Origin of the sequence: Mycobacterium sp. M26, assembly GCF_001494595.1 — a bacterium.
Taxonomy (GTDB): domain Bacteria; phylum Actinomycetota; class Actinomycetes; order Mycobacteriales; family Mycobacteriaceae; genus Mycobacterium.
The window spans coordinates 1344233-1459575 of sequence record NZ_LN929907.1 but is presented as its reverse complement, the minus strand read 5'-3'; the positions used below and the strand labels follow the sequence as shown (position 1 = coordinate 1459575).

General features: G+C 65.0%; 103 protein-coding genes, 1 tRNA gene, 1 pseudogene and 3 riboswitches (1 of these 108 cut by a window edge). Of the genes and pseudogenes, 58 read left to right on the top strand and 47 right to left on the bottom strand.

The features are described 5' to 3' along the window. Positions 1–191 precede the first annotated feature (191 nt). Entirely contained in the window at positions 192–503 is a 312-nt protein-coding gene (usfY, locus tag BN3385_RS06945) for a protein UsfY (protein ID WP_059015832.1), read from the bottom strand. A gap of 180 nt (positions 504–683) precedes the next feature. On the opposite strand from usfY, the gene BN3385_RS28035 reads away from it, so the two are divergent. Both BN3385_RS28035 and BN3385_RS06940 read left to right on the top strand, forming a co-directional pair. After that, entirely contained in the window at positions 684–1787 is a 1104-nt protein-coding gene (locus BN3385_RS28035) for a hypothetical protein (protein WP_156432611.1), read from the top strand. Next, a complete protein-coding gene (locus BN3385_RS06940) occupies positions 1784–2518 on the top strand; it encodes a hypothetical protein (protein WP_059015831.1) in 735 nt (244 codons plus the stop codon). The genes BN3385_RS28035 and BN3385_RS06940 overlap by 4 nt, the downstream gene beginning before the upstream one ends. Here the strand turns inward: BN3385_RS06940 and BN3385_RS06935 are convergent. From BN3385_RS06935 to BN3385_RS06915, 5 genes are all read right to left on the bottom strand, one after another. Further along, positions 2515–2982, bottom strand: coding sequence for an HD domain-containing protein (locus BN3385_RS06935; protein ID WP_059015830.1), 468 nt, complete (start codon positions 2980–2982; stop codon positions 2515–2517). The genes BN3385_RS06940 and BN3385_RS06935 overlap by 4 nt on opposite strands. 154 nt (positions 2983–3136) lie before the next feature. Next, positions 3137–4411, bottom strand: coding sequence for a L,D-transpeptidase (locus BN3385_RS06930; protein WP_059015829.1), 1275 nt, complete (start codon positions 4409–4411; stop codon positions 3137–3139). 272 nt (positions 4412–4683) lie between these two features. Then, a complete protein-coding gene (gene mbp1 / locus BN3385_RS06925; RefSeq protein ID WP_059015828.1) occupies positions 4684–4923 on the bottom strand; it encodes a microaggregate-binding protein 1 in 240 nt (79 codons plus the stop codon). Between the two features lie 137 nt (positions 4924–5060). Beyond that, complete coding sequence (locus BN3385_RS06920; protein ID WP_059015827.1) at positions 5061–5498, bottom strand: hypothetical protein; 438 nt, start codon at positions 5496–5498, stop codon at positions 5061–5063. Then, positions 5489–6061: an RNA polymerase sigma factor gene (locus tag BN3385_RS06915; protein ID WP_059015826.1), complete on the bottom strand. Its 573-nt coding sequence runs from the start codon at positions 6059–6061 to the stop codon at positions 5489–5491. Before BN3385_RS06915 ends, BN3385_RS06920 begins: the two co-directional genes overlap by 10 nt. 124 nt (positions 6062–6185) lie before the next feature. On the opposite strand from BN3385_RS06915, the gene BN3385_RS06910 reads away from it, so the two are divergent. Genes BN3385_RS06910 through BN3385_RS06885 form a run of 6 tightly spaced genes read left to right on the top strand, consistent with a single transcriptional unit; the run spans position 6186 to position 8657 of the window. Continuing rightward, positions 6186–6641 carry an Asp23/Gls24 family envelope stress response protein gene (locus BN3385_RS06910; protein WP_059015825.1) on the top strand — a complete coding sequence of 152 codons (456 nt, stop codon included), beginning with the start codon at positions 6186–6188 and terminating at the stop codon, positions 6639–6641. After that, on the top strand, positions 6641–6970 hold the full coding sequence (locus tag BN3385_RS06905; RefSeq protein WP_059015824.1) for an Asp23/Gls24 family envelope stress response protein: 330 nt from the start codon (positions 6641–6643) through the stop codon (positions 6968–6970). Before BN3385_RS06910 ends, BN3385_RS06905 begins: the two co-directional genes overlap by 1 nt. Further along, positions 6967–7146 carry a hypothetical protein gene (locus tag BN3385_RS06900; protein ID WP_059015823.1) on the top strand — a complete coding sequence of 60 codons (180 nt, stop codon included), beginning with the start codon at positions 6967–6969 and terminating at the stop codon, positions 7144–7146. Before BN3385_RS06905 ends, BN3385_RS06900 begins: the two co-directional genes overlap by 4 nt. Then, positions 7139–7507 (top strand): Asp23/Gls24 family envelope stress response protein, encoded by a 369-nt coding sequence (locus BN3385_RS06895; protein WP_059015822.1) that lies wholly within the window; start codon positions 7139–7141, stop codon positions 7505–7507. The genes BN3385_RS06900 and BN3385_RS06895 overlap by 8 nt, the downstream gene beginning before the upstream one ends. After that, entirely contained in the window at positions 7504–8106 is a 603-nt protein-coding gene (locus tag BN3385_RS06890) for a DUF6286 domain-containing protein (RefSeq protein ID WP_059015821.1), read from the top strand. Before BN3385_RS06895 ends, BN3385_RS06890 begins: the two co-directional genes overlap by 4 nt. Further along, positions 8103–8657, top strand: coding sequence for a hypothetical protein (locus BN3385_RS06885; RefSeq protein WP_059015820.1), 555 nt, complete (start codon positions 8103–8105; stop codon positions 8655–8657). The genes BN3385_RS06890 and BN3385_RS06885 overlap by 4 nt, the downstream gene beginning before the upstream one ends. Before the next feature lie 5 nt (positions 8658–8662). Here the strand turns inward: BN3385_RS06885 and BN3385_RS06880 are convergent, their stop codons facing one another. Continuing rightward, positions 8663–9913 carry a L,D-transpeptidase gene (locus BN3385_RS06880; RefSeq protein WP_502688056.1) on the bottom strand — a complete coding sequence of 417 codons (1251 nt, stop codon included), beginning with the start codon at positions 9911–9913 and terminating at the stop codon, positions 8663–8665. A 146-nt stretch (positions 9914–10059) separates the two neighbouring features. Between BN3385_RS06880 and BN3385_RS06875 the strand changes: the two genes are divergently transcribed. Then, positions 10060–10908, top strand: a complete 849-nt coding sequence (locus tag BN3385_RS06875; protein ID WP_059015818.1) for an NYN domain-containing protein — start codon at positions 10060–10062, stop codon at positions 10906–10908. Here the strand turns inward: BN3385_RS06875 and BN3385_RS06870 are convergent. Continuing rightward, positions 10905–11318 carry a hypothetical protein gene (locus BN3385_RS06870; RefSeq protein WP_059015817.1) on the bottom strand — a complete coding sequence of 138 codons (414 nt, stop codon included), beginning with the start codon at positions 11316–11318 and terminating at the stop codon, positions 10905–10907. The two genes, BN3385_RS06875 and BN3385_RS06870, sit on opposite strands and share 4 nt — an antisense overlap. 105 nt (positions 11319–11423) lie before the next feature. Beyond that, on the bottom strand, positions 11424–11960 hold the full coding sequence (locus BN3385_RS06865; RefSeq protein WP_059016474.1) for an SAM-dependent methyltransferase: 537 nt from the start codon (positions 11958–11960) through the stop codon (positions 11424–11426). A 58-nt stretch (positions 11961–12018) separates the two neighbouring features. On the opposite strand from BN3385_RS06865, the gene BN3385_RS06860 reads away from it, so the two are divergent. Further along, positions 12019–12966: a cyclopropane mycolic acid synthase family methyltransferase gene (locus BN3385_RS06860; RefSeq protein ID WP_059015816.1), complete on the top strand. Its 948-nt coding sequence runs from the start codon at positions 12019–12021 to the stop codon at positions 12964–12966. 15 nt (positions 12967–12981) lie between these two features. Further along, positions 12982–13866 carry a cyclopropane mycolic acid synthase family methyltransferase gene (locus BN3385_RS06855; RefSeq protein ID WP_059015815.1) on the top strand — a complete coding sequence of 295 codons (885 nt, stop codon included), beginning with the start codon at positions 12982–12984 and terminating at the stop codon, positions 13864–13866. Here BN3385_RS06855 and BN3385_RS06850 read toward each other — a convergent pair whose 3' ends face one another. Continuing rightward, the gene (locus tag BN3385_RS06850) at positions 13867–15117 is read right to left on the bottom strand and encodes a KasA/KasB family beta-ketoacyl-ACP synthase (protein ID WP_059015814.1); all 1251 of its coding nucleotides are present in this window, start codon (positions 15115–15117) and stop codon (positions 13867–13869) included. Positions 15118–15246: 129 nt separating this feature from the next. Here BN3385_RS06850 and acuI point away from each other — a divergent pair, with 129 nt between their 5' ends. The 3 genes from acuI (at position 15247) to BN3385_RS06835 (ending at position 18027) form a co-directional block, all read left to right on the top strand. Continuing rightward, positions 15247–16230: an acrylyl-CoA reductase (NADPH) gene (gene acuI / locus BN3385_RS06845; RefSeq protein ID WP_059015813.1), complete on the top strand. Its 984-nt coding sequence runs from the start codon at positions 15247–15249 to the stop codon at positions 16228–16230. Positions 16231–16434: 204 nt separating this feature from the next. Beyond that, positions 16435–17745, top strand: coding sequence for a DEAD/DEAH box helicase (locus BN3385_RS06840; protein WP_059015812.1), 1311 nt, complete (start codon positions 16435–16437; stop codon positions 17743–17745). Positions 17746–17823: 78 nt separating this feature from the next. Further along, positions 17824–18027 (top strand): cold-shock protein, encoded by a 204-nt coding sequence (locus tag BN3385_RS06835; protein ID WP_059015811.1) that lies wholly within the window; start codon positions 17824–17826, stop codon positions 18025–18027. Between the two features lie 61 nt (positions 18028–18088). Here BN3385_RS06835 and BN3385_RS06830 read toward each other — a convergent pair whose 3' ends face one another. The 3 genes from BN3385_RS06830 to BN3385_RS06825 all read right to left on the bottom strand — a co-directional run bounded on the left by BN3385_RS06830 (position 18089) and on the right by BN3385_RS06825 (position 19369). Then, positions 18089–18556 carry a DUF5994 family protein gene (locus tag BN3385_RS06830; RefSeq protein WP_231748702.1) on the bottom strand — a complete coding sequence of 156 codons (468 nt, stop codon included), beginning with the start codon at positions 18554–18556 and terminating at the stop codon, positions 18089–18091. Positions 18557–18561: 5 nt separating this feature from the next. Further along, a complete protein-coding gene (locus tag BN3385_RS29175; RefSeq protein WP_286141667.1) occupies positions 18562–18684 on the bottom strand; it encodes a hypothetical protein in 123 nt (40 codons plus the stop codon). A gap of 82 nt (positions 18685–18766) precedes the next feature. Continuing rightward, positions 18767–19369, bottom strand: coding sequence for a TetR/AcrR family transcriptional regulator (locus BN3385_RS06825; protein WP_231748654.1), 603 nt, complete (start codon positions 19367–19369; stop codon positions 18767–18769). Between the two features lie 146 nt (positions 19370–19515). Between BN3385_RS06825 and BN3385_RS06820 the strand changes: the two genes are divergently transcribed. Continuing rightward, positions 19516–19695 carry a hypothetical protein gene (locus BN3385_RS06820; RefSeq protein ID WP_059015809.1) on the top strand — a complete coding sequence of 60 codons (180 nt, stop codon included), beginning with the start codon at positions 19516–19518 and terminating at the stop codon, positions 19693–19695. Between the two features lie 100 nt (positions 19696–19795). Further along, on the top strand, positions 19796–20971 hold the full coding sequence (locus BN3385_RS06815; protein WP_082690310.1) for an alpha/beta hydrolase family protein: 1176 nt from the start codon (positions 19796–19798) through the stop codon (positions 20969–20971). On the opposite strand, the gene BN3385_RS06810 is transcribed toward BN3385_RS06815, so the two are convergent. Genes BN3385_RS06810 through BN3385_RS06800 form a run of 3 tightly spaced genes read right to left on the bottom strand, consistent with a single transcriptional unit; the run spans position 20968 to position 22911 of the window. Beyond that, the gene (locus BN3385_RS06810; protein WP_059015808.1) at positions 20968–22131 is read right to left on the bottom strand and encodes an NADH-ubiquinone oxidoreductase-F iron-sulfur binding region domain-containing protein; all 1164 of its coding nucleotides are present in this window, start codon (positions 22129–22131) and stop codon (positions 20968–20970) included. The two genes, BN3385_RS06815 and BN3385_RS06810, sit on opposite strands and share 4 nt — an antisense overlap. Further along, positions 22124–22666 (bottom strand): ferric reductase-like transmembrane domain-containing protein, encoded by a 543-nt coding sequence (locus BN3385_RS06805; RefSeq protein WP_059015807.1) that lies wholly within the window; start codon positions 22664–22666, stop codon positions 22124–22126. Before BN3385_RS06805 ends, BN3385_RS06810 begins: the two co-directional genes overlap by 8 nt. After that, a complete protein-coding gene (locus BN3385_RS06800; protein ID WP_059015806.1) occupies positions 22663–22911 on the bottom strand; it encodes a hypothetical protein in 249 nt (82 codons plus the stop codon). The genes BN3385_RS06805 and BN3385_RS06800 overlap by 4 nt, the downstream gene beginning before the upstream one ends. Before the next feature lie 309 nt (positions 22912–23220). On the opposite strand from BN3385_RS06800, the gene BN3385_RS06795 reads away from it, so the two are divergent. Further along, on the top strand, positions 23221–23679 hold the full coding sequence (locus tag BN3385_RS06795; RefSeq protein ID WP_059015805.1) for a DUF5709 domain-containing protein: 459 nt from the start codon (positions 23221–23223) through the stop codon (positions 23677–23679). A 56-nt stretch (positions 23680–23735) separates the two neighbouring features. Here BN3385_RS06795 and BN3385_RS06790 read toward each other — a convergent pair whose 3' ends face one another. Next, on the bottom strand, positions 23736–25889 hold the full coding sequence (locus BN3385_RS06790) for an Ig-like domain-containing protein (RefSeq protein ID WP_231748653.1): 2154 nt from the start codon (positions 25887–25889) through the stop codon (positions 23736–23738). On the opposite strand from BN3385_RS06790, the gene BN3385_RS28885 reads away from it, so the two are divergent. Both BN3385_RS28885 and BN3385_RS06780 read left to right on the top strand, forming a co-directional pair. Next, positions 25852–26331, top strand: coding sequence for a hypothetical protein (locus tag BN3385_RS28885; protein WP_156432610.1), 480 nt, complete (start codon positions 25852–25854; stop codon positions 26329–26331). The two genes, BN3385_RS06790 and BN3385_RS28885, sit on opposite strands and share 38 nt — an antisense overlap. A gap of 79 nt (positions 26332–26410) precedes the next feature. Then, the gene (locus BN3385_RS06780) at positions 26411–27610 is read left to right on the top strand and encodes an ROK family transcriptional regulator (protein WP_231748652.1); all 1200 of its coding nucleotides are present in this window, start codon (positions 26411–26413) and stop codon (positions 27608–27610) included. 7 nt (positions 27611–27617) lie between these two features. On the opposite strand, the gene stpK7 is transcribed toward BN3385_RS06780, so the two are convergent. Beyond that, positions 27618–29420, bottom strand: coding sequence for a serine/threonine protein kinase StpK7 (gene stpK7, locus BN3385_RS06775; protein WP_059016469.1), 1803 nt, complete (start codon positions 29418–29420; stop codon positions 27618–27620). 77 nt (positions 29421–29497) lie between these two features. Further along, on the bottom strand, positions 29498–30937 hold the full coding sequence (locus BN3385_RS06770; RefSeq protein WP_197415136.1) for a carotenoid oxygenase family protein: 1440 nt from the start codon (positions 30935–30937) through the stop codon (positions 29498–29500). 67 nt (positions 30938–31004) lie between these two features. On the opposite strand from BN3385_RS06770, the gene BN3385_RS06765 reads away from it, so the two are divergent. The 13 genes from BN3385_RS06765 to BN3385_RS06705 all read left to right on the top strand — a co-directional run bounded on the left by BN3385_RS06765 (position 31005) and on the right by BN3385_RS06705 (position 43671). Continuing rightward, entirely contained in the window at positions 31005–31664 is a 660-nt protein-coding gene (locus BN3385_RS06765) for a TetR/AcrR family transcriptional regulator (protein ID WP_059015803.1), read from the top strand. A gap of 275 nt (positions 31665–31939) precedes the next feature. Next, positions 31940–32791, top strand: coding sequence for an MlaE family ABC transporter permease (locus BN3385_RS06760; protein ID WP_059015802.1), 852 nt, complete (start codon positions 31940–31942; stop codon positions 32789–32791). Positions 32792–32879: 88 nt separating this feature from the next. Next, the gene (locus BN3385_RS06755; RefSeq protein ID WP_156432683.1) at positions 32880–33647 is read left to right on the top strand and encodes an ABC transporter permease; all 768 of its coding nucleotides are present in this window, start codon (positions 32880–32882) and stop codon (positions 33645–33647) included. Continuing rightward, positions 33648–35162: an MlaD family protein gene (locus tag BN3385_RS06750; RefSeq protein ID WP_231748651.1), complete on the top strand. Its 1515-nt coding sequence runs from the start codon at positions 33648–33650 to the stop codon at positions 35160–35162. It abuts the gene before it with no gap. Then, positions 35050–36066 carry an MCE family protein gene (locus tag BN3385_RS06745; RefSeq protein WP_231748701.1) on the top strand — a complete coding sequence of 339 codons (1017 nt, stop codon included), beginning with the start codon at positions 35050–35052 and terminating at the stop codon, positions 36064–36066. The genes BN3385_RS06750 and BN3385_RS06745 overlap by 113 nt, the downstream gene beginning before the upstream one ends. Continuing rightward, positions 36059–37102, top strand: coding sequence for an MCE family protein (locus BN3385_RS06740; RefSeq protein WP_059015799.1), 1044 nt, complete (start codon positions 36059–36061; stop codon positions 37100–37102). The genes BN3385_RS06745 and BN3385_RS06740 overlap by 8 nt, the downstream gene beginning before the upstream one ends. Positions 37103–37113: 11 nt before the next feature. Then, entirely contained in the window at positions 37114–38214 is a 1101-nt protein-coding gene (locus BN3385_RS06735) for an MlaD family protein (RefSeq protein ID WP_059015798.1), read from the top strand. Continuing rightward, positions 38211–39392, top strand: a complete 1182-nt coding sequence (locus tag BN3385_RS06730) for an MlaD family protein (protein WP_059015797.1) — start codon at positions 38211–38213, stop codon at positions 39390–39392. The genes BN3385_RS06735 and BN3385_RS06730 overlap by 4 nt, the downstream gene beginning before the upstream one ends. Beyond that, positions 39389–40639, top strand: a complete 1251-nt coding sequence (locus BN3385_RS06725) for an MlaD family protein (RefSeq protein ID WP_059015796.1) — start codon at positions 39389–39391, stop codon at positions 40637–40639. The genes BN3385_RS06730 and BN3385_RS06725 overlap by 4 nt, the downstream gene beginning before the upstream one ends. Then, entirely contained in the window at positions 40602–41207 is a 606-nt protein-coding gene (locus tag BN3385_RS06720) for an Rv1363c family protein (protein WP_156432609.1), read from the top strand. The genes BN3385_RS06725 and BN3385_RS06720 overlap by 38 nt, the downstream gene beginning before the upstream one ends. Positions 41208–41212: 5 nt before the next feature. Next, positions 41213–41986, top strand: coding sequence for a DUF3298 domain-containing protein (locus BN3385_RS06715; protein WP_059015795.1), 774 nt, complete (start codon positions 41213–41215; stop codon positions 41984–41986). Between the two features lie 17 nt (positions 41987–42003). Next, entirely contained in the window at positions 42004–43182 is a 1179-nt protein-coding gene (locus BN3385_RS06710; RefSeq protein WP_502688055.1) for a TetR/AcrR family transcriptional regulator, read from the top strand. Between the two features lie 9 nt (positions 43183–43191). Next, entirely contained in the window at positions 43192–43671 is a 480-nt protein-coding gene (locus tag BN3385_RS06705; RefSeq protein WP_059015793.1) for a hypothetical protein, read from the top strand. Here the strand turns inward: BN3385_RS06705 and BN3385_RS06700 are convergent. Next, positions 43668–44318, bottom strand: a complete 651-nt coding sequence (locus BN3385_RS06700) for an NUDIX hydrolase (RefSeq protein ID WP_059015792.1) — start codon at positions 44316–44318, stop codon at positions 43668–43670. The genes BN3385_RS06705 and BN3385_RS06700 overlap by 4 nt on opposite strands. An 83-nt stretch (positions 44319–44401) precedes the next feature. Between BN3385_RS06700 and BN3385_RS06695 the strand changes: the two genes are divergently transcribed. From BN3385_RS06695 to BN3385_RS06685, 3 genes are all read left to right on the top strand, one after another. Continuing rightward, positions 44402–45919, top strand: a complete 1518-nt coding sequence (locus BN3385_RS06695; RefSeq protein ID WP_231748650.1) for a protein-tyrosine phosphatase family protein — start codon at positions 44402–44404, stop codon at positions 45917–45919. Further along, a complete protein-coding gene (gene pnuC / locus BN3385_RS06690) occupies positions 45907–46560 on the top strand; it encodes a nicotinamide riboside transporter PnuC (RefSeq protein ID WP_231748649.1) in 654 nt (217 codons plus the stop codon). Before BN3385_RS06695 ends, pnuC begins: the two co-directional genes overlap by 13 nt. 78 nt (positions 46561–46638) lie before the next feature. Next, positions 46639–47727 (top strand): AAA family ATPase, encoded by a 1089-nt coding sequence (locus BN3385_RS06685; RefSeq protein ID WP_059016465.1) that lies wholly within the window; start codon positions 46639–46641, stop codon positions 47725–47727. 1 nt (position 47728) lies between these two features. On the opposite strand, the gene BN3385_RS06680 is transcribed toward BN3385_RS06685, so the two are convergent. Both BN3385_RS06680 and BN3385_RS06675 read right to left on the bottom strand, forming a co-directional pair. Beyond that, a complete protein-coding gene (locus BN3385_RS06680; protein ID WP_059015791.1) occupies positions 47729–48154 on the bottom strand; it encodes a cupin domain-containing protein in 426 nt (141 codons plus the stop codon). A 337-nt stretch (positions 48155–48491) separates the two neighbouring features. Beyond that, a riboswitch (SAM riboswitch) is annotated at positions 48492–48609 on the bottom strand. 35 nt (positions 48610–48644) lie between these two features. After that, the gene (locus BN3385_RS06675) at positions 48645–50303 is read right to left on the bottom strand and encodes a nuclease-related domain-containing DEAD/DEAH box helicase (protein ID WP_059015790.1); all 1659 of its coding nucleotides are present in this window, start codon (positions 50301–50303) and stop codon (positions 48645–48647) included. 94 nt (positions 50304–50397) lie between these two features. Continuing rightward, a riboswitch (SAM riboswitch) is annotated at positions 50398–50509 on the top strand. Positions 50510–50543: 34 nt separating this feature from the next. Here BN3385_RS06675 and BN3385_RS06670 point away from each other — a divergent pair. Both BN3385_RS06670 and BN3385_RS06665 read left to right on the top strand, forming a co-directional pair. After that, a complete protein-coding gene (locus tag BN3385_RS06670; protein WP_059015789.1) occupies positions 50544–51593 on the top strand; it encodes a metallophosphoesterase in 1050 nt (349 codons plus the stop codon). 7 nt (positions 51594–51600) lie between these two features. Continuing rightward, on the top strand, positions 51601–51864 hold the full coding sequence (locus tag BN3385_RS06665; protein WP_059015788.1) for a hypothetical protein: 264 nt from the start codon (positions 51601–51603) through the stop codon (positions 51862–51864). A 66-nt stretch (positions 51865–51930) separates the two neighbouring features. Here the strand turns inward: BN3385_RS06665 and BN3385_RS06660 are convergent, their stop codons facing one another. The 3 genes and pseudogenes from BN3385_RS06660 to BN3385_RS06650 all read right to left on the bottom strand — a co-directional run bounded on the left by BN3385_RS06660 (position 51931) and on the right by BN3385_RS06650 (position 55688). After that, positions 51931–52848, bottom strand: coding sequence for a metallophosphoesterase (locus BN3385_RS06660; protein WP_197415135.1), 918 nt, complete (start codon positions 52846–52848; stop codon positions 51931–51933). Positions 52849–52894: 46 nt separating this feature from the next. Further along, positions 52895–54088: a hypothetical protein gene (locus BN3385_RS06655; RefSeq protein ID WP_156432608.1), complete on the bottom strand. Its 1194-nt coding sequence runs from the start codon at positions 54086–54088 to the stop codon at positions 52895–52897. Positions 54089–54847: 759 nt separating this feature from the next. Next, a riboswitch (SAM riboswitch) is annotated at positions 54848–54959 on the bottom strand. A gap of 55 nt (positions 54960–55014) precedes the next feature. Continuing rightward, positions 55015–55688: pseudogene (locus BN3385_RS06650) on the bottom strand (NUDIX hydrolase). A 99-nt stretch (positions 55689–55787) separates the two neighbouring features. Between BN3385_RS06650 and BN3385_RS06645 the strand changes: the two are divergent. The 7 genes from BN3385_RS06645 (at position 55788) to BN3385_RS06615 (ending at position 65419) form a co-directional block, all read left to right on the top strand. Beyond that, on the top strand, positions 55788–57245 hold the full coding sequence (locus BN3385_RS06645; protein ID WP_059016464.1) for an ADP-ribosylglycohydrolase family protein: 1458 nt from the start codon (positions 55788–55790) through the stop codon (positions 57243–57245). Next, positions 57245–58048, top strand: coding sequence for a hypothetical protein (locus BN3385_RS06640; RefSeq protein ID WP_059015785.1), 804 nt, complete (start codon positions 57245–57247; stop codon positions 58046–58048). Before BN3385_RS06645 ends, BN3385_RS06640 begins: the two co-directional genes overlap by 1 nt. Before the next feature lie 444 nt (positions 58049–58492). Continuing rightward, on the top strand, positions 58493–60265 hold the full coding sequence (locus tag BN3385_RS06635) for a hypothetical protein (RefSeq protein ID WP_059015784.1): 1773 nt from the start codon (positions 58493–58495) through the stop codon (positions 60263–60265). Between the two features lie 425 nt (positions 60266–60690). Then, positions 60691–61308, top strand: a complete 618-nt coding sequence (locus BN3385_RS06630) for a hypothetical protein (protein WP_156432607.1) — start codon at positions 60691–60693, stop codon at positions 61306–61308. Positions 61309–61328: 20 nt separating this feature from the next. Further along, complete coding sequence (locus BN3385_RS06625) at positions 61329–61583, top strand: hypothetical protein (protein ID WP_059015782.1); 255 nt, start codon at positions 61329–61331, stop codon at positions 61581–61583. Between the two features lie 213 nt (positions 61584–61796). Next, entirely contained in the window at positions 61797–62057 is a 261-nt protein-coding gene (locus tag BN3385_RS06620; protein WP_059015781.1) for a hypothetical protein, read from the top strand. Next, positions 62054–65419 (top strand): TM0106 family RecB-like putative nuclease, encoded by a 3366-nt coding sequence (locus BN3385_RS06615; RefSeq protein ID WP_059015780.1) that lies wholly within the window; start codon positions 62054–62056, stop codon positions 65417–65419. Before BN3385_RS06620 ends, BN3385_RS06615 begins: the two co-directional genes overlap by 4 nt. Positions 65420–65486: 67 nt before the next feature. Here BN3385_RS06615 and BN3385_RS06610 read toward each other — a convergent pair whose 3' ends face one another. From BN3385_RS06610 to BN3385_RS28020, 5 genes are all read right to left on the bottom strand, one after another. After that, complete coding sequence (locus tag BN3385_RS06610; RefSeq protein WP_059016463.1) at positions 65487–65849, bottom strand: hypothetical protein; 363 nt, start codon at positions 65847–65849, stop codon at positions 65487–65489. 93 nt (positions 65850–65942) lie between these two features. Continuing rightward, positions 65943–67295, bottom strand: a complete 1353-nt coding sequence (locus tag BN3385_RS28025) for a hypothetical protein (protein ID WP_156432606.1) — start codon at positions 67293–67295, stop codon at positions 65943–65945. Between the two features lie 9 nt (positions 67296–67304). After that, positions 67305–69080, bottom strand: a complete 1776-nt coding sequence (locus tag BN3385_RS06600; RefSeq protein ID WP_082690308.1) for an Hsp70 family protein — start codon at positions 69078–69080, stop codon at positions 67305–67307. Continuing rightward, positions 69077–70405 (bottom strand): hypothetical protein, encoded by a 1329-nt coding sequence (locus tag BN3385_RS06595; RefSeq protein WP_156432605.1) that lies wholly within the window; start codon positions 70403–70405, stop codon positions 69077–69079. The genes BN3385_RS06600 and BN3385_RS06595 overlap by 4 nt, the downstream gene beginning before the upstream one ends. Further along, entirely contained in the window at positions 70402–71712 is a 1311-nt protein-coding gene (locus tag BN3385_RS28020; RefSeq protein WP_156432604.1) for a hypothetical protein, read from the bottom strand. Before BN3385_RS28020 ends, BN3385_RS06595 begins: the two co-directional genes overlap by 4 nt. A gap of 26 nt (positions 71713–71738) precedes the next feature. Between BN3385_RS28020 and BN3385_RS06580 the strand changes: the two genes are divergently transcribed. Then, a protein-coding gene (locus BN3385_RS06580; RefSeq protein WP_156432603.1) for an IS3 family transposase occupies positions 71739–72898 on the top strand; the annotation gives its coding sequence in 2 pieces (ribosomal slippage) (positions 71739–72030 and positions 72030–72898; 1161 coding nt in all). 77 nt (positions 72899–72975) lie between these two features. Here the strand turns inward: BN3385_RS06580 and BN3385_RS06575 are convergent. Next, positions 72976–73959 (bottom strand): hypothetical protein, encoded by a 984-nt coding sequence (locus BN3385_RS06575; RefSeq protein ID WP_059015773.1) that lies wholly within the window; start codon positions 73957–73959, stop codon positions 72976–72978. 151 nt (positions 73960–74110) lie between these two features. On the opposite strand from BN3385_RS06575, the gene BN3385_RS28880 reads away from it, so the two are divergent. Beyond that, positions 74111–74968, top strand: a complete 858-nt coding sequence (locus BN3385_RS28880) for a hypothetical protein (RefSeq protein ID WP_231748648.1) — start codon at positions 74111–74113, stop codon at positions 74966–74968. 380 nt (positions 74969–75348) lie between these two features. Here BN3385_RS28880 and BN3385_RS28875 read toward each other — a convergent pair whose 3' ends face one another. The 11 genes from BN3385_RS28875 to BN3385_RS06520 all read right to left on the bottom strand — a co-directional run bounded on the left by BN3385_RS28875 (position 75349) and on the right by BN3385_RS06520 (position 98554). Next, a complete protein-coding gene (locus tag BN3385_RS28875) occupies positions 75349–76062 on the bottom strand; it encodes a hypothetical protein (RefSeq protein WP_231748647.1) in 714 nt (237 codons plus the stop codon). 78 nt (positions 76063–76140) lie between these two features. Then, entirely contained in the window at positions 76141–76680 is a 540-nt protein-coding gene (locus BN3385_RS06565; RefSeq protein WP_156432602.1) for a hypothetical protein, read from the bottom strand. A gap of 19 nt (positions 76681–76699) precedes the next feature. Then, entirely contained in the window at positions 76700–77890 is a 1191-nt protein-coding gene (locus BN3385_RS06560) for an McrC family protein (RefSeq protein ID WP_059015771.1), read from the bottom strand. Beyond that, positions 77862–80114, bottom strand: a complete 2253-nt coding sequence (locus tag BN3385_RS06555) for an AAA family ATPase (protein WP_082690306.1) — start codon at positions 80112–80114, stop codon at positions 77862–77864. The genes BN3385_RS06560 and BN3385_RS06555 overlap by 29 nt, the downstream gene beginning before the upstream one ends. Then, entirely contained in the window at positions 80111–84088 is a 3978-nt protein-coding gene (locus BN3385_RS06550; protein ID WP_059015769.1) for an Eco57I restriction-modification methylase domain-containing protein, read from the bottom strand. The genes BN3385_RS06555 and BN3385_RS06550 overlap by 4 nt, the downstream gene beginning before the upstream one ends. After that, positions 84085–86901 (bottom strand): DUF8741 domain-containing protein, encoded by a 2817-nt coding sequence (locus tag BN3385_RS06545; RefSeq protein WP_059015768.1) that lies wholly within the window; start codon positions 86899–86901, stop codon positions 84085–84087. The genes BN3385_RS06550 and BN3385_RS06545 overlap by 4 nt, the downstream gene beginning before the upstream one ends. Positions 86902–86905: 4 nt before the next feature. Next, complete coding sequence (locus BN3385_RS06540) at positions 86906–92047, bottom strand: DEAD/DEAH box helicase family protein (protein ID WP_059015767.1); 5142 nt, start codon at positions 92045–92047, stop codon at positions 86906–86908. Positions 92048–92507: 460 nt separating this feature from the next. After that, on the bottom strand, positions 92508–92939 hold the full coding sequence (locus BN3385_RS06535; protein WP_059015766.1) for a hypothetical protein: 432 nt from the start codon (positions 92937–92939) through the stop codon (positions 92508–92510). A 115-nt stretch (positions 92940–93054) separates the two neighbouring features. After that, on the bottom strand, positions 93055–96768 hold the full coding sequence (locus BN3385_RS06530) for a beta strand repeat-containing protein (protein ID WP_059015765.1): 3714 nt from the start codon (positions 96766–96768) through the stop codon (positions 93055–93057). A 133-nt stretch (positions 96769–96901) separates the two neighbouring features. Continuing rightward, positions 96902–98359 (bottom strand): beta strand repeat-containing protein, encoded by a 1458-nt coding sequence (locus BN3385_RS06525; RefSeq protein WP_059015764.1) that lies wholly within the window; start codon positions 98357–98359, stop codon positions 96902–96904. 112 nt (positions 98360–98471) lie between these two features. After that, positions 98472–98554: transfer RNA gene (locus tag BN3385_RS06520), tRNA-Tyr, on the bottom strand. 98 nt (positions 98555–98652) lie between these two features. Between BN3385_RS06520 and BN3385_RS06515 the strand changes: the two genes are divergently transcribed. Next, positions 98653–99144, top strand: a complete 492-nt coding sequence (locus BN3385_RS06515; RefSeq protein ID WP_059015763.1) for a YajQ family cyclic di-GMP-binding protein — start codon at positions 98653–98655, stop codon at positions 99142–99144. A 63-nt stretch (positions 99145–99207) separates the two neighbouring features. On the opposite strand, the gene BN3385_RS06510 is transcribed toward BN3385_RS06515, so the two are convergent. Beyond that, on the bottom strand, positions 99208–99459 hold the full coding sequence (locus BN3385_RS06510; RefSeq protein ID WP_059015762.1) for a hypothetical protein: 252 nt from the start codon (positions 99457–99459) through the stop codon (positions 99208–99210). Between the two features lie 387 nt (positions 99460–99846). On the opposite strand from BN3385_RS06510, the gene BN3385_RS06505 reads away from it, so the two are divergent. From BN3385_RS06505 to BN3385_RS06470, 9 genes are all read left to right on the top strand, one after another. Beyond that, positions 99847–101127 (top strand): sensor histidine kinase, encoded by a 1281-nt coding sequence (locus BN3385_RS06505; protein ID WP_059015761.1) that lies wholly within the window; start codon positions 99847–99849, stop codon positions 101125–101127. Then, positions 101124–101771, top strand: coding sequence for a response regulator (locus BN3385_RS06500; protein ID WP_059015760.1), 648 nt, complete (start codon positions 101124–101126; stop codon positions 101769–101771). Before BN3385_RS06505 ends, BN3385_RS06500 begins: the two co-directional genes overlap by 4 nt. 92 nt (positions 101772–101863) lie before the next feature. After that, positions 101864–102538 (top strand): MIP/aquaporin family protein, encoded by a 675-nt coding sequence (locus BN3385_RS06495; protein WP_059015759.1) that lies wholly within the window; start codon positions 101864–101866, stop codon positions 102536–102538. Between the two features lie 141 nt (positions 102539–102679). Continuing rightward, positions 102680–104302 (top strand): flavin-containing monooxygenase, encoded by a 1623-nt coding sequence (locus BN3385_RS06490; protein ID WP_082690304.1) that lies wholly within the window; start codon positions 102680–102682, stop codon positions 104300–104302. 151 nt (positions 104303–104453) lie between these two features. Continuing rightward, complete coding sequence (locus BN3385_RS06485; RefSeq protein ID WP_059015758.1) at positions 104454–106694, top strand: TPR repeat domain-containing protein; 2241 nt, start codon at positions 104454–104456, stop codon at positions 106692–106694. Then, on the top strand, positions 106676–107497 hold the full coding sequence (locus tag BN3385_RS27490; RefSeq protein WP_231748646.1) for a hypothetical protein: 822 nt from the start codon (positions 106676–106678) through the stop codon (positions 107495–107497). The genes BN3385_RS06485 and BN3385_RS27490 overlap by 19 nt, the downstream gene beginning before the upstream one ends. A 39-nt stretch (positions 107498–107536) precedes the next feature. Continuing rightward, entirely contained in the window at positions 107537–107857 is a 321-nt protein-coding gene (locus BN3385_RS06480; protein ID WP_059015757.1) for a WXG100 family type VII secretion target, read from the top strand. Between the two features lie 30 nt (positions 107858–107887). After that, positions 107888–108913, top strand: a complete 1026-nt coding sequence (locus BN3385_RS06475) for an NAD(P)H-dependent glycerol-3-phosphate dehydrogenase (RefSeq protein ID WP_059015756.1) — start codon at positions 107888–107890, stop codon at positions 108911–108913. Positions 108914–108964: 51 nt separating this feature from the next. Further along, a complete protein-coding gene (locus BN3385_RS06470) occupies positions 108965–110266 on the top strand; it encodes an AAA family ATPase (RefSeq protein WP_231748645.1) in 1302 nt (433 codons plus the stop codon). Between the two features lies 1 nt (position 110267). Here BN3385_RS06470 and BN3385_RS06465 read toward each other — a convergent pair whose 3' ends face one another. Next, positions 110268–110819 carry a hypothetical protein gene (locus tag BN3385_RS06465; protein WP_502688042.1) on the bottom strand — a complete coding sequence of 184 codons (552 nt, stop codon included), beginning with the start codon at positions 110817–110819 and terminating at the stop codon, positions 110268–110270. A gap of 204 nt (positions 110820–111023) precedes the next feature. On the opposite strand from BN3385_RS06465, the gene BN3385_RS06460 reads away from it, so the two are divergent. Beyond that, positions 111024–111923: a mechanosensitive ion channel family protein gene (locus BN3385_RS06460; protein ID WP_059015755.1), complete on the top strand. Its 900-nt coding sequence runs from the start codon at positions 111024–111026 to the stop codon at positions 111921–111923. Positions 111924–111956: 33 nt separating this feature from the next. Here the strand turns inward: BN3385_RS06460 and htpX are convergent, their stop codons facing one another. Continuing rightward, a complete protein-coding gene (gene htpX / locus BN3385_RS06455) occupies positions 111957–112820 on the bottom strand; it encodes a zinc metalloprotease HtpX (RefSeq protein ID WP_059015754.1) in 864 nt (287 codons plus the stop codon). Positions 112821–112892: 72 nt separating this feature from the next. Continuing rightward, positions 112893–113900, bottom strand: coding sequence for a nonaprenyl/(2E,6E)-farnesyl/geranylgeranyl diphosphat synthase (gene grcC1 / locus BN3385_RS06450; RefSeq protein WP_197415134.1), 1008 nt, complete (start codon positions 113898–113900; stop codon positions 112893–112895). Positions 113901–113920: 20 nt separating this feature from the next. Between grcC1 and menJ the strand changes: the two genes are divergently transcribed. Then, the gene (gene menJ / locus BN3385_RS06445; RefSeq protein ID WP_059015752.1) at positions 113921–115141 is read left to right on the top strand and encodes a menaquinone reductase MenJ; all 1221 of its coding nucleotides are present in this window, start codon (positions 113921–113923) and stop codon (positions 115139–115141) included. Here menJ and BN3385_RS06440 read toward each other — a convergent pair. Next, on the bottom strand, positions 115134–115343 hold the end of the coding sequence (locus BN3385_RS06440) for a TetR/AcrR family transcriptional regulator (RefSeq protein ID WP_059015751.1). The gene runs 390 nt beyond the window's last position; 210 of the gene's 600 nt are visible here — the last part of the coding sequence; its start codon lies beyond the right edge, outside the window; it ends in the stop codon at positions 115134–115136. The two genes, menJ and BN3385_RS06440, sit on opposite strands and share 8 nt — an antisense overlap.

The window sequence follows — 115343 nt, the reverse complement described above, 5'->3', positions numbered from 1 at the left end:
CTCCGCGACCATGGATGAGCAGGAAATTCTCCACGTGAACAGCATCGATGCTGATCAAAGCTCGGAGAACACGCAACATTGGGGCACCAAGCGATGCCCAACCGTTATCCCGAAATTGACTGTCAGGACATTTTCAGCAAAGCGAAGATCATCGCCACCCGTCTCGCGATGGGTGTTTGGACACCGCCTGATCAGACCCTCGAGTGGTTCTGCCAGTGATCTGGATGTTCAGCCAGCCACTGACGTTCCACGCGCTGCACACGGTGGTGTTCGACGGTGATCGCCAGGCCGCCCGCGATCAACAGAGCTGCGGCCGCCGAGATCAGCGCCATCAGAATCTCGTGGTGGTTGTAGGCGAGCGCGGCGACAACGCCGGCCAGCCCGACCACACCCAGAGCGATGAGCAGTAACCCCGGTAGCCACAGGGTGTCGACGAACGATTCCCCGGCGTGCGGCTGAGTTGTTCGCGCGTGATCGACCGGATCGCGATACGCACCCTTCATGGCGTCTCCCTTCCGCGAAGAGACACCCCCATCGTACGCTCATGTGAGCTAGATCACACCAGGGTGCCGGCTCGGCGAAAACCTTCACGACCGTTCGCGACGTTTTGTGCGTCAATTTCGTCGTCGAGCCCGCACAATGCTGGTAGCCAGTGCCGTTCGCCGGCTGATCGGGGGTGTTCTATGACCGCACTCGTTGCGCGGCTATCCGCGGTGGTGGTCGCGGTAATCGTCGCCCTGGGCCTGGTCATCGCTCCCCCGAACACCGCACCCGAACCGGCCGCCCTTGCGGCCGCCAGCATTGCCGATATCCAGCTTCAAGCAGCCGCTTCCGCCACGCCACAAGCCAATGCCACCACGCCGACGATCAACGACGTCGTCGAGATTGCAGCGCTCATTGCCGCAACTCCACTGTGGTACGCGGCCGTCCCCATCACCCTGCCGGTAAGTCTTGCTTTCGGCATCTGGTTCAGCCTCGCGCTCAACATCATTCACGGCAGCTACAACATCAACCTTGCCGAAAGCCTGGCCTACGGAGTGGCGACTTACTTCGCGGGGCCGCTGGTATTGATCTCGTCGAAACTGTCACCATTCCTGCCGTCGTCGGCAGCACCTGGCACAGCGCAGACGCGGCAGACGGCCGCCGGGCCATCGCTAGAGGCATTGATTGACGTCGTCCAAGCTGTTGGTTCGGCGGCTTTCTGGTATGCCACGCTGCCCATCACGCTGCCGTCGGTCATCGTCGGCGCCGCGTGGAAGGAGCTGTACTGGAATTTGGTGAGTGGTCATCCGCAATTCGACATCGGGGGCGCGGTCCTGCGAGCCGTGATCACCTACCTCACCACTCCGCTCGACGCGATCAAGCAGAGCCTCACGAATCTGTTCCAGCCCACCACTCCCGTTGCAGCACAGGCGCAGTCGCGATCCGTCGCTGAGCCGACAGCACGTCAGTCGACCACACCTGCACAACGCAGCGTCGCCAGCTCACGTCGCGCAGCGCTGGCCGCCACCCGCGCCCAGCCCGCCCCGGCAGCTGACCTCCACGTCAGTCGACCACACCTGCACAACGCAGCGTCGCCAGCTCACGTCGCGCAGCGCTGGCCGCCACCCGCGCCCAGCCCGCCCCGGCAGCTGACCTCAACGCCCCCGCGTCGGCATCCACGCACCGCACCGCAGATACGTCGGATGCCGACACGGCGAACACCCCGACCAAGCAGACCGCCACCGGAAGCTCCGGCCGCGGCGTCAAGAAGAGCCAAACCGACTAGGTTGTGTCAGTTAACGTGACCGCACTCATCACGCGCCTATACGCGGCGCTCATCGCGGCAACCGTCGTCCTCGGCCTGGTCACCGCTCCCCCGGAAGCTCCCGGGGCGGCCACCCTCGCGGCCGTAAACATCGCCGATATCCAGCTTGAAGCGGCTACTGCCGCGACCCCGCAAGCTGCCGGCAAAATTCAGCCAACTGCGGACGCACAGCCAAATGTGCAACTGCCGTCGCTGCAGGGCGTCGTTGACGTCGTCAAATCCGTGGTGACGGCTGCGGCGTGGTACGTCTCGTTTCCCGTCACGTTGCCCTACCTGCTCGCACTCAGCGCAGCCGGTGCGGTCTTCACGGCGTACTTCAGCGGCTTTCAACATGGTCTCGATATCGGAGCCGCCCTTGTCGAAGGACTCCGGTTGTTCATCACCGTTCCGCTCGATCTGATCAAGCAGAGCGTGACGAATCTGTTCCAGCCCGCCACTCCCGTTGCAGCACAAGCGCAGTCGGGATCCGTCGCCGAGCCGAAAGCACGTCAGTCGGCCACACCTGCACAACGCAGCGTCGCCAGCTCACGTCGCGCAGCACTGGCGGCCGTCCGCGCCCAGCCCGCCCCAGCAGCTGACCTCACTGCCCCCGTGTCAGCATCCACGCACCGCACCGCGGACGCGTCGGACACCGACACGGCGAACACCCCGGCCAAGCAGACCGCCACCGGAAGCTCCGGCCGCGGCGTCAAGAAGAGCCAGGCCGACTAGCCGCGCCGCCGGTCGCCGTCGGACGGATCAACACCCAAAGCGGCGTACGCGCCCAGGTACTTTTGTCTCAGCTTGTCCTGAGTCGCGGTATCCAGCAGCGCCAGTCTCGACGGGTCGGTGTTGTCGGCCAGATCGGCCAGCTTGACCTCGAGCGCATTCGGATGGGACTTGATCCGCTGGTAGTACTCCTCAGCCGACACACAATCGCGGCGGGTCAGCAGTTCGACGGTCTCGATCACGTCGACCGGGATGCCCTCAGCGGCCAACTCCTCGGCGCCAACGCCACTGTCCTCGAGCAGGTCATGCAGCAGTGCCGCGGCGCGGGCCACCGCGTTGTCGCCAGCCACATAGGAGGACACCCGGCGCGGGTGCTCGATGTAGGGCTTGCCGGCCTTATCGGTGTGCCCGTCGTGCCAGCGCACGCACAGCCGGTCGGCGACGTCGATCAGATCGTCACCGGCCACCGGCAGTCCCGTTTCTAGTCCGACTTGCCGCAGCTGCAGCTATCTCCGCACGTGCAGTTTTGGCACGTACAGTTCGGGTTGCTGCAGGCCGACGTCGTTGTCTGTTCACTCATAGCCCCCATTGTATACCTGTGGGGGGTATCCAAATCCCGGGTTACGGCTTGGGTGTCAGAGCGCTGCCCTTGAGCCACTCGGCCCACGGCAGCGACCAGTCACCGTTCTGCCAGATCTCCAGCCGCGGGCCGCCGGTATTGCGCACCTCCACGACGTCACCGGGCTGGGAGAAGTTATAGAACCAGGCGGCGTTCTCGCTGTTGAGGTTCAGGCAGCCGTGCGAGGTGTTGGTGTTGCCCTGTGCCCACACCGTGTCATTGAGCTGGTGCAAGTAGATGCCGTCGGTGCTGATGCGGGTCGCGTACGGAATCTTCAGCTTGTAGCCCATCGACGACGCGACCGGCAGGCCGTAGGTCGAGGAGTCCATGGTCACCACGTCGGCCTTGTCGATCACGGTATACACCCCGGGCGGGGTCCACCACGAAAACGTCCGTCCCGCAATGGTTTCGTAGCCGCCGCGGCCCATCGACGTCGGCATGCTACGCACCAGCTTGCCGTTGTCGAAGACGTTGACCGTCTTGGTGGTGTCGTCGGCGATCGACACGTGGGCGTCGCCGATCGTCAGCGTGGCCTTCTCGTTGTTCTGGCCGTACAACCCGTCGCCGAGCGCCACTCCGAAGACGTTGGCCGTCACCGTGACGGTGGTACCGGGGCTGTAGTACTTCTCCGGACGCCAGTGCGCCGTCGCGTCGTCCACCCAGTACCACGACCCCTTCACCGGCGGGTTGGTGGTGACGACCAGCTGACGTTCGGCGGCCGCCTTGTCGGTGATCGGCTCGTCGAAGCGCGCCGAGATGATGGTGCCGATGCCGTAGCGCTGGTCTTCGTGGATGGGCAGCCCGCCGGGCGTCTCGAGGTACACCGAGGTCAGGTTGTTGGGGGTGGCGGTCGCGAAGGTCGTCGTGCGGGCCAGCGGCACACCACTGGTGCCGCGGCTTGCCACCTGCATGGTGTAGTCGCGACCGTACTTCAGCGGCTCGCTGGGCTGCCAGGACGTTGCGTCAGCCGAGAGCGTCCCGGGCACGGTGTTGCCGTAGTCGTCGACCAGGGAGACGTTGGTGAGGCTGCCGGCAACGGCCCGCGCCGAGACTCGGCTCAGCGGGCTGAGGTCAGATGACCCGTTCGCCGGAGCAACGCCCAGCAGCGGCGGCCGGGGAGTCTCTGGAGGCGCGACAGCTGCCGCTGCGGCCGCAGGAGTCTTGCAGCCGTCCTGGCATCCAGGCAGGCCGGCCACGTCGCTGCCGAGAACACCCAGGAGCAATGCGCCCACCACCAGGATCGCCGTGCTAGCACGACCGGGACGACTCACCGAAATTCACTCCAGAGCTGGACGACGAAATGTTGCCGGCGTCACCATTGACGACTGCGATCATAGACGGAAACCGGCCCGAGTTTCGACGCGATGAGGCCCGAACGGTCGCCGACAGACAGCAAACACCCGTCTCTTAGCGGAGCTTAATTTCCGCGACCTGCACGCAGCCCCGTTATCGCACCTCACCAGGGTCCAGCCCGACAGGCCCGAACGGTGTCTGCGGCCCGCGGTGGCGCAGAGCGCGGCGCGGGGCGATACGCCCCGCGCCGCGATCATCACTTCTGCTCAGCCTGCTGACGGGCCTCGTGCACCTTGGCCTGAGCCCGGGCCTTCTCGGCCTCGGCTTCCTTGGCCGCCGCTTCGCGCTGGGCGGCTGCCTTGTCCTGCTGGGCCTGGCCCTCACGCACCAGGTCGTCACGACCGGTGACCGTGCCGACGACCTCCTTGGCCTTGCCCTTGAGGTCCTCGATCAGACCGCCGGCAGCATCCTTGGCGATGTCCTTGGCATCCGACATGACAATCTCCTCCTCACGAGCCGCGGGGGAATCCGCGGCGCTCACATACGCCGGCGCATTCGGTCGCGCCGACTACATGGAGTTGGACGCAGACACAGCGCCGAACCGAACGCCGGATTCAGGTGTGCTCGATCACATCAGCGGTGGACGTCGGTCACCGTGACGGTGATGTCGACATCGGCGTGGTTACCGATCACGTCGGCCACCACCGCTTCGGTGCTGTTACGCACGTGTGCCGCAATCACATTCAGATCGGCCTGGTAGCGACCACTGAGCTGCACCGAAATCCCTTGCAGGACATCGCCGTCAGAGATGACATCGATCCGGTCGACGATGTAGTCGCCGCCTCCGGTCAAGGCGCGGCTGATCTCAGCCGTCAATACCAGGTCGCTGACATAGATCACTCCCGCCGTGCTACCCGGTTGGGGATCCTCGACTTTCAGCGGCCAGCCGCCGCGGGGGGTGGCGCGAACAGCAGAGAGCACAGCAGGTTCGATGGCCTGCCAGCCGGGTTCGGGTACGGCGCGCAGCAGTCGGCCTGCGCGCTCGTGGAACTCGAAATCACCTATCGCCATTGTTGAAGCCTCTGCTGAAGTGTGACACGGGCCCGGTGGTGATGGCCCCTGGCCGCGTCAGGGCTGAGATTCAGGATGGAGCCAATCTCCGGGAACGTCAATAATTCGATCTCCCGCAATGTCCATACTGCGCGCTGCCGCGGCGGCAGTTCGGCCAGGGCCACTTCCATCGCCTCCAGGAAGGCGCTGTTGGATGCGGCGGTGAACGGATGCGTTCCGGCGTCGCGGCTCACCGGTTCGATCAGCCGGTCGTCGATCGGGATCGCCCGCTTGACCCGTCGCGAGTCGGTGACCTTGCGCGCGCAAATCGCGAAGAGCCACGTGAGAATCGCGCTGTCCCCGCGGAAATTTCCGATCTGGCGCCAGGCCGCCACGAAGGTCTCCTGAACGATGTCATTGACGGCGTCGGTGTCCTGGGTCATCCGCCGCGCGTAGCGGTACATCGCCGGGCCGTGGCGCCGCACGATCTCCTCGAACGCTTCGATCGAGCCTGCTCTGGCGGCCGCAGCCAGTTCGCGGTCCTCGACAGCTGCCGAAGCCTCCGCGGTGTCATCGCTGCGCACCTGAAGTATTCGGAGCCGGCCCGATTCCGGATGTGTGTCACATGACACAGATTTCGCACATTCGGTTCGGGCCATCGGCTCCGACTCACTATGCGTACGACATGAGTGAAGGAAAGGATCAACGATGAGCACGACGCAAACCGCCACTGCCGCACCGGTCGCCGCCGCGGCCAACGGCCCGCTGGCCACCAGCCACGGCCGCACCACCATCGCCGACACCGTGGTCTCCAAGATCGCCGGCCTGGCCGCTCGCGAGGTCAACGGTGTCCACGACCTGGGCGGCAACACCAGCCGCGCCGTCGGCGCCCTGCGGGAGCGCATCCCGGGCGCGTCGACCAACTACTCGCAGGGTGTCTCGGTCGAGGTCGGCGAGAAGCAGGCCGCCGTCGACGTCGACATCGTGGCCGAATACGGAGTGTCGATCGCCGACCTGGCGTCCGGCATCCGCCGCAACGTGATCGCCGCACTCGAGCGGATGACGGGCCTGGAGGTCGTCGAGGTCAACATCACCGTGCACGACATCCACGTCGACGACGACGATGACGAGCCCGCCGGCCAGCAGCTGACCCGGGTCGAATAATGACCCACGCCGAGGACACCGCCGCGGACACGGTTGCGGGCATCGCCCTGGCCGTGCCCGGGGTGGCGGCGCTCCACCCCGGCATGTTCGGTGAGGTCGGCACCTACCTTCCCGGCCGGCGCGTCACCGGCGTCCGTGTCGGCGAGGACCGGATCGAGGTCCACATCACCGTCACCGCGGGCGCACCGATCCGGCAGACCGCCGCACAGGTGCGTTCCGCGGTGGGCGCCGCTCTGCCCGGCCTGCCGGTCGACGTGACCGTCGAAGAGGTCACCACACCACCACCCGCCACCGGCGGCGACGCCGAACTTCAGGAGGATCGACTATGACAACCGCTACCGCAGGCATGCTCGCCGGAGTTCTGCTCGGCGTCGCTGCTGCCGCCGGAGGCTTCACCGGCTTTCTGCTCGCGCTGGTGCTCGGACTGATCGGTTATGTGATCGGCGGACACCGCGACGGCGAGTTCGACGCCACCACCTGGATTCGGGGCCGCGGCCGTGGCTGAGGACAGCGCCGATCCGGGCGACCGGGGCCGACTGACCATCCGCGACAAGGCAATTGAGCACATCGCTGTCGCCGCCATGCTGGATGTGCCGGGCGTGCATCACGAACGCACCGGGTTCCGACGGCTCACCGGCAACGAACTGCCCGGCGCCGACGTCCAGATCGCCGGTGACCGGGTCAGCGCCCGGCTGGACATCGCGGTGGAATGGGGTCGCCCGCTGGCGGCAACGGCACGCGCCGTACGCGATCACGTGGCCCAGGCGCTGCGCGACCACGGCGGTCTGATGGTCGATGCACTGACCGTCCACATCGCAACGATCACCACGGCCCCGAGTGATCGCCTGACCAGGAGGGTGTCATGACCCAGGTCCTACCCGCACAGCCCGACATCGAGCCCGCGAACAGTGCCGCCGAGGACGTCTGCCGTCCCGCTGCGGCACCGCTGGCCGCCGCGGCCGCGAGCTACGTCGGCGTCGTCCTAGCCGTTCTACTCGGCGCCCTCGGCGTCGTCTGCCTGCGCGACGTCGCGATCAAGGCGACCCTGCTCGACGGCACCCCGTGGATCCCGTTGGCGATCAAGGCTTTCGATGGCCTGCGCCCGACACCGGTCATCCTCGTCATCGGCGTCGTGATCGGCATCATGGGCCTGGCGCTCTGCGTGCTCGCCCTTCTCCCCCGCCGCGCGACCGCGGTCCCGGCGCACAACGTCGCCGGCGGGGCGGTGTACGTACCGCTGCGCGACGTCGCCCGGATCGCCAGCGCCGCCGCGCAGACCGTGTCCGGTGTCGCGCAAGCCACCAGCTCGGCAAGCCGGCGCACGGTGTCGGTGCGCTGCACCACCTCCCGGGCCGACCGTGGCGAACTCAGCCGCCTGGTCACCGATGCCGTGCGCGACGAGCTGCAGCCCTTGGTTCATCAACCGCGCATCGCGGTTCGCATCCGACAGGAGGCCCGTCCATGAGCCGCACAGCCGTTGGTATCGACCGAGCGGTGGCACTGCTGCTGGGCCTGGCCCTCATCGCGGTAGCCGTGCTCGGCTGGGCTTGGCATCTGGGCAAGCTGGGAACGGTGCGGGCCCTGCAGACATCCCCTGCCACCGAGGCCACCCACACCTGGTGGTGGCCCTGGGCCACAGGCGTTTTCGGAGTGCTGGCCCTCGGGATCGCCATCCGCTGGCTGATCGCCCACCGGCCGGCGCGGCGCGCGAGCCGGGTGGTCCTGGAGCAGTCGTCCGAGGCGATCACCGTCGACGCCACCTCGGTGGCCGACGCGTGTGCCGCCGCACTCGAGGCGAATACCTCAGTACTCAAGGCCCGTGGCAGCGCCACGATGCAGCGGGGAGTCCCGACCGTGACGTTGACGGCGACGGTGCCGGCCCGCCAGGGTTTGAGCTACGGCGTAGCCGCCGCTGATGACGCGATGCGCTCCGCGGGCACGATGCTCGGCGACGCGGTCGCGATCCGCACGGTGCTGCACACCGATCCCAAGCACCACCACGGGCCGGTGCTGTAGCGGTGTCAGCCCAGGGCGCTGCCCTTACGCCACTCCGACCACGGCAGCGTCCAGTCCCCGTTCTGCCAGACCTGTAGTGCCGGACCGCCGGTGTTACGGACCTCCACCACATCCCCCGGCTGGGAGAAGTCGTAGAACCACTCGGCGTTCTCGCCGCTGAGGTTCAGGCAGCCGTGCGAGACGTTGGTGTTGCCCTGGGCCCACACCGTGGCGTTGAGCTGGTGCAGGTAGATGCCGTCGGTGCTGATCCGGGTGGCATACGGGATGGTCTCCCGGTAGCCCAGCCGCGAGTTGATCGGCAGGCCGTAGGTGGAGGAGTCCATGATCACCGGGTTGGCCTTGTCCATCACGGTGTAGACCCCCGGCGGCGTCCAGAACGACAGGGTCTGGCCGCCGACGGTCTCGGTACCGCCCATGCCCATCGAGGTGGGCATGGTGCGCACCAGCGTGCCGTTGTCGTAGACACTGACCTGCTTGGTGGTGTCGTCGGCGACGGAGACGTGCGCCCGGCCGATGGTGAAGGTCGCGGTGGCGTCCTGCTCGCCGTAGAGGCCGTCACCCAGCGGAACACCGTAGATGCCGGCCTTGACGGTCACCGAAGTTCCTGGCGCATAGTACTTTTCCGGCCGCCAGCGGGCGTTCTGATCGTCCACCCAGTACCACGATCCGGTGACCGGCGGGGAGGTGGTGACGGTAAGCCGGCGCTCGGCGGCGGCGCGATCACCGATCGGCTCGTCGAAGTGGGCGACGACGATGGCACCGATCCCGAGCGTCGCGCCGTCCAGCGGCTGACCGCCCGGGGCGTTCAGGTAGACCTCGGTCTGATTGCTCGGCACCAGCGTCTGGAACGTCGACGTGACCGAGGACGGGACGCCGCCCGGGCCGCGGGCATCGACGGTCAGGGTGTAGCTGCGGCCGTAGCCCAGCGGAACGGTCGGCTTCCAGGTCTTGAAGTCCGGGGTAACCACACCGGGTACCGACTTGCCCGCGTCGTTGACCAGGCTGACGTGGGTGAGCAGGCCGGTCTGGGCGACCGCCTTGACCGAGGCCAGCGGGTCGACGTCGGTGGCGCCGTCGACCGGGGTCAGGGTGACGGTGGCCGGGTCCTTGGACGGCGGCGGCAGCGGGACCTGCGCGGCGGCCTCGGTGCGGCAGTGCTCAGGGCAGTGCGGCGTCGTCGAGATCACCACACCGCCCAGAACGGCCAGCACGGCAAGGACCGCGGCCAGGCAGGCACCGCGCGCACGACGACTCAAAGACACCCATCACTCCATAAAAGGTCGGCCATTCTCGCCGGAGAGCCCCCCGATCAGCGGGCCCCTAAAGCATAGACGGGACAGCCGACAGAAGCGTTCTGTGCAATAGCGCGTGGTTCGTCACAACATGGACAAGACTTCAGCACATGACCGAACCCGGTGCGGCCCGTGTCGCGGTGTATCTCGACTTCGACAACATCGTCATCTCGCGGTACGACCAGGTCAACGGGCGCAACTCTTTTCAGCGTGACAAGGCCAAGGGCCTGGACCCGGCGAAACTGGCCCTGGCCCGGGTGGACGTCGGCGCGGTGCTCGACTTCGCCTCGTCGTTCGGGACGGTGGTGCTCACCCGCGCTTACGCCGACTGGTCGGCGGACGTCAACGCCGAGTACCGCGAGCAGCTGGTGGGCCGAGCCGTCGACCTGGTGCAGCTGTTCCCGGCCGCGGCCTACGGCAAGAACGCCGCCGACATCCGGCTGGCGGTCGACGCCGTCGAGGACATGTTCCGGTTGCCCGACCTGACCCATGTGGTGATCGTCGCCGGCGACTCCGACTACATCCCGCTGGCGCAGCGCTGCAAGCGGCTGGGCCGCTATGTCGTGGGCATCGGGGTGGCCGGCGCGTCGAGCCGGTCACTGGCCGCGGCATGCGACGAGTTCGTCATCTATGACGCGCTGCCCGGGGTGCCCGTCTACGAGCCGCCGTCGGTCGAGGAGAAGCCGCGCGCCAAGCGGGCCAAGTCCACTGAGCCCGAAGCCCCCGACCCACAGGGCGCGGCCACCGCGTTGCTCAAGCGGGCACTGCAGATCGGGTTGGAGAAGGACGACGTCGAGTGGCTGCACAATTCGACCGTCAAGGCCCAGATGAAGCGGATGGACCCGTCGTTCTCCGAGAAGTCGCTGGGTTTCAAGTCGTTCAGCGATTTCCTGCGCTCGCGGTCCGACATCGTCGAACTCGACGAAAGCTCGACGACGCGGATGGTCAAGCTGCGCTAGGCCGTTCGGGTCAGGGTGAACGGCGCGGCGATGCTGCCCGGCTTCCCGTCACACACACCCGGGTTGTAGAGACCGGCCCACCCCGAGAAGGTGGCCGCATCCCACGAATACGTCATCAGACCGGGATGCGCGACGCCGTCGTTGCAGGTGATCGCATCGGGCTGCTCGACCTTCAGGATCCACGAGCCCACCGACCAGTAGGCGTCGCCGTTCCACGGCTGCTGACCGGCCATCCCGGTGGAGGCGACGTGGACGCAATGGTCGGTGTCGTCGGTGCAGGGGGTGACTAACCAGGTGGAGCTGACGCTGCCGGCCTTGAACTCGTAGGTGCCGAGGGCATTGGGATCAGCGGCGTGCGCCGGCGCGGCGAACCCCACGGCTAGTACAGCGACGATCAGGGCTCGCTTCATTGCGTTCCTCCCCTAGTGACGGTCCCCGATCCGACGATGATTATGCACGACGGTGTTCCGAGATCCCTGGACGCCAAATTGACGGACACGCAGGGCAATTCGCGGCTAACGACGGCCGAGTAACCACGCCTCGCCGTCGGCCTCCGACGCCGCGATGACGTCGATGTCAGCAAAGACTCGTGTCAACTCGCCCTCGGCCACCCGGAAGGGCCCGGGCCGGGCACCGACCTCGCTGAGCGCGCTGATCGCCAGCAGACCTCCTGGCGCCAGCCGGTTGACGATCGCGTTGTCCAGCCGACGGTCCCGGAACTTATGGCAGATGATCACCGCCGCCGGCGGCCCGGCAGGCAGACCGCGGTCCAGGTCAACGACCTCGAAGCGGCATCGATCATCAACACCATTGCGCGCAGCCAATTCCCGTGCGCGTGCGACCGCGATCGGTGACACGTCGACACCCAGCACCTGAAGACCGCGCCGGGCCAGCCACACCGAAGCCGCACCCTGCCCACAGGCCAGGTCAAGCGCGAATCCCGTGACAGGGAAGGCACTCTCGTGGGCGGCGAACGGGCCCGGCGGCCCCACCGGGCCCGGCTCGCGGTCCGCATACCGCTCATCCCAGCGAACACGATCCTCATCGGCCATCAGAAGACGGTAGCGGGTGATTGACGGCGCACCGATGTGGGTACGCACTCTGCGACCGATGACCCCTGCCCCGAGGACAACCGTGTCGCATTCCATCCCCCAGGCCCAATCTCAGTGGCTGTCGAAATCCGCCGCCCAGACCCGCGGATCGGACAAGGACGAAGTCCAGTTCCACTACGACATCTCCAACGAGTTCTTCAAACTCTGGCAGGACCCCACCCAGACCTACAGTTGCGCCTACTTCGAGCGCGACGACATGACGCTGGAAGAAGCCCAGATGGCCAAGGTGGACCTGGCGCTGGGCAAGCTGGGCCTGCAACCCGGCATGACCCTGCTCGACATCGGCTGCGGCTGGGGGTCGACGATCATGCGGGCGGTGGAGCGCTACGACGTGAACGTCATCGGCTTGACGCTCTCGGAGAACCAGCGCCGCCACATCGAGGAGCACTGGTTTGCCAATTCGAAGAGCCCGCGCCACAAGGAAGTTCGCCTACAGCCATGGGAGGAGTTCGACGGCAGAGTGGACCGGATCGTGTCCATCGGCGCCTTCGAGCACTTCGGCTTCAACAAGTACGACGACTACTTCAAGAAGACGTTCAGCTGGCTGCCCGACGACGGAGTGATGCTGCTACACACGATCATCATTCCCGAGGACGAGGAGATCAAAGCCAAGGGCCTACCGCTGACGATGTCGCGGGTGCGGTTCATCAAATTCATCATGGACGAGATCTATCCGGGCGGCCGCCTGCCGCTGGCGTCCATGGTGCGCAAGCACGCGGTCAGCGCCGGTTATGCGGTGACCCGCGAGCAGCATCTGCAGCCGCATTACGCCCGGACGCTGGATACCTGGGCGTCGAACCTGGAGGCCAGGAGGGATGAGGCCATCGCCATCACCTCCGAGCAGATTTACGAGCGTTTCCACAAGTACCTGACCGGGTGCGCGGACCTGTTCCGTAGCGGCTACACCGATGTATGCCAGTTCACCTGCGAGAAGGCTGCCAGTTAAGGAGGTCCGTCACTCATGGCGGAAAGCAGGGCGGGGGCCACCCAATTGCGGCCGGCGTACGAAGACGTCCAGGCCCACTACGACATCTCGAACGAATTCTTCGGACTGTTCCAGGATCCGTCGCGCACCTACAGCTGCGCCTACTTCGAGCGTGACGACATGACGCTTGAAGAAGCCCAGATGGCCAAGATCGACCTGGCGCTCGATGAGTTGTACCTGCAGCCGGGCATGACGCTGCTGGACATCGGGTGCGGCTGGGGTTCGGCGATGAAGCGCGCCACCGAGCGCCACGACGTCAACTCGCTGGGATTGACGCTGAGCCGCAACCAGTGCGCCCTGGGCCAGCAGATCCTCGACGAGGTGGACACGTCACGCTCGCAGCAGATCCTGTTGCGCGGCTGGGAGGAATTCGACCAGCCGGTGGACCGGATCGTCAGCATCGAGGCGTTCGAGGCGTTCCCGAAGGACCGGTACGCGGCGTTCTTCGAGATGTGTCACCGGATCCTGCCCGAGGATGGCCGGATGGTGCTGCAGACGATCATGGGCCATCCGCTCAAGCGCTGGCCCGAGATGGGCATTCCGATCACGATGACCGATCTGAAGTTCATGCGCTTCATCGCCAAAGAGATCTTCCCCGGCGGTGCCGTGCCGTGTGACGACGATGTTGCCGAATTCGCCGGCCGGGCAGGTTTTTCCATCGAGAGCCTGAACTATTTGACGCCGCATTACGTTCGCACACTGGACATCTGGTCGCAGAAGCTGCAGGCCTCACGTGATCAGGCGATCGCTGCGACGTCGGAGGAGATCTACGACCGCTATATGCGCTATCTGATCGGCTGCTCGGACTTCTTCAACCGCGGGGTGTCCGAGGTCGGCCAGTTCACCCTGGTCAAGCAGTAGTCAGGCCGCACCGAAGACCAGCGCCGCGTTGTGGCCGCCGAGGCCGAACGAGTTGGTCAGGGCATACCGGTAGTTCCCGCGGCGCGGCCGGTCGACAACGACGTCGAGGCCAACGTCGGGGTCGAGGTCCTTGACGTTGCGGGTGGCCGGGATGACGCCGTCACGCAGGGCTTGCACGGTCAGCACGGCTTCAACCGCGCCGGCAGCACCCAACGAATGGCCCAACGCCGCCTTGGGTGCGTAGACGGCGGGGTCGCGCCCGGCCAGAGCACGCCGAATCGCTTGCGCCTCAGCCAGATCCCCGAAGGACGTGCCGGTCGCGTGGGCGTTGATGTGGTCGATGTCGCCCGGCTGCAGCCCGGCCAGATCGACAGCGCGGATGATCGCGTCGGCGGCGCGATGGCCGGCCGGGTCGGGCCGCAGCTCGTCGTAGCCGTCGCAGTTCGTCGCCACCCCCATCAGCCGGCCGATGATCGGCGCCCCGCGCGCCCGGGCGTGTTCCTCGGTTTCGATCAGCATCAGCGCACCGCCCTCGGCCAGCACCATGCCGTCGCGGTGCCGGTCGAACGGGCGGCACGCGCCCGGCGGGTCGTCGTTGTTCGTCGACAGCAGGCCCAGGCCACTGAACGCGGCAACCGGGACGGCCTCGACCCAGGTCTCGACTGCGCCGCAGATCGCGACGTCAGCCTCACCGAGGATCAGGCGCCGCCAGGCTTCGGCGATCGCACCGGCGCCGGAGGCATCGCCCATCACCGGGGTGATCACCCCGGCTTTCGCCTGCCGTTCCAGACCCACTGCGGCCGCAGGCGCATTGGGCATGAACATCTGCACGGCCAGCGGGGACATCGCGCGCAGACCGCGTTTCTCCCAATCGCCGTATTGCAGGGCGATCTCCTCGGTGGTGCCCAGCGCCAGGCCGATCGAGACCGTCAGCCGGGCGGTGTCGACCTCGGGTGACCCGGCCTGATCCCACAGCCGTCGGCCCAGGACGGTGGCCATCTTGCCCAGGTAGGACAGTCGGCGCAGTTCCACCCGGTTGAGGTGCTCGTCGAAGTCCTCGCGCAGCGGTCCGCCGATGCGCACCGGGGACTCGTACTCGCGGGTGAACCACTTGTCCAGCGGGCGGATGCCGCTACTGCCCTCCAGCAGCTGCTGCCAGGTCTCCTCGGCATCGCTGGCCAGGGCCGTCGTCGAGGTCATCGCGGTCACGACGACGTCGACCAGTCCTTCACCGGTGCGCAACGCAGCCATCCCGGCTCATCCCCTCCAGTCGCGTCTTTGACGCGTGGGGTTCCCCGTTCGGTGGGAAAGTACGCCTGCTGGCGGGCCGATCAGGCTCTGTTGCGAGAATGAGGGCCGGACCACGACGAAGGGACGACGGTGTTCTCGGGAATCTTGATCGACAAGGGCGAATCAGGGCAGACGGTCGCCGTCGCCGACCTCGACGAGGCGCAGCTGCCCGAGGGTGACGTCACCGTCGACGTGGAGTTTTCCACCCTGAACTACAAGGACGGCCTGGCCATCACCGGGAAGTCGCCGGTGGTGCGCAAGTTCCCGATGGTGCCCGGTATCGACCTGGCCGGGGTGGTCACTGACAGCTCCCACGCGGCGTTCTCGGCCGGTGACCGGGTGGTGCTCAACGGTTGGGGTGTTGGCGAGACGCACTGGGGCGGCCTGGCCCAGAAGGCGCGGCTGTCCGGCGATTGGCTGATCCCGCTTCCGTCGGCATTCGACTCCCGGCAGGCCATGGCGATCGGCACCGCCGGCTACACCGCCAGCCTGTGCGTCGATGCGCTGCTCAAGCACGGCGTCACCCCGCAGCAGGGTGAGATCCTGGTGACCGGCGCGACCGGCGGGGTGGGCAGCATCGCGATCGCCCTGTTGAAGAAGGCTGGGTTCAGTGTGGCTGCCGCGACCGGAAAGGCCTCGGAGACAGACTATTTGGAGTCACTGGGCGCGACGACGGTGATCGACCGTGCCGAGCTGGGGGCACCGGGCAAGCCGCTGCAGAAGGAACGCTGGGCCGGCGCGGTGGACACCGTCGGCAGTCACACACTCGCCAATGTGTGCGCCCAGACCCGATACGGCGGAGCGGTCGCGGCGTGCGGGCTGGCCCAGGGCATGGACTTCCCGGCCTCGGTCGCCCCGTTCATCCTGCGCGGGGTGTCCCTGCTGGGTATCGACAGCGTGATGGCGCCGAAGGCGCCGCGGCTGGCAGCCTGGGAGCGGCTGGCGCGCGACCTGGATCCGGCCGCCCTGGAGTCGATCGTGCGCGAGATTTCGCTGGCTGAGGCCATCGCCGCCGCAGGTGAGCTGATGGACGGCACGGTGCGGGGACGGATCGTGGTCGACGTCAATCGCTGACGTCACAGTGGTGATTGGCCCCCGGGCTGCTATGCTGGGCACAACGCTGGCGTCGCAACGCGCTCGCCAGTACGTCGTGAAACACCTTCACTTCACCGGCCGCAAGGCCGAGTTCAGCTGATTGTGCCTCTCAAGCACACAGTCTCGCGGCGATCGATTTTGCCCACCGGCAATCTCGCCACTTTTTATTGCCTGAAAGGCAGCATGACAACCGAAGCAACCTTTGCCGGTCTCGGCGTGCCCGCACCTCTGGTGCGCGCGCTGGCCGACAACGGCATCACCTCCCCCTTTCCGATCCAAGTCTCGACCCTGCCGGACACCCTGGCCGGGCGTGACGTGCTGGGCCGCGGCAAGACCGGCAGCGGCAAGACGCTGGCGTTCTCCATCCCCCTGGTCAGCAGGCTGTCCGAGGTCACGCGGCGTTCGTCGCGCCCCGCCGGACTGGTGCTGGCCCCCACCCGTGAGCTGGCTACCCAGATCACCGCGACGCTGACCCCGCTGGCCCAGGCCTACGGGCTGCAGGTCACCACCATCTTCGGTGGCGTTCCGCAGGGCAAGCAGGTCAAGGCCCTCCGGGACGGCGCCGACATCGTCGTCGCCTGCCCGGGCCGGCTCGAAGACCTGATGCGCCAGAAGCTGATCAGCCTCGACGCCGTCGAGATCACCGTGATCGACGAGGCCGACCACATGGCCGACCTCGGCTTCCTGCCCGGAGTCACCCGCATCCTGGCCGCCACTCCCGGCGGCGGACAGCGCCTGCTGTTCTCGGCGACCCTGGACAACGGTGTCGACAAGCTGGTCAAGCGATTCCTGCGCAATGAGGTCACCCACGCGGTGGACTCGGACACCTCGCCGGTCGACGCCATGACCCATCACGTGTTCCACGTCTCCGGTGTTGAGGCCAAGAAGCAATTGGTGCACACGCTGGCCTCGGGCAGCGGTCGCCGAATCCTGTTCCTGCGCACCAAGCATCACGCACGCAAGCTGGCCAAGCAGCTCACCGAGGCGGGTATCCCGTCAGTTGACCTGCACGGCAACCTGTCTCAGCCTGCGCGTGACCGCAACCTCGCGGCATTCACCGCCGGGACGGCACGAGTGCTGGTGGCCACCGATATCGCCGCGCGCGGCGTGCACGTCGACGACGTCGAACTGGTGGTGCACATCGACCCGCCCGCCGAGCACAAGGCTTACCTGCACCGTTCCGGCCGTACCGCACGCGCCGGTAACAGCGGTGACGTGGTGACCGTGGTCCTGCCCGAGCAGCGCCGCGACACCCAGGCGCTGCTGCGCCGCGCCGGTATCAAGGTTGAGCCGCAACAGGTTTCGGCTGATTCCGAATCGGTTCAGGCACTGGTCGGTGAGGTCGCTCCGTACCAGGCACCGCCTGCGGTCGCCGCCCCGGCTGCGCAGCAGCAGCGGCGCTCCGCTTCGTCAGCACAAAACCGTCCGCGCAATGGCGGACAGCCCGGCCGTCGGCGTGCCCGTCGGCCTCGTTCCAGGGTTGGGACGAACTAGATTTCGCGCCGGCGGACCCGCCGGGCGAACACTGGGTGTCGCAAGCAGGCATCCATCTGAATGAGAGAAGAAAGATAGATGGCACAGGGAACTGTGAAATGGTTCAACGGCGAAAAGGGCTTCGGCTTCATCGCTCCTGACAGTGGCGAGCAGGATCTGTTCGTGCACTACTCCGAGATCCAGGGCAACGGCTACCGTTCGCTCGAGGAGAATCAGCGTGTGCAGTTCGAGGTCGGCCAGGGCCCCAAGGGTCCGCAGGCGACTCGGGTGTCCGCGGTCTGATCGGACCACAGACCACACCAAGGGCTGGTACGGCGATGCCGTGCCAGCCCTTGGCATTTGGTCAGCTGGTGGTCTCCGGCGCGGCGTTCTGTTCACACGCTGCGCGTACCACCCGGTCGGCGGCCTGATACTCGGCACTGTCCAGTTCGGACAGTGGCACCGGCATCCCTGCGGCGCGGCGCAGCACCATCACACTCAGCGGAGCCATGGTGGTGTGCGGGATGACGAGGATACGCGCGGTGCCCTTCTGGCCGACCACGGCCATGATGCGCTGACGGCTGTCATTCCAGCGCATCTTGGCCAGCGCACTGGAGCTGTGGGTGTTCATCATGGGTGCACCCGCGGTGGCCGACCAGTTGATGCTGATATCGAGGATCTCGCCGAGGGCAGGGTGCAGGGCGTGGATCAACTCGGGTAGCTCTTTGGCCAGCGAGCCGGTGTGTGGCCACCAGGCGCCGTCGATGTCACCGCCGAGCGTGGGATTGAGGGTCAGCCGGACCGGACTAGCGGTCCGCCGCGACCCTCGCATGCCGTTCACAAGGTCGTATTCGGGGCGGGGCGGTCGGAGAACACGGGGTAGTGGACGGGCCCGCTGTCGGTGTCGTAGACGACCTCGGTGGACTCGGCAGGCTGGGAGAAGAGTTCGGAGCGTTCCATTCGAGGATCCTCACGCCATTGAAAGGCCATCACCGCTACTGCGGGACGGGCCATTCCTGACAGTACACCCGGGGCTCAGACGTCAGCGCCGCGGTGCTTCGACGAGTTCCTTGATGGTGGCGGCAATCGTCGACAGCGTGTTCTTGTCCCGAGTGGACAACGTGAGCACGAACCCGCCCTGGATCAGGGCCAGTACCGACTCCGCCAGGTCCTCCGTCGAGCGGTCGGTCCGAATGTCGCCGCGTTCCTGGCCGGCGATCAGCAAGGTCGCGATCTGACCCTTCCAGGTGCCGATCTGGGTGGCCAGGTGGTCGCGGAAAGCGTCAGACGTCGCGGCGACCTCGGTGGAGAATTTCCCAGTGAGACAAGCGGTTTGGAATCCGGACTTCACATAGCCCTGGGCGACGTCTTTGAAGTAGCCGGTGAGCTGATCCGCCGTGGACAGGTTCTTCTTGGCGTACCACTTCTCGAAGAGTTCCGCCTGAAACAGGGTGTAGCGGTCCAGGACGGCGTGGGCGAAGGCGTCTTTGGAGCCGAAGTGGTGATAGAAGGAGCCCTTCGGCACACCGGCGGTGGCCAGCACCGCATCGATGCTGGTGCCGTGGAAGCCCTTCTCGAAGAACAGCTGCATCCCGGCACGTAGCAGCCGCTCCTTGTGGGAGAGGACTGCCTGGTCGGTGGCCATGACCCCAGCATAGGGCCTGATCGCGGTCCTGTGGACCAAGTGGGCTAGACCACACAGTCTAGACTGATCGGTCTAGACCGTTTAGTCTAGCGAGGACGGCCCGGCACCGCGGGTTCGTGGGAATTGACCAGGTAAGGGAGGCGATCATGGTCGCCATTTCGGGAGCCGGGTTCTCGCCGGCACGGTTCATCGGCTGGGTCTTCACGCTGGTTCGCCCGGCGCAGCGGGTGCAACAAGCACCTCGTCCGGCGAAGGACCATGTTCCGCCGCTGCGCTCGAGCTTCATGGAGCAGGCCTCGATGTCGCGGGAGATGCACCGGCTGTAGTCGGCTCTGTTCACGCCAGATTGAGCCCACGCAGACCGCCACTCGCACGTTGTCGGCGTGAGTACAGTCTCGGCGAGTCGGCGCGCGCTATCGTCTCGGGATGCCCGCACCGCAGAAGAGCAGTGGTCGCGCACCCCGGCTGGCCGGGCCCCGGGATGTGACCACCCCGTTCCGGCAAGCCCGCGAGTTCCTGCGCCAGCCGGCCGAACACCACGACGAACTTCCGCTGGCGCGGCCCACCCTGGCGGTGGCCCGGCAGGTCTTCAACGACGAACTCGTGATCCTGGGCATGCGGCTGTTCACCCCGGTCGGCGATGCGCAGACCCCGCAACGCATCGACCGGGAGGTCGACGAAGCGCTGCAGTTCTACGGCGACAAAGGCTGGCTGGACAACCCCGAGGGCTTCTTCGAGACTCCCCCGCCGCTGACCGACGTGGCGATCCAGCCCGTCACCGTGCGCCGCACCCCGATGCAGAAGATCTTGTTCGACAGCAGCTACGAGCCGCGCGAGGGTGAGCCGGGCAGGCAGCGGTGGCTGGACTACACCGCCAACCGCCGCGAACACGCCCTGCTGCTGCGCCACCCCGACCCCCGCCCGTGGGTGGTGTGCGTGCACGGTGCGCTGATGGGTCGCGGATCGGTGGATCTGCGACTGTTCCGCGCTCAGCATCTGCATCAGCACCTCGGCCTCAACGTCGTGCTGCCGGTAATGCCGCTGCACGGCCCGCGGAAGGCCAAGGGTGCGGCGTGGCCAGGGCAGGACGTCCTCGATGACGTGCACGCCGCCGCGCAGGCGGTGTGGGACATCCGCCGGGTCATCTCCTGGATTCGCAGCCAGGATCCCGACGCGAAGGTCGGCATCAACGGCATGTCACTGGGCGGCTATGTCAGCGGCTTGGTCGCCAGTGTGGAAGAGGGTCTGGCGTGTGCGGTGCTGGGCGTGCCGGTGGCCAACCTGCTCGAGGTACTCGGCGGCAACGGCGGCTTGAGTGCTGAGGATCCGCGACGTCAGACCCTGGAGAAGGCGATGCCGCTGGGCCGCATGGTCTCCCCGCTGTCGCTGACCCCGAAAGTGCCGCCGACGGCCCGCTTCATCTACGGGGGTCTGGCCGACCGGCTGGTGAATCCCCGCGAACAGGTACTCAAGTTGTGGGAACACTGGGGTCGCCCGGAAGTGATCTGGTATCCCGGCGCGCATACCGGGTTCTTCCGGTCACGGCCGGTGCAGGACTTCGTCGACGACGCGCTGCGCCAGTCCGGACTCGTCGGGCGTTAGTCGCGCACCACGGCGTCGGCTGCGGTGCACCGATCGTGGTGGTGCAGTTCGATATCGGTGGCGAACGCGCGCAGTGCGCTGCGCACGAAGCGCGCCGAACCGTCCGGATGCCGGCACGATCCGCGGCCGTCGACCAGCCGGGTGATGCGCCGGATTTCCTTCACCACAGCATCATTGGCGCGACCGTAGGCCAGCTCGTCGACCAGCTGCGCCAGTCGCGGTAGGCCGTTGCGGCACGGACCGCACTGACGCGCGCTCTCGTCAGCCAGGTAGCCGACGATCTCAGCGGTACGCGCCAGACCACATTCGGTGCGACCCAGGGCGTGGATGATGCCCGCGCCGGGACTCGCCCCGAGCTCCTTCAATCCGGCCCTCGACAACCGCGCCCCAGCGAACGCTTCTGCGGGAAGCCAACTTCCGTGATATCCGCCGACGAGCACCGCGGACACCCCGCGCGGATCGATGAGATCGGACAGCGGTGTGCCCGTCGGAACTTCAAGGACACCCTGGTTGTCGAGTGCTCCCGACAGGGTGACCAACATGGTGCCGGGCTCGTCGCGGTCGCCCACCGACCGGAACCAGTCCGCACCGTAGCGGGCGATGAGGGCGATATGCGCCAGCGTCTCCACATTGTTGACCAGGGTCGGGTTTCCCCGCACCCCGGAGACGGCCGCCACGACAATGCGACCCCTCGGCAGCGCCGGGCCGCCCTCGATACGCCGGACAACGGCCGACTCCTCGCCGGCAACGAAGGTGTCCGGCGCCTCGATCACCGTGATCCGATTCGGCCGTTCGGCAAGGGCTTTGGTGACCGCCGGCACAGCGTCGGCGTGCACGTACAGGTATACCTTGTCGGCGTCGATGGCCGCGGCGGCCGCTTCGAGTCCGTCGATCACGAGGTGCGGTGCCCGGGTGAGCAGCAGGGCGTCCTTGCGGCTGAGCGGTTCACCTTCGGCACCGTTGCCGACGAGAACCGGTTTACGTCCGGTGATCGTGGCCATCTTGCGTGCGGTGGGGAACCCGGCTCCACCGCGACCGGACAGGCCGGCCGCCTCGACGGCGGTGATCAGGTCCGCGCCGATCTCGGGCAGCGGGCCGAAATGCTGCTGGTGGTCGGTGAACCCGGGGCCGTGGGCGCCGAGCAGTCGAGCGTCACGCATCGGCGTACTCGGTGAAGTTGGACCGCAAGCGCCACACCAGGCTGGCGGCCACGATCAGCGCACAGCAGCCGGCGAAGGCCAGAAACCAGATGCGGTCGGTGTCGGTGCCGTTGCCCAGGGCGTGGGCCATCGCGATCGGCCACAGCAGATAGGTCACCCAGTGGATGACGCGAAAAACCCTCAACCCCAACCGTTGGCGCAAGAGGCTGGTGATGATCACGACAAGGAGCACGTCGAAGGCGACAGTGCCCAGCCCTTGCCACAGCGGGCGATAGGCGCCCAGGAATGGCACCACGAAATCGATCAGACGCAGTTTGGCGTAGGGGTCCATGAACAGCAGACCCATGTGCAGCAACACCAACAGCGTTGCAGCCAGGGCAACGAAGCGGTGCACGTCGGCGACGGCGAAGCGCGGCAGCGCCACCAGCGGGCGTCCCGACCGGGTGGCGATACCCAATGCCACCGAGATGGTCATGAATGCCAGCGCGACGATGCCGTTGCCACGGCCCAGCGCCCACAGCGCCTCACTGGTCATGAGCCGCGCGAGACCGTGACGTGCGGGGAGAAGTTGTTGCCGCCCGACACCGTCCCGCCCCCGCTGGGGACGTGGCTCTTGCGGATCGGGAACGATGACTGACCCGAAGACGAAGACGAAGACGAGGGCGGCTGGGTGACCACCGGCGCCTGCTGCTGAACCGGTGCCTTCGGGGTGTAGGTCGGTGTGTAGGCGGGGGTGTAGGTCTGCACCGGCGCCTGCTGGACCGGAGCCGGGGCGGCCACGGGCTCGGGAGCCGGTGGCGGTCGAGGACCTCGGGGGCGGGCACCTCAGCCACCGGCGGCGGCTTGTAAGTGTCGGCGTAGGCGAGGGCCGAGGCGCCGGCGACGCCGGCGACGCCGATTCCGGCCAGTGTCCAGGAGGCGACGGCGGCCCGGCGGAACCCGGAACGAGGTGTGCTCATGCCCTTGAGAGTGGCAGCCGATTTTTAGGGCGCTCAAAGAACTCGCTATGTGCCCGCTAGGTGGTGACGAAAGGCCTTAATGACTGCTCTGACCGTGGCTTTTGTCCCGATCCGTGCCATTGTGGAAAGAGTGAGCACCTGGGACGACACCACAGCAGAGTCCGGCGAGTACAGCATCGACGACGACAACCAGCTGCAGCCGGAGGACACCCTGATCGACCGCGGCGTGGACGACATCCTCGATGAGGGCATCTCGCCACCGGAGCGGCCGTACGGCAAGACCGTGCTGGACCATCCGGGCAAGGAGACGCTCGACGAGCTGCTGGCCGAGGAGGAGCCCGACCCGCTCTCCCGGATCAACAATGTGCTCGATGAGATGGAGCGCGAGCGCTCCGACGACGCCGAGCGCGAGACGGAGTTCCCGGCGGACGACGAGGTGGGCCGGGCCCGCTCGGGCCGACTGGTGGCCTCGAATCTGGGCTTCGGTGAGGACGACGATGCCGAACTGTTCGCCTCCGACGTCGGCATCGACGGGGGCGCGGCCTCCGCCGAGGAAGCCGCGATGCACATCATCAGCGACGAGGACTAAGCCGCCAAACACGAAGCGAGGGTGCGCCATTGGCGCACCCTCGCTTGTTCATGGAGCTACACGCCTTGCTGCGCAGCTGTGATGACGGCCGGATCGAGCAGGTGCTGGGTATCGCCATCGAGGATGGACGTCACCGAGCCGCCGGTGATCTTCCGCTGGATCTTGTCGATCACGACATTGGTTCCGGTCAGCGAGCCGGTATGCGAGCCGGTCACGGTGAGGTTGACGTTGTAGTTGATCAAGTTGCCCTTGGAATACGTATCCGTGGACTCGGTGCCGTTGATGACCATCCCGTCCTCGTTGACGTAATCGGTGTACACCACGGTGCGAACGGTGTGACCCGGTGTCGTCGTCGAGTCCTCGGTGACGACGGCGGTACCGCCGGCTGTGCTGGTGTAGGTGCCGGTTGCTGGGAGCGGCGGCGCGCTGGGGACATAGCTGGACAGCAGCGGGGCACCGCTGGGTGACCACGGCGATTCGCTCCAGTTCCAGTTGGCCTGGTCCGGCGTCAGATTGTCACCCACCACACCGCCGACGCTGGTGGTGTACTTCAGGTTGGCGACCACAAGCCGGGACTGTGTCTGGTCCGCCAGAGCGGTCTCCCAGAACGTCACGGCTGAGCCGTCAGTGCTCCAGCTGGGCATGCTGCGGGCATTCCAGCCGTCGCCGTTGACGAACAGCGGAATTCCGTCGATGCCCTTGAGCTCGTCGGCCTGCGAGACGATCCACTCCTGGTTGGAGACATTGATAGGAGTCGCGTACGCCTGATACACGGTGCCCTGGATGTAGGCGGGTAGGAACGCCGGTCGCACAATTCTGTCGATCGGCGACAGCGCGTTGTATGTGCCGCCTCGGGTACTGCCGATAGCAATCCACTGTTGGTTCGGGGAGTAGTCCATGTCCTCGTCGTATTCGAGGTTGGCGGTGACGCGGCTGACTTTTCCGGTCGCCAGGTCGACGACGATGTCGTCGACATTGCCCTGCTCGTAGGTGCCGCCCAGGATGACAACGCCCTTGCCGTCCGGTGTCCACTGTTTGGCCTCGCCGGTCGGATAGATCACCCGCGCGTCGGTGATCTGGTACTCGGCTGCACCGGTGGTCGCGTTGGTCGTGCGGGTCAAGGTGCCCACGATCGGGACGGCATAGATGCCGGCGTTGTACGGGTTACTTGGGTTGCCGACGGCCTGGATCTGGGTGAAGACCACGTGAGTACCGTCCGGGCTCGGCCGCATTTCGCGTTGCTTGTCGATGGCAAGAGTGCCCGATGCCGGCGTGACGACCGGGACGATCTGCGCTCCGTTGATGCCGTTTTCGTAGATGACGTGCGTGTAGTTGCCCACGGTGGGAACCGACTGGAACAGGATGCGGCCGGATCCGTCGGCGAAGGGCACGGGCTTCAAGAAGTTGTTGGTGATGGTGGTGGCGACACCGCATGTCAGGCAGATGACGTCGGTGCCGTCGGTGTTGATCTGGTAGATCTCCTGGCGGCCGCCTGCACTCGGGGTGGCGGCGAACAGGATGGTCGATCCGTCCGCGGAGAACCGCGGTGTCTTCGGGTTGACGACGCCGGCCGGCATGTCCAGGATCACCCGTTGGATCGTCGGGTTCAGTACCGATAGATCATCGGTGGTCGTCGCGCTGTGCGAGCTGAAGGGCATCAGGATGTTGAACTTGCCGTCGGTGACCGACACAGAGAACGAATCTGTCTGCACCGCGGTGTAGTCAATGTTGTTGGGCGTGTAGGTGAAGTCGCCGGTGGATTGGTCGATGGTCAGCGTGCCGTACTGCGGCCCCTGGGTCACCGTGTAGGTCAGCGCATCGCCTTCGGCATCGGTCGCACCGAGCTTGCCCGACAATGTTTGGCCGGTCTGCACGGTCGTATTCGAGTCGTAGGTCATCGTCGGCGCCTGGTTGAACAGGTCCCGGCGAACCCAACCCATGAAGGCCCACACCATCGGAACGATCGGGCCGGGCGTGGTGGGCGGCGGGTTGAGGAACGGGTTGAGCAGCTGCGTGATGGCGTTGTTGATCACCACGATCGGGTCCGGAGTGGTTGCCTGAGCGGTGAGCGCGGCGGGAACACTCGACGCCGACGGCGTCGCGGCAAGGAGTGCGCTGCGCAGGCTCGTGCCGTGTGCTTCTGTCGTCGTCGTAGCGGCGGATGCCGTCGTCGTGGCAGCAGCCGACGCCGTCGTCGACTTCGACACCACCGTCGCTGCCTTGACCGTGGACGTTGTGGAAGAAGCCGCTTCGGCGGCACTCGTCTGGGCGCCCCCGCTGCTGGTCACGACACCGGATCCGGTGCTCTCGGTCGACGTCGTGGCGGAGGCTTTCGACGTGCGCGACGCTCTACTCTTGGCAGTGCCGGTGGTGCGGGTGCCCGCGTGCGCGGATCCGTCACCGGAGCTGGATCCAGCAGATGAGGAGGCCGACGACGACGAATCCGAGGAGCCCGTCGCATCGGCTGCAGCGACCCCGTGCCCGGTGGCAACCGCGCCGGTCAGCCATGCAGCGACCGCGATACCGCCGTACGCCCCGACCTTCGCCGCGTTACGCGCCGCCTTGCGACGCGACTTCCGATTCCCTGGAGCGGCGACTGGCAGCAGATTGGCAGGTGGGCGGACAGCGGTCATGGCTCGGCTCCCGGTTTAATTGGTGTGACGTACTTAATACGATTTAGTTGGTGTGACGAACTTAATAGCAGCCCGCTGATGGCGGAGTCAAGGAGGTTGTGCTGAAACCGGTGGATTCGGTGCGTCAAAGCAGACAGGTTGCGCGCCTGCTGCAGCGGCAACGCGTCGTGCATCTGTTGCGGACCTCGGGCCCGCTGGCCAGGGCTGACCTGGCTGAACGGCTGGGACTCCCCCGGCCGTCGATCACCGCGATCGTGGCCGAACTCATCGATGACGGCACCCTCGTCGAGCTGGAGTCGCGCATCGAGGGTTCGGGTATGCGGGGCCGCCCACGCATCCTGCTCGACTGCAACCCGCAGGCTCGGCGGGTCCTGGGAATTCAGATCGACGCCATCAGGGCTCGGGTCATGCTCGCGGATGCGACCGGCAACATCTCACAGCAGAACCAGACGCCAACGGGAGACCGGGAGCCCTCCGCCGTCATCCGCTCGATCATCCGGATTGCCAAGAAGCTGATCGAAGACTCTGACGGGGGCCGGGTCTCTGCTGCCGGCGTCTGCATCCCCGGCCTCGTCGACGACGACACCGGGCTGGTCGTCGTCTCTCACGATCTCGGCTGGACCAATATCGAACTCGGCAAGCTCATTTCGCGCGAGCTCGGCATCCCGACGGCAGTCCAGGACTCCACCAAGGCCATCACTCTGGCCGAGACCATCGCCGGCGAGGCACGAGAGGCGCGCTCTGCAGTCGTCCTCGATCACGGCGGCCGGTTCGGTATCGGACTGATCATCGACGGCCGGCCGTACAGCGGCTCGACCGGAGTGGCGGGTGTGATCGGGCATGTCCCGGTCTACGGCAGCACCGCGCAGTGCCGATGCGGCCGGGTCGGGTGCGTCGAAGCGGATATGTCCCTGTATGCGATGCAGGCCGCCGCCCCCGAAACGACGGGCCTGACCTATGAGGATGTCGACGTCGACGAGCTGCGCCAGAAGGCGGCGAACAGCACGACGCGTCAGCAAATCATCGCTGACGTGGTCGATCGCGTCGCTCACACCGCACTGCTGGTGGAGTCGCTTCTGGACCCCGAGCTGCTGATCATCGCCGGGATGATCGTCGAGTTCGATGATCTGGCAACGGCTTTGGAGGCACGGATCGAGGAGTTACGGCCGCCCGAACGTCAGGGCCGCACCACCACCGTGCGATCGAAGATCGGCCGCGATGCCCCCATCTCCGTCATCGTGGCGCTGCAGCAACTCGATCCGGACATCGCAGGGATGATGCATACCTCCGGGGCTTGACCGAGGACTAACGCACCGCCCCGTTGATCACCGGCTTATCGATCATCCCCATCTCGACGCCCCACATGGTGGCGATGGTGCGGTACTCACCGGTCTCGATCAGATGCTCCAGCGCCCGCCGCAGTGGCTCGGCCAACCCGGAGTTCTTGGCCACCGGCCAGCCGTAGGGCGCCGAGTCGAACACCTCACCGGCGGCCTCGAGCTGACCACCGCTGGTCTTGATGGCGAATCCGGTCACCGGCGAGTCGGCCGACATCGCGTCGACCTCACCGGCCATCAGCGCAGCGTTCAGGTCGTCCTGGCGGGTGTAGACGACCTTGTCGATCGGCGGCTTCCCGGCCGCCACGCAGGCCTGACTCTTGGCCGGGACCTCGGTGGTCTCCTGGATCGCGGCATAGGCCACACCGACTTTCAGCCCGCACGCGTCGTCCGGATTCACCGGCGCACCGGGCCGCTGCGCCCACAGCGTGCCGGCCTGGAAGTAGGTGACGAAGTCGGCGGCGTCCTGGCGTTCCAGGGTGTCGGTGAACGAGGACATGCCGAGGTTGAAGTCACCGGCGCGCACCGACGGGATGATCGCCTCGAACGCGGTCTCCTTGTATTCCGGTGTCAGGCCCAGTGTTCGGGCGATGGCGTTCATCAGGTCGATGTCGAAACCGACGAGTTTGCCGTAGGCGTCGATGAATTCGTTGGGTGCATACGGGGTGTTGACCCCGACGACCAGTCGGCCGGTCTTGCGAATCGTGTCGGGCACGGTGGCCGCGATCTCGGGGACCGCGCCGGGTGGCGGCGGGGGCGCCTCGGAGGACGACAGCGCACCGGCCAGACTGGTGGGTGTACTGGATCCCCGATCGCTGCCGCTACGCCACTGCCAGGCCCCCACGCCGAACGCCGCGACCAGAAGGACTGACGCACCGATGGCCAGTAACGCCTTGCGGGGAAACCGGATTCGCTTGGCCGCAACGGCATGCCGACCGGAGGTCCCGCTCCTGCGGACGGGGGTGGTCAATGCCCGGCGGGCCGCGGCGGCCAGCTCACCGGCGCTGCGGTAACGCTGGTCGGGCTTCTTGGCCATCCCTTTGGCGACCACCTCGTCGAAGGCGGCCAGCCGCGGATCCTTGTCCGACGGCTTGGGGGCGGGTTTGCGGATGTGCCCGGCGATCTGCTGTTCCATGCTGTCTGCCGGGTAAGGCCGTGAGCCGGTGAGGCATTCGTAGAGCACACACGCCAGGGCGTAGATGTCGGAGCGCGGATCGGCCTGGCCGCCGTCGAACCGTTCGGGGGCCATGTAGGCCAGTGTGCCCAGTGTGCTTCCAGCGGTGGTCAATCCGTTCTCGCCGGCGGTGCGAGCCAGCCCGAAGTCGATGAGGTAGGCGAACTGCCGATCGGTCACCAGGATGTTGGACGGCTTGACGTCGCGGTGGATCAGGCCGGCGGCGTGCGCGGCATCCAATGCGTGGGCCACCTGCTCGACGATGGTGACCGCGTAGCCGGGGTCGAACGTCTTGGAGTCGGTGAGAGTGGAGCCCAGAGGACGGCCTTCGATGAGCCGCATGTCGAGATAGAGCCGGCCGTCGATCTCGCCGTAGCCGTGGATGGGCACCACGTGCGGTTCGTTGAGAGCGGCTGCGGCCTGCGCTTCGCGGCGGAAGCGTTGCTGGAACGTCTCATCCTCGGCGAGGTGGTGCGGCAGCACCTTGAGGGCCACGATGCGGTCGGTCTTGGTGTCGTAGGCGCGGTAGACCTCGCCCATACCGCCGCGGCCTATCAGCTCCCGCAGCTGATAGTGCCCAAATGGCGTGCCTTCCACCATCTACTCCTCGGCAGCGTTCGGTCGATTGAAGCTACCGCACGTCTGCCGAGGCTGCTGGTGGGTCCGTCGAGCTGTTACCCGGACGACGGCACCCAGTTGCCGTGGAATCCGGCCGGTACCCGGTGCGGGAGCTTGATGGAGGCGACGTCGTCGAGGGTCTGGGCATCGATGATCGCCAGTTCGCTGCGGTCAGTGGCCTGGTCGTAGACGTAGCCCATCAGCACGCCGTCATCCTCGGCCGCATCCGCCGAGCGCGGGTGAAAGACGAACTCGCCGACGATCTTCCCGTCGCCGAAGGCCCGGTGCAGCGATCCCGAGCCGACGAAGTCGTGCTTGATCAGGATGTCGCCGCCGCCGGTGTCGGCGAAAGCGGGCGCATACCCGTAGCGATGGCGCCGGCCCACCAGTCGCTCGTCGACCCGCGGGAACTCCTGTCCGCGGTCATCGATCCGGGACTCGCGAACCTTGCCGTCGGCGAGGTCGACCACCCAACGGTCCAGGGTGGGCGGACCCTCGTCGGGGCCCAGTAGTTGAGTGTCGAACATCTTCGGGTGCCGCACCACGTCGAGAACGATGGTGTCGCCGTCGTCGTAGGCGTTCATCGGATGAAAGACGTAGCAGGGCTCGACGTCGAACCAGCGGACGTCGGCGTCGCCGCCCTCGCGCGGCATCACCCCGACCCGGGCCGGGTAACGCGGATTCCACCGGTACGGGAACCGGCGGTCACTGTCCTTGGGTTTGGACTGGCGCGCCATGATCGGGTCAGGGATGCGGACCCGGCCGATCAACGCCGACAGCATCAGTCGGGCCGGCAGGCGCAGGGCCTTCGGCATCGTCATCTCGGCGGCCAGCACCGGATCGAAGGTGACCGGCAGGTCGTAGAGGATCACGTGTTTCTCGGTCAGCGAGAAATCATGCATCATCGGGCTGCCGGCCACCGTGATGTCCACAGTGCGGCGGGCGCGGCCGTCGACCCCGATCACCGAGTACTGCACGGTGTTGCCGCGTTCCATGCCGTAGGTGACCGCGTGCAATTCGCCGGTGTCCGGGTCGCGCTTGGGGTGGGCACTGAAGCCGCCCGGGAGCGTCCCCTCGAAATCACACACCCCGACGGTGTCGAGTTCGTCGGTCAATTCGTATTGCGCCACACCGGATTCGATGAGTGCGAGGGTCTTGCCGGCATGCCCGATGACATTGGTGTTGGCGCCCATCGTGGACACCTTGTAGTGCCCTTTCGGCTCGGGTTCGCCGAGCGCCCGGCAGGCCTGCGGGGCGCGCACGTACCGGTTGCGGTACCACTGTGCGGTGCCGTCGCGCAGCCGCAGACCGTGCACCATGCCGTCGCCGAGGAACCAGTGATACCGCTCCGGGTCGACCTCGCCGATCGGGTTCGGGCCGTTGCGCAGGTACCGGCCGTCCAGATAGTCCGGGATGTGGCCGACGACGTCGAGCTCGGTGAGGGTGTACTCCTCGGTCAAGGGTGCGTTGACGCCCTCGAGGTACTGGTTCACCATGACTGGAACCTCCCCATAACGGTGTTATGTGTGATCTGTATAACACTGTTATGGCAGGATCACAAGGGTGAGCACGCAGCGCGAGAAGTTGGTGGCCGCCGCGGTCGACCTGCTGGAACGCGACGGCGTGCAGGCCCTGAGCGTGCGCAACCTGGCCGCCGAACTGGGTACGTCGACGATGGCGGTCTACACGCACTTCGGCAATATGGCCGGACTGCTCGATGCGGTGGGCGCCGAAGCGCTGACCCGGTTTTCCGATGCACTGTCCGATGTTCCGCCGACCGATGACGCGGTCGCGGGCTTCTTTCTGCTCGGGCTGGCGTATCACCGGTTCGCGATGGCCAATCCGCAGCGCTACCAATTGATCTTCGGCACCGCGACCCCGGCTTCACTGCTGGCCGTCCGCAGCGATGTGACCGTGACCGGCCGGCCTACGACCCGGGCCGAGTGGGCGGTGTCCTTCGAGGGGCTGCATGCCTCGGTGCGGCGCATGATCGACGCCGGCCGCATCCGCGACGACGGCAGTCTGCCGATGGCGGCGCGGCTGTGGACGATGTGCCACGGCGCAGTCATGTTGGAGATGGCCGGCTACTTCGGCCACGAGGGGCACGGGCTCACCGAGATCCTCGGCCCGATGGCCATCGACATCCTGGTCGGAATGGGCGACGACCGCGAGAAGGCCACGGGATCGCTGGCCACCGCGGTGGAGCTGGCCGGCGGCTACTGATCCCGTCCAGCGCCTCGAGTGTGAATCCTCATACGGCGTCCACGGCGTGTTGCGTATGGCGATGCACAGTCGGCCATGACGGGGTTCTGTCGTCTCATTAAGTGAATGAATATTCTTCATTTCCTTGACGCCGCGGCGGCGCTGGCCTTAACGTGACGCACATCGCACCGAGGGGATGATCAGCACCGCCACGTCCTCAACCGCGCGGTGTGATCACTAACAACCATCAGGGACAACAGCTTTGGGAATGCCCGCTTCAGCGCGAAGCCGTCACGGTGGTTAGTCAGCAGCCCGCCACCCGCGACGGCGTCGAGGCCATTGAGAACTGGGTGGGCGGCTATGTCAACCGCCATCCTCTGGCCTCACTGTCGACGGTGGGCCAGCAGTTCGTGCTCGGGGTGCGCACCCTGCAGTATCTGGTCCTCGATGTGGTCACCGGCCGGTTCCCCTGGCAGGAGTTCGTCCGGCAGGGGGCTTTCATGGCCGGCACGGCGGTGGTGCCCACCGTGCTGGTGGCACTGCCGGTCGGCGTCACGCTGTCGATCCAGTTCGCCCTTTTGGCCGGCCAGGTCGGCGCCACCTCACTGGCCGGTGCAGCCAGCGGACTGGCCGTCATCCGGCAGGCCGCCTCGCTGGTCGCCGCCATCCTGATGGCCGCCGCGGTGGGCTCGGCGATCACCGCCGACCTGGGCTCGCGCACGATGCGCGAAGAAATCGACGCCATGGAGGTCATGGGGGTTTCGGTGATCCGCCGCCTGGTGGTGCCGCGATTCGCGGCGGCGATCATGATCGGTGTCGCGCTCACCGGCGTGGTGTGTTTCGTCGGCTTCCTGGCCAGCTACCTGTTCAACGTCTACTTCCAAAACGGCGCACCCGGCAGCTTCGTGGCCACCTTCGCGTCCTTCACTACCCCCGGTGACATGGTGCTGGCGCTGCTCAAGGCCGTCGTGTTCGGGGCCATCGTGGCCGTGGTGTCCAGCCAGAAAGGCCTTGCCACCCAAGGCGGTCCGACCGGGGTCGCCAACTCGGTGAACGCCGCGGTGGTCGAGTCGATCCTGATCCTGATGATCGTCAACGTCGTCATCAGCCAGCTGTACAACATGCTGTTCCCGAGGATGGGGCTGTGAGGTGGCGGTAGCGACCTACACCCCGTTCGGAGTGCGGCTGACCGGCGTCGCCAAGAAGGCGACCGCACCGATCGTGCGGCTGGGCCACATGCTGGTGTTCTTTGTCCGCGCGGTCGCGGGAGTGCCGCTGGTTCTGCGGCACTACCGCGGCGAGTTCGGCCGGCTGCTCTCCGACATCGCCTGGGGCAACGGCTCACTCGTGGTCGGTGGCGGCACCGCTGGGGTGGCGGTGGTGCTCGGCATCACCGTCGGCGCGATCGTCGGCATCGAGGGCTACAACTTCCTCAACCTCCTCGGGTTGGGTCCGGCCACCGGGATCATCTCGTCGTTGGTCAACACCCGCGAGCTGGCCCCGATCGCCGCCTCGCTGGCCTTCGCCACCCAGGGCGGCTGCCGGTTCACCGCCCAACTCGGGTCGATGCGGATTGCGGAGGAGATCGACGCGCTGGACTCACTCGCGATCCGGCCGATCCCCTATCTGGTCACCACCCGGCTGATGGCCTCGGTGGTGGCCGTCGTCCCGCTGTACGTCCTGTGCCTGGCGGTGAGTTACCTGACCACCCAGGTGGTGGTCGCGCTGATCAGCGGCGGTTCCAGCGGGGCCTACCTGCACTACTTCACCCTGATGCTGTCCGGCACGGACGTGCTGTATTCGCTGCTCAAAGCCGTTGTGTTCGTGTGGATCGCCTCAACTGTCCAGTGCTACTACGGCTTCTACGCCAGCGGCGGACCCGAGGGTGTCGGCATCGCCGCCGGCCACGCGATGCGGGCCGCCATCACCGTGGTGATCGTGGTCAACATGCTGATGACGATGGCGCTGTGGAGCGTGGACGCCGGCGCGAGGTTCGGCGGCTAGATGGGTAACTCCTACGACCTGGACGGGCGCGGCCCCTCGGAACGGCAACTGCTGGCCTGCGGGCTGGCCGTCGTCTCGGTGGCCGCGGTGGTCACCGGCCTGTTGGTGGTCAAGTCGACCGGGCGGCTCGACCCGTACGTGCGGGTGGTGGCCGATCTGGTCAACGTGGGCGACGGCCTGCCGCAGAAGTCCGACGTGAAGTACCACGGGGTGCTGGTCGGCTCGGTCGACGCCGTCGTCCCGGCCGCTAACGGCAACCCCAACTTCGTGCACATCGACCTCAAACCCGAGTACGCCGAATCGATTCCGGCCTCGGTCACCGCACGGGTGGTGCCCAGCAATGTGTTCGCGGTGTCCTCGGTCCAGCTGGTCTCCGAGGGTGCCGGGCCGGCGATCAAGCCCGGTGCGCACATCCCCGAGGACACGGCGTTGCCGACGGTGCTGTTCCAGACCACCATCAGCAAGCTGCGCGATGTCCTGGCCGCCACCGGCCGCGGCCGCGAAGACCGCAGCGTCGGCATCCTGGCCGCCGTCAATGCCGCCACCGAGAACCGGCGCGGCAAGCTGCTCACCAGCGGAGCGCAGCTGAGCCGGGTGCTCGACGAGCTCAACTCGGTGATCAGCACCGACCCCGGCCCGTCGACCGTGTCGGCCTTGATCGAGGCCACCCACGGTCTGGCGGCCACCGCACCGGATCTGCTCGACGCGCTGCACCAGGCCGTCGAACCGATGCAGGTGCTGGCCGAAAAGCGTTCGCAGCTGGCCACGTTGATCACCGGCGGCACCAACACCGTCGGAACCGCCCGCACCGCCATCGACAACCACATCGACCAGATGACGGGGATCACCACCCAGCTGACGCCGGTGCTGGGCAGCCTGGCGATGAACGCCGGCAAGTTCGTCCCCGCCTTCACCAAGCTGAATGGGTTGTCCCGCAAGTTCTTCGACGAGGTGTGGATTCCCGAACTGGATACCGGCAATATGCGGGTCAACCTGTCGCTGACCCCGAGCTCCACCTACACCCGCGCCGACTGCCCCCGCTACGGCCAGCTGCTAGGCCCCAGCTGCTACACCGCGCCGGAGATCGTGGTGCGCCCCGATCTGCCGGAGATCCTGATGCCGCAGAACTATCAGCCGCCCAAGGATCTTGCTCCGCCGCCGGGCACCATCGTCGGCGCTGATGGCAATCTGGTGGCCGTCGGTCCGCCGCTGATCAACCCGAACCCGAATCTGGCCGACCCCAATCCGCCTGTGCCGCCGTGGCTTTCTCCGGCGCTTCGGGTGCCGGGCACCGCCGACCCGGGCAGACGCCGCCCGCTCCCCCACCGCCACTGCCCGCCGAAGCCGCACCGGGAGGGTCCTGATGAGATTCCGCGGCCCGCTCATCGGGCTGTCGCTGTTCATGGTGGTGGCGGTGACCCTGACCTGGCTGGTGTACGTCACGCTGCGCCGCGACGTCGCCGGCCCCACCACGCCGTATGCGGCGATGTTCACCGACGTGTACGGCCTGCGTGAAGGCGACGACGTCCGGATGGCCGGGGTGCGGGTCGGCCGGGTCGAGAAGATCGAACTGCAGGGCAAGCTGGCGAAGGTCTCCTTCGTGGTGCAGAACGACCAGAAGCTCTTCGGGAACACGGTGGCGTCGGTGACCTACCAGAACATCGTCGGGCAACGCTATGTCGGCCTGTCACTGGGCAAGACCGGGGACACCGCACCGCTGCCGCCGAACAGCACCATCCCCGTCGACCGCACTGACCCGTCCTTCGACGTCGGCACCCTGCTCAACGGGTACGAGCCGCTGTTCAGCGTGCTCAACCCGCAGGACGCCGACAATCTGACCAAGGGTGTGATCGCCTCCCTGCAGGGCGATGACGCGTCGATCATGCGGCTGGTGTCGCAAACCTCCACGCTCACCGACACATTCGCGGGGCGTGACCAGGTGCTCGGTGATGTGATCACCCAGCTCAACACGGTGATGGGCAATCTGGCCACGCAGAACGACAGCCTGGACCAGGTGCTGTCGCAGACCAGCCGGGTGGTCTCGAACTTCGATGCCCGCCGCCCGGAACTGATGGAGTCGACGGGATCGATGGCACGGGTGCTGCGTCAGCTGTCGGCCATCTCCGACACCGCCTCCCCGACGCTCAACGAAATGATCACCCGCCAGCCGGGTTTCACCGGTCACCTGCTCGATATCGAGCCGCAGCTGGCGTTCACCGGCAACAACCTGCCGCTGCTGCTCAAGGGGCTGGCCCGGATCACCGGTGAGGGCGCCTACGCCAACGCCTACGCGTGCGACCTCAACGCCACCGGATTCTTCCCCGGCCTCAACGACGTGGTGCCGATCATCGTCAACGCGGCGACACCGGGTAACAAGGCGCAGTACACGCCCCGATGCAGGAACATGGCCCATGGGTGACACCGTGCTGGCACGGCTGCGCAACCGGCGGCTGGAGAGCTACAACACCACTTGGCTCGGGCTGATCGCCGTCACCGTGGTCAGCGTGGTGGTCGGGGCGATGCTGCTGGCCAACGCGGCCAACGTGGGGCACCGGCACTACACGGCGAAGTTCCTGCAGGCCGCCGCGCTGCAGCCGGGCAATCCGATCACCATCGGCGGCATCCAGGTCGGCAAGGTCACCAGCATGAGGCTGGCCAGCGATCACGTCGAAGCGGGGCTGGAAGTCCGTGACGACGTGGTGCTGGGCGCCAACTCGAAGGCCGTCATCAAGGTCGCGACCATCCTCGGCTCCCGCTATTTGGCGCTAGAGCCTGAAGTCGGCGGTTCGCTGCCGGACAACACCTTCGACCTGGCGCACACCGAGGTTCCCTACGACCTGCAGGCCGCACTGGCGGATGTGACCACCACTTACGAACAGGTCGACACCGACGCCTTCGCCCAGTCCCTGGGAATCCTGGGCCAGCAGATGCAGGGCCTGCCCGCGGTAGTGCCGCAGGCCATGCAGAACATTCACACCCTGTCCACGGTGATCGCCGACCGCCGCGATCAGCTGGGCACGCTGCTCAAGAGCACCGAGCTGGTGAGCAGCACGCTGGAACGCCAGCACGCCAACATCGCGGCCATGATCAACCAGGGCCAGGACCTGATCGGCCAATTCGTCTCGCGCAGTGCCACATTCCACGCGATGCTGGCCGCGCTGACCAACCTGGTCAACACCATGAGCACGACGGTGGTGGACAACCGCGCCGAGTTCGACACCACGATCGCCAACCTGCGCGAGCTGTCTGACCTGCTGGCCCAGCACGATGACCTGTTGCGCAGCATCCTGCAGTCCGGACCGCTGGCGTTGCGCGGCTTCGCCAATGCCACCGGAACCGGTAACGCGATGGACTTCAATGTGCCCGGTGGCCTGGTGATCGACTCGTGGATGTGCGCGATCAGCGGCCGCGCCAAGCAGTTCGGGATGATCCAGTACTTCAAGGACTGCCAGTGACGCGCGCGCGGATGAGGATGGCGGCCATCGCGGCCGCGGTGGTGCTGATGCTCTCGGCGGCCACGGCGGCGTGGGTGTTCTTCCGGTCGGCCACCGATCACATCACGCTGACCGCCCAATTCGACAGCGCGGCAGGGCTGTACGTGGACAACACGGTGGCGGTGTTGGGGATGCCGGTCGGCAAGGTCACCAAGATCACCCCGAAGAGTGGGTACGTCGAGGTCGAGTTCACCGTGGACCGCAGCGTGAAGATCCCGGCCGACGCCCAGGCCGTCACAGTGTCGACGTCGATCCTGACCGACCGCCAGATCGAACTGACCCCGCCGTATCAGAGCGGCCCGACGCTGGCCGACCACGACACCATCGGCCTGCCGCGCACCAAGACACCGGTGGAGTTCGCCCGGGTGCTCGGCACGCTCGACAAGATCTCCAGCTCACTCAAGGGTGACGGCAACGGGAACGGTCCGGTGGCCGATGTCGTCAACTCCGGGGCGGCCATCGCCGACGGCAACGGCGAGAAGATCAAGGGCGCTCTTGACGAGCTGTCGAATGCGTTGCGGCTCAGTGCTGACGGTGGCGCGCAGACCCGCGACCAGTTGACCACCATCGTGCGTAACCTCAGCTCGCTGGCCCAGGCTGCCGCCGACAATGACGCGACGCTGCGCGACTTCGGCGCCACCGTGCGTCAACTCAGCCAGATCGTCAACGACGAGGACTTCGGCAGCGGCACCACCGGCAAGAAGATGAACACCCTGCTGCAGCAGATCGGCGACTTCCTGGAGAAGAACCGCGATCACATCAAGGCCATCGTCACCAACGGCAACACCTCGGCCACCACGCTGGTCGAACGTCAGCGTGATGTGGCGGAGTTCCTCGACGTCGCGCCGCTGACATTGGACAACCTCTACAACATCATCAACCAGGACACCGGTAGCGCCCGGGCCCGTGTGCTCACCGACCGGGCGCTGTTCGACAACCAGGGCATCAAGGAAGTGTGCAACCTGATGGGGTTGCGCCAATTAGGCTGCAGCACCGGCACTCTGCAGGATTTCGGCCCGGACTTCGGTCTGACCTACATCCTGGACGGTATGGCCGCGATGGGGCAGAAATGAAACGGGTCGCGGCGGTTCTGGTCGTGGCGGTCACCGCGACGGCGTGCTCGTCGAACGGGTTGGCCAGCCTGCCGCTGCCGGCGCCGACCATCGGCAGCGGTGGCTACCGGCTGACCGCGGTGTTCTCCAATGCGCTGAACCTGCCGGCCAAGGCGAAGGTGAAGCTGGCCGGTGCCGATGTCGGGGAGCTCGAGTCGATGGTGGCCCGCAACTACACGGCGGTCACCACGCTGCGGATCATGAACGGGGTGCGGCTGCCGCAGGGCAGCACCGCCGAATTGCGGTCGGCAACCCCGTTGGGTGACGTGTTCGTGGCGATAAAGCCTCCACCGACCGCGAGTGTGGCCACACCGTTGCTCAAGGACGGCGACACCATCGGACTGGACTCCACCACGGCGGCGGCCACGGTGGAGTCGGTGCTCAGTTCGGCGGCGATCATGGTCAACGGCGGGGCGGTCCGCAACTTCACCAACATCATCAACGGTCTGGGTAAGGCCACCGGTGATCAGGGGCAGGCGTTCGGGGATCTGATCGCCAAGACGAACGGGACGCTGGCCAAGCTGACGGCGCGCTCCGACCAGATCTCGCAGGCACTGACCGAAACCTCCTCGCTGGCGCGGCAGTTGGATGCCAAGAACGACAAGCTCAGTGAGGTTTTGGTGGCTGCGGGCCCGGCCACCGACACGCTGGCCGCCAACGCCGACACCGTGGCCGATGTCGTCGAGCAGCTCGGCGCCACCAGCCGTCAGCTGGAGAAGTTCCCGTCGATCGCGGGCACCGACACCAGTGGACGCAGCGTGATCGGGGACGCCAACACCATCGCGGCGGCGTGGAACGATCTGGTGCTGGCGCCGGATGCCAACCTGGCCGCGCTGAACCGGATCATGCCGCCGTTCATCAAATCGACGTCCAGCAATGCGATTTCGGTGCGGGCCAGTATCGACCGGCTGGTGCTGGGGTCGATTCCGGATATCGGTTTCCCCGGTGATCCCGGCTTCCACGGGCCCAAGCGCTACAACTGGGCGCAGCTCGTCGGCTCGTTCAAGTACACGCTGTGGCGGCTGCAGCAGCGGGTGGTCGGGATGGGTCCGGATGTGCCGCAGGTTCCGGTGCTGCCGAGCCCGAGCGAGCCGGGTGTGCAGATCGTCGCCCCGCCGTCGACGGAGCCGCCACCGTGATCACCTGGGCGGCAGATGTTCTGGTGCGGGCGGTCCGGTTCGGCTACGCGCGCCGGTTGTGGTTGTCGGCGGCCGGTCTGGTGGGCACGCTGGTGGTGGCCAGCTCCTACGTGATGCTGGGGGCGTTGCGGGTGTCGCCGTTCGACTCGGCGTACCGGGTGACCATCGAGTTGCCGGAGTCCGGCGGGCTGCTGCCCAACCAGGACGTCACGCTGCGCGGGGTCCCGATCGGGCGGGTGCAGTCGCTGGCGGTCACCCCGAACGGGGTGGCCGCGGTGGCGACGGTGCGCTCCGATGTGCGGATCCCGGCATCCAGTCCGGTGCGGGTGTCCGGGTTGTCGGCGGCCGGTGAGCAGTATATCGAGTTCGTGCCGACCTCGGACGCCGGTCCGTACCTGGGTGACGGCAGTGTGGTGGCACAGTCCAAGACGTCGGTGCCGGTCAGCCTGGCCCAGCTGCTGGCCGACTCCGATGGCGTTCTGGCCCAGGTCGATCCGGCCAAGCTGGAACTCATCAAGCGGGAACTCAGCCTGAGCAAACAGGGGCCGGGCAAGCTCGCCGACATCATCGACGGCGGCACCTTCCTGCTGTCCACGCTGGATTCGGTGCTGCCGCAGACCACCAGCCTGCTGCGCAACAGCCGGATCGTGCTGACCACCGCCGCCGACAAGAACGCCGGCCTGCAGGTGACCACCGACAACCTCAGCCGCACCTTCACCGGGGTGAACCGGATGCTCGACGGGTACCGACGATTGGTGGATCAGACCCCGGCGACGCTGACGGCCACCGACACGCTGTTCGCCGACAACTCCGACACCATGGTCGGTCTGCTGGCCAGTATGGCCACGGCCTCGCAGCTGCTGTACGTGCGGGTGCCCGCGCTGACCGCACTGTTCCCCGACTACCGCGGGTCGGTGCTCGACGCGCTGGCCAGCACCATGCACGACCACGGGCTGTGGGTCACCGCCGACGTGTACCCGCGCTACGCCTGCGATTACGGCACCCCTCGGCGCCCGCCGTCGTCAGCCGACTACCCCGAGCCCTACCTGTACACCTATTGCCGCGACGATGACCCGGCCGTGCTGATCCGCGGCGCCAAGAACGCCCCGCGGCCCGCCGGTGACGACACCGCGGGGCCGCCGCCCGGTGCGGATCTCGGTCAGACCACCGACCCGACACCGCAGGGCCGCTTCACCGTCCCGACTCCCTATGGCGGCCCGGTGCTGCCGATCGAACCGCCGAGTTAGAAGGAGATTGACCATGACTGCTGTCGCCGAGGACGTCGTCGAGACCGACGTCGAAGCCGACGCCCCCGAGGTCGTCGTCGAGGAGGGTCGCCGTACGCCGTGGATCCGCCGGGCACTGGTTGCGGCGTTCGTCGCTGTATTGCTGGGTGTTTCGGGGTGGCTCGGCTGGCAGGTGTGGCAGCAGCATCGGGTGCAGCAGGCGTCGCACGACGCGCAGCAGGCAGCGGTGGCCTATGCCCAGGTGCTGACGAGCATCGACTCGGCCAAGGTGGACCAGAACTTCGCCGAGGTGCTCGACGGGGCGACCGGCCAGTTCAAGGACATGTACTCGCAGTCCAGCGCGCAGCTGCGCCAGCTGCTGGTGGACAACAAGGCCACCGCGCACGGCACGGTGGTGGACTCGGCGGTGCAGTCGGCGACCCCGAGCACGGTGGTGGTGCTGATGTTCGTCGACCAGACGGTGTCCAACTCGGCGGCACCGGATCCGCGCATCGACCGCAGCCGGGTGAAGATGACGATGGAGAAGGTCGACGGCCAGTGGCGGGCCAGCAAGGTCGAACTGCCCTGACGCACATGAGGATTCCCGTTCTGGCCGCTGCGGTGGCGCTGGCGCTGAGCGCTGCCCCGGCGGCGCGGGCGTCGGATTTCTGCGCCGGGCTGGGTGGCGCCTGGGATGGACCGTACTGCCACCTGTCGGTGCTCTCGGAGCGTAAAGCGGTGCGCGACATCAAGGTGGCGGTGCCCGGCGACCTCGTCGACAACCCGGTGACCGGGCCGACGGTGCGGGACTACCTGACCACCTTGGTGAACAACTGGCGCAGTGTCGGCGTGCATATGGTGGCCGACAGTTTCGGTGAGGAGAACTTCGAGGTCCTGCGCCGCGGTGACGTGCTCAGCGTGGTCTTCCACGAGGACTACCACGCCGACGGCCCCAAACCGAACAATGCGTACCGCACGTTCACCTTCGACATGGCCCGCGGGACGCGGCTCACGCTGGCCGATCTGATGAAGCCGGGTGTGGAGCCGCTGGGCGCGATCGCCTCGCTGGGGCAGCCGTTCATCGAGGACGCCCTCAATGCGGCTGCGCCCCAGCATGATCCGGGCACCTACCCGTTCGTCATCGACCGGTGGGGCCCGGACAAGGTGTACTCGGGTGCGTACAAGGCGTGGGCGCTGGGGCCCGACGAACTGATCCTGTACATGCCGGACTACCCGGTGGCGCGCGACTCCCCCATCGACTACACGCCGGGGATCATGCAGTGGTCGATGGACGGCGGCACCGTGCAGGCGCACATCCCGCTGTCGGCGCTGAGCTCGGTGCTACGACCGCAGTACGGTGGAGTATGACGTCGGCATCGGATTCGGTGCGGCGCCGGCCGAAGGACCGCAAGGACCAGATCGCGCGGGCATCGGCCGACGCGTTCGGGTCGCTGGGCTATCACGCCGTCAGCATGGAGGACATCGCCGCCCGGGTCGGTATCACCCCGGCTGCGCTGTACCGGCACTCCCCGAGCAAGTACGACCTGTTTCGCGATGCAGTCCTCGCGCTGGGCCAGACCCTGGTCGACGCGACCGAGACCGTGCCCGACGATCCGAGCGATCCGGCGGCCACGCTGGAGGCGTTGGCGGCCGCACTGATCGAGGCGACGCTCGCCAACCGCACGGCCGGCGGGTTGTACCGCTGGGAGGCGCGCTACCTGCAGGGCGCCGACCGGGCCGCGCTCGTCGAGCAGGTGCGGGTGGTGAACCACCGCCTGGAGCAGCCGCTATCCCGGCTTCGGCCCCGGCTGAATCACCGGCAGCGCTCGGCGTTGACGGTCGCAGCACTCAGCGTCATCGGCAGCATCACCGATCACGTGAATCCGCTGGCCGCGAACGATATTCGGTCCTGTATGGCGATGCTGGTGTCCGGGGTGCTGGCCGCCGATATCCCGGCGACGCGGCGGCGTTCGGAGTCTGGGGCCGTGGTGGTCGGGGCGTCGGCCGGGATGTACGAACATGTGCTCTACGAGGCGGTGCGGCTGTTCTACGAGCACGGGTACCGCAATACGAGCATGGAGGACATCGCCTCGGCGGTGGGTATTCAGGCCTCCGGGCTGTACCGGTCGTTTCCCGGCAAGGCCGACATCCTGGGCCTGGCCTACCGGCGTGCTGCCGACCGGCATTCCGGTGATGTGGCCGAGGTGCTGTCCCGCGTCGACGATCCTGAGGAAGCGCTGGTCGGTCTGATCGACGCGTTCCTGGCCCGGCTGGTGGAGTCGCCCGGGCTGGCCTACGTCTATTACACCGAGCGGCACAACGTGCCGGAGTCGGATCTGCGGGTGCTGGAGGCCCTCGAGCATTCGGCGATGGAGTCCTGGGCGCGGCTGGTGGTCGCGGTGCGCCCGGAGGTGAAGATCGGCTGGGCGCGGTATGCGGTGTGCGCGGCGTTCGCGCTGACGGTGGACTTCGGCCGGCTCTTCGAGGGGGCGTCGGTGTCGATCGCGACGGTCCGGCGGCTGATGGAGGTCACGCTGCTGGGCAGGCCCGCCCACCGTCGCTAGGTTGGAGTGATGGCAGAGCAGAGCGCGGCGGTCATTCTCTCCGAACCGCCCGAGGCAGTGATGCGGGTGATGAACCCGGTGTTGAAGTTCGTGCTGCGCACCCCGGTGGGCGCGGCCGTTAAGCAGTTCATGGTGCTGCGGTTCACCGGCCGCAAGTCCGGGCGGCAGTACACGGTGCCGGTGAGCGCGCATCTCCTGGACGGGCAGCTGTATGCGTTGGCGAACGCGACGTGGAAGCTGAACTTCCGCGGTGGCGGCCCGGCGCAGGTGTCCTACGGCGGCAAGACGACGGCGATGCGCGGCGAGCTCATCGAGGATCCCGCGACGGTGGCGGAGCTGTTCCACCGCTGCGCTGTCGCGTACGGGCCGAAGAAGGCCGAGATGATGATGGGCCTGAAGTTCCGGGACCCGGGCATTCCCACGCTCGAGGAGTTCCGGACCGCGGCGGAGGTCAACAAGGCCGTCGCCATCCGGTTCACCGCGGCCTAGGAGCGGCGCCGCCGGAACAGCTCGGCCGGGCGGCCGCGGCTGCCGGTGTTGTCGGCCATCACCCCGGTGCCGACCAGCCGCGGCTCCATGGTGCGGCGGAACTTGTCGCGCTGCAGCGCGGTACCGGCGACCGCCTCGTGGACCTGGCGTAGTTCGCGCATGGTGAACCGGTTGCCCAGCAGCTTTTCGGGGTCGGGCTCGGCGTCGTAGCGCTCCCGGATGTCGGTCTTGGCCAGCCGGACGATCTCCGGGTGATCCCACGCCAGCTCACCGGGCCGGTCCACCGGGGCCAGCCGGGTCTGCGGCGCCGACCCGGATCCGAGGGCGTCGAGCTGCTCGGGGCGCACCACCGCCACGTGGGCCACCGACAGCACCCAGTCCCGGTTGTCGCGCTCCGGGTCGTCGAAGACGTGCAACTGGCGGGGGCGGATGCCCTCGACTCCGAGCTTGTCCCGCAGGCAGCGTTCGACCGCCTGCGCCAGCGTCTCACCCCGGCGCAGGAAAGCACCGGGCAGTGCCCACTTCCCGACGTCATCGCGGGCCATCTCGACGACCAGCAGGCCCCGGTCGGGGCCCCAGGTGAGCAGTGCGGTGTCGACGGCCACCGTCGGCCGGGGATAGTCGTGAAGCTTCTTCTCGACACCCATGCCGGTCAGCCTACATTAAGCGCACTATTTGCACTAATTCTGATTTAGCGCGATACTGATCTAAATCAAAGACGGGAGCGGAGATGACCTCCACTATGGCGAGCTGGCCTCATGACGATCTCATTCACGCGTGGTGGGTGATCCCGGGCCGGCTGCTGGCCGGGGAGTACCCGAGTTCGGTTGACCCGCAGAAGGCGGCGCTGAAGCTGCAGGCCCTGCTGGATGCGGGCGTCGACTCGTTTGTCGACCTCACCGAGGCCGGCGAATTGCTGCCCTATCACGACGATCTGGATGCGACGCACGTCCGCTTCCCCATCCCCGACACATCGGTGATCGACGATGCCGGGTATCACCGGATCCTGGCGCACATCCGTGCCGAGCTGGACGCTGGCAAGACGGTGTATGTGCACTGCTGGGGCGGCAAGGGCCGCACCGGCACGGTGGTGGGTTCCTGGCTGATCGCCGACGAGGGTTTGGATTACCCGGAGGTGGTGGCGCGCCTGCAGGAGTTGCGGGCCGGTACCCGCAAGGCATCGTTCCGCGTTCCGGAGAACGACACCCAGCATGCGGTGCTGCAGCGGCGGGCGCGGCCGCGGACCTGGTTCGAGCGGCTGACGGGATTCGCCGAAGACCGGTATGCCTCGGTGCAGGAGCTGCTTCGGGCCGACGGTGACGAGCTGGTGTCTGCGGTCAACGGCAGGCGGTATGGCATCGGGGAGCTGACGGTGCCCAGCCTGGCGGAGCTACGGGATCGGGTCGATGCGGCCCGCGGGCAGCGCACGACGGTGAGCGCCCTGGTGGGCGATGCGCGGGCGTTGCACGCGGACAAGCAGTTCGAGGGAGCGTTGTTCCAGGTGGCCTCGCAGTTCAACTTGCTGGAGATGCCGTCGCAGCGCGTCACTCCGCTGCAGGGGGTGACCGGCTACGAGCATGACCACACGCAGGGGCCGGCGTGCGCGCTGGCCGCTGGCGCGGCGACGATCTACCGCAACTATCTGGTGCCGTGCGACGGTGGTGTGGGGCAGACCGATGTGCGGCAGCTCGACGCGCTGGCGGGGCTGGGTGCGGCGTTCGCGGAGCGGACGGGCGTTCCGGAATCGGAGTTGTGGTCGATGCAGAACGGCTACGCGCTGTGCACGGCGCAGGGGTTGACGGCGATCGGCGGGCTGTTGCGTGGGGCGAGTGCGGAGCTGCTCGATGAGCTGCGCGGGCGGTTGGCGATCGGTCTGCACCGCGATGTCCAGGTGATCGATGTGCGCGACGAGCGGCGGCTGGTGTCGCAGGCGTTTTGCTCGGCGTTGCCGATCGGGTATTCGCACCTGCCGCGCCGGGAGTGGGAGCCGTTCGCGCGGCTGGTGCTTGAGGCCACCTACGAGGCGACCCTGCTGGCCGGGGCCGAGCAGGCCGGCCGTGGTGGTTCGAATGTTGTGCTGCTGACGCGGGTCGGTGGCGGGGTGTTCAGCAACGACGATGCGTGGATCGACGAGGCGATCGAGCGGGCGCTGGGTGTGGTCGAGGATGCTGGTCTGGATGTGCGGATCGTCGGGCATCGGGAGGTCTCCCCCGGCGTGCACGGCATCATCCGGAGATGGAGTCGGTGATGGACTGGCTGGCGAGCGTGGTGGCGCCGCTGAATGTGGTGGCGTTCACGTTGTGGGGTGATCCGGTGAGTTGGGCCGAGCTGTTCGGGTTCATCACCGGTGGGGCGTGTGTGGCGTTGACGGTGCGGCGCAGTGTGGCGAACTTCCCTGTGGGGATAGCCAACTCGGCGTTCTTCCTGGTGCTGTTCGCCTCGGCGCAGTTGTGGGCCGATTCGACGCTGCAGGTGCTCTACATCGTGCTGGGGTTCATCGGGTGGTGGCAGTGGCTGTATGGCGATCGCGGTCGTCTGCCTCTTCAGGTGCGGGTGGCCGGCTCTGGTCACCTGGTGCGGTGTGTGCTGGCGGTGGCGGCCGGGACGGCGGTGCTGTATCCGATCCTGGTGTCGGTGCATGATTCGGCGCCGTTCCTGGATGCGCTGACGACGAGCCTGTCGTTGGTGGCGCAGTGGCTGCTCAACGGGAAGTGGATTCAGACGTGGTACTTCTGGATTGCGGCGGACGTGATCTATGTGCCGCTGTACTTCAGTCGCGGGCTGAACCTCACGGCGGTGGTCTACATGTTGTTCCTGGCACTCTGTGTGGCGGGGCTACGCGCGTGGGCGCGGGCGTTGGCGCCTGAAAAGATCAGGCTGGCAGTATGACTCGCTATCGGCATGGTTTACTGCTCGGCAAGCTCTACCCGCCGCATCTCGGGCATCACGCGGCCATCCGCGAGCAGTATGACTCGCTATCGGCATGGTTTACTGCTCGGCAAGCTCTACCCGCCGCATCTCGGGCATCACGCGGCCATCCGCGAGGGCGCATCTTTGTGCGAGCAGTTCACGGTGCTGGTGATGGCGTCAGCGGTGGAGACGGTGCCGTTGGCGGATCGGGTGGCGTGGCTGCAGGCCGAGCACGCGGGCGAGCCGGGGTTGCGGGTGATCGGGGTGCGCTGCGATGCGCCGGTGGACGTGACGGATGAGCGGGTGTGGGCGGCGCAGGTCGCGGTGATCGAGGCGGCGCTGCGGGTTTTGGGTGAACCGGTGGCGGTTGATGCGGTGTTCTCCGGTGAGTCGTACGGGGCGGAGTTGGCGCGGCGGTTGGGGGCTGCTGATGTTCGGCTGGGCCCGCGGGTGACAAGTGCGACGGCGGTGCGACGGGATCTGGCGGGCCGGTGGAGTGATCTGGCGCCAGCGACGCGGGCGGGGTTGACGACGCGGGTGGTGGTGGTCGGGGCCGAATCCACCGGTACGACAACGATTGCCGGGCTGCTGGCCTCGCATTACCGGTCACGCGGTGGGTCGTGGGCGTTGACGTGCTGCGTCGGGGAGTACGGGCGGGAGTACACGCAGCTGAAGTGGGAGCGTTCGCCAGGGATGGCGCTGGACGAGTTGGTCTGGACCGCTGACGATTTCGATGCGATCGGGGTGGAGCAGACACGGCGCGAGGAGGCGGCGGCATCTGCTGGATCGCCGGTGCTGATCTGCGATACCGATGCGTTCGCGACGGCGATCTGGGAGCGGCGGTACCTCGGGGCTGCGGCGCGGTCGGGTCAGCCGTGGACACGGGTGCCGGCGCGGGCGGTGTATCTGGTGACCGACCACGAGGGCGTGCCGTGGGATGACGATGGGATGCGGGAGGGTGATCTGGAAGTGCGCGCGGCGATGACGGGATGGTTCATCGATGCGCTGACGACGGCGGGGCAGTCGTGGGTGTTGTTGACAGGCAGTCTGTCTGAGCGTGTTGCGATGGCTGTGCGGGCCGTCGATCCACTGCTGGAGCTGCGGGCACGGTTCGGGGAACCGTTGCATGGCCCGGGGTTTGAGTGAGCTACTCCGGCGGGGGTGTGCCGATGAGGACGGCGTTAATGCGGCAGCCGTCGGGGCCGGCCTTCCAGGCGTGGTCGACACCGGTCATGACGACCATGTCGCCGGCTGTCAGGGAGTGGACGCCGTCGTCGAGGATGAGATCGATGGTTCCGGTGAGGACGGTCTCGAGGTCGAGGGTGTCGGTGTGGTGGACCGGGGTCTGGGAGTTCGGGCCGTAGTCGACGACCATCCAGCGGACGTGGCCGGGCGGGATGAACTGGTCGATCAGGTCAGCATGGCCGTGCGGTCGCGGTGGCGGCGGGCTGGACTCGGTGGCGTACGGGATGCCCATGGCGAAGCCGGGCGCGAGCGAGTTCATCTCGACGTCCTGGTCGCTGACCACGCAGGACTCGCCGTCGGGGTCGGTGCCGGTGATAAGCAGGCGCATGGGGGTCAGGCTATCGGTTGCGCTTCAGGTGACTCATGGTTCGCCTCCAGGTCGCGCGAAACCCACAGGCACTGAAGGCAGACCTTCGCCGTCAACGAACGCGCCGGTGTTGCGTGGTAGGTGACCACGGTCGTGGGATGGACGAACGCGCGCCCCTGCCGGTTACGGAACCATTCCTGCCTAGCAGACTGCCTCTTGTTGAAGAGACCCATGCACATCTCCTGGGACTTCCACTTGCCGTACCAATGTCGTTGTTCCGCTGTCCACTCAGGGCAGAGAACACGCCAATAGATCTTCCAGGGCTCATCACCGTAATGGGGCATGTCACACTCCAGGCTCGTCCGTCTTGACCGGCAGCGTTCGCCACCGATCCAGGCCTTCTCCGAAGGGCACCGTGCCGGTCGCGCGGTTGCCGTTCGCTCACGTTCGGAGGCGTGGGAGCGAATCTCTTGGCCGTAGGTCAAGGGTAGCGAAAGCGCCGACAAGGCAGCTAGATGGCGATTCCGAGGCGGCGAGCGAAATCCGAACCGCCCACTTCGGCAATGAAGCCCGGATCCCCGCAGACAACGAGTTGGTCACGGGCCCTGGACAATCCGACATAGAGGCGTTCCCGGGATCGCTCAAATGCACCCTTGTCGTTGACGACCAGGACGATCGCTCGGCGTTCGAGCCCCTTGAACCCCAGGACGTGGCCGTAGAACACCTGCTCCGCATCCCAAAAGCTGTCCCAATAGGACTCGGTCCCCTCTTCCTGGCGGGCGACCTGCTCCGGGTGCCGGCTTCCAGTAGTCAGCAGTGCGACGTCCTCGGGACGCCAGCCGTCGTCGAGCAGGCGGTCGATCTGATCGTCGCCGACGTCCATCGCGTCGTCGCGGCTGCAGGGCACGAACGTGACCTCAGGGCCGTCGCCGCCCAGGTAGCGCATCGGGTGGTCGACCAGGGGTTGAAAGGCGGTGGCGATCTGTCGGGTGTTGCGGATGTTGTGGTCGAGAATGAGCGGCACCAGCGGCACAGGCGGGGTGCCTTGCCGGTCGAAGACGCGCTGACCCTCGTCGCTGAAGACGTAGATGCCACCTGTGTCGGGATCCTTAAGCGCAGCCAGCAGGGGGTCCCACCAGCTGTCGGCGAAGTCCTGAGCCTCGTCGATGACGATGGAGTCGAAGCGATGGCCCATCTCGAGATTGGTGGCCAGATCGAGCATCAGCTCAGGCAGGTCATGCTCGAAGAACTGGGAGGCCTGCTGGGTGCGTTCGGATTCGGCTGGGCCGGTCGGCGCTCCCCACCGGATACCGAGAGCGTGGAACTCGCCGACGTAGCCGGGCTGTTGGCGATGCGACCAGTTCTTGGTGATGCGCTTCAGGTAGGACGCGAGGCCGTGGGAGTAGCACAGCAAGGCGACGCGCTGACCGTCCTTGGCCAGCCGGCGGGCCTGTTCGACGGCCATGAACGTCTTGCCGCTGCCCGCTCCCCCACGAACCTCGACGCGGTTGAGGAGCTTGATCGCGTCGAGGATGACGGCTTGCCGTTCGGTCAAGATGTCGGCGGCGTCTTCGTTCTCCAGGGCACGGGCGACGACGTCGCGCTGCGGTAGGCCCCGGCCGCTCAGCGCTGTGTGGAGTTGCTCGATGCCGGTTTGGGAGAGGATTGGGCGGTCGATCTCCTGCCGGACGACGACGTTGCGGAGGCGCCCGACGAGGGTCGGTAGGTCGTCGCGGTCGATGACCTTCCAGCGTGGGCAATCCCCGATCGCGAAGTCCTGTGCTACATGTGAATTCGGGAAGACCACGACGTGGTCCCAGCGGAGGCGGCCTTGGGTCCACCGCGGGTCGGCCTCGATGAACTCCCGCAGCGCGTAGCAAGCCTCGCGGGCCTGACGAACCGGCTCGATCTCCTTGACGTGACCGCCCCGGCTCTTCTGCCACCAGCGGGCTCCGTCATGCCACACCTCACCGCCCTTGACCTCCACGCAGACGACCCCAGCGCCCTCGATCGCTACGACAAAGTCGACTTCGTGGTCCTTCAGGTGATCGGTGACGCGCTGGCCGGCGACGACGAGGTCGTGCTCGCCGAGCTGCTCGACGAGCAGCCGCCAGACCTTGCGCTCGGTCTCGTTGGCGAGGCGTGGTTCAGCCGGGAGGGTGATAGGCATCGATTGTGGTGTACCACAGCAGTACGACAGCGGCGGGGAAAAATCCTGCGCCTTTCAACCAATCTTGTCGGTGGCCCCCGATATCCTGAAGGCGCTTCAAGAGACACCATCGCCCAGCTCCGACTAGGTGGTGCGCCAACCCCACGTTCGCGGGTGGCTCGGATGACGAAGCGGCCCGCACCGACCGGTGCGGGCAAGAGCGCCGACTCCGCGGGGAGTGGCTGTCAGAGGGAGAAAAGCATGAGCGCATCGAGTCTGCCTGGCTACGACATCATCGGCGACATCCATGGATGCGCAACCGAATTAGAAGCCTTGCTGAACGCACTTGGGTACACCCAGAACGGCGCTGGCGGCGCGTACCGCCACCCGCAGCGCACCGCAGTCTTCGTCGGTGATCTCATCGACCGCGGCCCCGAACAGCTACGTGTGCTGCAGATCGTCAAGGCGATGGTCGATTCCGGCAGCGCCCAGATGGTCCTCGGTAACCACGAGTTCAACGCGATGGCGTACGCCACGGAGTGGCCCGCGGGATCCGGTAAGTACCTGCGTCCGCACGACGACCCAACAGATCCGTGGTCGGCGAAGAACGAGAGTCAGCACAGGGATTTTCTCGCGCAGGTCACGGGAGCCGATCGCGAGCACTACCTGGCGTGGTTCTGGACCCAACCGCTGTGGCTAGACCTCGGCGGGCTGCGGGTGGTGCACGCGTGCTGGCACGGCGAGTCGATCGCCGTTGTGGAACGTGAGCTCGGCGGCAGCCGCTTCATCGAGCTCGACCAACTCGTGCGAGCCTCAACCAAGGGCGACCCGCTGTACACGGCGGTCGAGACGCTTCTCAAAGGGCCCGAGATCAGCCTGGTCGATCATGGCCATCAGCCATACGTCGACAAGGACGGCCACTCCCGCGACCGCGCTCGGCTGCGCTGGTGGCACGACGGCGTCGCGACGTTGCACCACCTCGCCGAGATGGGCGGCAAGTTCTTCACCTCCGAAGGCGACCCGTACCCGACACTGCCGGAAACTGAAGTCGCGACCGATCACCAGGGGCACATCTACCAGGATCAGGTTCCGGTGTTCTACGGCCACTATTGGCGAAGCGGAGCCCCGACCCACCGCCACGACTGGACCGACTACACCGCATGCGTCGACTTCAGTGCGGTCAAGGGGGGCCAACTCACTGCGTATCGGTGGTCCGGTGAGAAGCGCATACAGACGGAAAATTATGTATCGGTGGCTCATTCGTCTTCTACAGACCGCGCGCAGACCAAGAAGCAAGGGCGAGAGCGGTAAGGCACCGATGGCCAACTGGAAGTTCGTCGTGAATGGCTGGGGGTCGATACTCAAAGGCGATGGGGACGGACTGGAAAGACGCGACCAGATCGCCGCGTTACTCCGCGCTTCTGAGTGGTATGCCTCCCAAGAACAGGGTGACGAATCCGAGTTAGCACGGAAGATAAGCGAATTCGAGGCATGTGACGATGAGATCGAGGCAGAGGCCGTGCTGTGGTCAATCTATGACTTGGCCGACGAGGAACGGGCCTTTCTCGATCCGGATTCATGACCCCCTGCCGTGGAAGGTCAAATACCGTTCAGCCAGAACTAGGGACCGTCAACACGCATAGTCACGCTAGCCCAGATCGTGGCGTACATAGTTCGACAGGTTGAGGGTCGGCTCACCGCTCCAGCGGTACGCGACAAGCGGGCCGTCGGCTCCGCCGCTGAAATCAACGCACGCCGCGTACGGTGTGAAATCCTCATCACGACTGCGCCATTCCCGTAGGTAGTGACCATAGATGACCGGAACAGCCTCTCGGTATACATACTTGTTCGCATCGGACTCGACGGCTGGCAATGCAGGATAGTGACCGCCGCCCTCAGCAGTTGCGCCACGTGTATAGGCGAGGTCACGCAGTGTGGTCGCGCCGGCGTCCCACCATCTAACCCATGTCCTGGTTCGCACGCTTCCGCCGCCGTCGCGCAGCGCCCCGTAGTCTGCAACGCTGACATCCGGACCGTTGATCAAGACGCCAACGGTCCCGCACAGGGTCGGATTCGCTCTCCGATCAAGGACTTTCGCGAAGTCGAGGACACCGCCTGTCAACGCAGAGGCGGATTCGAGTTCATGCATCGACTCGGCATGCCAGCAGGCATGCACCACCCTCGCCGTGATCGGATGCCGCTCGAGTCGAAGTTGCAATCCCAGTGGCAGCATCTTGAACCACTCCGTGTAGTGGCGTTGATCATCAGCGCTCAGGTCCAGGAACGTATCGTTCCGCCTACCACCGCCAGCCGCGTAGGCGATGGCGTCGAACTCGTGGTTACCCATCACTACCCGAGCGGCTCCGTGGTCGACCATCGCCTTGACGATCAGAAGCGTGTCCAATTGCGCGCCCCCCTTATCGATCAGATCACCGACGAACACGGCTCGACGTTCGGAGTGCGCGTACGCGCCGGTAACGGGATCGATCACGTAACCCAGTCGTCGAAGCAGTGCCGTCAACTTCGCAGCGTCTCCGTGAACATCACCGATGATGTCAAAACCCAACACTGATCCGGAGCAGGACCAGACCTGCGGCGCTGAACTGGATTGCCTAAACAAGGACGAAACCCAGGATTACGTCGGCGAGATGAATCCATTGGCGAGGATCGGCAAGATTGTCGGGCGCTTGCCCCTCTAGGACGGCCTCCTCATAGCGATCCATCTCGATCCATTCGTGAGTGATGACAAGGTCACGTCCATTCGGCCAGGACAGTGTCCCGGTCGAAGGAGAGCTTGACGCTGGCGAGAGCTCTGCGGTGATGCTGATGTCCATCTGCCATGAAGCACTTCGGCCGCCATTCCAGGTGAACGAGAAGTCATAGGGAACATAGTCGCTCGCTGCTAGCGCTGAGTGCCGGACGAAGTTGATGTCGCCGTGCCCGACGATCGATGGCAGACCCTCGAGGTCTTCGAGGATCATAAGTTCTTCATAGTCGATCTCCTCGATCCGATCCTCCGTCCGGGTCAGTAGCACCGGTGCGATCCCACGCCGGGCATAGTCCTCAGCTTGCGCTGGATCCACGCGAAGCTCGATGAACTCCTTGGCGTCTTCGGCAGGGACACGTGCAGAAATCCACGGGGCAGCCAAGTCTGGCGAGAACCCCGCCGAGAAATAGTCATTCGCAGCCTCAGGCGTTACGCCGATCGCGATCCACGGGAGCCACTCCTGTACTGGGATGGTCCGGGAATGCCAAAGGAAGACCTGATGACCGGTAAACCCGACCGCCAGCAGCCCTCGCAGCTGCTCAACGTTCAATCCACGTCGTAAGACCTCCAACAACTCTCCGGTACTCGACAGTGGCGACACGGAGCCCCAGTTGGTCAAGAGATCAGTGGCACTGCTGAAATCGAGATCCGACAGCACCGCCGGTAGATCCCCGACGTTGAGGCCCAGAGTGTTCCATCGCGAGAAGTGTTCAGGACCCAGACCACGGGAGCCGAACATCTTCGCCCACCGCGGTACCGCAGAGGCATCGGATCCGGCGTCCCTCCATCGCTGAAAGGCAAGGCAGTCTAGGCCGGAATCAGCCAACTCGCGCAGAAACGAGACATTGCGCCAGAGGGGCTCCAGGCCTCCGCGCACTGGACGCAGCGGCGCCTTGTCCAGAATCGCTATCCAACTCCTCGCCTGTTCAGGGTTCCCAAATGCCGATACGGCGAATGGAACAACATCATCGCCAATGCCGATCTGGTGCCAATCACTACGATCCGCAGCCGATGATCTCCCTGGATTCTCGACATTCATGCCTCTACCTCCTACCGTCTCCAACGGTAGCGGCAAGGACTGACGCGGAGCCAGAGAACAGGAACCTGTGTGGACACTCCCGAAACGCTTCGGGGTCGTAGCCTCCACTTGCCGGATGATCGAATCCGGCAGTCGTGCAGATGATCACGCATCAGGATGCGTCTCAAGAACCCGCGAGAAGGCGTCAGCCGACGCTGAATGACTGGGTGGCCACTGTTGTTGCCACTCGCGGAGCGGGACGTCGGCAAGTGGATCGAAGGCCGCCGACAACCGTCCGTACTCCCGTACCTTCCAAGCCTTCAAACGCCCATCACCGCGGGCGAACTCGATGAGCCTCGCGGTCTCTTCGGACACAATCTCCGGCGGGGCTCCACCTGGAACTCCGATTCCGTTCATGAGGCTGTGCCGGCCAAGAGCAAAAGGGCGTACTCCTGTGCGAGCTCGGATCCGCTCATTGCTGATGCGGCATTCGTTGCACGCTAGCCATGCCCACCGAGATGGACCGCCGGCCGTGCCCCGAAAGCAGATGATGCATAGCGCACGGTCTTCAGAAATATCTCCAGTTGGCCACCTCAAAGGATAGTCTTCGCAGGAGCATGATTGCCACAGTCGCGGGCCGAAACCTCCTACTGGGCCACGGATTCGACCGCACGGAATGTGGACGCCAAGGTGGTGAATACGCTGACGTAAGGCCGCATCGGTCGCGCTGACATGTTGTTCGTAAATCGTTCGCCGTTCTGGCGGCGCCGCCCTCGGGACACCCACCACTTGCACGCTTGGCGTGCCAGCTCTTCCCCTGGGGCACCGTGCGGTGGTCGCGCGGTTGCCGGGACGGCGGGCCAGGTACCCGAACAGCCGTCCGCTCTTGAGCTGAGTTAAGGATAGCTCAGGACACCGACAGCATCACCCCGTCGCCTGAGAAGTCCTCACCCCTTACGCGCCCGCGTCGTCCTGACTCTCTTGAAGAGCTCAGCAGGACGCCCACGGGCTCCCGCCGACACTTGCCCGGTGGCAGTCAGGTTGTCCTTCATCTCCCTCCGGAATACGTCGCGGTCCAAGCGCTCGCCCGCAACGGCCTCATGGAGCAGGCGAAGCTGAAGCATGGTGAACGTGGCACCCAGGAGACCCTCCGGATCGGGTTGGTCCCGATAGCGCGAGCGGAGATGTTCGACGGCGGCCGCGATGATCAGCCGATGGTCGTAGATCAGCCGTCCCAGGCTGCTTACCGCTACCAGGCGGGTTTCGGCCGGTAACCGTGACGCTAGGCGCTCTGGGGAAACCGCCGCCCAGTGGGCGACCGACAGAACCCATCCGCGGTCGTCGCGCTCAGGATCGTCGAAGACCTGCAGTTGATGCGGCACTACACCTTCAACGCCTGCCTTGACACGAAGCCAACGCTCGACAGCGTCGGCCAGGCGCTCCCCTCCCAGAGGAACGTTCCGGGCAACGCCCACCCCGCCGTCACATCGCGCCTGACCTCAAGCACGAGTAGCCCTTCATCCGGGTGTGGCGTCAACGGAGCGATATCGACAGCGACCGACGGCCGGGGGTAGTCGGCGAACACCCGCCCGGAGGAATCTCGGAATTTATTGTCGGTCATGCCCGTTACCATAGCGGCGAGCACCTGAATTAGAGCGATCCTATCGCTAAATAATTAGCAATGATTTCGCTCAAAATCAAGCATTGGGAGGGGGACGGCATGGCGTCGATTCATGACCGCATCGAGGGCGTACTGCTGGGCACTGCAGCTGGGGACGCACTGGCAGCCCCGTACGAGTTCGGACCGACCCGCGGACCCGAACTGGAAGTCGCGATGGTGGGCGGCGGACCGTGGGCTGCCGGCGAGTGGACCGACGACACGTCGATGGCCATCGCGATTGCCGAGGTTGCCGCGACTGGAGCCGATCTGCGAGACGAAGCATCGCAGGATGCGATCGTGGCACGCTGGCTGCAGTGGAGCGTCAATGCCAAGGACGTCGGCATCCAGACCCGATCGGTTCTGTCATCGGCGGACCGCTCGGGCATTTCGGCGGCGCGGGCCCGGGCGGCTTCGGCTGATCTGCATCGCAGTGGCCGTCGCACGGGTGGCAACGGATCGCTGATGCGGACGGCCCCGCTCGCACTCGCCTACCTCGACGACGAAGTCTCACTGGTCGAGGCTGCTCGGGCAATCAGCGAACTAACCCACTTCGATCCCGATGCCGGGGACGCCTGCGTGTTGTGGTCGACGGCGATCCGGCATGCGGTCTTGCATGCCGAGCTCGACGTCCGAGTGGGGTTGCGTCACCTCGATCCGGAGCGCCGCCGGTTGTGGGCGCAGCGCCTGGACGAGGCGGAGTCCTCTCGGCCGGCAGGGATCGCCAACAACGGATGGACTGTCGCGGCACTGCAAGCGGCATGGTCGGCGATCTCTCACACGCTTCCCCGCCCGGGCGGGTCCCGTGCCGGTCATCTGCGCGACGGCATCGACGCCGCCGTTCGTGCCGGTTCCGATACCGACACGGTGGCAGCGATCGCGGGAGGCTTGCTGGGTGCGGTCTATGGTGCATCGGCTGTGCCACTCGAGTGGCGCGTCCTGCTGCACGGTTGGCCAGGCCTACGGGCGCACGACCTCGTCGGTCTCGGGTCGGCGATCGCCCGAGGCGGCCGGCCCGATCCCTTTGACTTCAGCTACTACGACTCCCCGATCAACACGGTGGCTGTGCATCCGCACGACGACAGGGTCATCCTCGGCGGGATCGGAGTCCTTCGCCAACTGCCCGATCAGGTCAACGCCGTTGTGTCGTTGTGCCGACTGGCCGACGAGGACATCCGTCACGACATCCCCCATGTCGAGGTCCGGTTGATCGACCGCTCCGAGCCTGATGAGAATCCGCATCTGGATTTCGTGCTGAACGAGGCGGTCCAGGCCGTCGAGCGGCTGCGCGCCGATGGGCGAACAGTGCTGGTGCATTGTGTGGGTGCCTACAGCCGAACGCCAACGGTCGGTGCGCTCTACGGCGCGCGCCTGCGCGACATCAGTACTGAGCATGCATTGCGCGATGTGCAGGAAGTGCTGCCCCGCGCGTACCCAAACCCGGCGTTCCGCGCTGCGCTCACGCGGCTCGATCCGAAGGCAGATCGACACGACTCAACGCCTGAACGAGAGGTGACCTGATGACGAGCTCGACGAAATCCACGGTGGTGATCGTTCTCGGCGACACGGACACAGGCACCCGCAGCGAGATGCTGGATGAACGGGCAGCAGAGTGCGGTGTCCTCATCGCCGAGACCTACACCTTCCCAGCTGGCGAGGCCATCGCCAGAGATGATCTGTCTGATCTCGACGCGGTGGTGACCGCTCTGTCGCGGGCGATCTGCACCCATCTGAATGTTTGGGTCCCATTTCCCATCGACTTCGTCCGCGAAGAGCATCTGCGTCGGCTCAGTCTGGTGCTGCAACGGCACGGTCTCGACCTCCTTGTAGGGAAGAACCTGTGGAACTGCCCACCGGATGGTGGGATCAATGCGATCGACGTGGCACTGCGCCGAGAAGTTCACGCCGTGGACGAGCTCGACAACGCGGCGATGGCGGCGGCCGGTGCGGTGACGTTGTGCGACGAGATTCAGGCAGCACTGGGCGAGCAATTCAATCGAACGTCGCGCAACGAGCACGGGCGGGATTGCCAGTTGTCGGAAGCACTGCGGCAGTTGGAGGTTCAGTACGGACCGCATCCGGGAATGCCCGCGACCCGAATGACGTGGAGTGAGCGCAAGCCTGGGTTGACGCGGTTCGCGCGTTGGCTCGTTCACCAGTGCGGCATGACGCGGGTCGAGGCTGCGACCTTCCTCAATTCTTGGGGGCACCGGACGAAGACTGGGCGACCGTGGTCGCGGTCGACGGTGGCCACCTTGGTCAGGCCTGAGAAGAAGGACCGGCCAGTCGTCGAATCTTCCGGGGGTACGAGTAGCGCCGCGTGAGGCAGCACTGCGGTCTTGGAGGCGGCGTTAGTCGGGGTGACCATGCGGTGGACGCAAGGTGGCGGCGCACCTATATGAGGGCATATCTGCGTTGTCCTCATCGAAGTCCGAGTACGTGATGAAAAGTCCACATTCAATCAAGGATTCACGAGGTGTCGGCGTAGCCGTGTTTCAGAATCACCTGTTCAAGTGTCGACTCGTCACGATGACGTGTCCGTCGACGGCCACGTTGGCCGGTGCCCGGCAAGCCGGCGCGAAGCGAGCTCGTTCCGGCTGGTGTCGCAGCCCGGAATGCTAGGACATCAGCGGCCTACTGCTAGCGGGGTTGAGGAATTTCGGAGTTTAGCGGGGCAAGATGTCGCACCCTTGGTCTAGCGTCCTCCATCGGAGGCATCGCCAGGCTCAGGGGATGTTCGGGAACGAGAAATGGGGACGGGTTAGGTCATGAGCATCGGTGTAGCTGCTGACATATTGCTGGCGAATTATCTGCAGCGTTTCTTGTGGGCCGACGAGGACTGGCTTGAGATCGATGGTGCGAGCGCGACCTACTGGCAGGCTCGACTAGCCCAGACCACAACCGTCGATGTCTTGCCAGATGGCCGAACCAAGTGGCGGATCAGGACCCGGATCGTTGAGCAGGTCCCCGACGGCAAGGGTGCCCAGCAGGTCTGCGTGGCGCTCAACCGGTACGCCGCGGGGTGGAGCTTCGCATACGACCCTGCGGAACAGACCATTGACGCGATCGCCGCGATTTGCGCACTGCCTCAATGGGACACCTTTTTCCTTCGCCTGTCAGAGAAGGCGAAGCTGAGCGCCTGGATGTCCGACGCACTAGCTGAGCGACTCGCCGCGGCGGTAGGTGGTGTTGCCGCCTATAGCCACCCAGAGGCTCAGAGCGGGTGTCGGGAATCCTTCGATGCAACGTACTACTACCTGCAGGCTCTGCGCGGCCGTCCCGAGTGGGTTCTGGATCTGACCCGCTACAAATTCCCGTCCGTGGACGACACCGCGGCGACCATCGCAGAGATGGTCGGTGCGCCGGACGCGGTCTGGGCCGATAACAACCAGCTGCGCATCATGCTCGATGCCAATACAACGCTGAGTGCGGGATTCGACAGACACCCGATTGTCGGCGACGGTTGGAAGAGTTCCTTGGTCCTGCCTCCCCGAAAAAGTTCTAACGCGCTTACTGCGCGCCTGGCGGACATCACGCGGGCTCTGTTCAACGACCCAGAAACAAATCTCTTGGGCGCATGGACTCTCGAGGCCGACGGGCTGACTTTCGCGCAGTGGAACACGATGTCAGAGGTTCGCAACCAAGAGCAGCTCGGTTCCTACACGGGCCACTCAGCCGCCGAGCTTTGGGGGTATGCCTCTACCCTCAGTGACGTCCTTGGTGGGCTGTCCCAGTCGGGACTTCCGCCCGAGAGCGACTCCGACAGCAGCAGCGAGAGCATTGACCGTTCGAACCACATCGTAGCCGCGATCGCTGAACAAGCTCGACCCGCGATAGCCGAGCATCGCACGGACGGTGAGGAGCCTGCCGATCGGAGGCTGCTGTGGCTCGAACACCGCCAGACCCTGGCGGTGGCGGTGTGGTTTAACCCGATGGGACCGACCGTAAGTAGTACTGAAATTTGTGCACTGCCCGACGGCACCGAATACCTCGTACATTTCCGCCGGCACCCCTTCGCGCCCTACCACTGCGTGCTCGGCCTGCTCGCGGAAGCCGGCGCCGACTCTCAATTATTCAGCGATGCAACCGATCTGCTGGTCAGAGGGTCACTACCGAACGTTCTTGCACTGTGGAACAACCCAGAGGCCACCGCCTCGGACGTCCCAGACGTGCTGCGCGATCGAATCCTTGAGGTAGCCGCCAAGGGCGGCAGAGCCTTGGCCGCCGACGTTGCCTGGATTAAGAAAACCATGGGCAATCCCTGGGAGTTCGCGGCCGTTGATCAAACCGAGGCCGAGCAGGTAAAGATGGCCGCGGCCGCGCACCCCGCCTCTGACGGTGGCTTTGCGGCGTGGTGGGAGACGGTGTCCAGCTTCGACAACGTTGTCTCCAACTTCAGGTTCCTACCGGACGCGTGGGACGGCGCCCTGAATACCCAGAGAACCCTTGGCCGCCTTGGACACTTCGACGTCGATCCGCTACTCGTGACCTACTCCAACATCGGCCTGCCTGACCCTAAGAACGGCCAGCCCGACAACTAACGATCCCGCCGTGGTCACATCGAAAAGGTCAAGGGAGACAGCCTGAATGGCGCTATCAAGCGATACCGCATGGGGCATCGCGGGCTCGATGCGCCACAGTTCGACTGTCACCTTTGGAATCCAGTTCACGAGGGCTGATCAGTGACCTCATCGAGGCTGCTGAGATCAACTGCAGCAATGGTTCTGGACGAATGCGCAACGACTCGGTCGATCGGGAGTGCCCGCTCGGCACATAACCCCACCACACCTACAGAGATTGACATCACCGCAGACGGAGGAAAAACCCACCCATGAAGCCGGCAGAAGCAATCGCTGCGGTAGCCGCTATCCGTGGCCTGCCCCCGCAAAGCTACAGGGCTTCTCCCGCACCACACGGGTCGGTGCACGATGGACTGTGGTACGTCTCCGAGCGGGACGGGGACCAGATGCCGATCGACGACTGCGTCTGGATCGTATCTCCCGACGGACTCGTTGCCCGCGGCATCCCGGTGGGCAACCCGATTCACCCGCCCACTCTTCCGGATGATCTATTCGCCCGCACCCCGAATCTAGAGAGCCCGAGAGCCTTCTGGAACCGGAAAGCGGTCACTTACGAGGAGGCCCAGTCGGCGATCGCCGCATTCCCCCTGACCTTGTATCGGGGCCGAGGGGACTGGATGACATACGAGGAACTCTTCGCCTCGGTCTCGGCGGAGGCAGCGGCCATTTCTCCGGAGGAAGCCGGTTGGCGAAACGGCGAATTCGACGCCAACGACTACATTATCGAAGCCTGCCAAGTGGGTCTCTACGAGTCCGTAGATGTCGCTCCCACGATCGTCACCCAGTACACCGACGGGATGAATCGTTGGACGAAAGACCGGCTGCGCCAGAAAGTCTTCCCCGAGTTCGCCCTCGCCGATGGCGGCTTCGATGACTGGCTGTCATCGGCGCTTCGGGCAGGAGAATTAAGAACCGTCGACTTCCTCCAATACATCGCCGAGGGATACGAGGACGGAGACCCAAACGGCATTGTGATGGAATGCCGAATTATCGACGCAAACTGACCGATAGAAGGGAATCGCGAATGACTGACGTCGACCCTTGGGAGATGGACGACGATGACCCTGACGCACCATGGAACCGCAACCCGGCGGAGAGGATGCCGGAGACCATCACGCCAGGACAAATCCACATCGAATTTTGGAGTATCGGTTTCCAGGACGAGCACGTAGTCCACGATTTCACCTTCACCTGGGACGGTGAGCTGGAGGCGGAATGGCTGTGGGACATTAGCTCCTCCAACCCGGGAATGTCGGTAATGTCCAGTGCCCCGTTCTAGGAACGGCGACGTGGACAGACGGCTCAAATGACGTGGATATCACCTACTCCGCTCCGGATTTCGGCCAGGAGGGCCATGAGACTTTGGCAAACGCCGCTCCGAATAGCAGAGCGCTCGACAAGCCGCAGACGTGGGTCGATCTCGCAGTGCAAATCGCCGGATTCTGCGACGAGCTCATCCAGTAGTTCGCGGCAACGACGCGAAACGGCTGCAATGGACGTAGCGTTCGAGCAGGCGGGGGCGATCCCGGCCGACGAGCTCGACGCGGACGGGGATAGCCGACGGGTCGCGGCGTGGGATCACGACAGGGTGGTCGTGCTGGCCTTCGGCCTCCGCGCCGGCGGCTCCGAGGACGACCCCGAGCTGGACGGTTGGGGCGCTCCCGACGACGCCCAAGCAATGCGTTATCAGTTCGAGCGCGTTCCGCCAGCGCATCACATGCACCAATTTCACCGGCCTGAAAGACTGATATGACAGAACGGCTGCTCACCCCGTCCAAAGTGACAGCATGGCTGGACTGCCCGCATTACCTGACCCTACGCAGCCAGGTAGACGACGGGATCCGGAGCGAGCCAGATTTTGCTTTCGGGTCATTTGCTCAACTTCTGTTGAACAAAGGCCTTGCGCATGAGCAGGCCTGTTTGGACGAGTATCAGCGCGCCGGCAAATCGATCTTGCGTGTCCCGGAAAAGGAGCGCGGTCAGTGTTTTTCATCGTGGGTAGCGAGTGTCGGCGACCCCCTTCACGATGCCTGGGATGTCATCTACCAAATGCCTCTATCCCACAACGGGATTCGTGGAGTCGCGGACTTCGTGGTCCGGGTCGAGGACCCCCAGACAGGAGTCGTGTCGTACGAGCCAGTCGACGCGAAACTCACCCGAGCCGAAGCCAAGCCTGGGCATGTGTTGCAGCTGTGCTTCTACGCCGAGGCTATCGCCGCCCTTAGAGGTGCGCAGCCCACGAACATGCATATCTGGTTGGGCTCGGGCAAGCTGGAGTCTCTGCGAGTTAACGCTTTTCAGCCATTCTGGCGCCGTCTGCGCAGTCGCCTCACCGACGCGCTCGAACGAGGACCGGCTGCTGAAACTGCTCCTGAACCGTGCACTCACTGCGACTTTTGCGAGTTCCGAGACGTCTGCGAAGAGCAATGGCGGAATGAAGACTCCCTCATCTACATCGCAGGCATCCGACAGAAGGACATCTCGGCCCTCCGCGGTGTGGGAATCGTCACCTTGACGGGCCTAGCCGAGACCCACGGTCCCGTTGAGGGTCTACAGCCGGAGCGGGTAGTCCGTCTACGGGGCCAAGCAGCACTCCAGGTGGCAGCCCGAGATCTACCCGATGCCCCGCCGCCCTACGCGATGATCGAACCTGGCGATGACGACGACTGGGGACACGGCCTCGAAACGCTCCCGCAACCCGACGCCGGAGATGTATTCCTCGACTTTGAAGGCCACCCCTTCTGGCGCGCTGACGCGGGGTTGTTCTTCCTGTTCGGTCTGCTGGAAAAGGACTCCGAGGGCAACTGGGAGTACCGGCAGTGGTGGGCTCACGACCTCGGGCAGGAAGCTGAGGCGGTCCGCAACTTGATCGACTACCTGAGCAAGCGTAGAGACAGCTTTCCCGGTATGCACATCTACCACTACAACCACACTGAGCGCTCTTCGCTGCAGAAGATGGCGGAGAGTCACGGAGTCGGTGAACTCACACTTGCGGAACTGATCGACACGGGAGCCTTCGTCGATCTGTTATCAGTTGCCCGCAACAGTATTCAGGCCGGAACCGAATCGTATGGACTGAAGCACTTGGAACGTTTGACAGACTTCGAGCGGCAACACGACATCGACAAGGGCGCCGGTGCTGTTGTGCGATACGGGCACTATATGAGCAGCCCCAACCAGGCCGACCTCGATGCCATCGCCCTCTACAACCAAGACGACGTTCGCGCGACTATGGCCCTGCGCGACTGGCTGATCGAGCACCGCCCGCCCGACATGGCTTGGCGGTCAGCCTATGTTGAACCAGACCCGGAGCTGCCCGAGCTCGACGCGACGATCGCTCGGCTACATGAATGGGAGGTTGGTACCCTTGAACACGATCTTGGAGATCTCCTTTGCTACTGGCGTGCGGAGTGGTTCGCCTATCTAGCACCGAAAAAGGCGAAGCTCGAAGCCGACCCAAGCGACCTTATCGATGATCCCGAGGCAATTGCCGATCTCCGCCCCGTCGGACTAATCGAACGCCCCGGCAAAAAGGACAATCTGCTTACGCCGGCAATGCAGTTCAGCTTTCCGGCACAAGACCTGGACCGCTTCTCACAGAAGGGGGGCTCGGTCATGGTGGCAGACCCCTTGGGCGACAGGTACTACGCCACCATCGTTTCTCTGGATCGGGACAGTGGCCTAGTCGAACTCCTGTGGACCGAGAAGCTGCAGCAAGGAGGTTTCCTTCCTCGCGCAGCGGTACTGCATGATTGGGTTTCTTCGAAATCCAAATCCGATGCCTTGCAGCGGTTTGCCGATGATGTTCTTGAAGGCCGTAACCCCAACCCGGTGACCCTTTCGCTCTTGCGCAGGGATCTTCCACGATTCACTGGCGGTGGTCCTCGAGAAGGCGTGTTTATCGACGACCTGGCTGACATGACAGCCTGGGTTACGCAACTCGACAACAGCTATGTCGCGATTCAAGGACCGCCCGGGACGGGCAAGACCTACCGGGCAGCGCGGCTGATTCGGGCGTTGGTGCTGGACGGCTGCCGAGTTGGCGTGACCGCGGTGAGTCATCATGCGATCGCGAACGTGATCGAGCGTGTCGTCGCCCTCTTTAAAGACCAGGGCGATCTCGACTTGCTGCGCGCGGTCTGCAACGCGGGCACAAGTTCGACGCGGAGACTCCCCGAGGTCAGATACGGGAACAACGATGTGTGCGCGCGGCATGAGTTCAATCTGGTGGCGGGCACCGCGTGGCTCTTCTCCTCGCCTCAAATGCACTCGGCACCAGTAGATGTACTGCTCATCGATGAAGCCGGCCAACTTGCACTCGCCGACGCGCTCGCCGCGTCAGGAGCTGCCCGCAGCCTCTTGATGCTCGGCGATCCGCTTCAGCTGCCGCAGGTTGCTCACGCCAATCACCCCGGGATCGCGGGACGCAGCGTGCTTGAACACATCGTGGAGCAGGATGTCATTCTGCCGCCTGACCGCGGCGTGTTCATTGCGGAGACCCGGCGCATGCACCCCGATGTCTGCCAGTTCATTTCCGATCAGATCTACGAAGGTCGCCTCGAGAGCCATCCTGATTGTGCGCAGCAGTCCACCATCGTCGGGACCGGCCTCAGGTGGCTGCGCGCCGAACACCGCGACAACAAGACGTCGTCGACACAAGAGGCGGACTTGATTGCCGAAGAATTGTCGCGCTTGATTGAAACCGACTGGACAGATCACGATGGCGAGCAGAAGCCATTGCGGGCAAACGATTTCATGGTTGTTGCGCCGTACAACAATCAGGTCAACACCATCCGGGCGCGGCTCGAACGCGATCCGCGGCTTGCCGAAGTACCTGTCGGAACGGTTGATAAGTTCCAGGGCCGTGAGGCTGCGGTCGTGTTCTTCAGCATGGCGACCTCGACCGGCGAGGACATGACGCGCGGAGTCGATTTCTTGTTCTCCCGCAATCGGCTCAACGTCGCCATCAGCCGAGCCCGTTGCCTCGCCTACCTCGTGTGCACCGACGAACTGCTGAATACTCGCGCGCGCACGGTTGCGGACATGCGTCTCATCTCGACTCTGAACGCGTTTGTGGAGACGGCAGAACAACAGTTGTCGAAACAACCAACCTGATACGAATCTAGTTCTGCTGCAGTCGGCTTCCACCGCGGTGGCCTCGTAAGGCCCGTAGTGAAGTCGACTATTGCTCCAGTCGCAGGACGATCGGCTTCTCCGACTCGACGTCAACGCCAGGAAAGTGCGCGAGCAGTGCGCACACAAACGCTGAACGCTTGACGTTCAAGTCGTTCAGCAGTTGCTCCTGGCTCAGTCGCCCGCGCATCCGAAGATGCCCCCACGCAATATTGATCATCCACGCCGGAACAAGCTGGGCACCGCGACCGGCGTCGCGCGAGCGCAGCGTTTCCACAAGCACTCCGTACTCATTGATGCCGGCAATCCAGTTGGGACGCGAGATGCCCAGGGTTGAGATAACGTCACCCACATCTACGGCTTCACATAGCTTCTCGAAAACATCTTCGTTGAATCTTTCGGCCTGCGCCAACCAGTCACCTCGCTCATGGAATCCATCCGTCAGCACAAGACACTCTACAAAAGGCCGCCCGGCGCGAGGCTCTTGCAGTGATATCAGTAAGGATCACAATGCACGAAGCTTCTCGATAAGGCGCCGCTGCTCTTTGTCGTCTCGCTTTAGATGGACGCTGACAAGAACCCGATGCCCATCGGGCTTGTAATAGATCCGGCCCATGCTTCCGCCGTCGGGAGCGCCAGTGGCGAGTTTGGAAACTTCCCGCCAGCCTCGCAGGCCTTCGAGATCCCTCCCGATGTTGCTACCCATATCGATCTGAATAAGGGTTCGAAGGACGGAGGCCGGGGCCTCGAGATCCGCAATAACCTCGACGCTGTCGAGGACGAAGGATAGCCTCGAAAAGGCACTGTCCAGGAACCCGACGACACCACGCCGCGGTGCTCGCCGCGTTTGAGAGGCGCGCCGGCGCTCACGCTCAAGCTCAACGATCTCGTCGAGATGTTCCTGCATCGCAGAAACATTGGCTTCCAGCGTAATGATGCGCGACCCAGCTTCTTCCGCCTGCGTCCGTGCAGCAGTAAGCTGCTCACGCAGCAACGCATTCTCGGCGAGAGCGGTCTCGAGAAACTCTTCGGTTTCCAGCTGCTGGGCCAGTAGGACGTTGTTTGTGGCCGATTGATCGGTGGACTGGGTCAGCTCTGCGATCTGGCTATGCAACGACCGCTGGTACTCGAGTGCACGATCGAGGTCCCTCGATAGCTTCGACTCACGGGAATCTGCTGCCGCCAAACGTTCACGCAGCATGGCCGACTCACCCTCGGCCGCAGCTACCCGCTCGCGTAGATCAGCAATCTGGGAGAGAAGCTGCTCGACTTGGGGCTCCAGATCCTCCAGACGGGTAGGCGCCGGAGGCAAGGACGCCACGGCATCTACCCGTCGATCGGGCCCCGTCTCATGTGCTGGCGAAAAGACATCAGAAACCAGCGAAATCGCCTCAGCACGGCCGCCTTTGAATCGAAGTCGGGCAAACCAGTCGTAGAACTTGCCATCGCTAGAGGGTCGGTGACTCACGTCCCAGCGCTGAACCGAAACGCCTGCGGACTCCATCGCATCGACGAGCTGGGTTGCAACACGTTCGGAAGCGTTAAACACGACGTAGTGCCCGAAGTTACTGGTCTCGATGGCCCAATCCCCGTCGAAACCACCAAACCGAGTTGCTGCCCGGGCTGCCCTTGGTGCATAGGGGATCTCAGCTCCGGAAAACAGAAATCGCTTGCAGTCAGCAATCTCCCAGGAAGGTCCTGCGATATCGACGGCACAGTCAGCGAACAGCGGGTAGACCGCTCCGGCATAGGCGATACCAGCGTATCCGTCGGGCGTTAGCCGGACGGGACGACGGATCGCGTCCTCTACAGTCGCGTCACCGTTGACGACTCGAACGATCACCTGCTGGGATGCCACGGCGCGGACCTATGAGCCGCAGGTGCAGGAGGGGTCTCCCCATGGCCTTTTGCACACTGAACAGGGTTCGTAATAGAGGCGTTCGTCGGTCTGCTCGGGGGTGGCATAGTTGGGGCCGGGCAGCTTTCGGAAGGCGCCAGGCTTGTACTGGTAAAGGACCTCGCCCGGAACTAGTGCTTGATTCTTTTGATCGGCCACGTTCGCTCGAATAGTCAGTCCTCCTGCAGCGGTGGCACGAACAGAATCGTTGCCGACTTCGATCGAGACGTCGCTCCCAGGTAGACCAATGCCAAACTCGAGGTCATGGTAATTGGCTCGCGCGCTGTCCTTGCGCTGGCTGGACTGTGCCCCGACAGTGAGTATTAGGTCATCGTCGATTTCGACATCGAGTTCTATTCGCTCGACAAGCGGTGGAGCCGCCTTGTCAACATCAATGGTGAACATGCCTATGGACGTCCGCGGGTCACTCGCCTGCGGCTGCTCATGGAGTTCAGTGGGAGCGACGATCGAGAACTTTGCAGATCCGTCGCTTGGATCCGTGCAGTAAAGGTGGAAGCGGTCTGAATACACGCTCCCATCCGTTGGCATAGGAGTACCCGCACGTAGGATCGGCAGCCGGTACCCTCGCGCCATCTCGAGCTCAATAGGCTTTGCGAGCACCAGACGCTGGGCGTCGTGCGCTATCCACGCCGCACCTTGCGCGATCAGCGTCCGACTGTTCTGCGGTACCTCGACCTTCTGCGGGCCGAAGATTTGGTGAAGTTCAGTCCGGATGCTCGGCATCGCTGCCATTCCTCCGACCAAGAGGCAGAGCGAGACCTCCGCCGGCGCCATGTCCACCGTATTGAAAAGTGATTCGACCTCGTGGATTCCGGCGGCGACTAGGGGCCGAGTCATCTCGTCAAGCTCCTGACGCCTCGCCGAGTACTCTAGGGTGGCCCCTGACTGGGGGAAGAAGTTGGGCCGATAGAAGCTGACGCTTGCCCGCTCCGACGAGGCGATTTTGTTTTTCTCGGCTTCCTGGAGAAGACGAAGCCGCTGATCGCGGATCGGCCGGTCAGTATCTGAAATGCCCTTCAAGTTCGAAAACCGCGCAATCACCTCGTCGCGAATCACTTCATCGAACTTGTCGCCGCCAACGAGATCGTTGCCTCCGTTGCGAACCTGGACGATGCGGCCGGGTTCAATCCGACACAACGTGAGGTCGAGCGTTCCACCGCCCCAGTCAACGACAAGGACGTTGCGGCCCATCAGTTTCCGAACGGTGCTATCGGAATCCTGCGCGCCTCTCATGTAGCCGTACAAGGCCGCGAGAGGCTCATGGACCATGTGCACGACAGTGATGCCTGCCTGCTGGAACGCGCGACGCAGCGCTGCGCGGCGCAGACCGGTCATGTTCACCGGGATGGTCACGACTGCACGGTCAAAGTCTCCGAGCACCCTCCGACCCCTCAATCGCCTAAGGAGGGGGCTTTGCTGAGACTGGGCTCGTACGTGTCTGATGACGTCGGCGACGATGTCCTCTGGGCTGCGGTTGACGCCACCCACGGTGATTTCCGTTTGGCCGAGGTACATCTTCGGCGATCTCACTGTATTTCCGTGGACTCCGAGGCCGGACGCTTCCAACGCCTCTCGCGCCTCTCGGCCGACGACGACGTCTTCGCCTTCGTACCGAACGACGGACGGGTGTGGACGGCCTTCCTCGTCGAGAACGTCGAGGACAAAACCTTCCGCGACTAACGAAATGAGACTGTTGGTGGTGCCGAAGTCGAACCCAACGATCACTGCGCCAACTCCTTCAGTCGTTTGACCTCGGCATCGATCTTGGCCAACGCGCGGTCAACGAACTCATCAGCTACGGCGATACTTCCGTTGCGCAGAGCGTGTAGGCCATCGTTGAGCAGGTTTACCTGCCCAGAAAGCTGTCGAATGACCTGCGTGCGCAGACTCTCGTAATCGTCGGCAGCGTTGACCTCATCAGCGAACCGGCCCCTCTGTTCCTTCTCAAGTTGGCGCTCCAATTCGGCGACTCGCGCCTCAAGCCCGCTGATGCGCGAGTTCTTCTGTTGGAGTTCAGCCAAAAGAGAACTTGCCGTTTCTCGCTCCCTCTCGGCACGACGCGACTGGGCCGCGACATCGTCTACGAGGTCAGCGACCTTCTTGTCACGGTCGCGAAGCTTTGCCTCGAAGTGCCGCTTCAGTTCACTGAGGGGTTCGACTGCCGATTTCGCGTTGACGAGCATCGCCATGGTCCGCCAGTCCGCGCGTTGCCTGACTGACGCTTCGTCTCGACGGAGATCGTCGGTGCGTTTGGCCGGAGAATCATCCGACCGCTCGGGCACCTGGAATCTGCTGGGAACCCGCCACACAAGTTGACAGAAGTCATCAATGAGCTGGTCTTTGCTCCAGTTGTCGCGCATGGCACGGAATAGTTCGAACGACGTCACCGCGTTGACTCTGAGTCGCTCACGCTTGAGGGCAGTGACTGCGAGCGACTTCTCGTTCTCTAACTCAGCAAGGCGGAGAACCCCTGCCGCGTGGCTGATCTCAGTGGCAGTAAGCCCTGGTTCCACCTTCGGCTCGACCAGTCGCTCTAGTCGACCCGCGAACAACTCGTGACTAGCGAAGGCAACTTGCGCCAACTTGAGGATCTGACGACGAACGGAGTCCTTCAGCTCGATATCAGCTACCTCAACCATGAGATTCGCCAAGGCGTCGAGCAAGGGGTCTTCACCCGCCAGTTTCCGTACCTCTGCTATCTCCTCTTGAGCATTCTCGAGTGGTGTTGTTCGCACATCCCAGAGGTTCCGAGAGAGGTTTAGCTTGCGCCCAGCTCCCGTTTCGCGGTAGACGTACTGAAATAGGTCGATCACCGTCTGTGGCTTCGCGACAGGCTTCTTTTCCCATTTCCGCTTGGTAACCGTCTTCAATTGCGGAGCACCCGAACTGCGATAGCGCCCAACGCTTTCGACAGCATCCGCCCCGCTGGTTGCCCCCGACTCCACCGCCGAATCCGACACGTCACCGTCAGCTGACTCTTCAGTGGGTCGCGGAGAAACAGGTTCGGGCTCCCCATTGGCCTCAGCGTCGAATTCACCATTGCTAGTCATTGCTGCGCACCTCTCTCAAGACGGCGACGAAAATCGTCGTACCAGCGCTCGGCATCGCCATACCGAACAACGTTCGCATGCCTCAGGGCGGACGAGCCATCTCCCACCGCGAGGAAGTGTTCAGCAGCGATCAACCGCAGTTTGAACTGGTCCGCCGGCCGCTGCCCGTCAATTAGCTCGACCAGCTCGTCGACTGCAAGCGGCGATGCGCTGCCATCAATCGCCATGGCACTAAATCTCAGCACGTCCGCTACCACGGCGTCGCTGAGGGCGTAGTCGAGGCTTCCATGCGCAGAAGGTGCGAGATCTCCCCGATCAAAGGATCGACCTTCCAACATCGCTTCGAATCGCATCGACACCTTGGCGACACGATCGCTACGAGTCTTGGTCATCGCGTGGCGGAACTGGTTGTAGTGGAACGCGACAATCCCACAGATGGCTTCCGCGGCCGGTCTATCGAACGTCCCCAGGACGTTGACCGCAGCGTCGAATCGATCCTCGTAGGCACCGCGTTGCTCAGAGTCTTGAAGCCGCCCCTCTCCGTCGGCCTCGCGTTCGAGAAGGCCGTAGAGGTATTCTGCTAGCGCCGCATAATAACGCCCGGCGGTTGGATACCGTTTCGAACGCATAATGAAAGCTTCGATGGTGTAAGGGCTTAGGTCCTCGCTCCCAATGAGGTGGTTTAGCGCCGAATCGACGCCCTCGAGGTCTTCCCTCCCTGCGAGCGCGAACTCGAACTGGAAATCACGGGTCACTCGTCCGTTGCCTAGCCGAACGTCGACGACTCCGCTCCTCTGGCGAGCCAGGTACTTGAACGCCTCCGACACAGCGACCTCTCGCCGATTGATCCATGCCGCAGTCGCATTCTTCGCAATCCAGGCTCGTTTAGGCGTCTCGTAGGTGATCGTCAATCTTCGCCGTCCACATTCTCGGCCGTTCAGAACCAGCACAGGTTGTTCGGTGGGGTGGCCCGCGAAAGCGTGGACGCGGAGATCGACTTCACTGGAGAATTCGGCACCGCAGACCTGGCAGGGGTACTTCGGCGGTACCGGGGTCCACGATCCGAGATCGTCGGGTTGCTGCGGTTCGTGAAACTCAAAATAGCCGGTGTGCCAGAACCCCATGAACGCTCCCAGTTTTAGCATCTCGCCAGCGCGTGAAGACGAACTACGATCAACATAACCAAGTCCTCCGACAAGACTGGGCATAGCTGCCTTGATGTCGGGTTGAACGGCATTGTTGTCGGCTCCGGTCGAAAAGTGAGCTGGGTCTGCCCCCGGTTTGGTTGACTCCTGACCTGTGAGCATTCGTCCTTGCTGGAAGGATTAATCTCGTGCCGACACCGTTTCCTGCCGAGTTCCGCGCCGACGTCATCGCCCTGGCCCGCAAAGGCGAGGCGCCGCTGCGCCAGATCGCGAAAGACTTCAGCATCTCGGAAGCCTGCCTGCACCGCTGGCTAAAGATCGCCGACCGCGAGGAGGGCCGCGGACAGCCCGCCTCACCGGCCAATGCTGATGACATGGCCGCGCAGCTGCGCGAGGCGCACAAGCGGATCAAACTCCTCGAGCAGGAAGCCGAGGTGATGCGCCGCGCCGTCGGGTACCTATCGCGGGACGCCAACCCACAATGATGTACCCGCTGGTCCTCGACATTGCCGCCGACGGGATTCCCGTCACGGTGACCTGCCGGGTCCTGGGGTTCTCCACCCAGGCGTTCTACAAGTGGCGCAAAGCGCCCATCTCTCAGCGGGATTGGGATGATGCCCACCTGATCAACGCTGCCGGCGACATCCACGCCGATGACCCCGCCTTCGGCTACCGATTCATCGCTGATGAACTGCCCGCAAGAGGCATCACTGCCGGCGAGAACCGTGTCGCGCGGCTGTGTGCCCAGGAGCGGATCTGGTCGATCTTCGCCAAGAAGCGTGGACTGAACCGGCGATCTGGACCACCGGTGCATGACGATCTCGTGCAGCGTCAGTTCAGCGCCCAGGCCCCCAATCAGGTCTGGTTGGCCGACATCACCGAGCACCGCACCGACGAAGGCAAGCTCTACCTCTGCGCCATCAAGGACGTGTACTCCAACCGGATCGTCGGATACTCCATCGACTCCCGGATGAAGTCCACGCTGGCCGTAGCCGCTCTAGAGAACGCCGTGGCCCTGCGCTCACCGGTGTCGACGGTCGTTCACACCGACAGAGGCAGCCAATTCCGAGCACGAAACTTCGTCCACGCACTGTTGCACAACGGATTACAGGGATCTATGGGCCGCGTCGGCGCCTGCGGAGACAATGCCGCGATGGAGTCGTTCTTCGCCCTTCTGCAACGCAACGTCCTGGATCGGCGACGCTGGTCCACCCGGGCCGAACTGCGGCTGGCGATCGTGTCGTGGATCGAGCGGACCTACCACCGACGCCGCCGCCAACGCGCCCTCGGCAGACTCACCCCGATACAGTTCGAACTGCTCCACACGCCAGTCGCAACCGCGGCCTGAAATTCACACCCGACGAGTCAACTGAACTCGGGGCAGACCCAACGGCTTGAACCGTTTGTTGTAAGCATCGCCATCGCCTACCAGTTTCCGTCCACGACCTCACTCGAGCTAACGTCGCCCAAAGTGATCACCGCCTTCGGGTCGAACGGCACGAACGATGTGCCCTCGCCGCCAAGCTTCTCGCCGACGGTCTTGACCTTCGCCAGGATCTGCGAGGGCTCGAGGTCCTGGGCATCGGCGTCGTAGTAGTCGAACCAGGGCAGGCCCGCACTCACGTAAGCGTTGCGGTCGACCGGTGTCGGGGGAGGCACCTCTCCGGTGATTCCCGCCCACTGCGCAGCCGAGCACAAGTGGACGAACACCCGCTGAGCGCCGCCCTCGTCGTAGTCATCGACAGGGCGGTCATCGGTGTACACCTCCTGACGCATCCGCCCACCGGCGCCGAGCCCCATGTCCGCCGAGCCGATAGCTTCCGAACAGGCCATCGGCGCCATGTCGAAGCAAATCTCCGATTCGACCACCCGCTGTGTTTCGCGCCACGCCTCGAGCGCCTGTTCGGTAAGCCCCACGGCCCGAAGTTGCACACCCCCGTGGGTCTCCCGTCCGGTCAGCTGTCCTTCGACGGTGGCTCCCGACCCGAAGGGAACAGCGACGAATTGTCGGATGAAACCATCGCCGACGTTGATCCCATCGAGCCACGGCTGATCCGGCAGGACAACATAATCTTGCGGATTTTTCACCAAGTGCTCGATCCACGGCAGCCCACTCACCGCACACACCTTGCCCATACCGACCTGCAACGCAGCGGGCTCCGAAGAATCGAACGACAACCACATAGCCTCACGCTGATAGATCGGCAGCATCACCCCACCCCGGGCCAGCCACTCCGTCGGCACAGTATCGGGATAATCCTCCACCCGCCGCAACGGAAACCGGCCCAGACCAGGCGGCAGGTAGTGCAGACCGGTTTCAGGGATCCGAAGCGTCCGCTGAAACTCGACCGTCACCGGACCCAGCACCAGCTGATCCCTCACAAGTTTGACTGGCGACTTGCCTGCCATCACTCCCCCTCTGTTGTGTTGGCAATATCTCTAGCAACGGGCACCGACAAGGCCGGCGGGATGGGCGATTGTCGGGTTCACGGCGGAAACAGCCGACAGCGGGTTGCCCGAGTGTCGTCAATCCAGAAGCAGGAGATGGGGAAGGCAAATTATGGCCGACGAGAAGAATAAAGCAGCCAGTCGCATACCGCTGATCTTCAGTGAAATCGAGGCACTGAGAAAACAGGGCGACAACCAGAGCGAAATCGCCGAGATGCACGGGGTTTCGCGCCAGGCCGTGTCATGGCACAAGCAGACCTACGGCGGATATCTGACCTACCGGCAGGTCGTCAACAAGGCCTGGCCGTGGAAGACCACCAATCTCCACGGCAAGTCCAAGGTCTATCAGCGTCTTCGTGATCACGGCAAATATATGCTGACCCAGGGGTCGGGAATGAGCGAGGACAAGCTCACCCGACTCCGGTCCTGGTGGCGGAAGTTGCGCAACGATGACCATAACCTGGTGGTCGAGTTCGATCCGGCACTACCGCCCTTGCGCGGTGTCAGTCCACACGGAGGATTCGCCCTCCGGCAAAGGGCGCCTGAAGACCTCGACTTGCTGATCCTGGTCAACGAAAACACCACCCTCACCGAGGGTGGCCGACGCATCTGGTGTTGGCCAACGGATTCAGCCATATGGGATCTAGAGCCCTCCGACCCCGCTGGTGCCCTGCCGCCGACCAGCGCAGGCAGCGGTCACATCTATCTCACGAGCGTGCATAAACGTATCTCACGAGCGTGCATAAACGCGAGTTCCTGGCTAGCTTTGATCCCGCCGAGGCGACCGCGTTCGAGAAGTACATCATCGTCCGTGAGTAACTCCGGCCCATTAACTGCGCTTTCCGCTTCCCGGGGAGCCGCCCTGGACGAATCGCACGGAAAAGGCGACTTCCTCTCGCGCCTCATCCTCGGCCTCAGCGCGCTTGCGGTATTCACTGACGGCCCGTCGCTCGGCATCAGTGCGCTTTGAAACCGATTCCCGAAGCGATGCGGTGAGTTCGTGATGGCAACGCAACAACTCGGTCGGGCACCCACACTCCCGTGGCGGCTTCGTCGGCCTCCTGGGCCTCTGTCGCGGATTCCTCGGCATTCATCCCCCGTCGCTCAGCACCGCCGGCATCGGTAGTCCTACCAGAACGCTATGACGTTGTCCCAACGTCGATCGAGACCGCTTAACGCGGGCACTTCCTCTCCGTCGTGATCGATTCCCGGGCGACCGCTGAATTGACGGCATCCGGGCCATTCCTGGAGACCGAACAGCCGTAGCCGCCGCGGGGCGCGGTTGACTGTTGCCCGGCCGGGGCACACGCACCGAGACACCCTCAACGCGAAGGCACCAAGGGCCGGAATTCACCCATTAATCGCGCGCGAGACCGTTTCGCCGACTTGCCACACCTCATCGGGATCAAGCCCGGCGACCGCGACAGCCTTAGCGGGACCCTTCTCGTCGAGATTCAGCATTGCCGCCAGATCCGCGAATCCAGGGTGGCCCTTGATGCCAGAGAAACCCGTCCAGCAACCGGACACCATGAGGCGGCCACCGCTGATTGAGAACTTGAAGGGAGGGAATCTACGTCCGAATGGGTACACGAACATCGCTCCGCCAGGCCGTTTCCCAAAGTAGAGCCGGATGTGCATCCCCAGAGAGGGAAGCCGACTGTTCTCATCCACCAGATCCATGAGCCTCAGCAGGAAGGCGCGGTCGCTTGGGTCCTCGACTGCCGCAACGAACTCATCTCGCGTCCAGTCACCCGGCTTCGGGGAAAGATGGGGCGGAATCTTTGAAGCTGACCCCGCAGGCGCAACAGTAGATTCGGCAGGCCGGCCGGTCAGCCAGTAGCGAAGAAGCTCGACCCTTCCAAATGTCCGATGCTCCATGTCTTCGAACTGAACGCCGGGTCCCTTCTTGACAGCGCTGTCGATTTCGTCGGCCGCTGAGTAATGGGCCGTAATTGTCACATCGGCCCGACTGAACTCATCGGTGTGGTCGCTCGACTCCACATACCAGCCGAATTCCATTGCAAGTTCAGCCGTATCGAGGCGAAGCGTCGTTCCTGGTGCCATCCCCTGGCCCCTCCGTCGAAGTCTGGTCGCGGTAGTAGGTAATTAACTCGCGCTGGAAAGGCTCTTACGCACCTTGCATTACTTGAAATACGCACGCCCCTCGGCAACTGCTGTCTCAAGGATCTTGCCGCCATTCCCGGTGCCGGCATCTGTGGCCAGCGCTCGCCGCGCGCCCTCTTCGGCAAGTTCCCGCGTGCCAAAGAACCACATTGCCCGCCACTCCGGAACGCGCTCCCGTCTCGTAATGACGACCCACACTGGACCTGGGCGATCGACGCTGTTGTGGACGCTGGTAGTCCCGGCCTTCCGGTCTGAGTCGCCCCATGTCACCCTTAGTTCGCCAGTTGAGGGCGCCGGTTCGACACCGCCAGCCAACCGTCCCGTCAACCAGTAGCGGAGCACTTCCAACTTCCCAGCCGAGGTGTCTTCTAGCGTTTCGCATTCGCCGTTGGGTCCGAGCTTTTCAGCGCGGGTTATGTCGTCGTCCGGTGTGTAATGCACAGTGATGGCGTAAGCGCCGCGTTGGAACTTGTCGATGTGGTCGACGGAGTCGACCTGCCACTGCGCCTCCATCGCCATTTCTACGGTGTCTAGGCGAAATGCTGTTCGCGCGGCCACTTCTTCGCACCTCCCATCATCACGCCGCCATCGGTAGTGAAACGAGCCGGGCAAGGTAGTCCACTTGGCGCAATAACTCCGCGGGCGGCGCGCTCAAATCGAGCGCGTGACAATGAATGACCACGCCACTCCCCTCGACCGTGTGCCGGTCGACAGGCTCGTTTCCCTTCGCATAGATGAGATGGCCCTCATCCAGTCCGAGCACCGTGCAATAGGCGAGCATCTGGTACAGATCCGCGTTGTGGAAACCTTCAGGCCTCTCGGCTTTGTACTTTGCGTCAACCACAGCGCGCACTGCCCCGCTGTTCTCCCACATCAGATCGGGCTTCATGGTTACCCGCCGCCGAACATCGAGACTCAAAGGCTTCTGGCAGACGCTGCGCCCGCCATAACTCCGAAGCGACTCCGAAAGGGCCACCGTGACGAAATCCTCGAAAACCCGCCACATGTCAAACATGTATCCGGTGACTCGCAGATCGCCGACGTGGTGCTCGAATGAGTCTGCGGCGAGAACGATCTGGGCCAACGCCAGTGCGGGCTGGTACCGCACATTGAGTCGGCTTCGTCTCCACGTCGGCGGACCTGCGCCCCTCGGCGGAGCATTCACGTCTGCCAGGATCAGCCGCAGGCGTTGTAGCCGGCGTCGCGCCTGGATGCTGATCTTCGGGACGACAAGCAATCGCCGCAGCGCCATCAGGAGGATCTGGTTTTCGGCGATGTCGACGGTGAAGTCGTCGTACTCAACGGCCACTGGCACCGGCAGTCCGTAGAGTCGCGTCATCTGTTCACCGGCAAGCATCCGGCCACGCAGGACCGGTAGCGTCTCCTGCACTGTCTTGTAGCCCTGCAACAAGCCCTGCTCGACAGCTGCGAGCGCAAGTCGGCTGAAGGCCTCCGCCAGCGCAGGGAGCAACTCGTCATCGCGCGTCAGGTCCACGAGATCGTCGCGCCAGATTCCGGGATCCTTGGCGTATCCGAGCATGAATACCAGGCGGTTGAGGTCGGCGATCTTCGGGCGCACCACGACTTGGCGGTCGCCCATGGCGACCGCCCCGATCTTTCGTGCTGCGACGACGTCATAGAGCCCGCGGTCCAGCGTCGGCGTGACGCTGGCCAGGGCCAGCTGTTGTAGGGCCAGGTATTCCGCGTCGGTGAGTGCGACGGTTTGCGCAACTTCGCCCTCAGTCAGGATCAGCGGCGGCGATGTCATCAGCGGGCTCTGCTGGTTCGAGGGTGGGCTGCACGTTCTTGGCCTGCAATGCCTTGCGGATTGCGTCTAGTCCATATCGGGCACGCACGTCAGTTCCGTCGCCGTAGTGGTGCTCTTCGAGCAGCGGTAGGATCGCCGTGCGCCAAACTCGTTCCAGCCCTTTGTCTCCCGACTCATGAACAGCCGCCCGCATAAAGTAGGACGGGCCAATCTTGAAGTCGGAATCGTCGACTCGTGCATTGAGTTCGTCGAGCAAGTCGGCGGCTTCAGAGCTGTGATTCTTCTTTTTCAACCACTTGCGGAGGACGCCGTTGGTCGGGCTCTCCGAGGGGTGCAACGGAAGGAATGCGAACCGTCGCCGCATGGCGGCATCGACAAGTGCGATTGACCGATCCGCTGTGTTCATCGTTCCCAGGATCAGGATGTTCTTCGGCAGTGAGAACGGCTCTGTGTTGTCGGCTGAATAGAGGAGGTCGATTGCGTTGTCGCGGTATTCCAGCAGGAAGTACAGCTCCCCGAAGATCTTGGCGAGGTTGCCGCGGTTGATCTCGTCAATGATCAGTACGTAGACGGCTTCCGGGTTGTCCTTTGCCTTGTCCACCAGCGACCTGAGTGGTCCCGGGGTCAATGTAAAGCCCACTTGGCCGCCGCTCTGCTCTCTTGGTCGGTAGCCCTCGAAGAAATCCTCATAGGTGTAGGCCGGGTGGAACTGGACGATCTTGACGTTGGCCTCGGTGGTGAGGTGGCGGGCGAGTTCCTGTGCGATATAGGTCTTTCCCGTGCCGGGTGGACCGTAGAAGATGAGTTGTGGGCGGTCCCTGAGAAGGTCGATGCATTCCTGGAGCCACTCGATTGGCACGTTGAGCCGCTCGGCTAATTCCGGCGTGGCGTCGGGCAGGTGAAGGATGCCGGTGCCTTGAGGGGGTTGCTTGTGTTCCGCGAGCGCCAGAAGCGCAGCGAGGTGCCCGGTGAGGTCGAGAACCTCGCCTTGACCGCTCAGCCGGGCGACGATGTCCCCGGGGAGTCTCGACAAAGGCATCGAGCTGCCGTACCACTTCACGGTACGTCGCAGGTTCGAACGACCGTCACTACTCTTTAGCGACTCTGGGTCGCCGGTGATGATGCCGAAGTACACATTTCCCTGGCTGACGGTGACGACCAAGTCGCCGGGGTGCATGCGAGCCAAAAATGCGTAGAACTCATCGACCTTCTCCTGGCGCTGTGCGTATCCCGATGACTTGTAGTCCTCTTCGACGAAGGCCTTCAATTCGTCGCGGCTGATATCTGGCTGCACGGTGCGCAGCAGACTGGCTGCAAGCGAGACTGTTCCCTTTCGACGCCAGGTCGGAACCATGTCTTGGCCCTTGACATTGGATCCATGCACTCGCCAGGCGTGTTTCACCTCGCTGGTTGGCCGGGGCTCAGTCGGTTTCGGCTTCTGCCACTTCTCGAGCCACGGCGAGGTGTAAAGGTCGACTGCGCCGTGCTTTTCGCGGATCGCCTCGTAGATGTCGTGCAAATCTGTATCGACATCGCCGATCTGTCTGCCTAGATACTCGGGGGCGAAGGCATCTCGGATGAGGCGCCGGTGTTCGATGCTGACGATGGGCAGGAAGAAGTCTGGGAAAGCTAGATAGAGCAGCGATTGTCGTTGTGCTGCTTGGCCGGTCTGGATGGAGTCGACTTCATCTCGGAAGATGATCGGATCAGCGAGAGCGTCGATCCGCCGCTGCTCGGGGAGGCTCTTGAAGTGCTGGGCTACCTCAATGAGGTAGACGAGTTGCTTCCACTTGTAATTCCCGAACGCCTGGCCACCGTGGTAAACACCGCCACCGAGCAGCGCTTCCTTGACATCCTCGGGAATCACTACGGGGGGATCACACCGTTCGAGAACTGTCTCTACCTGCTTGAGTTTCAGTGCGCCACTGAGGTTGATGATGGGAAGGACGTTTGCGATCAGCAGTTCTGCGAACAGCTGGACCGCACCGGACGACGTCGTTGCGAGCTGCTGGTCCAACTTCTCGAAGAATCCGCCTGAACCAGCGTCGGGACGGTCCGAATAATCTCGTTTGAGTTCGGCTAGGTGCTCGGCAGTCCAGATTGCCTCGCCTGGAGTCAGGAGCGAATCATCCTGTCCAAAGCCAACGTCGACCAGCCGGCGGCCGAGCTTTTCGACTCCGGCCGACTCGGGTCGGGCCCAGGTACCAGTATCCGTTGGAGTCACTCGGCCTTCTCCCCATCCCGTCGAGTCTGATTCCGTTGAGGAGACAAATATGGCTTGCCGGTACTCTCCGCTTCTGCCATTGCATCGAAGATTTCCAGGATCACCCTCTTAGTGCGGTATTCGCCGCACTCGGCTAGATCTTTACGCTTGGTAATCGGGAAGGTTTCCATAATGTAGTCGACATCTTCACGCTCCAATCCGTAAAGGCGGAACAGCGCCGCCTCTAATTCAGCACGCCTCTGTCGACGCGCTTCCATTTCCCATGGTGCAGAAGGCACATTACGGCCGAAATCTGCTGCGAGCGACTGCATCTCAGCATTATCCAGTATCAAGTCAAGAACCCGCTCTGTTAACCAGTCTTGGACGGTCTGTTCTGACCAAGGGGCCTTGATGGAGACTGATTCGCAAGGAAGCGTTGGAAGCTGTCGCATCATGAAATACTTGAGATGAGTTCCGCCGACCTTCTGTCGCGCGACGAAGTCGAAAGCGAAACTGTTCCAATTGGCCAACAATACTGGCGCAGCCTCAGGGGGGTCACAAAAGGCAAGCAGGGTACCGCCTTCGGGTGCAGCATTAGAGCCGTTGATCGTGGCGATTGTTGTCCGTTCGTCAGTGCTTCGACAGATATCACGCCAGCCAAGCAACCAACGACGGTTCCACCTTCCCTCAAGCCTTGAATCAACCTGACGCGCATCAATCCAGTAACGAGGCATGGCAAAGAAGTCTTGGTCCTGCTTTTCTCTCAGAGTTGTATCGCGAACCCCCTCTCCGCTTCCGTAAGTCGCCCATCGGTGGTCGTATTGGTGAATCATTTTTGCCTCATAGAGCGGCAATAGCTTGCTCGGTCCTTGAACGAAGACGTTTCCCTTCAGCTGCCAGCCTTCCGCTTCCAGCTTTTCCCTAGTCTGGAACAAGTTCGAATCGTTGGACATATGGAACATCGCCATGAACTGCACATTCCAGGGATTCCCATCGGCGATACCCTCTCTAATAAGGACGGGAAGGCGCTTATAAATCCCTAGGGTGATCTCTGCATCGCGTCTGGAACGGAACACGGGGCAGGTACCTGTGTTCGGATTTAGCAAGGTAATTTCGGCAGGAGATAGCGTGAACCGATTCCCGGGACGCTGCAGATCGGTGGGATCGTGCGCGAAGAAGGCGAAGTCCGCTTGCGGTTCGCGCAAGTCCCTTCCACTGAGGGTGAGCAGGCAGAACTTGAATCGGCTATCGACCGCATCGAAAAGGGGCTTTCGGTTTTCGAAGTCGTAAAGACTGGCGATAGCAGCATTGTCGACGAGGTTCTTAAAGAAGTACTGGGTAGTGGCATCAGTTGCGATTCCGGTCGGCAAGACCACTCCGAGCCGCCCCTTACCGCCGAGGAGTTCGCGGTCGGTTTCGGCAAATACTGCATAGGTATTGATGTCACCGCGGCCGGTCAGTGGGTAGCGGTCAGAGTTGCGCATGAAGTGCGAGAAGCCCTCAGCGTTCCGTTTCTCAGCAATGAACGCGTCGAAAAGGGCCGGACTCGTAGACGGAAGTGCAGCAATGAGTTTCTTACGAACTGCGGCGTTGAGCGCCTTCGCGATCTCTGGATCGCGGGCAGCAAAGAACTCCTGTTCCTGCAGCTTCACTCGCTCCCAGGGCGGGTTTCCGATCACGACGGAGAACCCGCCGTACCAGCCGGTCGTCTCGTTGACTGTGTCGTCGTCTGGTTCGGTCGGGAAGATGTGTGGAAACTCCAGGTGCCAGTGAAAGAAGCGGTATTCGGCTGCTAGACGGTCGATTTCAACGCGCTGCTTGTCGGTGAGCTTGTCGTCGCCGTCGAGCAGCGCGGTGAGCGTCCGCTGGGTGACCGCCGGAGGGGCGCCGAGGCTCTTCGGCCATACGAACGCTGCGCACCACGCGTTGGCTGCCAGAAGCTGCTGGCGGTAGGCGCTCGATTCGGTGTAGGCGCGTAGCCGTTGCTCTTGCACGTGTACGTCCGCTAGTGACAGCGCGGGCGCGGCGACCACCTTCTGAACCTGCTCGGCGAGTTGCGTGTTCGCGGCGACCATGTCGACATCGAAGAGACTGCCTTGGGCGCTGCGTTCCGCTTTGTTCTGCTTAGCCAGGGTGGCGGTGATCTTCTTGTCGTCACCTTCGATCGGCTTGAAGGCCTCGTTGGGAACGCCGTCGGCCAAGAGTCGCGGCGTTGCACCGACGAGTGCGTTGCCGACTTTGATCTGCGCGTCCAAGAATGTCAGCGGCCGGCCCGGGTCGAGGGCTTCCAGCCACAGCGACACCTTGGCCAATTCGGCGGCGAGCGGGTTGAGGTCCACGCCGTAGATGCAGCGTCCAACAACGTCGCGCATCGCCGAACGCACTGCTTCGGGTGCCGGCTCAGGGTCTCCGGTCCGCAGGGCTGCAACCCGCTTGGCGATGCGGCGGGCCGCGCCGACGAGGAAATGCCCGCTCCCGCAGGCCGGGTCGCAGACGGTGACTCGCAGGAGGGCTTGCTCGGGCGCCTCGGATTTTTCGGCGTCGTCCAGGACCGGGTCGAGGGCAGTGTCCAGGAGAGATTCCACCAATGAGGTGGGGGTGTAGTACGAGCCGGTGTCCTTGCGCTGGTTACCCGATGACACAACCAGCGCGTAGGTTTTGGTAGCCGGGTCCCAGCTCGGTACGAGTTCGAGCAGTGATTCGTAGATGCTGCCTAGTTCTTCTGCCCCGAGGTTTCGGTAGTCGACGATTCTCAGGGCCTGGGACCGCGGTTCGCGAACAAGCGACAGCGAGTACACCGCGGATTGCAATGCCTGATTGCTGAGCGAGCAGTCCATGAGGAAGTCCAGCGCGCCGGCCTCAAAGATGCCGCCGATTCCCGGTAGGCCCAGTTCCGGTAGACCGTCGACGCTTCCTAGCCCGCGCCATACGACTTTCAGCGCTTCCCAGCGGTCGCCGTAACGGCCGCCGCGACGGCGCCGGGATACGCGGCGGAGCCGCTCGGTGGAAAAGTAGTCGAGATACCTGCGTCGGACGTGCGGGTCCGCTTCGGGATCGAGTAGCGCGTTGCGGTCTTCGGCAACGAAGGTGAAGAGAAGGCGGTAAGTCACGCGCAGCAGCGCATGGTTGACCTCCTCGACGGTAATGGAGCCATTCGCGAGGTCTTCGCGGAGCTTCGCGTTGTCGGGGTGGGTGAGGAACCCAGACCCCAGCGTTTGCAACGCCTGGACGACGCCGTCCCGCAGCAGGTTCAGGGCTCGGGAGCCCGTTTCGATGGCTTCTTGGCGCCAACGCTCGAGCCAGCATGAGGCTGGGCCGATGTCGGTGTCGCGGGTTTCCAGCCGAGAGACGTGGCATAACGAGTACAAGAGGAGGAAGTCGGCGAAGAGATCTCCGTCGAAGATGGCTTCCAGGTCGAATTCGATGTAGGCGGAGCCCACCAGTGATGTCGAGTCCCGAACCAGTCGCAGCGTGTTCGCGTTGGCCAAGATTGCCCAAAGGTAGTCATCAGAGCGGTTGAGGAGTTCTTGCACCATCGACTGTGGGGAGGCTCCGGCCGCGCCGGGAACACCCTTTGTTCGGGTATCCAGTGGTACCCGTCCAAGGAGGTGAATCGGGACATTGCCCCACAGGTGGGAGACGGGGAAGCTTCGGTCTCCGATTTGGAGTCCGCCTTTGCCTGTGGGGTGGACACGGCCGTAACCGAGTTGGTCGAGCAGGACAAGGGTGAAGCGCTCCCGGGTCAGACCGGTCGCCGCGTCAGCATCTGGAAGTGCCGCCAGAGCCTGGCGGTAGGTGGTCCAGGCGCCACGCAAGTACGCCCAGACCCGGTTGGCTGCGTCACGCACGGATTCGCCGGCTGCAAGATGGAAGTCTTTGGAAGACAGGCCATCCTGGACTTGCCCCGCGACGAGTTTGGCGAGCAGATCGGCGGGCAGCAAGCCGCCGACGACGCGAACTCCGACGAAGTTTAGGGACGAAGTGTCGGCGCTCATTGAGAATCTCCAGCTGGGGGCACGTAGACGAAGACACCGAGTACGTCGGCACCCGGCTCCACCGTGACCTTCAGGCCACGGACCACCTCGGCGGCGGCCTGTCGAACCCGACGGTGCGACTCGAGCAACCGGACGGCGAGGTGCTCTCCATGCTCGGCCAGGTGCGAAGCGATATCCGGCAGGCCATCAATGGCCCGGCTGATGAACTGGGATGCCTGGGGGGCGGGAACATTGCCTGAAGGTTTTGCGCCAAGCAGCGGCGTGACCGTCTCGGGAGGGAGCCAGTGTGGCTTCGTGGGAGATCCTTCGAATGCCAGTGTTGCGACGTCCTCAGCGACTAGTTCGCGCGCGCCAGAGCGGGACGGCAGCTGAAGATGGAACCGGTAACGCACGACAAGAAGCGTGGTGCGGGTGGCTACCGCCTTGGTTCGGATCACCGCGCAGCGCCGCGCCGGCCGCTGCTCCTCTGCAAGCTGCGAGTCCAGTGCGGATTCCAGTACGTAATTCGCGACAGCTTCTACCGAGGAATCGGTCCGGTTGAGCACTGCCTCGCCACGCGCAACTGGCAGTTCAGCGGCGAAATGGAGCGGATCCTTTCGGCCGGGGGGTAAGGCGTCACGCAGGCCGAGCGGTAGTGGCCCCAGTGTCGCGGTGAAGCCGGAGTCCGCCGTTGTGACCGTGGACCGCAGTGCCCGAAGTGCGTGGTCGACGAACTCGGCAACGTCGGTGTTGGATCCAAGGGTTGCGCGGGTCTCTTTCAGCTCGGCTGCGACCTCTTCGGGCTTGATCCCGTGTTGGGCGTACTTGGTTTGAGCGTTGCGTTCCCGGGCGGCGGCGGACTCCCATTGGTTGTGCAGGGTGCCGCGTTTTTCCTCGAGGTCAAGTTCGAGGCCAAGTTGCTCGGCGTCGCGGCCGCGCAGGAGTAGACCTTCCATCAGGGCCTCGACAACGGCCTCGCTGTTGTCGGGAACCGGCACTGCTACGCCTGTTGCCTTGCGGATGGCTTCGTGTTTCCGCAGAAGGACATCAAGGACGATTCCGTCGATTTGGTTGTCCTTGCCGTAGAGCGTTACGGCTCTGACGGTGTTGGAGCGTTGGCCGAACCGGTCAACACGTCCTTCGCGTTGTTCATGGCGGGTGGGATTCCAAGCAAGGTCGTAGTGAATGACGGCCTGGAAATTTTCCTGAAGGTTCACACCTTCGGAGAGGCAGTCGGTGGCTACGAGGACATGCTGTCCTGGGTTGGCGGTGAGTTCTTCGATGCGTGCGACGCGTTCTGTGGGGGGCAGGGTTCCCGTGACGGCGCGGACGGTGACGTTCTTGCCGAGGGCTGCGCTGAGTTGTTCGGCGACGTAGTCGGCGGTGTCGATAAATCGGCAAAACACGATGGGGCTGAATCCGTCGTTCAGGAGTTCCTTGACGCTCTTGGTGAGGGCGGTGACCTTGCGATCGGCCTTGCCCTCGAGTTTGAGAGCTTCGGCACGGAAGGCCTGAAGTCGCCGGGACTTGGCGTTGCCTGCGGTGCTGTCGGTGTCGGCACCGGGTGTGGTGTCAGCAGCTTCGAGTGCTTCATCGTCTGCTTGGTCGAGCACGATGGCACGTCCGATGGCGTCGGCCTCCTCGGGTGAGTCGGCGGCAACGGTGGCAGCGCGGGTCTGCAGAGTTTGAGCGGCGGCCCGCGGTGACGACGCGAGCGCCCGCAGGAGCGCCAGGGCCGACCACCAGTTGACGCGCCGCGCTAGGCCTCCTTCGTCGGTTCGGACTGTCTCGCGGGCGTAGTCGAGCACCTTGGCGAACAGGGCGTGGTACTCGGGGCTCAGTGAGTAGGGCACTTCGGCTGATAGCCGGTCCTTCGGGAATGGGGTGTCTTCGTCGAGGTATCGGCGGATGTCTGCACGGCGTCGCTGGACGAAGTGCTTGGCCAGGTGTTCGCGGTCTTCTATTTTCTCGAGGTCAATGCTGGCGAGCTCGGGCTTCAACAGACCGAGAAGGTTGCGGAATGCTTCATCATTGCCACTGTGTGGGGTGGCACTTGCCAGGATCAGGTGCCGACTCGGGTCGGACGCCAGGTCACGGATGAGTTCGTAGCGCTGGGTCCGGCCAGAGCTGCTGCTGGTGGTGTCCGCAACGCAGGTGTGTACCTCGTCGACGATCACCAAGTCTGGGCAGGTGCGGAGGAATTCGTGGCGCCGGCGGGAACTCTTGATGAAGTCGGTGGACACCACGGTGATGGGGTATCGCTCGAAGATGGATTCGGCGCCGATGCGGCCGCGCTCCAAACGTCTTACGGTGCTGGGCAGCACCAATTCAGCTTCCAGGCCGAACTTTCCCCTCAGTTCGCTCTGCCACTGCTCGGCCAGGGCCGGACTGCAGAGAACTGTAAGTCCTCGCGCATCGCCAACTTTGAGGAGTTCGGTGGCTACCAGGGCGGCTTCGATGGTCTTGCCAATTCCGACATCGTCGGCGATCAACAGTCGGACAACGTCTTGGCGCAGCGCCATCATCAGCGGGACCATTTGGTACGCGCGGGGCTCGACGGCGATGGAGGCCAAGCTGCGGAATGGTCCAGCAGTGGAGCGGAATCCGATTCGCAGTGCGCTGCGCAGCATTGACGCGCTCAGGTGATCGCCAAGATCCTCCGGCTGGGGTGGGGGGAAAGATGCGGGGCTAACCCCCTCGCTGGCCAAGACGCCGGCGATGTCGTCGTCGATACCGCCGATCGGGCGCAGGACGAGGAAGTCGTCGGTGCTTTCCGGCAGCACGACCCATTCGCGGCCACGAGCTGTCACCAGATTTCCCGGGGCGAATCCCACTGTCTTAGATCCTTCCTTCGCCGAATACGTAGGTGTGTTCGCGAACCTTGGCCAGCCAGTCCTGATCGGGGTGGAGTCGCAAGACACTCCAACCGGCGTCGTTGAGCGCATCCTCAACCTCGTCGGCGTCTTCGGGCACCGTGTCCTCGACGAAGACGGCCAGCGCCGAGCCGTCGGCGTGGAAAGCGAAGTCGGGGCGGATTGCGCCGTTGGCAACTGGCTGTCGTATGGCATTCGGTAGCGCAAACTCGTGCTGGACTAGCAGGTCGATGAAGGCGCGCTGGAGTTCAGATTCACACTGCACCTTGAGTTCTTGTGCTTTGTCGTCGCGGGCTTCTACGGTCTGCGCTGGTGCGGTTTGCGCCGCAGCGAGTTGCAGCATCAGGTCTTTAATCAGATGCCGGTCGATGGCGGCGTGGTCACTTTGGTTTCCGTAGGACAACAGGCAGTCGTAGCAGGCTTTTTCGCAACGCTCTTTTGCGCCGTCTGCTTTGCCGCGATCGTGGCCGTCTGGGGTGAAGTGCATGATGTCCAGCGCTGCGCGTGCGACTTTCGCCAGCGCATCGGGCTCGGCCTGGAGCCGCCGCAGGACACCGGCGCCGCCCTCGGCGGACTCGGTGAACAGCATCCGGCCGCGTGCGTCCGTGTCGGGAAGGGCTTCACTGGAAAGTTCGGAATCCTCGAGCTGGAATTCGGCTTCGATGCCGCGTTCCAGTGCGTAGCGCAACGTGGCCGAGTATTCGGGCGAGACCAGCTTGTCGAGGCGCAAGACGAGGATGTTGCGGGTGTCCTCGACGTAGGGAATGACCTTGTGTTTGGTGGGGACGTCCGCGGCGTCGTCAAGGGACTCGTCCTGCGGTGTTGCATCGACGGCATCGCGTTCAGAGAGCCAGTTGCCTTTCACCGTGTCTAGCCAGTACCCAAGGTCGGCGGGGTACTTACGGCGTCGCCGGCCGACATTCGTGACGCGCACCGTGGCGGTGTCTCCGTAGCTCAGCACTAGGAGTCCGCCTGTTGCGTCGGCGACCGTGGCATCGGTGCGGCCGAGTCGCGGGCCGTGTTGGCTGAATCGGTAGGAGATCTGCAACTCGAAACCGGCTCTGCGGCGTTCTTCCTCGTCGCTGGAGATGCGTTCGCGACGGCGCGCGTAGACGGTTTGCATTCGCATGAGCCCGTATTGCGGCGCGCTGAGCGGCGCTTCACAGTTTTCGCATACGTCCAACCCTGGCCGTCGAACGTGGTGGTAGCCGCAGGACTCACAACGATACGCGTCCTGGGTATCGACTGTTCCGATGCCGCCAGCGCTCATGGGAACCTGGATGCGTTTGATCTCGTAGCGGGCACCCTCGTGGTAAATGATCGCGCCGGGACCGAATTCGCTGATGGCGAGGAATCGGGGACGCTGCAGATACTCCCCTGTTGCCTGATTGGCAACCGCGGCCCGCACGCCGGGAATGTAGGCGGCAAGCGGCAGTCTCGGAAAGCTATACCCGGGTAAGAATCCCTCGCTGGCGAAGTAGCGATAGGTGTAGAAGTCGGAGTGGGTGAGTTCGGTGTCCTCATTGCGCAGCAGGCGCAGCTGGCCCTCGGCTTCGCGTCGCCGAGCTTCAGCGGCTTTCCGGTCGCCGGGGCGCACCGAACCGTCGAGGACGATTCGATTCTGCTCAGCCTGATCGTCGAGGGCTGCCTTGTAGAGCTCTCGCCAACGGGCGCATGCCTTATCGAACTCTTCCGGCGCGCCAGCGATGATCGCCTTCGGCCAGTCCTCATGCCACCACGACGTCTGCCGCAAATGCTCGATGAGCGGTTCTACGAGTGCGAATGCTCGCTCCGTTGCCCGGTTGAGCGCCGCTGGCTCCTTCAGTGCTTTGGCGAGACCGTCCGTCAAAGGCATCCCGGGCGTTTCGAGTTCGAGCAATTGAGGCATGCGCGAGCACAGATCTGCGCCTGTCTCCGATAGCCAGAGTGCGTGCAGGTGCGAGGCCAGGAGCGCTTCGTTGGTCAGGTCCAGTCGGGGTGGTGCGACCGATCCCGCGACCATGTCTACTGAGCGGCGGAAGTAGTACTGATCATGGGCGTTGCCGGTCGCACAGTAAGTGGTGACGAGGGCTGGCTGCCCAGATCGGCCAGCGCGGCCACTGCGCTGGGCGTAGTTGGCCGGTGTGGGCGGAACGTTGCGCAGCGCGACCGCGTTGAGGCTTGCGATATCGACGCCGAGTTCCATCGTTGGCGAGCAGTAGAGAACCTTCAATTCCCCACTGCGGAAAGCTTTTTCACGCTCCTCTCGGATAGCGGCCGTGACCTGAGCGGTATGTTCGCGCGCATACATGCCAGCCAGTTCAGGCGCGGTCGTTCGATAGAGATCCAGGAAGAACGGATTGACCCGCGTGCCTTGGTCGGGGTTGAAGCCCTTCCGCAGGGGATCCGGGGCTCCGATCCGGCCATCGCCAGGGGTCCAAATGACTGCGGATGCTTTGAGTCGGAAGTTCGGCCCGTTTGAGCCTTGTAGGTCAACGGTCGTCAAGAGTCCGGCGCGATCGAGGACGGCGAGAAGGTCTTCGATGACTTTCTGGGCATCCGCACTGTCCATCTTGCCGCTGGTGAGTTCCAGCCCGCTGGCTTCACGGATGTATCGCCCGAGTGCTGTTCGGCCCGTGAAACGGGCGATGGCTCGTATCGCGCCCGGCTTACCGGTTTCCGTCGTGACGACCGCCGGTTGAGGGCGGGGTTCGTGGGGCGGGATCGACCATAAGCCTTCGAGGTGTTGGTCGGATTGGCGTTTGACGCGGTCGAATCCGTCATCGGTAAGGCAGTCGACGGCGACTGCAAGATCGCGCCGGAATTCGTCAAGGACGATGCGGCAGAGTTCTTCTCGCTGAATGGCTTCGGCATCGCGCAATGGCTGATAGGTGCGTTCCCACAGGGCGGAGTCGGCCGCGATTTCCGGTAGTGATTCGTATTCGATTCGCATCAGCCCGGTCTGCTCGAGGTTGGGCATGGTGATGCGCCAGCCTCGCTGCAGGTCGGAATACAGGCGGTATTCGATGAACTCTTTGAAGGCACGTTCTGCTGCGGTGCGGGCACCGTAAACCGCTTCGGGATTTGCGGCGTAGTCCTCGAATCGCAGCCCTAGGCCTTCAACGACTCTCTCGGCGACATCATCGTGACGGAGGCTTCCTGCCTGCAGCGCGCGCTGGATGGCGCCACGGAGTTGAACCATCTGCACGAAGTCGTTGAAGTGTCCGGCTTGGAGGCTGGCGTCCTGGCGGTTGTCGACGAAGGTCAGCAGTTTTCGTGATTCTGCGCTGAGTTCGTCGGGTGGGATTTTGTCGAGCGACCGCACGATGGAGGTACTCAACACTGTGACTGCTGAGCTTCTGCCCTCGGCATCCAGTGTTGCGAGCTTGGCGAAGTCACTGCCGCGTGCCTGTTCGTAAGAAACCTTGCAGCGCAGGCAGAACCGGAAGGGCGCGGGTACAAATGCCGCTTCGATACCGCCGCTGGTTACCTCTTCCCCGCCGACCCCGACTTTCACGCGGCGCGGTAGGTAGGGGCGACGGCGTTCGATGACCTCGCCGTCGGATAGCCAGGAGTCGGGTAGCCGACCTTCCAGGAGTGGGTCCAGTGGCCAGGGTTGTGGCGTCGAGATGTAGAGGTAGCCGTTGGCTTGGTCGCCACCGCTCGCGTCTCGGTCCCGGCGCGGGCGGTAGATGACCTCGGAGCCTTCGGTGGTCCGTGCGACGACCAAATACTCTTGGCCGCACTCCCGGCAGAAGGCCAGCGGCATGAGCACGTGGTCGGGTTGGTCGGGTACCGCAACCTGGTATTGGGAGGTCACGTGGCGTCGGGCTTCTTGCTCAACCGACACGTACACGGTGTCGCCCTTGGAGAGGAACTGGTGGAGACGGAAGGCGAAGAGCGGACGTCCGGTTTCGGGGTGGCGGGCCGAGGAGCCGGCGAGGAGGGTGGCACGGATGGCTTCCGCACTCTCATCGACGGTCCGTCCGGTCAGATCCGCTAACCGGGCGGCAGACTCGCGCACCCTCGCTGGCTTTTGACGGATGACCCTGCCCGATTCCTTTTCTACTGCGAGACCGAATGTCGTCTCGATCCACGACGCCAGCGAAGACACGGCCAAGTCGTCGTAGCTTCCGCCCGCACCACCGAGGCGGATCTCCCGGGACAGCTCATCGACGTCGCCGGCGTTCCCGGACGTCGCGTGGTCCAGTGTTTCCCCGATAACCCGTTCAGGAGTGACTTCGGTACCGAACAGGCCTGAGGCGACGTCGGCAACGACCCGACGTTGGTCGGCCTCGGTGCCGACGCTGGCCATCGTCGCGGACGTACCCACGCATTGCATGTCTGGTGAGGAGCAAGCGTCGCGTACCCGCCGTACAAGCATCGCTACGTCTGCACCCTGCCGGCCGCGGTAGGTGTGGAGTTCGTCGAGGACCAGGAACTCCAGGCCCTTGGCCGCCTCGACCAGTTTCCGGCGCTCCTCGGGGCGGGTGAGCATGAGTTCGAGCATCACGTAGTTCGTGAGCAGGATGTCTGGCGGATTGCGGAGGATCGCCTCCCGCTGCTCGCCCCGTTCCTGCCCGGTGTATCGAGCGAAGGTGACGGGCTCTTTGCCCTCGCCGAAGCCGAAGCGCAGGAACTTTTCCAGCTCGCCAACCTGGCTATTGGCCAGGGCGTTCATCGGGTAGACGATGATCGCCTTCACCCCCGGCCGGCGCGGTTGCTGCCGCAGCACGCGATCGACGATCGGGATGATGTAGGCGAGGGACTTGCCGGATCCGGTCCCGGTGGTGAGGACGTAGCTCTTTCCGGACTGGGCTGTCTCGATGGCCTCGCGCTGGTGACGGTGCAGGGTGATCGAGCGGTCACCCGGGTCGGCGATGCTTAGCTTGGGGCGGAAGATGCGCGCGCACTCGGCGTGCAGCAGGCCTTCAGCGACGAGGTCATCGATCGAACCACCTGAGGCGAACGTCGGGTTAAGTGAAATCCAGGGTTCAGGCCACTGCTTGCCCTCAGCGAGTTCGTCGTGGACGTATTGCGCGACCCTAGGGTCAAGCGGGGTGACTGAGCTGGTGGTGAAGGACTTGTAGTCGTCGATGAGCTGCTTGTGGACGTTGAAGATATCCACTTACTCCCCCTTCCGCTTTCCACAACTAAGCGCATCTACAACTCACCTCTGAGCTCTGCGCACCGATCGACAATACGGACGTACCGTACTTTTCTGCTGGCATTTGGACCGCAGCCGGGCTGCAGCATGGCGACGTCGCTCCGACGGAATGGCCACCCGCAACCCACGTAGACGCCCTTCGCCCACCCCTCCCCTCGAGGTGCTCACATCTACATCGGCCACCCCCCCGCAACCCACGTAGACGCCCTTCGCCCACCCCTCCCCTCGAGGTGCTCACATCTACATCGGCCACCCCAATGGCGAGCACCTCAGCGACCATAAATGTTGCCGCCGACAATTTCCGCTATCAAGCATGTAACCATGCCAGCGAGGCCTTGGCTTGACCTCCGGAATCGGTAAAGCAGATTGCCAGGCTATTCGTGGCTATCGATCTGAGGAATAGGAAGGCTCAGGGAGGGGACTAGCCCCCAGCCCGCACCAACCGAATCGGAATCTGTTCCTGCCCAGGCCGGGTCATCTGACAAACCCCCTGCTGCACCGCCGTCAGCTGACCATCCAATGTTTGGGCATTCCAGATGAACATCATGATGCCCTTGGTGGTGGTCTTGTCCGGGCACACCGGCACCTGACCGCGCAGCGTCATCACCCAGGTATGCCCGCCGCGGTAATAGGCCTGCCCATCGATCGTGGCCGACTGTATGGAGGACTGGCAGCCGATTGAGGCATCGCTGCACTGCGGGCTGATGGTCCAGGTGTCCAGCTTGCTGTTGGGCCCGAGCACGTCATAAGTACCGGACAGCACGTCGCCTTCCGCGTGCGCCGCCGGAGCAGCACCCAGGAGTGCGAAGCACAGCACTGCCCCCACCGAAGCCACCCGGCCGCCGGTCCTCATACGAGCTTCCTCCAGATACGAGTCCGATCAAGATCTCCCGAACCGTATCCCACAACCGGCGCAAACCGGCAGTTAGAGGTTTTCTAACCAGGCGTTATCCCGCGGCGAGCGCCAGCTACAGCGTCACCAGCCGGTGCCCGCCGACGAAGCCGCCGACGTCCACCGACTCCGCCCGCGGCACGTCGACAACCCCGGACACCAGCACCGCCGCCGGCACGGGCTGCACCAGGTACGCACTGGCCGAGCCGGCCCCGCCGAACAGCCCCCGCAGCCCGTCGACCAGCAACGTCAGCCCCGAAGCCGCCCCGATCAGCAGCGTCGCCGCAGCCCCGATCACGCCGCCCACGATGAACCCGACCGGGTTGTCACCCAGCAGCGCCCCGATACCCTGGCCGATCGCCATACCGACCGCGATCTGCAGCTGCGGGCTCCCGATCACGGAGTCGATCAGGGTGTTGATCACCTCAGTCGGCGGCAACCCGTTGGAGAGGTCGATGGCCAGATTGCTCAGCAGCGCCTGCGCCGCCGAGTTGGCCAGCAGCGAGTCGATCGCCCCCTGAACCACCGTCCCGGCCACCGGGCCCAGCCCGGATCCGAGCACCTCGGTGATGAGGTCCTTCGCCGCTCCGGAGACCGCCTCCTGGACGGCGGGCACATCCAGCGTCGCCTGGAGCACCTGCGCCACAACGGCGTCGATCGCCGCCTTCACGTCGGCGTTGGCCGCCAGCGTCTGCAGCGCGGCTTGCACCGCCGCCGGCACCGTCGCACCGGCCAGCACCGCGGCCACGATCTGGTTTGCCGCACTCGACAGCGCCGCCGCCACTCCGGTCTGAGCCAGGAACCCACTGATCGCGCCGCCCACGGCGGCCGCCAGATCAGCCGCGGCTGACGGGTCGGCGAGGATGCTCACCACAACCGGCCCGTACGTCGGGCCGAGCAGTCCACTGATGAGCGACTGCACCGCGGGATTGCCGGCCAGCTCGGTGATCAACGAGGTCGCCGTCGACGCCAGCGCTGAGATCAGTGCGGTGTCGGTCACCACCGAGTTCACCACGCTGCCCGCCAGCCCGGACAACGCCGTCTGGATCGCCGTATTCGCCTGCAGCAGTTGCAGCATCACCCCGATGACTTCGGAGGGATCGCCGCCATTGAGGATCGTCAGGGTGGCCAGCTGCACCGCCGAGGACAGCGCGGAGACGACACCGGGCTGGCCGAAGAACCCGCTGAGCACCGAGCCCACCAGCGTGCCGAGCTCGTCGCTGACCGCCGAGTTGGCCAGCAGGTTCGTGATCGCGGTACCGACCGCGTCGGCGATCTGCGCTCCGCCGGGGTAGCTGCCCAACGCCGACGACAGGAAGTCGCTGACCTCCTCCCCGACCAGGTCCTGGATCGCCGAGCTGTCGACGATTCCGGCCACCACATCGTGGACTGCGGTGCTAATCGCCTGCAGCACATCGGAATTGCCGAACAACGAGCCAATCGCGTTGCTCAGCGCCGTGGCGATCGCGTTGTCGACAGCGGTGTTGGCGGCCAAGGAATGAAGAGCCGTACCCAGGGCGTCTTCGACCTCGGCGCCGCCGCTGACGGCAGTGAAGAAGGTATTGACCGCAGTGCCCAGTGCAGTCGCGACACCTGCGCCGAGCAGATCGTCGACCAACCCGCCGGCGATGTTGGCCAGGCCTTCCACCGCGGCGGAGTCCGCCAGCAGGTTCTGCACCGCGGTACTCACCGCGTCACCGACCGCCCCGGCCGCAGAGCTGCCGCCGAGAACCGAGGTCAGCCAGCCACCGATCTGATCGGCCAGCGAGCCGGCGACAGTGGGGCTGGCGAAGTCGTAGAACACCGACGAGAAGGCGTCGCTGAGCGAACTCACCACATCGGCGTCACCGGCGAAGGAGGAGACGATGCCGGCGACGGCCGACGCCAGCGCGGCCTGCACACCCGACGGCAGCGGTGTGAGCGCCGACCCGTTCACCAGGTCCATGATGTCGGCGGCCAGCGCCGCCGGCACTCCCGAACTGCCGAGGAACGTCGTCACCGCCGAACCCACCGCCGTAGCGAGCGGATGCGCCAGGCCGCTGATCAGATCCTCCACGTCGGCGGCGATGTCCGCGCTCAGCGCATCCAAGGCGGCCGCATAGGCCGGATTGCCTCCGAACACCGCGTCGGCGATCGCATTGCCCACCGCCGCACCGATCGCCTGCGGAATCGCTTGCGGCGCATAGGTTGGCGCCCACGACGGAATGATCTGACCGGCCAGCACGTCGATGGCGTCGGTGATCGCCGACCCGATCGCGGTCTGCACGTCCGTATTGGCCAGGAACGTCGCAATCCCGCTCTGGGTGTCGGGGGCGATGGAGTTGATGTAGTTGAGCAGGGGCTGGATGTCGAAAACCGCCAGCCCCGCGACGATTTCGGCGGTGGTGAGATCGTCGGGCAGGACGCCGCTGACGATTCCGTCGATGGCCGACCCGACCGCGGCGCTGTTGGATCCGGCGAACGTCTTGCTCACCAGGTCGGCAACCGCGTTCCCGACGACGGTACCGATCGCGCTCGGCACCGGCAGCGCTGATGCCACCGAACTCGAAATGAACTCCAGGATGGCCTGATTGGCGAACGCCGAGTAGACCTCGGCGGAGATGCTGCCGTTCTCCAACCAGTCGGCCACCCCGCTGCTGATCAGCGGCGCGAGTTGGCCGGAGATCGGGGCCAGCGCGGGCAGATGGTCATTGAGGAACGCCTGAATGGCATCGTCGAGCAGGCTCTCCCCCACCACCAGTGCTGTCGCCGCGCCGGCCGGCTTCGACCCTCCGGTAGCCGCGGCCGAGGCCGGGGTGCCATCCTTACCCTTCACCCCGATGAAGCCGGCGGCGCCACCCTTGCCGCCCTGGGCGGTGACGCTCGCGCCGTTACCACCGTCGCCGCCATTGCCGGCGATCAGGCCACCGTCACCGCCATTGCCGCCGGCACCGCCGTTGATCCCGACGACGCCCTCGCCGCCCTTACCGCCATTGCCCAGGAAGCCGGCCGACCCGCCGTCGCCTCCGGCGAAGCCGTCACCGCCGTTGCCGATGAACCCGCCCTTGCCGCCGTTGCACGGGCCGCTTTGGCACGCGCCCTCGTACCCGGTGTAGGAATAACCGTTGCCGAAGAAGATGCCGGCGTCGGGATGATCGGCGGTGCCGTCACCGACGAAGAACCGCATGAACGCATCCATCGGATCCACCACCGTCAGGGAGGCGACGGGCTGGCTGCTGGTCACGGTCGCCGCGGCCGGAGTGACCGTGGCCGATCCGGTGGTCTCGCGACGGCTGACGGCCAGAGCGGCCCAGGCCAGCGGTCCGGTGAGTGCGGTCAGGGGATCACCACCGCCACCGGTGAGCCAGTCCAGCGGGCCATGTGCGGTGGCCGTCAGCGATCCGCGCGGGACGGCGGCGGTGAGCACCGGAGCGGCGGGCTCGGCATCCGGCACATCGCTGGCCGGCGAGTTCTCGCCCACCGCAATGGCATTGGACTCGGAGTCGTCACTACCGGTCGCGCCGAGGTGAATCTTGCGGGCGGAGCTCGCAGCACCGGATTCGGCGGTGGCCGCACCGGCCGGCTTGGCCGTGGTGCGGCCCTTGCCGTTGCCCGACGTCGACGACGCACTGCCGGGCGTACGGTTCGCCGCGGCCTTGCGCGCACTGTGCGCCACCGACGAGGTCCCCGAGTCCCCGGCGCCGGTGTCGGCTGTTGCCACCGGCAGGCCGACGATCACACCGCCGACACCCAGCGCTACCGCCAGCGCACCGACGCGGCCGACATAGATTCCCTTGTGCCCAGCTCCCATGGCTGCTACCCCCGATTTGACGCTCAAGAAAGATAAGGTCAGTTAGGGATATCACAGCAGCGGGCCCTATGGCGCCATTTGCTGATGGCAATTAAAAGTACAGCCGGTTACCTCGGCCTTACGCGGGCCTCCGCTACGAATTGCCCCGCTTGCTCCCGCCGGTCGAGGAGCCCTTGGAGCCGGAGCTGCTCTTGCTGGCGGCCCCGCTCTTCTTCGAGGACTTGTTGCTCTGCGGGTTGACCGCCGAGGCGCCGCCGATGACCACATCGTTGATCGCGATACCGGGGGTCGTCTTGGTGACGGTCCTGCCGGTGCTGAAGACCGTTCCGGCCAGGACCAGCGGACCCGGGCCCGCGGTGACGTTGTTGCCGCCGCCGAGGACGTTGAACCCGAAGGTGAAGTTGCCGCCAGCCCCGCCACCGGTGATGGTGTTGCCGTTGCTCAGCGTGTTGATCACGAAGTTCCAGTTGCTGCCGACCCCACCGACGGTCAGGTTGTTGTTGCTGCCGATGATGTTGCGCACCGAGTTCACGTTGCCGCCCGTGGCGATCACGTTGTTGTTGTTGCCGCCCAGCAGGTTACTGGCCGTGGTGTACAAGCTGCCGGAGACGCCGACCGTGTTGCCGGCGCCGAAGATGTTCTGCGCCGTGTTGCCGTTGCCGCCGAGGATGCTCACGTCGTTGAGATTGCCGAACAGGGTCCTGGCCGCGTTCTGGTAGCCACCGGTGATGGTGACGGAGTTGCCGTCGCCGAAGATGCTGCGGCCCCAGTTGAGGTAGCCGCCAATGGTCTGCACGGTGTTGTTGCTGCCGAACAAGCTGCTCGCGGTGTTCACCAGGCTGCCGTTGGTCTGCACCGTGTTGCCGTCACCGAGAAGGCTGGTGGCCCAGTTGAAGATGCCGCCCTGGGCCGAGACGGTGTTGTTGCTACCAAAGAGGTTGGTGGCCAGGTTGATTACCGATCCGGCACCCGCCAGGCCGGACTCCACGACGTTGTTGCTGCCGCCGATGTTGGTGGCGATGCCGAACTGGCCGGCCGAGATCACGCGCATGCTGTTCGGGTCCCCGGCGGACCCGGTGCCGAACAGGTTGGTGGCCAGGTTGCCGCCCGCGCCGGTGCCGCCCGCCGAGACGGTGCTGCTGTTGGCCGGGGCCCACGGTGCGGTGACGTTCAGGGCGATGTTGACGCCGATGTTGCCGAGCAGGCCCGAGCCCTTGGTGATGGCCGTGCCGTTCGGGCCGAGCTGGGTGGCGATGCCGAACAACCCCTGAGCATCGGCCGTCGACCCGTCACCGACGGCGGTGGCGAAGGTGAAGGCATCACCGGTGGTTGCCGCCGAGTTGGCGCCTAGGGCGAAGGCCGCGCCGAACAGACCGTTGGCATTCGCGGTGGCGTTCGGGCCGATCGCGATGGCGATGCTCAACGGCGTGCTGCTGCAGCTGGCGCTGTTCCCGAGCCCGAAGAACGAGGCGCAGGTGGCGTTCGCGGTGGGGGCTGATCCGAGGGCGGCGCCGGCGAGCAGGCCGGTGGTGGCAGCGCCGGCAGCCAGGAAGCTGGTGACTGCGGCACGAGACTTTGCGGTGGTGGCCATGAAGCCGGTCCCCCCTGTAGGTGAATTGACGTCAGGGCAAGATGCTAGAGCAGCGAAACGGTATTGGCCCCCACAACACAATCAAGCCCGTCAAAAGACGGGCTTGAAAGAGTGGCAGGTACAGGATTCGAACCTGTGTAGGCTTCCGCCGACGGATTTACAGTCCGCTCCCATTGGCCGCTCGGGCAACCTGCCGGGTACTCCAGACCGGGGACCGGTTTGGTGCGACTAGCAGGGTACAACGAGGATGTACCCCAAACACAAACCGGCCGATCACACCGAGGAGGGGTCCAATGGCGGATTCATCGTTCGACATCGTCAGCAAGGTCGACCGCCAGGAGGTCGACAACGCGCTGAACCAGGCGGCCAAGGAGCTGTCCACCCGGTTCGACTTCCGCGGCACCGACACCACCATCGCCTGGAAGGGCGAAGAGGTCATCGAGATCGTCAGCTCCACCGAAGAGCGGGTGAAGGCGGCCATCGACGTCTTCAAGGAGAAGCTGATCCGCCGCGACATCTCCATGAAGGCTTTCGACGCCGGCGAGCCCCAGGCCAGCGGCAAGACCTACAAGGTCAGCGGCACCCTCAAGCAGGGCATCGACCAGGAAAATGCCAAGAAGATCAACAAGCTGATCCGCGACGACGGCCCCAAGGGCGTCAAGACCCAGGTCCAGGGCGACGAGATCCGGGTGTCCTCCAAGAAGCGCGACGACCTGCAGGCCGTCATCGCCCTGCTCAAGGGTGCCGACCTCGACGTCGCCCTGCAGTTCGTCAACTACCGGTAGACCACACGACGCCGCCCCCTGCGGCCGGAGCCGGAGGGGGCGGAGTCGACGGGTCTGCTGCGCTCAGTGGGCCAGGGGCGGCATGACGGCGGCATTGCTCGGGTCGATCAGGGTGTAGTGGTGGCGATGCCACTGGTAGCCCGGAACCGCCTCGGGGGCCGGGGCGGCGTGGACCTGGGGCGCGGCGACCCCCGCCGAGCCTGTTGCCGAACCCTGCGCGGCGCTGGCCACACCGGCCAGGCCGAGGGCGGCCCCACCAATGATGCCGGCCGACAGGATCGGCAGGGCCAGGTAACGGGCGATGGTGCTGTTCATCTGAATTCTCCTGGGTGAGTTGAGCTTTCGGTTTGGAGCTAGACCGTTTTCGGTCATGACTCAACCTTCGCCGCGGCCGGCGCCGCGAGCTGTCATGCGAAAACATGGATCGAGGGATGAATCGCGTTCATCCGTTCGGACGACACCCTGTTCATCTCCGCCACGGAAGCGGTCCATCACGGCAAACCTCAATCCACCCAGGAGAATTCAGATGGGCAGCGGGGGCGCCAACGGACACCATCACCCGACTCACCGACCAGGGCTACGTCGACATGAGTTGCTCGAACGACGAGTAACTGCCGACACTCAGTAGAGCGGGTCTCAGCAGAGGCCCGCCGTGCGGCTGTTCCGCGCCGATTCCGGCTGCCACCTGGTTAAACTGCCCCTGTGCGCCAGAACGGCAGCAGACCGACGCGGTCCGCCCGTTTCTTGGCGCGCCTCGCAATCCCGCCCACACCCTCCGGCGGTGAAGCTCACGACGCGGTCCAAGCCGTCTTTCTGCGCTTCGAACGGCAAGCCCAGCGGCGCCGTTCAGTCCTGCGACTGCTGCTCATCGCCGTGATGGTCCTGGCGATTCTGGCCGGAACCGAACGTTCCACGTGGCCTGCGCAGTTCACCATCGTCGGGGTCTACGCCGCGTTGGCAATCATCTCCGTAATCCTTAATGTGCGGCGCCAGCCGGGAGGGGGCGCGCTGCGAGGCGCCGCCCCGATGATGTTCGTTGACATCGCCGCGATCTGCCTGCTACAGCTGCCCTCCTTGGGGAGCGTGCTGATGCTGGGGCTGCTCGCGTTTCTCCCGTTCTTCCTCGCCAGCCAATCGGGCCGGCTGGGCGCGGTGATGGCGATGACCGCCATCGCCTTGGGCGGCCTGACGATTGTCACCGACTCCACCTTGCGGCGGGAGATGTCGGCGCTGCAGATAGCGACAGTGCTGCTGATGCTCGCGTTGCTGTGCGTGTGCTCGTATGCGGTATCGGCCGTGCAGCAGCACCGGATGACCCGTTTCGCCGAGCTCATTGCCAGCCGCTCGATGCTGCTGGCCGACGTGATGACCGCTGAGGAACGACAACGCCGACAGGTCGCCGAAGACCTGCATGACGGTCCGCTGCAAACGGTTCTGGCGGCGCGCCAGGACCTGCGCGAGGTGGTCCGCGAGCACACCGACCTGCCGTCGGTGACGCGAGCCAGCGAGCTGCTCGGCGACGTGTCCCGCGAGCTTCGCCAGCTCACCAAGGAGTTGCACCCCTCGGTGCTCGAGGAGGGCGGCCTGGAACCCGCGGTTCGCGGACTGCTCGACTCGCTGGTTGAGCGCACCGGCGCCACCGTCGACTGCGAAATCGACTACCCCCGCCGCCACCCTGAGGACGCCACGCTCTACGGGGTGGCGCGAGAACTTCTGAGCAATATTGCCCGGCACGCCAACGCCGACACGGTCTGGCTGAGCTTGAAGGACGGCGGCGACATCGTCACCCTCGACGTGCGGGACAACGGTGTGGGCATCGATCCGGGGATCGTCTCCCGCCGCGTCGCCGAAGGACATATCGGGCTGGCGTCGCACCGCTCCCGCATCGAAACCCTCAGGGGAAGTTGGGAATTCGAGCCGGTCGAGCAAGGCACATGGGTTCGGGTGACATTGCCCGTCCACAACGGCAAGGAGGTGCGGTGAGCATTTCGAACCGTCGGGTGCGCGTCGTCGTCGGGGACGACCATCCGATCTACCGTGACGGGATCGTGCAGGCCCTCACCAAGAGCGAGCAGACCGAAGTCGTCACCGCCGTCGGTGACGGGCACTCCGCACTCGAGGCGATCCTCGAACACCGGCCCGAGGTCGCCCTGCTGGACTACAAGATGCCCGGCCTGGACGGTATCGCCGTGGCGCGCGCCGTCACCCGCGAACAGATCCCGACCCGGGTGCTGCTGCTGTCGGCCACCACCGAGGGAGCGGTCGTGTACCGGGCGATCCAGGACGGCGCCGCGGGCTATCTGTCCAAGGACTCCGACCGCGACGAGATCGTCACCGCCGTGGTGGCCTGCGCCCGCGGGGAGAACGTCCTGCCGCCAGAGCTGGTGACCAGCCTGGCGACTGAAGTACACCGCAACGCCAACCCGCAGGGTCCGCTGCTCAGCGAGCGGGAACGGCAGATCCTGCGCATGATCGCCGACGGTAAGACCGTGCGCGACATGGCCACCGAACTCTTCCTCGCCGAAACGACCATCAAGACCCACATCCGACGGCTCTACGAGAAGCTGGGCGTTTCCGACCGCGGGGCGGCCGTCGCCTACGCGATGCGCAACAACCTGCTGGAGTAGCGGATTCATCCGTTCGGACGACGCCGATTCATCCGCACCGACACTCCTTCGGTCGATACCCCGCCCACCGGCGTTCGCGCAGGCTCATCGACATGACAACTCTCACCCGCCCCATTGCCCCTGTCCGGTCCGGTACCCGCATCAAGTACGCCACCGAAGCCCTCGGCACCTTCGTTCTCATGTTCACCGTCGCGGCAGCCGTCCTCGGCGGCTCACCGCTGGCACCCATCGCAATCGGCGCGGTGCTGATGGCCGTCGTCTATGCCGGCGGCCACATCTCCGGCGGTCACTACAACCCAGCCGTCACCGTTGCCGTCCTGGTCCGCGGACGCATCACCATCGCGGAGGCGGCAGGCTACATCGGCGCGCAGATCGCCGGTGGCCTTGTCGCTGCCGTCGTCGCCAACCTGTGCCTCGCGCACCCGCCGACGCCGCCGGTGACCCCGTCCGGGCATGCGATGGTGGCCGCCGTCATCGCCGAGATGGTGTTCACGTTCGTGCTGTGCTTTGTCGTCCTCAATGTCGCCACCAGCAAGGACCACCGCGACAACTCGTTCTACGGACTGGCCATCGGTTTCACCGTGGCCGCCGGCGCGATCGCCGTCGGTGGCATCTCCGGAGCCGTCTTCAACCCGGCCGTCGGTATCGCCGGGGCGACGATCTCGATGGTCACCGGCACCGTCGCGGGTATCTACGTCGTCGTCCAACTGATCGCCGGCGTCGCCGCGGGCCTGGCCTTCCGCGCCCTGAATCCCGGCGACAAATAGCCTCCACCCGCACCCCGCCCCCTGCGCCGGCCGCACACCCGCCGACGCAGGGGGTACCGACCGTCACCCCTGTGGCCCAACCCACCGGTTAGTGCCTAATGTGGTGACCGACACCACACACCGCACGGAGCGAGGACTGCGATGACCGCGACCCCGGAGACCGCCCTGACGCTGGCCGAGCAGGACGCCGGCACCTACGACGTCGTCATCATCGGCGCCGGCTTCTCCGGGATCGGCGCCGCCTACCGCATCACCGAACGCAACCCGGGCACCCGCTACGTCATCCTCGAACGCCGCGACCGCATCGGCGGCACCTGGGACATCTTCCGCTACCCCGGGGTGCGGTCGGACTCCTCCATCTTCAGCCTGTCCTGGCCGTGGGAGCCGTGGACCCGCAAGGAGGGGGTGGCCGACGGCGACCACATCCGCGAGTACATGACCGACACCGCCCGCAAGCACGGCATCACCCCGCATATCCGATTCGGCACCCACGTCATCTCGGCGGACTGGGATTCGTCCTCGGATACCTGGACGGTGCACGTCGAGGAGGACGGGACACCGAAGACCTACCGCGGCCGGTTCGTGTTCTTCGGCTCGGGCTACTACAACTACGACGAGGGCTACACCCCGGAGTTCCCCGGCATCGAGAAGTTCGGCGGCACCGTCATCCACCCGCAGTTCTGGCCCGAGGATCTGGACTACACCGGCAAGAAGATGGTGGTGATCGGCAGCGGCGCCACCGCGGTGTCGTTGATGCCGGCGCTGGCCCGCAAGGCTGCCAAGGTGACCATGCTGCAGCGCTCGCCGAGCTATCTGTTCTCCGGATCGCGGGTCAACCCGGTCAATGAGGCCATTCGGATGACGTTGCCGCGCAGGGTTTCTCACCTGATCGTGCGGTTCATCGCCACCTTGTTCGAGGGGTCGACGTGGCTGCTGTCGCGGCGGGCCCCGGAGGTGATGAAGCGCATCATCCGGGCGCAGAACAAGAGCCTGCTGCCCCCGGGCTATCCGGTGGACGTGCACTTCAAGCCGCGCTACAACCCCTGGGATCAGCGGATGTGCCTGGTGGCCGACGGCGACATGTTCGAAGCCATCTCGCAGGGCCGTGCCGAGGTGGTGACCGACCACATCGACCACTTCGACCAGACCGGCATCGTCTTGAAGTCGGGCCAGCACCTGGATGCCGACATCATCGTGACAGCCACCGGCCTGCAGCTTCAGGCGCTCGGCGGGGTGCGAATCAGCATGGACGGCAACGAGATCAAGCCGCAGGACCGGTTCTCCTACAAGGCGTACATGCTCGAGGATGTGCCGAACCTGATCTGGTGCATCGGCTACACCAACGCCTCGTGGACGCTGCGCGCCGACATGACGGCCCGCTCGACGGCCAAGCTGTTGGAGTACATGAAGGTCAACGGATTCACCCACGCCTCACCGCATCTGGGTGGCCAGCCGATCGCCGAGAAGCCGCTGTGGGATCTGCAGGCCGGCTACGTGCTGCGAAACCTGCACGCCCTGCCGAAGTCGGGCACCAAGCGGCCGTGGATCACGCGGCAGAACTACTGGGCCGACACGATCGATCACCACTTCATCGACAAGATCGGTGAGGACATGACCTTCGGCCGGGTGGGCTCGCCGCTGGGCGCCGACGTCGCGGTGCGCCCGGTCGGTACCGGCACCGGCACGAAGGCTCTGTTGGCCGGCGGTGTCGCGGCGGCTGCGGTGTTCGCGGTGGCCCGGGCCCGGCGGTCCCGCGCGGCTTAGGTCTCGGGCAACCCTGCACAGTCGCTCAGAGGTGGGCACCTCTGGTGCCCCCTCAGCCCGCCTAGCTGCGGGGTCACGGCGGTGAAGTGACTCCCGCGCCGGTCCACGGTAGATTCTCCCGAGGCGTCCAGCAAACGGGAGGAGGGCATCAATGGGCATGTCGCTGGCCGAGCTGGATGCCTGGGATCCCAACGCTGTTCAGGCGGTCTTCTCCGCAGTCACCGATCACTCGGCCTCGACCCGGCTGACCTCCGACGGCCTCGGGCAACTCATCAACGCCGTGCCGTGGGAGGGACAGGCCCACGACGCCGCGAAGGCCGCCAACACCGACATCCGCCGCGACCTGAACCTGCATGCCGAGGAACTGGAGGCCGTCGCAGCCGCGGCCAAGGCCGCCGAGACCGAGATCCGCTCGATCAAGTCCGACTGGCTGCACCTGCAGCAGGAAGCCGCCGCGGCCGGGATGACGATCAACGCCCAAGAGGGCACCGTCACCTACGTCCCCTCCCCCGATCCCGAGGAAGCGGCGATCCAGCAGCACAACTACGAGGTGATCTGCGCCGAAGTGCACCGGCTGCTGCAGCGCGCCGACCAGGCCGACGCCGACCTCGCCGCCGCGATCGACGGGGCTGACGGGCGCAAGTCGGCCGATGAGGTGAACAGGCAACTGTCCGGCCATTGGATCGACGACCCGGCGCAGGCCGAGGCCGACGTGCACGACGCACTGGCCGGCGACAAGGATGCCGCGGCACGCGTCAACAACGTGCTGGACAGCATCACCGCTGAGCAACAAGCTGGCACGAGACCGCTGACAGCCGAACAGGGTTCGGTGCTCAGCCAGCTGCAGGCCCAGCAGAACGGGATGTCGGTCGACGCGCTCAAGACGGCCGAACAGCGGCTCGGCGACCAGAAGGACATGATCGGCAATTCCTGGCAGCTGATGAGCAACGGCAAGCTGCAGTACCCGAAAACCGAACTGCGGCCGGGCGCCAAAGATGATCTGGGCACGTTGATGCGCGGTGGCACCGACCAGCTGCCGACCAGTGTGCGCCAGGCGCTGGAGTCCCCCGGCCTGCTCTACACCGATCAGATGAACACCATCGCCGACATCATCAAGGACGGCGACGATTCCTTCCAGGACAACACCGGGGTGGATCAGGCGTTACTGCACAAGGGTTCGGCGATGATGGATACGCCGCTGTGGCAACAGGATCCGGCCAGCAACGGACGCGACGGATTCGGGCGCGACCCGGCGCTGGACCCGGTGGTGGCCAACGTGTTGTCCGCGGCGGCGCCGGACCACCAGGTGGTCCACGACGTCGTCACCGCGCCCGGTGGCGCCGGGGACCGGTTCCTGCACAACGTCACCGGGCATTTCTGGGGAGACAACGGCAAGGCGGTGTCGGCGTTGTTCGACTGGACCGGGCCGACAGCGCATGGCCCGGAGGCGCAGATCGCGGGTGAGACGGCACACGCCTACGCGACGTATCTGGGCCAGCATCCGGCGGACCTGCTGCACATGCCGGGCAATCACACTCTGGGCGAGGTGAATCCAGAGTTGGTGCGCGGCATGGCTCATGGCCTGGCGCCGTATGTGTCCAACATCGCCGGTGAACACAATGCGCTGACGCCGTTCTTCCCCACACCGGACGATCCGACGGCGCAGGAGAAGGACTTCATGTCGACGGCCAAGGGCATCTTCTCGGTGCTGAGCACCGACTCGAAGGCTGCGGAATTCTTCGACAGCAAGGCCTACGAGGAGATCCTGCGGGATCAGAACAGCTATGCCCGCGACATCGCCAACCACGTTCCGGGTGCAGTGCTCAACAATGCGCACATGCAGGAGGCCGACACCATGCGGTCTCTGGTCGACATCGGCACGAACAATGCGCTGGACGCCAAGGGAATCAACACCGATGCCAGTGCCGCGGCGGCCTACGCGTCGAAGTCGGCGGCCTACGACATGGCGGTCGACGTGCTGAGTGCTGGTGCCGATGCGTCACCCGGTGGACCCGGTGCCGCGCTGGCCACAGAGACGCTGGGGTCGGCCTTGAAGGGAGACATCATCGGCGCACCACCGGTTTCGACGGCGGAGGCCGCGATGTACTCGAACATGACGGAGTACGACGCAGACCGCGCTGTTCTCAACGGTTTACATGCCAATGGCGTGCGAATCGATCTGCCGCGGGAGTTCTTCTTCGAGGGTCATGTCGCGAGTTACAGCGAGTACCTCGGAAACAAGGGAGCCCTGTCCGAACCGTTCTACAACGAATCAATTCGGAACGCGCTCGCCGCGTCTGTCGGGGCCGAGAATGTGTCGACGATCGGAATGGAGAAGGACACTTACAACAATCTTGTAGAGAACCCGCACCCATGGAGGCCAGGGAAGTGATGCTCGGCAGCCGGTTCTTTACTTCTACACTGTTGATTCTGGTTGCGATGGCTGTTGCCTCGTGCACCAAGCCACATGAGACGAACGTCGTTGCGCCACAACCATCCAAACCATGGACTGGCCTTACTCAGGATGTCCGCGCCGTATGGAGTGCTGAGCCGGGCATTGATCTTGTACGGGGACCGGCTGTCGTCGTCCGCGCTTACATCGAGTCCTATTTCCTTGCGAGGGAAATGGGCACCATCGACGCTACCTATCCAGGCTTCACGCGCGCCGTACCGCCTACGACCTCGGACTCGGATCCGCTGGCAGATCCGCGGCCTCAGACGAGTCACCCAGCCCCCCACCCGATTGTCGGAACCGACAAGCGGCACATTCTCAGGATCGATAAGTCGGGCTCCTCAACCGTAGCCATCGTCTGCGACTACAGCACATACACGAGCGCATTCGACCAAGGCAATGGCACGTTCGGATATCCGACCGGGGTCATGGACGACGGTGTCGGGACTTGGCGAATGGCGATGTCAGCGGCTTCGAATGCAACAGGATCGCTGCCACCACAACGAGGACCCGCAGCAGCCCCCGTCACCGATGTATTCGGCGACTGGCGGATTGAGTCGTGGGAGTCGTCGCTGGCGACCTATCCGAACTGGCCGACGTCGACCGCCGATTCTCAAGCCTGCCGCGCTTTAGCCCCAGACCCCATCGAGCGCCGCAAGGCATTACGCAACGGCACACATCCCCGTTCCGACTACCCCACCCTGCCGCCCTACCCCGGCTGGCCCGAAGCCGGCCCGGCCTGACCGCACCGCCGGCGATACCGCATTTTGAAGGAGACATACATGGCCAAGAAGCTGTCCGTCGATGTCGACGCTCTCACCCACGCCGCCACCAAGGTCACCGGTCAGGGCGACGACGTCCACACCAGCCACGCAACCGCCAGCACCCGCATCTCGGCGGCCGAGGGCGGCTGGGCCGGCCGCTCCGCCCAAGCGCTGGCCAACCGGGTCGCCGCGTGGAACACCCGCACCGCTGAACTGGTCACCCGCATCGGCGACCACGGGCAAGGCATGCATACCAGCGCCACCGAGTTCACCGCCCACGAGGAGCGCAGCAGCGACGAACTGCGCCACGTCGCATCGCAGTTGCCGAACTCGCTGTAAACGGCCGACCCCGGCAATAACCTAATCGCCATGACACCTGACCGCCGCGAACCCAATGTCGTCGTCCTCGGCGGAGGCTCCTGGGGAACCACCGTGGCCTCCATCTGTTCCCGCCGCGGCCCGACCCTGCAGTGGGTGCGCTCGGAGGAGACTGCTGAGGACATCAACAAGAACCACCGCAACTCCAAGTACCTCGGTGACGAGGTGGAGCTGTCCGAAACACTGCGGGCGACCACCGATTTCGCCGAGGCCGCCAACTGCGCCGACGTGGTGGTTATGGGCGTTCCCAGCCACGGCTTCCGCGGTGTACTCACTGAACTGGGCAAGGAGCTGCGCCCCTGGGTTCCCGTCGTCAGCCTGGTCAAAGGCCTCGAGCAGGGCACCAACATGCGGATGAGCCAGATCGTCGACGAGGTGCTGCCCGGCCACCCGGCCGGCATCCTGGCCGGGCCCAACATCGCCAAAGAGGTCGCCGAGGGCTACGCCGCGGCCGCCGTGCTGGCGATGCCAGACCAGAACCTGGCCTCCAACCTGGCAAAGATGTTCCGCACCAAGCGTTTCCGCACCTATACCACCGACGACGTCATCGGCGTCGAGATGGCCGGCGCGCTGAAGAACGTCTACGCCATCGCCGTCGGCATGGGCTACTCGCTGGGCATCGGGGAGAACACCCGAGCCATGGTGATGGCCCGCGCCGTGCGCGAGATGTCCAAACTCGGCGAAGCCGTCGGCGGTCAGCGCGACACCTTCTCCGGCCTGGCCGGTATGGGCGACCTCATCGTCACCTGCACCTCCAAGCGCTCCCGCAACCGCCACGTCGGCGAACAGCTGGGCTCGGGCAAGACGGTCCAGGAGATCATCGAGTCGATGAACCAGGTCGCCGAGGGCGTCAAGGCCGCCAGCGTCATCATGGAGTTCGCCGAAAAGTACGGCATCAACATGCCGATTGCCCGTGAAGTCGACGCCGTGGTCAACCACGGAGCGAAGGTCGACGACGCCTACCGCGGACTGATGGCCGAGAAGCCCGGCCACGAAGTGCACGGCTCGCGCTTTTAGCCCACCGAGAAATCAGTAGCCAGCAAACAGTCGAACCGGCACAATTCTCGGGTGTTTACCTCAGAAACTTCGCCGCCGGCGCTGCTTGCGGGCGAATCCCGCACTGTTCAGCGTGCCGTCGAAGTGCTCGGTCAGATCCTGACCGGGTCGGTGAATTCGCGCACCACCGTTGACGGTTTCCTCTACGCCCACCTCGGCAGCTACGGCACCGATCTGGTGTGCGAGTCGCAGAAGCTCTCGCCTCTGGGGCTGGTGACCGCGGGCCTCGCACTGGCGGCGGTGATGGACCAGCATCACCCGGCGATCGGCCCCGGCGAAGACGACGAGCCCCCGACGTGGGGATCGGTGGAGATCGGCGGCACCCGCCTGGCCCCGCCGCAGAACCTGTCCGCCTACTTCGAGGCGGACCAGCTTGCGCCGGTGCCCGTCGTCGTGCAGATCACCGACGAGACTTTCGCCAGCTCGCGCATTCAGGTCTATGCGCGGCCGGGTGAACGCGAGCATGCCACCGAGGTGCTGGCCGCACTTATGGCCGACGCCCGCGGCGCGAAAAACCTCTACCGCGGACGCGCGCTGATAGCCACCGCCAACAACGGACTGCGTCTGGAACTGACCGAGCTGCCCGACGTCACCCGCGACAGCGTGATCGTGCCCGACGCCGTGTGGGACGAAATCGACCTCAGCGTCGCCGCCGTCACCGTGCACCGCGAGCTGATGGAACAGCTCGGCCTCGGGGTGCGCCGCGGGGTGCTGCTCGCCGGACCGCCCGGTGTCGGCAAGACCGTGGTGTCGCAGGTGATCGCCCGCGAGCTGCTCGGTGAGTTCACCGTGATCATCGTCGACGCCCGCGCCGGCCAGTACGTGCTGTCGGAGGTGTTCAAGGAAGCCCGCGGGTTCGGCCCGACGGTCGTCATCCTGGAGGACATCGACCTCATCGTGGAGAACCGCCACGCCGGCGGCGCCTCGGCGACGCTCTCGGAGTTTCTGGCGGCCATGGACGCCGACCCTATGGCTCCGATCCTGACGATGGCGTCCACCAACGACGTCAGCACGCTGGACGTCGCCGCGGTCCGCGCGGCGCGGTTCGACTCGATCATCGAGGTGGGCCATCCGAGCACAGCGGCGGCAAGCCAGATCCTGTCGCGCTACCTGCGCGGAGTTCCCGGTGCCGAGGACGTCGACGCCCGGGCCGTGGCCGCGCAGTTCCCCGCCGACATGAGCGGCGCCGACATTCGGGAAGTCGTGCGGCGCTCGGTGCTGTCGGGCCGCGGCACGGTGTGCACCGAGGATCTGGTCGCCACCGTGCGCTCCGGCCGGTTCAAGCCGGTCGTGCCGGTGGGCACCTACCTCTGAGTTAGCCCGGCGGCAGCGACGGGAAGTACGGGTTGGTGCCCTGCGGCCGGTCCAACATCGGGCTGGGGCCGGAGGTAAACGTCGCCGCCGGGCCGACGACAAAGCCGACCTGGTCGTGCTGGTTCACACAGGCCACCACACCGCCGCCGTCGACGCCGCAACTGATGTCGCGGAAGCCGATGCGGGTGTTGGGGGGCAGCGGCTTGACCGGGCCGGCCGAGTTGAAGATGGGCTGGCCAGTCGTTGAGAAGCCTGGCTCGCCGGAGGCCCCCGCACTGACCAGGTTCGCGCCGTCCGGCGCTCCGGGCAGCGGGCCACTGCAGCCGTAGCTGGTGTTCTGCTTGTTGATCACGCAGGTCACGCCGGGCGGACCGGCGAAGGCGTACCAGTTGCCGCCCATCACGGTGTAGTCCACCGGGCTGATCGCGGTGTAGCCGTTGATGTTGGGAAGTACGGGTGCCGGGGCAGGCGTCGGATCGGCTCCGGCGCTACCCGCCAGACCGATCGCCGCGGAAGCCCCCAGCACGCCGATCAGGATTCTGCTCAGCATCACCACACCCTATTCAGTCGCGTTGTTTGTTGCACTGTCGGTGCGCAGCGACCTGGTGTTACGCCTGTGACATCGATGACGTGCCGAGCAGACGCAAAATCGCACGAAAACGGGCCGAAATGTGCGATTTTGCGTCTGCTCGCGGACCGTGGGTGGGCGGATCCACAGATGTGTAGAAGCCCGTTCGGTGGGCAATGCAACCTCCCGATGACTTCCGCCAAAACCTCGCTGTACCTTGCCGTTTCATCGTCTGACCTGCACGACTTCTGGGCCGGTAACCTCGGTCGGTGGCTTCAGACCAAAGGGCTGCACATCCTGCTCGTGATCGCGGCCGCTGTGCTGGCCACCCGACTCATCAACTGGGTGGCCAGAAAGATCGCCCGCCGTCTTGATCGCGGTCAGGCGCTGGTGCGTTCCGAGGCGACCAAACACCGTCGGGCAGTCGCCTCGGTGATCTCCTCGGTTGCCATCGCGCTGCTCTATGCCCTGGTCGCTGTCGACATCGTCGACACCCTCGGGCTGCCCGTCGGATCGTTGATCGCGCCCGCCGCAGTGATCGGCGCTGCACTGGGCTTCGGCGCTCAACGAGTGGTGCAGGACCTGCTCAGCGGCTTTTTCATCATCACCGAGAAGCAATACGGGTTCGGCGACCTGGTTCAACTCACGGTCACCGGATCCGACGCCCGCGGGACCGTCGAGGACGTCACATTGCGGGTGACGAAGCTGCGCTCGGGCGACGGTGAGGTGTTCACCATCCCCAACGGCCAGATCGTGAAGTCACTGAACCTGTCCAAGGACTGGGCCCGCGCCGTCGTCGATATTCCGGTTCCCACCAGCGCCGACCTCAACACTGTCAACGACCTGCTGCACGACGTCGCCACCGCCGCCCTGCGCGACGACACGATGTGCCAGTTGCTGCTCGACGAGCCCGCGCTGATGGGCGTGGAGAGCATGCAGCTCAACACGGTGAACCTGCGGATGGTGGCGCGCACGCTGCCGGGCAAGCAGTTCGACGTAGGCCGGCAGCTGCGGGCAATGGTGCTGGAGTCGCTACGTCAGGAAGGAATCGTCAGCCCCAAGCCGCATGTCAGCGCTACTCAGAGTTAATCCCCGGGTCGCTTCGCTCCTGCCCGCCGAGCGCTAACGGCCCGCCATCTTCTCCAGCCGCGCGATGCGGTCCGGGATCGGCGGGTGGGTGGAGAACATCTTGCCGATGCGCTCACCGGAGCGGAACGGGCTGGCGATCATCAGGTGCGCCTGATCGGCCAGCTGCGGGTTGGGCGGCAGCGGCGCGGCCTCCACACCGCCACTGATCTTGCGCAGGGCCGAGGCCAGTGCCAGCGGGTCACCGGACAGCTCGGCACCGGACTCATCGGCCTGGTACTCCCGCGAGCGTGACACCGCCAGCCGGATCAGCGTGGCCGCGATCGGGCCGAGCAGCGAAACAAGCAGCAGGGCAAAGGGATTCGCGCCGCCTTCGCGGTTACCACCGAAGGCCCCGGCGAACATTGCCATGTTGGCCAGCGCGGTCACCACCGAGGCCAGCGCTCCGGCCACACACGAGATCAGGATGTCGCGGTTGTAGACATGCGACAGTTCGTGCCCGAGGACGGCGCGCAGTTCACGTTCGCTGAGCAGGTTGAGAATGCCGGTGGTGACGCACACCGCGGCGTTGCGCGGGTTGCGTCCGGTGGCGAAGGCGTTCGGGTTGGCGGTGTCGCTGATGTAGAGCCGCGGCATCGGCTGGTGCGCGGTGGTGGCCAGTTCGCGCACCATCGCGTAGATCTGCGGGGCCTGCACCTCGGTGATGGGCTGGGCGTGCATGGCGCGCAGCGCCAGCTTGTCGGAGTTGAAGTACACGTAGACGTTCATGCCGATCGCGAAGATCAGCGCCAGGAACATGATGTTGCGCCCGAACAGCGAGCCCAAGAAGACGATGAACGCCGACATGCCGACGAGCAGAACGAATGTCTTGAGCCGATTGGTGGTCGGATGCCAGGTCATCAGGTTCCTCCTACGAACGCACTCTCCGGGAGACTAACGCCCCGGACCCGTCGCAAGGTTCCGGAACCGCCGTCAGCCGTGCCGGTTGATCGTGTAGTCGACCAGAGACGCCAGCGCGCGGCGGCCCGGCACGTCGGGCAGCCCGGCCAGCTCCTCGCCGGCCTGCTCCGCGTACCGCTCGACAGTGGCCTTGGCCTTGGCCAGGCCGGTGCCGGCACGCAGCAGCCCGAGCGCCTCGGCCAGGGTGTCGTCGTCCTCGATCGGGCCGCGCAGCAGCTCACGCAGCCGGTCGGCGTCCGGACCGGTCTCGTTCAGCGCGTACAGCACCGGCAGGGTGTGCACTCCCTCGCGCAGGTCGGTACCGGGCAGCTTGCCCGACTCGTCAGGGTCGGAGTCGATGTCGATGATGTCGTCGGAGATCTGGAAGGCCGTGCCGACGATGCCGCCGAGCCGGCTCAGCCGCTCGATCTGGTCCGGGGTTGCCCCGGAAAAGGTGCCGCCGAACTGGCCGGACGCCGCGATCAGGCACGCCGTCTTCTCGTAGACGACCTTGAGGTAGTGGTCGACCGGGTCGACGCCCGCGGCCGTGCCCTTGGTTTCGCGCATCTGGCCGGTGACCAGCTGGGCGAACGTCTCGGCGATGATCCGCACCGCGTCCGGGCCGAGCTGGCTGACCAGCCGGGAGGCCGTCGCGAACAGGTAGTCGCCGGCCAGGATCGCGATGTTGTTGCCCCAGCGGGCGTTGGCCGACGGCGCACCGCGCCGGATCTGGGCCTCGTCCATGACGTCGTCGTGGTACAGCGTGGCCAGGTGGACCATCTCGATGACCGCGCCGGCCACGGTGACCTGCCAGGCGTCGGGTTCGGGCCCGATCTGGGCCGAGAGCACGGTGAACAGCGGGCGGAACCGCTTGCCGCCGGCCTCGAACAGGTGCAGCACGGCCTCGGTCATCAGCTCGTCGCCACCACGCAGTTCGGTGCCCATGAGCTCTTCGACGCGGCCCACCCCGTCGCGGACATTCTGGGCGAACACAGGGTCGCCGAAGTCCACCCCCGCTACCACGGTCGCCGGTGTCCTCACCCTGCCAACATACTGGGAGGGTGGACAGGCACGCGGATGTGGTCATCGTCGGGGCCGGGCCGGCTGGCTCGGCCGCTGCGGCCTGGGCGGCTCGCGCCGGTCACGACGTGCTGGTCATCGATGCCGCCGAGTTCCCCCGTGACAAGGCCTGCGGCGACGGCCTGACCCCGCGCGCGATCCTGGAACTGCAGAGCCTGGGCCTGGGCGAGTGGCTCGACGGCCACATCCGCCACCACGGGCTGCGGCTGGCCGGCTTCGGCGCCGCCGTCGAGGTGCCGTGGCCCGGTCCGTCGTTTCCCGGCTGGGGGTCGGCGGTGCCGCGGATGGAACTCGACGACCGGATCCGCAAGGTCGCCGAAGACTCCGGGGCGGCGATGCTGCTGGGCGTCAAAGCTGTTGACGTATCACGGGATTCCCGTGGCGCGGTGGACACCGTGGTGCTGGCCGACGGGTCGTCGGTGCGGTGCCGGTGGGTGATCGTCGCCGACGGTGCCCGCTCCCCGTTCGGCCGGGTGCTGGGCAGGCAATGGCATCAGGAGACGGTGTACGGGGTGGCCGCGCGTGGCTATCTGGCCTCACCGCGGGCGGCCGAGCCGTGGATTTCCTCCGACCTCGAGCTGCGCTCGGTCGACGGGCAGGTGCTGCCCGGCTACGGCTGGATCTTCCCGCTGGGCAACGGCGAGGTGAACATCGGCGTGGGCGCGCTGGCCACGGCCAAGCGGCCCGCTGACGTCGCGCTGCGACCGCTGATCAAGCACTACACGTCACTGAAACGACAGGATTGGGGCTTCGAGGGCTCGCCTCGGGCGGTGGCGTCGGCGCTGCTGCCGATGGGCGGCGCGGTCTCGGGGGTGGCCGGACCCAACTGGATGCTGATCGGCGACGCCGCGGCGTGTGTGAACCCGCTCAACGGCGAGGGCATCGACTACGGGCTGGAGACGGGTCGGCTAGCCGCGCAGATGCTGGGCTCCCCCGATGTCGCCTCGGCGTGGCCGGCACTGCTGCAGGCGCACTACGGGCGAGGATTCTCGGTGGCGCGCCGGCTCGGTCTGTTGCTGACGCTGCCGCGGTTCCTACCGTTGACCGGCCCGGTGGGGATGCGCTCGACGCGTTTGATGGGCTTGGCGGTGCGGGTAATGGGCAACCTGGTCACCGACGAGGACGCCGACTGGGTGGCGCGGGTGTGGCGCTCGGCCGGGTACGGCTCGCGAATCCTGGACCGCCGCAAGCCTTTCAGCTGAGCGGGGCCAGCCCCGAGCGCAGGAGTTCCAGACAGGTCGCCGAGAGTTCGGTGAGGTCGGTCTCGCACTTGTCGCGACCCCACTGTTCGAGCGCGACGATCAGCGCGGCGGCCACCGTCGCCCCCGCCACTTGGGCGATCAATTCGACGTCGGCCACCTGCCGGTAGCGGTCCCGAACGAACTCGCTGACCACCGCCGCGAA

Excerpts from the sequence above, each read along its gene's own strand:
- BN3385_RS06490 (WP_082690304.1), top strand. The coding sequence starts at position 102,680 with ATGACCGCGACCCCGGAGACCGCCCTGACGCTGGCCGAGCAGGACGCC.
- BN3385_RS06655 (WP_156432608.1), bottom strand. The coding sequence starts at position 54,088 with ATGAATGTCGAGAATCCAGGGAGATCATCGGCTGCGGATCGTAGTGAT.
- BN3385_RS06810 (WP_059015808.1), bottom strand. The coding sequence starts at position 22,131 with ATGCGTGACGCTCGACTGCTCGGCGCCCACGGCCCCGGGTTCACCGAC.
- BN3385_RS06575 (WP_059015773.1), bottom strand. The coding sequence starts at position 73,959 with ATGGCAGGCAAGTCGCCAGTCAAACTTGTGAGGGATCAGCTGGTGCTG.
- BN3385_RS06860 (WP_059015816.1), top strand. The coding sequence starts at position 12,019 with ATGACCCCTGCCCCGAGGACAACCGTGTCGCATTCCATCCCCCAGGCC.
- BN3385_RS06700 (WP_059015792.1), bottom strand. The coding sequence starts at position 44,318 with ATGGGTGTCGAGAAGAAGCTTCACGACTATCCCCGGCCGACGGTGGCC.
- BN3385_RS06485 (WP_059015758.1), top strand. The coding sequence starts at position 104,454 with ATGGGCATGTCGCTGGCCGAGCTGGATGCCTGGGATCCCAACGCTGTT.
- BN3385_RS28880 (WP_231748648.1), top strand. The coding sequence starts at position 74,111 with ATGGCCGACGAGAAGAATAAAGCAGCCAGTCGCATACCGCTGATCTTC.
- BN3385_RS06665 (WP_059015788.1), top strand. The coding sequence starts at position 51,601 with ATGGCCAACTGGAAGTTCGTCGTGAATGGCTGGGGGTCGATACTCAAA.
- BN3385_RS06840 (WP_059015812.1), top strand. The coding sequence starts at position 16,435 with ATGACAACCGAAGCAACCTTTGCCGGTCTCGGCGTGCCCGCACCTCTG.
- mbp1 (WP_059015828.1), bottom strand. The coding sequence starts at position 4,923 with ATGTCGGATGCCAAGGACATCGCCAAGGATGCTGCCGGCGGTCTGATC.
- BN3385_RS06875 (WP_059015818.1), top strand. The coding sequence starts at position 10,060 with ATGACCGAACCCGGTGCGGCCCGTGTCGCGGTGTATCTCGACTTCGAC.
- usfY (WP_059015832.1), bottom strand. The coding sequence starts at position 503 with ATGAAGGGTGCGTATCGCGATCCGGTCGATCACGCGCGAACAACTCAG.
- BN3385_RS06825 (WP_231748654.1), bottom strand. The coding sequence starts at position 19,369 with ATGGCCACCGACCAGGCAGTCCTCTCCCACAAGGAGCGGCTGCTACGT.
- BN3385_RS06550 (WP_059015769.1), bottom strand. The coding sequence starts at position 84,088 with ATGAGCGCCGACACTTCGTCCCTAAACTTCGTCGGAGTTCGCGTCGTC.
- BN3385_RS06630 (WP_156432607.1), top strand. The coding sequence starts at position 60,691 with ATGCCGATCGACGACTGCGTCTGGATCGTATCTCCCGACGGACTCGTT.
- BN3385_RS06635 (WP_059015784.1), top strand. The coding sequence starts at position 58,493 with ATGAGCATCGGTGTAGCTGCTGACATATTGCTGGCGAATTATCTGCAG.
- BN3385_RS06640 (WP_059015785.1), top strand. The coding sequence starts at position 57,245 with ATGACGAGCTCGACGAAATCCACGGTGGTGATCGTTCTCGGCGACACG.
- BN3385_RS06740 (WP_059015799.1), top strand. The coding sequence starts at position 36,059 with ATGGGTGACACCGTGCTGGCACGGCTGCGCAACCGGCGGCTGGAGAGC.
- BN3385_RS06770 (WP_197415136.1), bottom strand. The coding sequence starts at position 30,937 with ATGGTGAACCAGTACCTCGAGGGCGTCAACGCACCCTTGACCGAGGAG.
- BN3385_RS06905 (WP_059015824.1), top strand. The coding sequence starts at position 6,641 with ATGACCCACGCCGAGGACACCGCCGCGGACACGGTTGCGGGCATCGCC.
- BN3385_RS06835 (WP_059015811.1), top strand. The coding sequence starts at position 17,824 with ATGGCACAGGGAACTGTGAAATGGTTCAACGGCGAAAAGGGCTTCGGC.
- BN3385_RS06620 (WP_059015781.1), top strand. The coding sequence starts at position 61,797 with ATGGACGTAGCGTTCGAGCAGGCGGGGGCGATCCCGGCCGACGAGCTC.
- BN3385_RS06515 (WP_059015763.1), top strand. The coding sequence starts at position 98,653 with ATGGCGGATTCATCGTTCGACATCGTCAGCAAGGTCGACCGCCAGGAG.
- BN3385_RS06715 (WP_059015795.1), top strand. The coding sequence starts at position 41,213 with ATGAGGATTCCCGTTCTGGCCGCTGCGGTGGCGCTGGCGCTGAGCGCT.
- BN3385_RS06480 (WP_059015757.1), top strand. The coding sequence starts at position 107,537 with ATGGCCAAGAAGCTGTCCGTCGATGTCGACGCTCTCACCCACGCCGCC.
- BN3385_RS28020 (WP_156432604.1), bottom strand. The coding sequence starts at position 71,712 with ATGCTCACAGGTCAGGAGTCAACCAAACCGGGGGCAGACCCAGCTCAC.
- BN3385_RS06510 (WP_059015762.1), bottom strand. The coding sequence starts at position 99,459 with ATGAACAGCACCATCGCCCGTTACCTGGCCCTGCCGATCCTGTCGGCC.
- BN3385_RS06530 (WP_059015765.1), bottom strand. The coding sequence starts at position 96,768 with ATGGGAGCTGGGCACAAGGGAATCTATGTCGGCCGCGTCGGTGCGCTG.
- htpX (WP_059015754.1), bottom strand. The coding sequence starts at position 112,820 with ATGACCTGGCATCCGACCACCAATCGGCTCAAGACATTCGTTCTGCTC.
- BN3385_RS06850 (WP_059015814.1), bottom strand. The coding sequence starts at position 15,117 with ATGGCTGCGTTGCGCACCGGTGAAGGACTGGTCGACGTCGTCGTGACC.
- BN3385_RS06595 (WP_156432605.1), bottom strand. The coding sequence starts at position 70,405 with ATGACTAGCAATGGTGAATTCGACGCTGAGGCCAATGGGGAGCCCGAA.
- BN3385_RS27490 (WP_231748646.1), top strand. The coding sequence starts at position 106,676 with ATGGAGGCCAGGGAAGTGATGCTCGGCAGCCGGTTCTTTACTTCTACA.
- BN3385_RS06745 (WP_231748701.1), top strand. The coding sequence starts at position 35,050 with ATGGTGGTGGCGGTGACCCTGACCTGGCTGGTGTACGTCACGCTGCGC.
- BN3385_RS28875 (WP_231748647.1), bottom strand. The coding sequence starts at position 76,062 with ATGGCACCAGGAACGACGCTTCGCCTCGATACGGCTGAACTTGCAATG.
- BN3385_RS06615 (WP_059015780.1), top strand. The coding sequence starts at position 62,054 with ATGACAGAACGGCTGCTCACCCCGTCCAAAGTGACAGCATGGCTGGAC.
- BN3385_RS06645 (WP_059016464.1), top strand. The coding sequence starts at position 55,788 with ATGGCGTCGATTCATGACCGCATCGAGGGCGTACTGCTGGGCACTGCA.
- BN3385_RS06685 (WP_059016465.1), top strand. The coding sequence starts at position 46,639 with ATGACTCGCTATCGGCATGGTTTACTGCTCGGCAAGCTCTACCCGCCG.
- BN3385_RS06695 (WP_231748650.1), top strand. The coding sequence starts at position 44,402 with ATGACCTCCACTATGGCGAGCTGGCCTCATGACGATCTCATTCACGCG.
- BN3385_RS06830 (WP_231748702.1), bottom strand. The coding sequence starts at position 18,556 with ATGCGAGGGTCGCGGCGGACCGCTAGTCCGGTCCGGCTGACCCTCAAT.
- BN3385_RS06735 (WP_059015798.1), top strand. The coding sequence starts at position 37,114 with ATGAGGATGGCGGCCATCGCGGCCGCGGTGGTGCTGATGCTCTCGGCG.
- BN3385_RS06705 (WP_059015793.1), top strand. The coding sequence starts at position 43,192 with ATGGCAGAGCAGAGCGCGGCGGTCATTCTCTCCGAACCGCCCGAGGCA.
- BN3385_RS06815 (WP_082690310.1), top strand. The coding sequence starts at position 19,796 with ATGCCCGCACCGCAGAAGAGCAGTGGTCGCGCACCCCGGCTGGCCGGG.
- BN3385_RS06670 (WP_059015789.1), top strand. The coding sequence starts at position 50,544 with ATGAGCGCATCGAGTCTGCCTGGCTACGACATCATCGGCGACATCCAT.
- BN3385_RS29175 (WP_286141667.1), bottom strand. The coding sequence starts at position 18,684 with ATGGAACGCTCCGAACTCTTCTCCCAGCCTGCCGAGTCCACCGAGGTC.
- BN3385_RS06680 (WP_059015791.1), bottom strand. The coding sequence starts at position 48,154 with ATGCGCCTGCTTATCACCGGCACCGACCCCGACGGCGAGTCCTGCGTG.
- pnuC (WP_231748649.1), top strand. The coding sequence starts at position 45,907 with ATGGAGTCGGTGATGGACTGGCTGGCGAGCGTGGTGGCGCCGCTGAAT.
- BN3385_RS06720 (WP_156432609.1), top strand. The coding sequence starts at position 40,602 with ATGGCGGCCCGGTGCTGCCGATCGAACCGCCGAGTTAGAAGGAGATTG.
- BN3385_RS06865 (WP_059016474.1), bottom strand. The coding sequence starts at position 11,960 with ATGGCCGATGAGGATCGTGTTCGCTGGGATGAGCGGTATGCGGACCGC.
- BN3385_RS06560 (WP_059015771.1), bottom strand. The coding sequence starts at position 77,890 with ATGACATCGCCGCCGCTGATCCTGACTGAGGGCGAAGTTGCGCAAACC.
- BN3385_RS06805 (WP_059015807.1), bottom strand. The coding sequence starts at position 22,666 with ATGACCAGTGAGGCGCTGTGGGCGCTGGGCCGTGGCAACGGCATCGTC.
- BN3385_RS06820 (WP_059015809.1), top strand. The coding sequence starts at position 19,516 with ATGGTCGCCATTTCGGGAGCCGGGTTCTCGCCGGCACGGTTCATCGGC.
- BN3385_RS06460 (WP_059015755.1), top strand. The coding sequence starts at position 111,024 with ATGACTTCCGCCAAAACCTCGCTGTACCTTGCCGTTTCATCGTCTGAC.
- BN3385_RS06920 (WP_059015827.1), bottom strand. The coding sequence starts at position 5,498 with ATGGCGATAGGTGATTTCGAGTTCCACGAGCGCGCAGGCCGACTGCTG.
- BN3385_RS06885 (WP_059015820.1), top strand. The coding sequence starts at position 8,103 with ATGAGCCGCACAGCCGTTGGTATCGACCGAGCGGTGGCACTGCTGCTG.
- BN3385_RS06495 (WP_059015759.1), top strand. The coding sequence starts at position 101,864 with ATGACAACTCTCACCCGCCCCATTGCCCCTGTCCGGTCCGGTACCCGC.
- BN3385_RS06755 (WP_156432683.1), top strand. The coding sequence starts at position 32,880 with ATGCTGGTGTTCTTTGTCCGCGCGGTCGCGGGAGTGCCGCTGGTTCTG.
- BN3385_RS06910 (WP_059015825.1), top strand. The coding sequence starts at position 6,186 with ATGAGCACGACGCAAACCGCCACTGCCGCACCGGTCGCCGCCGCGGCC.
- BN3385_RS06890 (WP_059015821.1), top strand. The coding sequence starts at position 7,504 with ATGACCCAGGTCCTACCCGCACAGCCCGACATCGAGCCCGCGAACAGT.
- BN3385_RS06870 (WP_059015817.1), bottom strand. The coding sequence starts at position 11,318 with ATGAAGCGAGCCCTGATCGTCGCTGTACTAGCCGTGGGGTTCGCCGCG.
- BN3385_RS06525 (WP_059015764.1), bottom strand. The coding sequence starts at position 98,359 with ATGGCCACCACCGCAAAGTCTCGTGCCGCAGTCACCAGCTTCCTGGCT.
- BN3385_RS06750 (WP_231748651.1), top strand. The coding sequence starts at position 33,648 with ATGGGTAACTCCTACGACCTGGACGGGCGCGGCCCCTCGGAACGGCAA.
- BN3385_RS06475 (WP_059015756.1), top strand. The coding sequence starts at position 107,888 with ATGACACCTGACCGCCGCGAACCCAATGTCGTCGTCCTCGGCGGAGGC.
- BN3385_RS06730 (WP_059015797.1), top strand. The coding sequence starts at position 38,211 with ATGAAACGGGTCGCGGCGGTTCTGGTCGTGGCGGTCACCGCGACGGCG.
- BN3385_RS06675 (WP_059015790.1), bottom strand. The coding sequence starts at position 50,303 with ATGCCTATCACCCTCCCGGCTGAACCACGCCTCGCCAACGAGACCGAG.
- BN3385_RS06855 (WP_059015815.1), top strand. The coding sequence starts at position 12,982 with ATGGCGGAAAGCAGGGCGGGGGCCACCCAATTGCGGCCGGCGTACGAA.
- BN3385_RS06535 (WP_059015766.1), bottom strand. The coding sequence starts at position 92,939 with ATGAGGACCGGCGGCCGGGTGGCTTCGGTGGGGGCAGTGCTGTGCTTC.
- BN3385_RS06900 (WP_059015823.1), top strand. The coding sequence starts at position 6,967 with ATGACAACCGCTACCGCAGGCATGCTCGCCGGAGTTCTGCTCGGCGTC.
- BN3385_RS28035 (WP_156432611.1), top strand. The coding sequence starts at position 684 with ATGACCGCACTCGTTGCGCGGCTATCCGCGGTGGTGGTCGCGGTAATC.
- BN3385_RS06625 (WP_059015782.1), top strand. The coding sequence starts at position 61,329 with ATGACTGACGTCGACCCTTGGGAGATGGACGACGATGACCCTGACGCA.